The sequence below is a fragment of the Sporosarcina sp. SG10008 genome (assembly GCF_044569405.1).
Lineage (GTDB): Bacteria > Bacillota > Bacilli > Bacillales_A > Planococcaceae > Sporosarcina > Sporosarcina psychrophila.
In genome coordinates this window covers 4,373,357-4,488,699 of record NZ_CP172607.1, presented here as the reverse complement: position 1 = coordinate 4,488,699, position 115,343 = coordinate 4,373,357, and the positions used below count along the sequence as shown (strand labels likewise).

The following is a 115,343-nucleotide window of genomic DNA, read 5'->3' as shown; positions in this document are numbered from 1 at the left end:
ACAGTGACTGCAAATACGGCTACAGCAGACAAAATACCTCGTAGCGCGCTTTCTTTCTTCCAAAAAGAATATACCGCAAGCAGACTATACAACAGCGCCAACAAGCCGTAAACAGTCACTTCCTGCATATGGTCAAGTAGTTTTATCCAGCCGATTGTTAAGACAAAATTCGAGTAGAGAAGTGCTTCTGAAAATACATCCCTTGAAATTCGACCTTTTAAGTAAAACAATAAAATCACACCATGCTGAATTAACACCGTCGCAACAAGTATCGATTCTTCCGCAAACGCACTCTCGAGAAGTGCATAAACGAACAACGTTAAATGGAATAGTGAGAACATGACGTAGAACGTATACTTATACTTTTGACTGAGTGACACATAAAACAGTGATAAAAATAACAACAGGATGTACGCACAGAATTGAATGGAAGTTGCTCCTTCTCCTTCTAATAAAAAAGGTAGTAAAAATCCTGCAATCCCAGAAAATATCGTCAACGTTTCCGATTTTGTTTTTCTCGATAACAACAACCCTGCGATAATATAAGCCACGCCTATCACAAATGCAATCGTGAAATTCAGATAGCCATATAAAAGATGTGCCGCGAATGTCGTCAAAATTCCGAGTCCGATAAAACCGCCAAGTAATGTTAGACCAAACCCTTTTTTTCCACCATTGTAGTAATGCGTCCCAAGAAAATAGAGCAAAATTGTTCCTGTGTAGCCCATTCCAACTCGTACTGGATTGGTGATAAATCCATTATCCATTCCAACTTTCAATCCCCATAAAACTCCAAGTAGTAGAATAAACATAAATATTCGCGGAAGCCAGTTGCTTAACGCTTTCTCAAGATCGAATTCTTTCCTTATTTTCTGCTGAATCGGAACTTCTTCCCGAACTGGTTGCTCAGGCAAACGTGCCATTATCGAGGCTAAATGAACTTTTTCCACTTTCTCCGTAACAGGGCTTGGAGGGGTTTTCATTTCAGCCAATTGCCGCTTCAACGTGCTTACTTCCCCTTCTAGATCAGACACCCGTTGCAAAATAACCTTCAGTTCTTCATCCAACTTCATCCCTCATTTCCTACTTACTAGTTTCAAAGAACTTAAACCGGGTATAAAAAAGAGAGTCCCCTCGATAAACCGAAGTACTCTCACGATAAATAGGTTACTTATTTAGGCCAGTAATCGAAATGCTAAACTCTTCCACACACTCATACGGATAGGCTGTCGTTCTTGTTGACCCCTCGTCTGATCCAAATACGTCTGTAAATCACCTTCAAAAACAGGCTCCAAACAGGGCAATTGTGAAAAATGATGTGGCTGCACTAAACTTGGTGAAATATTAAACATTTGTAAGCCGCCTTCATTTACGACCATCGCCACAAATTGTGAACAGAAAAATGCATGCTTGCGTTGAATTCCCTTATTCAGAGCCACGCCAAATAAACCAATGAAATTATATTTATAAAGTTCTTTATTCTGTTCAATTAAGCGGATTTTATCAAGCATGCGTGTGTATTCTTCAATTGTCACTTCACAACTATAAACCTCACATGTTGCTTGCCGGAATATGCCCTCTGTAGCACTTTCTTTCACAAACCCACCTACGAAAGGATTATGCCGCTGCTTTCGACCGAAACTGTACATCTCGTTCAGCTGTTCATCAAACGCGATTGACGTATGATTTAAATCCTTCCGCGTATACATCCCAATCGCTTTTGACAGCAACGTCCCCGTATCCGTAAGCACGATATATATTGTTTTTTTCATGACTATCAACCCCTTGCGATCTCTTACTGTTACATCCATTATGTACGTTCCGATAGGTTAACTAAACCGGCTGTGGATGGAAACTGTCTAAGACCCGGGACCTAGATAGTAACGGGTATTTAAGACAGTTGATAAAGTTAATCTTCAATCAGAGGGGGGTTATCATCCCCCTCTGATTGTTAGTTTAACCATTCGGGCTTTTACGGGCAGTTGATCCCCCACTTATTCTTCTCGTGTCCTTGATGACTTGAAGTGGGGATTTTACTGCCCGTTAATGCGGGATAAACTAAATTTCTTTATACTTACTATACGTTTCATAAGGGGCTGGGGTTTCATTTTCCCGAGAAGGTTCGGATACCGAATCAAAAAAACAGAGCGAACGAATTTGTTCGCTCTGCGAATTAGTACAGCCATAATAGACACCCATTTGTTCGGGTGCCCCCATTTTAAAGTCCTTGTTCTACTATACGTCTCTCGTGAGCCATTATACATGACTTTAACACAGACCTACAGAGATGCAAAGTTATATCCTAGACTCTCTGTCTTATTTTCCCTTTTCGACATAAACCGCCATCGCATCCCTCATAAACAGTGCAAGGCCATCTCCAAACTGGTCGATATTCTTCGTAAATCTTTCATCCGCAACATACATTTCACCAAGTCCTTTAAAGGCCTCAAGCGAGTACGTTCCAAAATTAGTATTCAGCATATTGAACCAATCGCCGATTGCTTCTTGCGCTTCGTCCGAAGACGGTGAAGTATTGCGGAGCTCCGCAAGATTAAAGTATATGCGATTCATTTCCTCTTGAATTTCCGGTCCGAACTGTGCAACCTTCTTTTTAGATGCATCTACCGCTTTATCGCCCCAACGCGCTTTCGCCTCTTGTTCATATGGGTTCTTGCTGAAATCGAACCCTTTAAATTTCTCTTCGTTTGTCATTACTAATTCCCCTTTTCCATGTTGAATTGTCTTCTCAATCGTTTTGATCATACTATCAAGCTGCTTGCGCTTTTCATGGAGCATTTTACGCTGCATTTCAAAAGCTTCCTGCCGACTAAATGCAGGACTCGTAAGCAGTTCTTTGATTTTTTTCAAAGAGAAGCCAAGTTCACGAAAGAACAGAATTTGCTGCAACGTCGCCAAATTATCGTCCGAATAAAGCCGGTACCCTGCTTCTGTCGTACAATCTGGCGTTAACAAACCGATGTCATCATAATGATGGAGTGTGCGCACACTAACACCGGTCAACTGCGATACTTCTTTCACTTTCATCGCTACCCGCCTCCCTTCAAAACTAACTATAAAGCATGACGTAACGTGAGAGTCAACACCTAAAAGAGATTTAATTCATCCTTTGAGCCATAGGAAAAACACCATTGTATACGCCAGCTTTTCATCGGATGAAATATGTGCCCCGAACTGGATATGCTCATGATGGGCAGTACTTTGAAAGATCGGTCTCATTGCATACGGAAAAATACCAAAACGGTATCTGGCCGTCATACGCCCCTCATCATCTTTCACGTCGAGATCGCCCGCTATTGACTTCGCTTCAAGTTCTCGCCAGACCGAACCATCTGCATGATACAAAACGCCTTGATTTTTGAGTTTTGCTTTCCAATGTTGCTGCACGTAAGCGGCCATGACTGTACCATCCGGTTTCTTTAATGTAAGTTCGTCACGCTTTATATTACTTCGGATTGTGATTGTCGCTAGCAGTTGTCCGTTTGTATCTAAGATGTCGTAGTGCACCGGAATGATAAACCCCTTCTCAAATAGCTCGAAAAATGTTAGCCATCTCGATAACCGCCCTTTGGATGGTTCAATGACAAACAGTGGATTGCCATCTGAATCGACGTTATACATTTTGAACAAAAAAGAAGGAATTCGTTTGAGAATCAATTCATCTAAATTCTCCAAGTTCAATGTGCTCACTGATATGTCGATTGTTTCATTGACTAATTTCTCATGTACGCTTTTGAATCGAAATCCCGTCCCGATCGAACATAACGCAAATATGCCGTTTATAACTAGCACATCTCCATTTTCCATGAAACTTGTATAACCAATGAAATAATATAAAATGCAAAAAATCGCCAGCCCTATCCCGATAACAAAACCGGAAATCCATGTCTTTCTATAGATTTCTATCAATCTTCTTCCTCACCATCCCTTACATTTATGTTGATGGATTAGACTACCAATTGTCAACTACTATCCAAATGTTCTAACAATAAAAAAGAGATCCACGGACTGAACCGTAATCTCTTCATTACACACAATTCGTTACCTTTTTTTCTATCACTCAATCGGTAGCCAAACCTCAATGTCATACCCGTTCGAACCTTCAGGATGAACATATCGTTCAAAACTAAAACAATTTCGCAGTTGAATACCATCCGTTTTCATAAGTGCATTAAACGCGGTTGGTATCGCGTGGACTCCACCTTCTACCTTTGCAACGACGAACTTGCCAGCTGGGACCACAGCTTCTTCTGTATTCTGCAATCCTTTGGCAAGATTCGATTTGACGCCGGCGATGTAGTGAATTTCCCCATCTTTCATCGCTAAGCAAAGTCCAAATGATTCTTCTGCAACGATTCCGTTCTCGGCAAGTTCCATATTCAGCACATCCCATTTACCCGGAATTTCTGACAGCGGTCCTTTCAATCCATACCCTTTAACATTGAACTCCTCAACTTCAATGACGCGTGTTTCCATGTGAATCTCCTCCTTTATTCAACTATACAATGATAATTCAATCAGAGGAATTTTTGCTGTCCATAAAAAAGATGAACTCAATTGAGTCCATCTTTTTATCCTTATTCAATAATTACATCTGTCTCTATCTTATTTGCTTTATTTTTCTTAGCTTTCACAAAGAACATCACCGCCAAAATAGCAGTTAACACAATCCCAACTATAAACGATAATTTTAAATCTAAATTAAATCCGATCTTTTGATTTAAGATATAAACGAATACCATATAGGTGATAAACAACGCGGGTACTAACGACACAAAGTAGTTCTTCCCTTTAATAAATAGATACATGGTCGCTATCCATAATGCGATAGCGGCAGTCGCTTGGTTTGCCCAAGAGAAGTATCTCCATAACAGGTTGAAGTCAATTTGTGTTAATAAAGCAGATACAACAAACAAAGGAACAGCAATCATTAAACGTTTCACTAATTTTTTCTGATCAATCTTCAAGTAATCAGCAATAATAGATCGTGCGGCACGGAACGCTGTATCCCCTGACGTAATGGGTAGTACAACAGCACCTAATACAGCAATCGTTCCACCAACAGCTCCTAATAATGTCATGGATACTTCATTGACAACAGAGGAAGGCGTACCTGTTTTGATGAATTCGCTTAATGTTTGCCCATCCAACATACTCATCGCTGCAGCTGCCCAGATCATCGCAATAACAGCTTCAGTAATCATCATGCCATAAAATACATAACGTCCCTGTGATTCTTTTTGCACTGTTCGAGAAATAATTGGTGATTGTGTCGCATGAAATCCAGATAAAGCACCACAAGTAATAGTGAAGAAAAGAATTGGGAAAATCGGTACATTATCTGGATGCAAATTGGCTAATGTCAATTCCGGAATCGTATAATCCGAGAATAGCAAAGCGCCTCCGACCCCAACTGTTCCGATCAACAGAACAGCACCAAAATACGGGTATAGTCTACCAATTATTTTATCAATCGGAAGAATTGTAGATAAGAAATAATAAATAAAAATGACAGTTATCAAAATCCATATAGCTACTTTACCATTTAATAATAAACTTAATAACGATGCTGGAGTCGTGACAAATACAGTTCCAACTAATAGAAGGAGTAACAAAGCGAAAACGTTTACAATATGCTTAGAAACGTTACCCAAGAATTTTCCTGCCAATTCCGGAATATGTGCCCCTTTATTCCGAATTGAAATCATGCCCGTTAAATAGTCATGCACTGCCCCAGCAAAAATCGCTCCAAAAACAATCCACAAGAACGCAACTGGTCCAAATAAAGCACCCATAATAGGTCCAAAAATCGGGCCTGTTCCTGCTATATTCAGGAGTTGGATTAACGCATTTTTATGTTTATTCATCGGCACATAGTCAATGCCATCTGCATTTGCATAAGCAGGTGTCTTTCGAGCATCAGCAGGATCAAAAATCTTTTCAATGAATTTTCCGTACGTAAAGTATCCGACGACTAACAGTACAATTGCGCTAAAAAATGTAATCATTTATACACCCCTATTCACTTTTGTTAAATCTACCGTGCCACACTACCTACTCTTCATTCCCCTTTTCAGAATGTAATCCCATATATTCAGTCTATGGCAATTTTTCTGAAATAGAAGCTTTTCGGCGTAACATGCTAGTTTGGCAGAATAACAGGCAAACAAGGAGGCTCAACAGGTATATAATGAATTAACAAGTTAAACCACTTCGGACTTTCACGCGGTGATTATAGCTAACAAGAATTAGAATCAGTTGAAAATCATAATTCCAACCTTTCCCGCAAATTCTTCACATAATTTCTACTGACGGAAAGTTTCTCATCCAGACCTTCCAGTTCAAGCCGATAAGCACCGTTAAACCAGGGCGTCAATCGGCTGACATATATCAAATTAACGAGGTAGCCTTTATGAATCCTAAAAAATGAAAACGGTACCAATCGACTTTCAAGTTCTTTTAATGTTGTCCGTATTTCATAGTTATCCGTTCGAGTAATGATTTTGGTCACTTTTTCATCCCGATACATATACAAAATATCTTGTGGAAGAATATAATCAATCTCGCCACCTGCTTCTACTGCCAATTTTCCAAGTTTTTCTGCGGTATCAGGTGGTAGAGATGGATACACTATTTTTTCAATCCGATGAATCGTTTGCTTCAACTGCTCTTCATCATACGGTTTTAATAAATAATCAATGGCATTAATTCGAAACGCTTCCGCTGCAAATTGGGGATAAGCGGTTGCAAAAATGATGAGCGGGACTTTTTTTAATTCTACCAGTACTTTAGCTACCTCAACCCCATTCATTTTGGGCATCTCCACATCCAAAAAAACGACGTCTGGCATTAACTGCACTGTTTTTAATATGGCAGCCTCTCCACTTTCTGCCTCCCCCACCACTTGCACATCGGGAAATTTGCTAAGTAAATATGTTAATTCTTCACGGGCATATCGTTCATCATCTACGACTAAGGTACGGATTGTTCGCATCACACGCCTACCTCCAATTTGGGAATACGAAACGAAATTGTTGTCCCCTCATTTCGTTCACTCTTGATTGATAATGCGGCTTGGTCACCAAACGTCATCATTAAGCGGCGATTGACATTGAATAGCCCCACTCCAGTTCCAGTTTCAGACTCAATCTGGGCCGAGCCCAAAATCGCAATCCGTTCAGGAGTGATTCCTTTCCCATTGTCTTCCACTCTGATTTCGATTTCTGTACCTACATTATGCACGGTCATTTTGATGATACTGTTTTTCTCCATATCATTAATGCCATGGTGAATGGCATTCTCAACAATTGGCTGCAATGTGAAAGGGGGAATCTTTTCAGCCAATAGATTGTCATCGACATCATACAAAATCGTCAGTCTATCTACAAATCTTGCTTCTATAACTTCCAAATATGATTTTACATGCGATAGTTCTTGCTCTAGGGATATTTGAGTTGCCGTTGTACCTGTCACGTTTTGCCGTAAAAAGTAAGACAAAGACGTCAGTAACTTTCGCGCCTGATCGGGATCCGTGCGAATCAAGGACATAATCATATTTAGCGAATTAAATAAAAAGTGAGGGCTAATCTGGGCCTGCAATGCTTTGATTTCTGCTTCTTTTGCCCACTGATACGCACGATCTGTTTCCGCGATTTCTAATTGGTTACTTAATAGTGAACTCAGTCCAGCAATCAGTTCGATGCTGACATCCGTAATCACTTTTTCAGTTGGATAATACAGTTTTAGTGTCCCAATCGTTTCTCCACGCCTTATGAGGGGCGCAATTACTGCTGCTCCTAATCGACAGCCCGGATAATCACAGTGGATGGTACCATCATTGACAACAACCAACTCGCCATGATGAATGACATCTCTTGTTTCATCCGTACGAATCGGGCTGCCTATCTTGTGATGATCACTCGCTATTCCAACATGGGCAAGGATATCCGTTTTATTAGTCATGGCGACCGCACTGGGTTGTAATTCGCGGAATAAAATCGTGCAGACAGCTTGCGCCGTGTCAGTGTTCATGCCCGTTCGCAAGTAGCCGAGTGTCTGGTTCGCAATGCGCAGCGTTTTCTGCGCCTGCATTGCCGTCACTTTCTCCTGTTCACTGATGACATTATGGACAATCAACAGAAAAAGGGCCGTACCGACACCATTGGCCAGAATCATCGGCACGCCGATTACCTCAACCAAAGTGAATGCTTTCTCAAACGGTTTGGAAATCAACAGAATCATGCTCATCTGCATGGCTTCCGCAAGTGCACCAATGCCAAAAACAGTAAGCGGTTTAAGTGCTTTCCCCTTCCGATAAAAAGCACCAGCCACCACGCCAGCAACGATTGTTGACAGACCGCAAGAGATTGCAGTAAACCCACCCAATGTCATGCGATGAATACCGGCAATCAGTCCAGCCCCAATCCCCACACGATAGCCACCTAACAAACCCGCAACAACAACGCCAATAACACGCGAGTTAGCAATTGCCTCATCCGACGTCAATACCGTTGCGACACTATTAAAATGCAGTGTATTCATATTAAGCGCAACCCCAAAATACGTACCCACAATTCCGAAAAAACCAAAAAATAAAATCGCCGTAAGCTCCTGCTTGCGATTCAATTTGTCATGATGAACCAAATCTTTAAAGAACTGAAAACGAGTTAAAATGAAGGCAACTGCTACAATCATGCCCACTCTTTCCAACATTATGACAAGCAAGTCTAACAGCGAAATCCCCCCAATTTAAAAAGAACATTCCCTAAATTATACTTTAAACTCACTTGTATACATATCTTTATTTTCAGTTTTTAATAAAGCAGGGAGTGAGTTTATGATTAGCAAAAGCAACACCGTTCCCTGTAAATAACCGAGGATAATTTCACAAACCTTGTCCACAACTACCAATGTCATCTATCCACTTCCTCACTGTCAATACTGGTTATTTATGGTATACTTTCATAAACAAAGCCATTATGGAGGATGATTAAATGACGACTATGCAAACAATGTCGATCCATCGCGCTTTATCAGAATTAAAAACCTTAAACGAGCGCATTGCGAAAGCTATTAATGAAGCAGATCATGTGGCAACAGACCGCAAATCTGCTCAAAAAATTAAAGGCCTTTCCATCGAAGACTACGAAAAAACAATCCAATCAGGTTTTGATAAAGTCGTTTCATTAATCGAACGACGCATCCACATTAAAGATGCAATTGTACAATCGAACGCAATGACAGAAGTAATCGTCGCTGGTGAAACTATGACTGTTGCCAAAGCAATCGAGCGTAAAACCTCTATTGAAAATGAAGAAAAGTTACTGACCTCCATGATTGAAGCCCGGAGAATAGCCATAAACAAGCTCACAAAAGAAAATGAGTCCCTTCCAAAACGCTTAGAAGAGTACTTAACGGCTATTTTAGGTAGCAAAGAAAACGCAAAAAAAGAAGAAGTTGAGCTACATACAAAGGCATTCATGGAACGAAATGAATATATTTTAATCGATCCACTCAAAATCAGTACACGAATCGAAGCATTAGATGAAAAAATTACAAACTTCAAAGCAGAAGTAGACGCAGTGCTTTCTGAATCGAATGCACTTACAACAGTTAACGTATAACTAGCCTTGCATGAGTATTCGAAAACGATATCCACAAGACCCTTCTTTTGTTGGTATTTCTTTGGGGAACAAGTAAAACCAACACCCAACTTACAACTTAATCTACAAGTAATGATGATAAAAGCTCAAGGCTTAAATCTCAAAGCTGTAAAACTTACGCATTAAAGTTCTTTACTGTTTAAAGGTCAACGTTCAGCACTCAAACCTCTTTTAAATCTTGGACAAACAGTTACGGGATTCTTGTGTTCGCCCATCGTTGTCTGCCAAGCTGAATATATTGTGCAAATTAAAATCGGTTAGAGAAATGATTATTTCTCTAACCGATTTTTTCTTCGTATTATGAATCTACCCGCGTTTCTCAAAATCCGCTGAATTAAGTAGGCGTCCCTCTACATCAATCTCTTTAATAATTTTCGCCGGGTTCCCACCTACAATCACATTATCCGGTACATCTTTTGTCACAATCGCTCCTGATGCGATCACTACATTATTTCCGATGGTTATTCCAGGGTTAATAACAGCTCTCCCGCCAATCCACACATTATCACCAATTGTAACTGGCTTGCCATACTCTACACCCGAAATTCGTTCCAATGGATTTACTGGATGTGTAGCTGTGTAAATATGTACACCGGGAGCAATCATACAATTATCACCAATCCTAATTTCACATACATCCAAAAACACGCTATCAAAATTAGCGTAGAAGTTATCACCGACATGAATATTAGATCCATAATCACAACGCAAGCTAGGCTCAATATTAAGTTCCTTACCAGTTGAACCAAATAGCTCTTTTAATAATTTAGTCCGTTCCCTATGTTCATTTTCCATCGTCCCATTAAATAACCTCGTTAAACGACGAGCGTTTTCCCGTTCTTTTGTTAATTCAAGATCCGAGGGACAATACAATTCGCCAGCTAGCATTTTTTCTTTCTCTGTTTTCATTGTAGGTCTCCCCTATTACTATAAAATTTGAGCGAAAGGATTCCCTATTCCAACTCAACCTTCGCCAAATAAAATGCACCTTTAATCGCCGAAAACCCTTCAATGCCAGGTGTTACAATATAATTAGCCATCTGGTCCTCCAGCTGCGGGAAAACCAAATAATGATTATTCATCGCCTGCAAATGTTTGTAAATAACGGGCAACAATTGTCTTTGCCTCATGACCCCACCACCTAGAATAATTCTTTCGGGTGATAGCGTTAGAATATACGTCATTAACGCTTGAGCGATATAATAGCCTTCGATTTCCCACACTTCCGGTCGACCTTCAAGCAACATAGCTTTCTGGTTCCATCTTTTTTCAATCGCTGGTCCAGAAGCTAGTCCCTCCAAACAATCTAGGTGGAATAGACAACCGCCCTCGAAATGATCATCTGGATGTCTTCTGACCGTGACATGCCCCATCTCAGGATGACTAATTCCATGCAGCATTTTGCCATTATTCACCGCGCCCACGCCGATTCCAGTCCCAATCGTGATATAGATACAGCTATCAACATCCTGAGCAGCTCCAAACTCCGCCTCTCCCAATGCTGCAATATTGACATCCGTATCGAACACTATCGGGACATCCAAGTACTCTTTTAACGAAGACAGGATATTAAAATGCTGCCATTGTACTTTAGGCGTCGTTGTAATACAACCATAACTTGCAGAGTTCGGGTTAATATCAGCCGGACCGAATAAGCCTACTCCTAATGCTTGAATCTCAAATTTTTGAAAGAATTCCTGAACTTTCTCCATAGTCTTAGTAGGGGTTGTTGTTGGAATTTCAATCAGCTCAATTACATTAAAATCCATATCCCCCACAGCACAGACAAACTTTGTTCCACCCGCTTCAATTGCACCTAGCAAGATACATTCTCCTCTCCATACTCATAATGAGTGAGATACTGAAATATAGCTATTTGTTAATTGGATAGCTCCACCTGATGCGAATAGGGCAATCTCTTCACAGACCTTATCCGGATAAATCAGGCTCGTTACAGCATAAGCACCCTCATTCAAGAATATTTCAATAGAAGAAGAATCTACAATAATACGCAATTTCATCTGATTTGTAACTTGCAGGTTCAACTCTTGGCGATTCGAAAAGTTTTCCGAGAATGTAATCTCTCCCGAATTCTTTCTATCCAACGTGACATAATTCGTCTCTGCATCTATCGTTAGCAACGTTTTTTGGCTTTCCGTATGGGACAACTCGACACCGAATTGCTTCGCATCATTATTATCAATCGTTAAAACAATCTCCACACTCGACTTATCCACCGCAAACGTTTTTGTCTCTTCGCCGTTGATTAGCACATCGTCAATTTCAACAACTTTCGTAAAGTATGAATCTAGTTCCTTGACGGGATTTTGAACGACCAGTAGCTGATCTCCAACATGTTGTAACGCTAACGTTCTCGGCAACGTCATCTGGCTTCTCCAACCCTCAGTCGGTACTTCGTTGGCATAGCGCCAATTACTCATCCAGCCCAGATATATTCTTCGACCATCCTCAGTAGGAATATCTGAAAAACTAACACCAGCATAATTGTCTTTTCCAAAATCTAGCCATTGAATCTCTTGATGGTCAGCTGTAAAAGTAGAGCCATCAAAAGAACCTACAAAGTATTGCGTTCTTGAGCCACTATCAAATTGAGGGTTGTCCCCAATACTGACCAATAACACCCACTTCTTCTCTTCACTATTATCCACGACTAATTCAAATAGATCAGGACATTCCCAAACACCATCATGGGAGCCAATATTATCCCCAAACTCACTTTCAAATTGCCAGTCTATTAAATTCGGTGACGAGTAAAAAGTCACCGTTTGTCCTGTTGCTAACGTCATCAGCCACTTTGCCGTTTTAGTATGCCAAAACACTTTCGGGTCCCTAAAATCTACTTTTGTCGGGTGCCCGAGTACAGGATTCCCTTCGTACTTCGTCCATGTTCGGCCTTGGTCATGACTATAGGCAAGACTTTGCGTTTGAATAGCCGTCGTTCCATCAGCCTTATCCAAATGATGCGTAAAAATCGCTACAATTCCTGGCTCATCCGGGAAAAGACCCGTTGTATTATGCCAGTCTACTACAGCACTTCCTGAAAAAATGGTCCCTAGTTCATCTGGATAGAGGGCGATCGGCAATTCCTGCCATTCAATCATATCCCGACTGACAGCATGGCCCCAATGCATGGGACCCCATATGCTATCATTTGGATTATGCTGAAAGAATAAATGATATTCACCTTTAAAATAAACCATTCCGTTCGGATCATTCATCCAATTTTTCTGTGGTGCAAAGTGCAAGGTTGGTCTATACTTCTCAAGATTAAAAGTCGTCAATTACTATTTCCTCCTCTGTTAGTTTGAATTTCGGTCATAACCATCTTGTTTAATTTGTAGCCAAGTAGGGAAATTCAATCGATCTAGCTCCGCCAAATACTCGCCCCACTCTTCTTCTGCCTTTTCATTTTTAATCCACTCTGCTCGTTTTCTGTGGACATAAGCGAATAAATCTGCTTCGATTGTCGATAGCTCTTTTAACTCATCAAGAGAGAAAAATACTTTCGGATAAATATTGTCAGCATTCATATGCGGTGACATGACTTCCTTCATTAAATCCAATCTTTCTATTGCGTCATCTGGCTTTGTCGTAACAGTGCCATAGTATTCATCAAGAATAGCCAATGGTCCGCCAATATTTGTTTTTTGTCTTAGCTCAACGGGGGCAGTTCCTTCCAGTGCAAGATGTTTTAGCATATTGGTATTTTCGTCAAACTCAAAGATATTTTGTTGCTCTGTATCTCCATAAGTTCCCCAGTTATTTTGCACAGATTGCACAGGATTATAAAGTTGGTCAATCCATTTAGCTGTTAACTCTAAGTTTTCATTGGCACTTGTGATAACCATTTTCCCTCTGTCAAAGCCCATGCCATTTGTGCGCGCAACATGGATATTGCCTTCAGCATCAGCAAGCGGAGGCATCAGTTCATAGTGATCGTTGTCGCCACTAATGTTCGCTTTATCCCACGTGAAATATAAACCATATTTCTCGTCTTTTCCTTTTGCCACATACGTATTGAAGTCTTGTTCAAAAGCCTCTTCATCAATGAGGTTATTTTTATACAGGTCCGCAAAGTACATCATGGCATCACGGTAACCTTCGTCTGCTGCTGTAAAGATTACTTCACCGTCGTTGGAAACGACCGTGTGATCCCAATTATCCCCCAAGCCAAATGGATTGAACAAAAATGCAAGATCCTCCCCGCCTTTGTTAATGATGAAAGAAAGCGGGATTTCATCGGCTTGTCCATTGCCGTTTGGATCGTCATTTTTGAAGGCTAGCAACACTTCTTTTAACTCTTCTACATTGGTTGGCATGTCCAATCCTAAGTTGTTTAGCCAATCCACGTTAATCCATGGAAACGTGTCAATGGAGTGAATGTTTTCTTTACCTGCTCCTAATTCCTCAATCCAAGGGAATGCGTAGATATGGCCATCTGTTGCCGTAATCATAGACCTGTATTCCGGTTTTGCTTCTAATACCTTTTGCAAATTCGGCATATACTGGTCGATGAGATCTTCCACGGGAATAATCGTGCCATCCTTCCCTAATTTCTGAAGATCATAGTCACTGTAAGCGGCGTCTAGAATAGCATCTGGCAAATCACCACTCGCAACCGTCAAGTTTCTCTTTTCAATAAATGAATCAGTCGTATAGTTTTTCCATTCAATATTGACACCCGACTTTTCTGCTAATCGTTTGTAAATTAGCTTTTCATTCGGATCTGTCGGTGCTAAAGGTGAGCTTTGTGTCATGAATTTTAAGCTCACTGCTTCTTCCAATGGAAATGTGATATCTTTTAGCTCATAAGCTTCAGATGACGTGCCACTATCTTTGCTACATCCCGCAAATAATAATCCCGTCACGAGTAAAGCTGTTAGTGCCTTGTTGCTCTTTTTCATACTAAAACCCCCATTTTTTTATTTTATTGAACCAACCATTACGCCTTTTTCAAAATACTTCTGGAAGAAAGGATACATAATGATTAGAGGTAAACTAGAAAGAATAATAGATGAGTATTTAATCATTTCCGACATCTTTTTCAACTCTGCCATGGCAAGCTGATCGCCAATCATACCAGGCTGTACTTCATTTTGGATAAGAATCGAACGTAACACCAATTGCAATGGATGCAATTTAGCATCCTCTAAGTAAATCATGGCGTCAAAATAAGAATTCCATTGTCCTACAAAGGCATATAAGGCAAGAACAAAAATAATCGGTTTAGATAGCGGTAAAATAATCTTGAAGAATATAAGTAAATCAGATGCCCCGTCGATTTTTGCCGCTTCCTGTAGTTCCTTAGGAATGGCTTTGAAATATGTTCTAGCTAAAATAATATTCCAGACACTAATCGCACCTGGCAAAATAATAGCCCATATGCTATTTAACATCCCTAGATCCTTGATCACTAAATACGTCGGGATTAAACCACCACTGAAAAACATTGTGATAAGGAAGAAAATCATAATGACTTTCGTACCCCTAAAGCCCTCAACCGATAATGGATAAGCAGCTAGTATGGAAACAATAACTGTCACCAAAGCAAATCCAACTGAGTACAGAATCGAGTAAAAGAACCCTCTAATAATCGCTTCGTTTTGCAAAATTTTCACATAGCCTTGCACACTCCAATCGTCCGGATTGAACGATATGCCTTTACTTAGCAAAACGTTAGGTTCTAAAAATGAGGCTAACAGCACATAGAGCAAAGGCAACAGAATAATCAACGTCGCAATAATGAGGAAATACTTATTTATCATGAGCAGAAATCGATCTTTTTTCGAATAATTCATATCTCTATCTTGTCCCCCTTTTAATAAAGACCTTCACCTTCATTTAGTTTTTTAACTACGTAGTTCACAAAAATAAGCAAAATCACATTGATAATGGAGTTAAATAATCCAACTGCCGATGAGTATGCATAGTCTCCGGCTTGTAGCCCCACTTTGTAAACATAGGTTGCAATAATTTCAGACGTTGGAATATTCATGGCGGTTTGCATCAAATAGGCTTTCTCAAATCCAATGCCCATGATTCCACCTGCCGCTAGGATAAATAGAACAGCCATCATAGGTTTTAATGTCGGAAGATCGATATGCTTTACTCTTTGCAACAATGATGCTCCATCAATGGTTGCTGCATCATGTAGCTGAGGATCCACATTAGAAAGCGCTGCCACATAAATGATAGAAGCCCAGCCTGCACCTTGCCAAATACCCGAAAGAATATAGATGGATACAAATGCATCTGGATCAGACATGAACGAAATCGGCTTGTCCATGAAAAACGATAAAATCGTATTAATAGGTCCCGTTGGTGACAAGAAGATAAATAGCATCCCTGTAATAACAACAACCGAGATAAAATTCGGTGCATACAGAATGAGTTGAATATTTTTCTTAATGGATGCTCGTTTCACCTGATTTAACATTAATGCCAGAATAATCGGTACCGGAAATCCTAACACTAACCCGAAAACACTTAGTTTAAGCGTATTCATAAAAATGTCTCCGAAGTTTGGGGACGTTAAAAATTTTGTAAAATGCTCAAACCCTACCCAATCACTTCCCCATATCCCTTTCATAGGACTAAAATCTTTAAAGGCAATAATTGATCCGTACATTGGAATATATTTAAAGATAATTGTCAAAATAATCGCTGGAGCTAAAAATAAATACAGCATATAGTTTTGTTTCATATACTGAAACAAACTTTTTCTCTTACGGTTTGTTTTTGAATCAGTAATCATCTCTATACATAGCCCCCTTAAGTATTTTTTGATTTGTGAGTTAATAGTATGTTAACCGCTTTCATATGTCAACCGCTTGACATAAAATAAAATAAAAAAACCTAATCCCATGAAAATTAGGTCGTCTCATTGATTAATAGCTGAACTGGCAACACCGTTTCATACGGACCTGAAAGTTCCGAGTTATCAATCATATCCATTAATTTTTTCACAGAAGTTTTAGCAATTTCCTCAATTGGTTGTTTAATCGTCGTGAGCTGAGGTAATAAGCTCCTCGTCGTTTTTGTTCCATCATAACCAATGACCTTTAATTGTTCGGGTACTTGAATGTTCAATTCTCTTGCAACTTGCAAACAGGCGGCTGCCATCAAATCATCACTGGCGAATATGCCATCTGTTTCAGGGCGTTCCAATAAAATTTTTCTGATTGATAATACAATATCCTCTTCATCAAACTGCAGTTCATATGTAACGGGATTATCGACCAGATCCTCATAAGCTTTTCTTCTATATTGGGTGGGGGTTTCTAATTCAAGAGGACCATTAATATGAATAATTGACAGACATCCTCGATCGATTAAATGCTGAACCGCCAATTTTCCACCCATATAATTATCAGAACCGACTACAGGTATTGTCGGTGCCAAGTAATGGTCAATCGCAACAATCGGGAGCTTCGGATACTTATACGTATCGATTCCCCGGTTATACGAACAAACAAGAATACCGTCTACTTGATGTCGAATCAGCATCGTCGAATAAGCCTTCTCTTTTTCAAATTGCCCTGAACTATTACAAAGAATAATTTTATACCCTAAAGATGAGCAGATATTTTCAATATACAACGATAATTCTCCAAAAAAAGGATTACTAACCGTCGGAACGATTAGTCCGATAAAATTCGTTCTCTTTTTGAACAGAGACCTTGCAACGTCATTCGGGTAATAATCCAATTCTTCGATGGCGTCCTCTACTTTTTTCTTCGTCAGCTCACTAATGTAACCTCTATTATTCAATACCCGAGATACAGTCGTTGGGGACACCCCGGCTGCTTTCGCAACATCTTCTAATTTAACTTTCATAATATGTCTCCTCATATATAAAGTATATTTATTCCCAATATTAATTACATCTTAGCATATATTACTATTTAGTACGGGCCAAGGAAGCCACTTACAAGCAAAGTCGTAAGATAAAACGCAAAAACCCCGTCCTTCTTCATCGACGGGTTTTCTTGTCTATGCTGCGTTATATAGGTTGAAATAAAGAATTCCATTGAATCCGCTATGGTGGGAGGCCCCCCTATGAAGGCTTCTTCGCTCAGTTTTAAAAAAGGCACTGGCACTAAAACAATCATGTCATTTCAAACAAATGGAATTGTTTGAACTTTCACGACTGAACGAGTGCCTGTCACCTTTTTTCTAAAAAAAGATAATGTTTTCAAACTCTCTTTCTTTTAACCCGTAATCATTTGCTTTAGGTATGAAACTTTTCCTATGAGTTTCCCTTAAAATGCTATAACCCGCTCTCAACCAAGTCCCACCTTTGATAAACCGTAATGACGGTACGAAAAATGTATACTTTTCACTTCAGCAGGCAGAAATTAAAGTGCTAAAAGAGTGAATACATTTTCGGTGTATTTTTATTCTCCCTTCAAAAAAACTTCTATGCATTTAGTTCTTCAATTGCTTTTTTACTGCATTAAATTCGATTGGATATATTGTCTCATTTCGTCTACATCATCTATCTCTCTTTTAGGCAGGATATAGGAACTCACTGAACTATTGTAAAGAAAGAAATATCCATCGTCTTCTTGAAAACTTGTAATGCCTAACCAAGTTACTTTTGTTTCTTTATTTGAAGACGTATCCATTAATCCTTCTTCCGTCAATTTCAGTTGATGATTCCCTATTAGGCCATCATTGTTACCTTCTTTAATCATTTTCTTAGCATTACGGGCAATGAGGCCATAAAAATACTTCGGATAAAACATAACCCATAGAATACTCGTTACTAAAAAAATGATAAACAGCGGTAGAAACGACATGTCACTTATCAAGGAGTAAATATAGGAAATAATGATAAAGAATAATGGCGTTATAAACCTTTGTAACGCCAACGCCCGCTTACCAGTTTTAGAATTTTTGATGTGATACAAATTGAAGTGTATGTAATCTTCCTCAGTTAACTTGTAGTGTATTTCCATTGTAATCTCCTTTTTCTTTAAATCATCTTTTCCGTGACTGCCACCGAAAATTTACTGTCTAGGATTGAGAGGGATGGACACTCCCTATCTATTTTTCCAATTTTCTTTCAAACCTAAAGTAAGAATATATCCTATATAACACTGGAAGTAAGGCTATAATTGAGACCCACTTCATCGAACCAAAAGCAAATCCGATACTCACCAAGACTGCGGCGACAAACAAAAAGTTACCCAGAAAACCGTTAAGCGGTTGATTATCTAAGAAAAGTCCTTTGAACCCTTTCAAGTCTTTTACATAACAATCTTCATGATAAGCGACTATAACAAAAAATAAAGTTGCGGTTACTAAATCTCCCCTAAACTTAATTTCTTTAGAACACTTTTCACAATAAACAGCCTTAGACACCGTCATCCCACCTTTCAAGCACTCCAGTCACCTGTTTCTTTTTCAAAAAACTAAGCTTTGTCTCGGATAATACAATCGCTCCAAGAATAAGAATCGCTCCAACACCCATTTTCACCGTCATCACTTCACTTAAAATCGCAACGGAAAATGCCATGCCCCAAAATGATTCGGTAGATAGAATGATTGCTGCTTTTGTTTCTGTTATGTACTTTTGGGCAACTGTCTGTAATAGAAATGCGATTGTTGTCGAAAAAACTGCCAGATAGAGGAGTGGAATCAAACCTTCCGTTTGCGTAGAAAAAGTTGTTTCACCTTTAAATACTACAAACAGACACCCGATGACTGCTGCTGCCATCATTTGAATAATCGTTAGCTGGATAGGGTCCTCGTCTTTTACAAATTTAGAGGTGTAGAAAATATGGAAAGCAAATCCAACTGCACAGCATAATGTTAGTAGATCCCCTACGTTGACTTCAGAAGAGAATTTAAGTGATAGTACCGCTACTCCGATTATCGCCATAAATGCCCCACCGAGTTCAAAAATATCGATTTTCTTTTTATAAATGACGAGCCCTATAAAAGGAACAATAACTACATTGATAGCAGTTAAAAATGCATTCTTTGAAGGTGTCGTATATTGTAAACCTACCGTTTGAAGCGCAAAGGCGATATAGAGGAAAATCCCCAATATCGACCCTTTTATAAATGTGCTTTTCTTTATCGTTTTTAGCCGTTTATTAAATACGATTCCTAAAATGAGTACGCCGATTAAAAAGCGCCCTGCCAGAATTTGATACGGCGTGTAGTATTCCAAGGCTACGGCACTGCCCACAAACCCGCTGCCCCAAATAATTGCTGTAATGATAAGTCCAATTTCCCCAATATATTTCCGCATATGATGCACCGCCGTTTTTATATCTAGTGTACCAAATCAGATTGACGAATGGACTATGTTGTTAGACAAATCTTTCAATAATGTTCTTGAGTTTTCCACTGGTGCTTAAATGCACACTTTCACCCGCCCATAATGACATGAATTCAGTATCCCCTTGCTTTGCCGCCTCTTTACGAATCTCTTTTGTTAAATCATTCTGAAATGGGTACGGAGCAATGATTGCTTCATTCATTTCACTGATGAAGCGGTTGCTAATTCCGCGTGCCATTTTACCGGAGAACGCCTTTGTTAACACTGTACATCTTTTATCCGCGTCCAAAACTGCCTGCTTATAAAGCGAATGTGCACCACTTTCGTCAGCAGCTAGAAGTACAGTTCCGATTTGAACAGCTTGTGCCCCGCTAGCTAACACATCCACCATTTTTTCTTTACTTGCAATGCCGCCCGCTGCAATAACTGGAAGTCGAACGGAGGAGACTACTTTCAGCAGTAATTCATTCAATGAAATCAATTTTAATTCGCCTACAAAGGAACCACGATGCCCACCTGCTTCACTACCTTGTACTACAACCGCATCCATTCCCACCTGCTCCGCCAGTTCTGCCTCTTCTATTGAAGTCGCTGTCCCTATTAGAAATACATCATTTCCCTTCAATAATTGCACAGTTTTTTCGTCCGGCAGTCCGAAAGTAAATGAACAGACTTTCACACCTTCTTCTATTAGTACCTGAACTTGCCCTTCAAATTCCGTTTTTGAAAATGGCGTATTCCACTGAGGAATCCCGAGTTCCTTACCTATCGGTTGGAGTGCTTCATATGCCCCCCGTAATTGCTCCTGACTCGGATTCACCGTTTCTGGAACAAACAAATTCAACGCAAATGGCTTCATCGTAAGACTTTTCACTTCACGAATGAAATTCCGCGTCTCTTCGGCCGAAAGATACCCAGCCCCAATTGAACCGAGAATCCCCGCTTCTGCAGATGTTGCTACAAACTCTGGCGTCGTCACACCCGCCATTGGTGCTTGGATGATTGGATGCTCGATTCCTAACATTGCCATCAAATTCAGCTTATTCATTCGACTCTCCTCCAATTCTCTGCGTTCAACGTAAATACCGCTATATATGTTGGACAAATGAAACCTATATTAACCAAGTGAAGGCGCCTCACATGGGGTAGCCACTGAAAAAGTTCTTTTTTAAAGTAAAAACTAGTTGATTGTAGTGAAGAGCGGCGACTCCAGCGGGAACAGCGCGAGCTGAAGACCCCGCAGGAAGAGCCGTTACGAAGAACGGCTTTTGCGAGCAAAAGCGCTAGCGTTGGGAGCACGGGGCAAGAATGCCTTAATTTCTGCAAAGAACGCAGAAATACGGCAAATCGAACCCTTTGCTGTTCGATTGGCTGAAGCCGTGCCCGCGGAAAGCGTCCGCTCGGAACGGAAATCAACGGGATTGAAGGAAGTCCTAATTTTTCAGTGCCCTCGCTTAGTTCAAGAGGCATCCCGAAGCGCCGAAGCGAATTCACTAGAATTCTTTATTTTAATCTCTATAGTACCCATTATATAGAAAAAAAGGTAGCTAAGTCAGCTACCTTTCACTTTTTCTATTGGATACTAAGTAGTAAAGCTAAATAACTTGTAAAGATGAAAAGAATACTCAAAATGAAAGTTACGATTACCGGTGCTTTCTTAATAAATGAGTACACAGTTAAAACGACGAAAAGAATCGCTAACAGTATAAGAGAGAGACCTGTGGCATTTGCTACAAGTTCGACATTCATTCCTTGCTGAAACTGACCTTGATAAAAGAAACTGAACAGCTTGGAAGGTCCTTCATTTTTCAATATGTTTCCGCTAGGCGGCGATTGTTGACCTAATACAGCCGTTATCGAAAAAACAACCAAAATAAGTATGCTTTCCACTCTTGTCCAAGGTATTGGATTAAAGTCATTATCCTTAAGTAACTTCTTTCTAATAAGTATGCTGTTGATCCCTGCATATACCAGTAATGGAATGATCGTTAAATGTTTTAATAACAATAATTGACCATACGGAAGCATCCATGCATTGGCATATTCATTAAACTCCACTACAAATGTCATTAAAATAAGTCCTGACACAATGGTGATGCTAAAACAAATAATGGCAACAGGCGAGAACCATTTTAAGAAATTCAACCAGTTTGAATGATCTTTTGAAAACCAGCTAACTACAAGCAAGATTCCTACCCAAATACTCACCGCTATAAAATGGCTAGTATGTGTTAAAAATCCTTTTACATGATCAAGGGAACTAGCGTGACTAGCCCACCCAATTCCCATGATTAAAATGACAACAAAAATGATTCCTATATAAGAGTAGATTGGTTTCTCACGATCATCAAACCAAACGATAAAAATGAACAAGACATTGACAACTAGAAAAGTGAAAATCCATGCTTTGCCGACTTCAAAAGTAAGTAGAACTGTCTGTAGTGTTTCAGAAAGTCCCATATTCTCGTACAAATATATAATTAGCACTAAAACAGGCGCAAATGAGAAAACTGCGATACCGATTGTAGCTATAATTTGTACACTTCTTGGTATGTTTACTTCCGGTCGAAAAGAACTCGGTACTAGAGCTATAAGAAAACTTCCTATAAGAAGCGATACGCAAAGATATAAAAGTATTTCACTAACAATTACCATAAACATTTATTATTTTTTTCTCCTTAACCCGACGAAAATCCCCATAATAATTGCAATTAAGACAATAACGATTACAGGAATGAGATAAGAAGGTAATTGACTTTGTTCATTTGTTTTAGTATCTTCAACATTTTCTAATGGTGTTTCATCTTGATTTACATCTTGTGAATTGGCTTCGGCTTCGGATTCATTTTCAACTGCTGTTTCAGATACAGGAACATCTACAGTGAAAGAAAATTCTCCTGCAATCGGATGACCATCTGCTCCAATAATATTCCAAACAACTGTATAGTCACCATTTTCCAAGGCATTTGTAAACGTCCCTGTCATTTGCGTATCTGCTATGGAAATATCTTCAACTGGAATAGATTGGCCATTTGAATTACTGACCTCTAACGTTCCGCCTTGTTCGATTTTCCCTTCGTAGGTTAAGGCTATCTCGCGCATTTCTTCTGTAACAACTTCTCCATCTTCTGGGGAAGACGTTTCTAACCCTGTATGTGCCAGAGCACTGGTAGTAAAAGTAAACATGAAGACAAATGTAATTAATAATAACTTTTTCACTGTAATTCCTCCTAATTTAATTGCTGATTAAAACTATGGACTTAAAAACTTGAACATAATCAAATCAATTTCAGTGTAGCTTTTCGTTGTGAAAAATTCGTGAAGTGTTTTTATTCCTTATACTATTACGAGTAAAGCAATCCCGTTTTCAGCCTATCGGTTTGTAACATACCCCGTCTTCTCGATGATCGCCTGTCCTTGGTCAGACAAAATCCAATCGATGAATTCCCCGATATGTGAATTATCACTGCCCGCAGTCACGGCATAAATATCAGCCGTAAGAGGATAATCTTCGGACCGGATTGTTTCTGATGACGGTTCAACCCCTTCAATTTGAAGCAATCGGATTTTATCGTTAGTGACCATTTCGGTTGAATAATATCTGAATGTAAAGCCTAATGCATTGTTGTAGTTCGTATAGTCCGATACCTCATTAATAATTCCTCCCATAAGATCAATCACATTTTCAACAGGAGGATCCATGATCGGCACGTCACCCATCAAGTTTTGAAGTGCAGTCTGACTGCCGCTGTCTTGTGGCCGCTGGAATGCCCGTATCGCTTTTTTCTTTCCGCCTACGTCTTTCCAATTCGTTATATCTCTCGAATAAATCCCTTTGATTTCATTCATCGTCAAGGTTTTTACAGGGTTTTTCGCATTGACGAAAAAAACGAGCGCTTCTTTACCGATTGGTGTCAGCGTTAATTCTTTGCCAGCTCGTTCTGCTGATGCCAATTGAGTAGAAGAAGGACCTGCTACAAAAATTATATCGACTTCCCCATCAATGAGCTTTTCGTAGGCTACGTTTGTCATATTCGACATCACTTCACTGTTATAGAGGTTGTATTCCTTTTCTGGATAGACTGCCTGTGCGAATCCAGCATACATTGGGTAAAGCGCGGTCGCACCATCTATGACAGGTAAATCCGATTCCAGCTTCAAGGTCGCTGGCTCGTCCAGTTTCATAGCTTTCGTCCCAGATGCGAACGGACTGTATTGTTGCAGGTTCACTTCTGTATCCTCCAACCTGTCCAAGTTCTGCTTATATATACCGGAAGCCGTGAAAGACAATGCCACAACGGCTATCAGCGCAGCAACGCCATAAAAAGCTTTTTTTCCGTTCGGATATTTCGTCCAACCTATCGTTTTGAATAGAATCAGAACAACCAGTATTACGTAGATTGCAATAAGCAAAGGTATTATATAATACATATTCGGCGTTATGAATAAAACAGATATAAAAGCCAATGGCAACGCCAATATCGTCGCCGCTACAATAATCATTAGGATGGTTGCAATCATTAGGATGTTTTTCAAGCTGAGTCCCCCTTAGTATTAAAACATTTCTGTATAGCGAACCTCAATTGAGCCCGTTCCTGTTCTCTCCAATCATACACATCTTTTTGCACATTAAGTTCAACTCCATTGATTGAAACTGTATTACTATCAATCCGAACGATTTTCGCTTGATTTTCCCGGTTACTTTTAGAACAATCTTCATTGTGCACCCACTCCTATCGAGACGTTTCCCTCCATACAAATTTTTCCAATACACAATTGTTGATTAACCAGTAAATAACTGCTTGCTTTTGTGTTTAAACACTAGACGCCCTATTCACAGATGCTCTCGGATCACTTTGGACTGAACGACTACTGCACCATTATTGGGATTTCTTGCTGCGTAGGGTGAACGCTCACTCGTCCATCCATCTCAAACAACTCTCAAACAAACGTGATTTTTAAACGTTCACGTTTGAACGGATAAAAGTCACAACCTATCTATTTATGATTTACACGTCATCGTTCAACATTAATCGAATAAAATATTCCACAATAATTGAACTCCTCATTCTAAACAGGTATACTTTACCGAAAGAGGAGGCGGATTACTGTGAATACATTAACAATTACAGGTAGAAAAAGAGAATCGTACAAAGTGGAGCTCGAGTATTCTCTATTATGGGAATGTGCATTAGGTATTGCAGCGATCACAAATACACCGCTGCTAGACACGCTCGAGAAAAAAAGGACATTTGAATTACTTCGAAATGAAATACCTGACGAGTTAGTTATCGAACTGAATTACGTTGAAGAACACAATACATGGAAAAGTTTACTTCAACTTTTACACGCTTTTGAAAGAAATTCGAATGACATTGAAAAATTCAAGATTTATGTCAACAATTTAAGCGATGTTGAACTGAAGTATACTTGTCTCCCATACTTCGGAACAGATTTACAAGAAAGTAGGATGCTTGCGGCGAATGGTGATAAAGTTGCTGTCGATTTAATAAAACAAGTAGCAAAGGAAAACCCTTTTCTACCTGCTTATATTGACTTTATTAGCAATGTAAATGGCGTTGACTTTAAAAAGCATTTACTAACTGTCATGTCTTTGTGGACTGAAACAGTTCTTGATGCAGACACGAATCCCTTGTTAGCCATCTTGGAAAGAGATCTCGATGAAAAAATAAATATGAAAGAGAAACTGACGCCTGAAGAATTTGTTGCATGGGCCACAAATGGAACAGAGTATATTCCTGAGCCAAGCGTTCATCGTGTTTTATTGATTCCCCAATTGACGTACCGGCCTTGGACGATTGTATCGGATATTGAAGAAACGAAAGTTTTTTATTATCCGATTCCGAACACAAGCATTGATCCAACTGATAAGTATCTTCCCGATTACTTTTTAATTCAGAAACATAAAGCATTGGGAGATGAAGTCCGGCTTCGCATGGTTAAGCTTTTATCTGAACAAGATTGCACGTTAAAGGATATAACTGAGCAGCTCGAATTAGGGAAATCAACTGTTCATCATCATTTAAAAATTTTAAAGGCCGCCTCTTTAGTTGGTCAAAAATCCTCCAATTATTATTTGAAAGAAAAGTCCGTTGCTTCCCTGCCCAAAGAGTTGGAACTCTATTTAACCCAATAATACTTGAAGGAGCGGCAGCTTATGAACACTACTGTCTTAAAAAATAGGGGCTTCGTTTCATTGTGGGCGGGGAGTGCCATATCCGAACTGGGCGGCTCCTTTGGCACGTTTTGCAATTCGATTATTGTTTATGAACTCACGGGGTCAAAACTGGCGTTGGGTAGTATGTGGTTACTGTACTTTCTCCCCTCAATCGTGTTTCAACTCGTCAGTGGGCCGTTCATTGATAAATGGAGTCGCAAATGGATTATGATTTTCTCCCAGTGGACACGGGCATTGATTTTTCTGGTGCCACTTTTATCAATGTTCCTTGGCCATTTGGAAGTTTGGCATATCTATGTAGTTCAGGTCATCATTGGCCTTGTCACCCCACTTTACGTTCCTGCAAGTCAAGCGATTACACCGACAATCGTAGCTAAGGAACAGTTAAGTACGGCCAATGCTTATCTCGATGGTACAACGAGGCTTATGATGTTCTTAGCACCCATGGCTGGTGGAGTTGTTATTAATTATATAGGGACGGATTTCACTCTGTTACTCGTGTTTATATTGCTTGCGCTAAGTGGATTTTTGCTGTTACGGATGGACGAGCAACGAGTTCCTCAAGATATACGGAAGACTTGGTTGGAACAATTCAAGGAAGGCATCCATTACTTTTTTAAAGAACGAACAATCGTGTGGCTGGGAATCTTCCTTGCATTCGTCCAATTTGGCGTTGGTGTCACAATGGTGATTAATTTACCGTATATCACGGATGTGCTGAAGGGGAATTATGAAGATTATGGCCTCTTTATGGCTGGCTTTCCATTGGGTTATGTCATCGGATCTCTGTTAATTGGAAAGATAAAATTCCGAAGTCGAAGAATGTTCATGTTAGGATCCCTAGTAATCGGTGGATTAACCTACATTTCGTTAGGAATTATTAATGCAATCATTTTAGCGATTATCGTCGAAATTATTGCAGGAATTATGATGGCTTTCTTCAGTATTCACAACATCACAATTTGTCAGCGGGCGATTCCGAATCATATGATGGGGAAAGTGATGTCGGTTAGATTAGTAATTAGTAGAACGGCGATGCCAATTGGGATTGTTTTTGGAGGAATTATTAGTGAGTTATGGGGAATTAGACCTTTATATATAATGATTGGATTAGCGATAAGTTTGGTATCTATCATTGGTATCGTCTTTCCTTATTTCAAGTTCATTGATGGTCCACCCCAACCTGAATTATTACCTAAAAAGAATAACTACGCGCGGCAATAGACTGCGCATGGTTATCCTTTTTAGGTCTTTTCTTATTATAAAATCTCGCAAACCCGTCCAACTTGTCCGTCTTCTAAGCGTACTTTAATGCCATGCGGGTGGAAACTTGAGTTCGTCAATAAATCTTTAACGACACCTTCCGTTTTCGAGCCCGACCGCTGATCTTTTTTCAAGATAACTGCTACTTTTAAGCCTGGTGTTACATCTGCACGATTCTTTCCATTCATATATTATTCTTCCTCTCTTTTTTGAAATATACTTTGCACGACGTGTGCGGTTCCTGTATGAAGTTGGCCTTCCACGCGATTGACTTCCCCGATATGGAAGTGTTTGACGAAATAACCATCGAATTGTTCGAGCATCTTAATAGGATTACACAGCATTTCTTCGACCCGTGGGCCGCCTGTTCCGTACTGGAGCTGTTCTTTCGTATACAACTCACTTACATAGCATCCACCAGGTTTTAATGCCTTTTTAATCCCTGCTAGAGTACGGTCCATAACGTTTCCCGGGAAATGTCCGAAGATGTGAACGATGGCATCCCACTGCTCTTCTTCCCATGCCACTTCTGCCAAATCGTGCAGTTCCGTTTTTACAACGACACTTTTTTCATCCGCCAACTGCTTTGTCTTCTCCAGTCCTGCCGGCGCATAATCCCATGCAGTCACATCGAAGCCAAGCGTTGCCAAGTAGACCGAATTACGCCCTTCACCTTCCGCGATACAAAGCACTTTACCCTTCGGTAATTGCTGTGCCGCCTCCACAAGAAATCCGTTGGGTTCTTTGCCATAGACGTATTCTTCAACGGAAAAACGTTCATGCCACATATTTGTCATAGCTTCTCAGTCCCCTTTGTATCTACTTCCTTCAGTTTATCATAAAATGGCCGATTACTTTGCCGTTGACATTTATTCGTTTACCCCCTAAACTACTATTATTGGTTTAGGGGGTAAACTATATTGAGAGAAAAACTACTAGAAGCTGTTGATTTATTCGAAGAAGTAATGATTTTCGGGACAGAACATGTTATTAAAAACATGGATATTCCCATTTGGAAAGAGTATTCTCCTGAGCAAATTCAAGTACTCAAAATCCTTTCTACTTATGGAGCACTTTCGAGCGGAAAGCTTGCCACAATTCAAGGTGTACATAAAAGCGCCGTCTCGAGCCGTTTAAAAAAGTTGGAGGAAAAAGGACTTGTGACATCCGAGCGTGACGAAAACGATCAGCGTGCCAAAATCATACGACTTACATCGGAAGGTATCGAGGTTCTTCAAACGTCCAATAATGCGGTCTATGAAAATATTGAAAAACTTTTTAAAGATCGAATTGATGAAAAGGAACTGGAGACATTCGTTGAGACCTTCCGAAAACTTAAAGAGATTTTACAAATGAAGGAGATGTAATTTTGAGAGCTATTTTAAAATTCAAATGGCCGATTTTCATCGGCTTACTTACATTGACAATTGCGTTATTCATTTTAGCACCAAATTTGGCAAAACAAGCAGAAGAAGCGGGCTCACTACAACTTCCAAGCAGTGCTGATTCGCAAAAAGCGGCTGATATGCTAGAAAAAGCCGGTGCTTCCGAAGATACGATTTCACTCGTCTATCCGCTGAAAAAACCAGTAGATGCTGCGATGAAAAAAGAAATTCAATCGGTTGTAGACAAACTTGAAGCCCTGGGCAAGCCAGTTTCAGCAATACTTAACCCTTTTGAAAGTAAAGAACTGGAAGCGCAACTTGTTTCAAAAGATCAGAAGACAGTCCTCGTACCAATTACTGTGGACGGTACATTTGATGAAATTATTGCCCTTGCTGATAAAATTCATAGTGATATTTTATCCAAAAACCAGACAATCTATTTAACAGGTGAAGCGATTATCGGCAATGATGTAAACCAAAGCGCACAAGACGGCTTGAAAAAAACAGAAATTATTACCGTCGTGCTTATTTTCGGTTTGCTTCTCATCGTATTCCGCTCAATTGTCACACCATTTATACCGCTTATTGCGGTAGGGATCTCCTATTTACTCAGTCAATCATTTGTTGCCTTTTTCATTGACTGGTTCGGATTCCCTGTTTCTAATTACACACAGATTTTCCTTGTAGCTATCCTCTTCGGACTAGGAACGGATTATTGTATTCTGTTGCTCAGCCGTTATAAAGAAGAATTGCTAGCAGGTCATAGCGTCGAGGATGCAGTCGTTAATACGTATAAAACTGCAGGTCGTACACTGTTCATCAGCGGTCTTGCCGTCTTTATCGGATTTGCAGCAATCGGATTTGCAGACTTCCCGATTTTTAAATCAGCTGTGGCCGTCGCGGTCGGAATTGCCGTGTTGATGGTCGTGCTATTTACAGTTGTTCCATTGTTCATGGTTTTATTGAAAGACAAATTGTTTTGGCCTTCAAAACAAGCTGCATCGCATAAAGACAGTAAAATATGGGTTGCCTTCAGTAAAGTTTCGGTCAAGCGGCCGCTCATTTCTATGCTAATTGTGGCAGTTATCACAGTCCCTCTTCTATTGACATATGATAATGATTTGTCATTCAACACAGTCGATGAGATTGATAAGAGTAAAGAATCGGTCATGGGCCTCAATGCTATTTCTGAAGCATTCGGGAAAGGAGATTCGTTGCCAATCCAGGTTTTATTGAAAAAAGACGGCCCGATTGTCAATGAAACTGACGTCACCTATCTCGAAGCAATCAGCCGGGATATCGAGAAGATTGACGGCGTGAAAACGGTCCGGACGATTACGCGTCCAACTGGTGAAATTATCGAAGACTTGTATGTAGACCACCAGCTTGGTCTTATGTCAGAGGGTCTTGGTGATGCGACTGGTGGAATGGATGAGGTAAAAAAAGGACTGACAGAAGTTCAAGGCGGACTGGACCAAGTGACCGGCATGTTTTCTACCGGTTCGGCGGCTGAAGCCAATGGTGCTGGACTTGCACAAGCCGCAGGTGGTATCGGCCAGCTTTCTGCAGGTGTTGGTGCTTCTACTAAAGGGCTGGATGAAATCGGTTCCGGTCTTGGCGAATTATCCGCATCATTAAAAGAAATGAGCGAGTCGGACAGTGTGCGTGCTACCGGTTTGTTCATCCCGTCAGGCACGCTCAGCAATGAAACGTTCAAGCCGGTGATTGACCGTTATACGTTCGGAGCCGAATCAGGGATTTTACTTGAAGTGATTTTGGACTATGATCCTTATTCAAGGGAAGCGATCCAAACGGTGCATGACATTAAAGACAGCGTAACCCGTTCAGTTATCGGAACACCTTTCTTTGACGCAGAGCTTGCATATAGCGGAGTATCCAGCATGAATTCGGATCTGTATGATATTTCGTCAAAAGACTTCAAGCGCACAGTCATTATTATGCTTGCCAGTTTGTTCGTCGTCTTGACGTTCTTATTCCGTTCTGCAATCATGCCTTTGTATATGATTGGCTCCTTGCTGCTCACATATTACACATCTATCGCTGTAACTGAACTCATCTTTGTCAATATGTTGGGTTATGATGGTATCAGCTGGGCAGTTCCATTCTTTGGCTTCATTCTGCTTATTGCGCTCGGTGTGGATTACTCCATTTTCTTACTCGACCGCTTCCGTGAGGAGAGCATTAATGGGCTGAATATACGAGAGGCCCTTACGATGTCGATGGCTAAAATGGGTACGGTCATCATTACTGCATCCATCATACTCGCCGGAACATTTGGTGCAATGATGCCTTCAGGCGTGTTGAGTCTCGTACAAATCGCTACAATTGTCATTACAGGACTCCTTCTGTATGGACTCATCATTCTTCCATTACTCATTCCGGCGATTACTGTATCGTTTGGCAGAGGGGTATGGTGGCCGTTCAGAGGTTGATATAATACGTAAAGCGTCCGTTCCTTTTGTGGGGAACGGACGCTTTTTTAATGATTCTACTCTTTGTTACTGATACTCTCCAAATATTGATCCAATCGTGCTGCCATCATTTCATCCGTCAAACCTGTAACACCAAACGCCGCCCAGCCACTATATACAACAGGAGGTCCGTCCAAAAAATCAAACACGGAGACAATATCCCAATAGGGCTCATACGAAAATGAGGGTTCAGCATGTCTTTGATAAGCTTGTAAAAATAGGTCTGCCACTTCGATGCTATGCAACAGCGCGAGGTTCACACGACAATGACCCACGTCGATACCCGCTGGACCGCGGCATGCATTCGGCCAATCGACGATCCCACTGACTTCTTTGTTAGTCCACAACACGTTTGCAGGATGAAAGTCGCGGTGAATGAACGTCTCGAGAAATTCAGGCTCCGTTCCATGGAAACGTTCAAATGCCGCCTGCCACACATCCCTTTTCTTCGTCCATTCGGGGAATTTGACGTCCGCCCGTTTTGTATACGGCGCATATTTCCATGTAAAATCATTCGCTTTAACTTGATGAATTTGCACAAGTACTTTTGCCAATCCATCCGTCCATTGGTTGAAATCATCTGGCAGAAGCTCTACTTTCCCTTCAACTTTCGTCATAAGGATAGACGGTAACCCGCTCAGCTTTCCTGTTTCATCAGACCCAATCAGCGCTGGAGTCGGCAGCCCACTATCCGAAGCTTTTCGAAGGCTCGCCGCTTCGTGCTTGACGAGATCAGGTTCTTCAAGAAGCCACTCCTCATTGTCAAATTGTCGTAAAACCATTTCCGAGTCTTCCGTCTTCACTTCATAAAGAAGTGAGGATGTACTGCCTGGGAGTCGTTTCATCCAATGGACGACACCCCCTACTTCTTGCTGCACCCAGATTTCTGCTTTTTCGATTGGTCGCAAATTCCACCCCTCCTTTAAACATGAATCATGGATTAGGCGAGTCCCATTTCACCCTCTATACATCACTTCACCCGCAACAACGGTCATCACAACATTCGCGTTCACGATTTCTTCATCTTCCACTCGGAATAAATCCTTGTCGAGCACAGTGAAATCAGCATCGAACCCGGGCGCAAGCTTACCGCGGACGTCCGATTTTCCGATTGTTCCCGCACTCCCCGTCGTAAAGAGGCCGACCGCTTCAAAGCGACTTAGTTTTTCATCTGGCAAATAGCCTTCGTGGGTTTCCCCAGGCTTCCGACGCGTTGCCGCTGCATAGATGCCAAGCAATGGGTCGACCTCCTCGATTGGCGCATCCGAACCGCCGCCGCAAATGAATCCACGGTCAAGCAGCTTTTTCCACGCATAGGCCCAATCAAGACGGTCTTCCCCTAAACGATCCATGACCCATGGGAAGTCTGATGATACAAACACCGGCTGTATATCAAGGATGACTGGCAACTTTTCCATCCGCTCGACTAGATCTTCACGCAAGACATTTACATGGATAAGTCGATCACGTTTGCCAGTAGGTACCGGGTACTTCTCTATCGCATCTAGTGCTTTTTCAACAGCTGCATCCCCAATGACATGAACAGCAATTGCTTCGCCATACTTGCGTGCGAGCGACACTATCGCACCAATTTCTTCATCCGTAATGACTGTCATGCCGAATGTTTCGGGCGTATCTGCATACGGTTTACTTAACAAAGCCGTTTTACCGCCAAGCGCTCCGTCGATGAAAAACTTCAATTCGCCTGGCTCAATCCAAGGTTCATAATAAGTAGCTTGTTCTTCCATCAATTGCTGGAAAACAGTTGACCGTCGTAATAAATGTGCGCGGAATTTCTTCTGTTCACCAATAACGTTTTTGAATGCTTGTAGCGGGTTTTTATAATCCCCATAATACCCGAGGTCATCCGTCACTCCCCCTGTCAGTCCAAGTGACAGCAAATCATCAACTGACTTTTGTAAGGCCCGAGTCAATGATTCTTCTGTCGGCTCTGGAATAAGGGCAAGTACAATCTCCTGCGCTCCTTCTTTCAAGTAGCCCGTAGGTTCCCCGTTCGCATCACGCATAATGACACCATCTTCGGGATCTAGTGTATCTTTTGAAATACCTGCCAGCTCAAGCGCTTTTGAATTGGCGAGCGCCGCGTGCCGACATGTCCGTTTCAAAATCATAGGGGAATCCGTCACCTTATCCAATTCATGTCGCGTGAGGATCTTTTTATCTGGGAAGTTATTTTCATTCCATCCCTCTCCGATAAACCATTCGTCAGATTTCAAATCAGGATGAGCATTTATCAGCATATCCATCATGTCATCAGCGGACGTTGCCTTCGATAAGTCCAAACTTAGTAATTTTTCGCCGTGACCAATCATATGCATATGACTATCGACGAATCCTGGATAAAGAACGGAACCCTGTAAGTCAAATTCATTATCTGCTCGTTCTTTTAAATCGCCATATGTGCCAACTGCACTAACCTTACCGTTTTCTGTGAGCAGCGCCTCAACTTGGTCTCCTTCTTGCTCCATCGTATACATCGTGCCATTATGCCAAAGTGTTTTCATCTCAATTCCCCCTATCTCTCTAGTTATAGTCTAAACTTTCGGTCATTCACGAGCAACATTTTGATTATCAATGCTACAATTAAAATTAATGATTAGGAGGGGTTAAGTTGAGATTAACTGTTTACCTGGCAGGGGAAATCCATAGTTCATGGCGTGAGGAAGTAAAGATGAAAGTGGCTGCACTTAAGTTGCCAATCGATTTCGTCGGTCCCATGGAAGACCATGACCGTTCTGATAACATCGGGGAAGATATTCTAGGCAAGCAGCCGAATTCAATTTCCAAAGATGCTGCGGCATCAAACTTTAATAATTTGCGTACGGAGCTATTAATGAAGCAAGCCGATCTTGTCATCGCTTTATTTGGGGAGAAGTATAAGCAGTGGAATACCGCGATGGACGCGAGTGCCGCTGTCGCATTCGGCAAACCACTCATCCTAATTCGTAATGAAGCACATCATCATGCACTAAAGGAATTGTCCCGCAAAGCAAACGCTACCGTCGAAACTGTCGATCAGGCTGTAAAAGCACTGCATTATATTTTCGAATGAACTAAGAAAAGCGCAAGCTGCCGTTTAGCCCCGACAGGCATAAGACGGTTTGCGAGGAGGCGTACTTCAGCCCCATAGCAAAACGACTTATGACCCGAGGGTTTGCGCCTGGAGCCTAGACACTGCTCCAGGTTGAAAAAACTTATACCTTTTTAAATACCATCCCACGGGCTGTCCTCATCAGGGCAGTCTTTTTTAATGGCGTTCCTACACCGATCATACAACCGCGAAGAACAATCATATACCCTTCCACACCGATCATATCCCCCTATCTCGTTTACAAAACCTTAACGATTCCTTCATACCCGCTCAACAATTCTCCTCTATCATTTGAATTGTAGTCAAAACACTCTAGGGGGGCAACAACAGATGAAAAACATGAAAACACTCGCAACACTCGGACTTGCATGCTCGATCTTTCTCGCTGCTTGCGGTGGAGCGGACGGTAATACATCAGCTAAAACTAGCGAAGGCTTAAGCGGTAGTGTAGCAGGGGACGGATCGTCGACTGTTGCGCCAATCATGGAAGCGATTGTTGAAGAATATGCACAAGCTGAAAAAGACGTTAAAGTATCCGTAGGTGTTTCCGGTACAGGTGGCGGATTTGAAAAATTCATCGCTGGTTCAACAGACTTCTCAAATGCATCCCGCCCCATTAAAGATGAAGAGAAAGCAAAGCTTGACGAAGCAGGCGTTGATTATACAGAACTTAAAATTGCAAACGACGGTTTAACAATCGTTGTAAATAAAGAAAACACTTGGGTCGATTCACTTACTGTTGAAGATCTCGCGAAAATGTGGGCAGAAGATGGATCAGCAAAAAAATGGTCTGATATCAACCCAAGCTGGCCAGCTGAAGAAATCGTCTTCTATTCACCAGGTACAGATTCTGGCACATATGACTACTTCAATGAAGTTGTCTTGGAAGATGCTGACCTTGTAAAATCTGCAACACTTTCTGAAGATGACAACGTTCTTGTTACAGGAATTAAAGGTGACAAAAATGCAATTGGATTTTTCGGTTATGCTTACTACGAATCAAATAAAGACGCGCTAAATGCAGTATTAATAGATGGTATTGAACCGAATGCACAAACAATCGAGTCTGGCGAATACACTCCATTCTCTCGCCCACTATTCATTTATGTCAGCAACGATGCAGTTAAAGAGAAAAAAGAAGTTCGTAACTTCATGGAGTTTGTTATCGACAACTCAGCAGAAATGGCCGAAGCAGTTGGTTATGTACAACTGCCTGAAGCAGACTATGAAGAAGGACGTAAAGCATTGGATTCTCTGAAATAATAGAACGATTCCTGGCTGTCCTGCATAGTAGGGCAGCCATTATCCTTTCAACACCGTAACTAAACAACGTTATCCAATAGGAGGTCCATAGATTGACTTCAATAAAACCGACAGATAAGTTGCGAACACGCGATGTCATTGCTGCTGCTAAAAAGAATGAGAAGTTTGGCAAACTCATCCCGCATCTTTTACTCGCTGTCACTTCCATCACTGTACTGGCAACATTTGGGATTATCTACACATTACTGAAAGAAACATTCATCTTTTTTCAAGAAATAAAGATCACTGACTTCATTTTTGGAACTGAATGGGCACCTTTCTCCAATGCTGATCAGGCATTCGGTGTACTTCCCTTAATCGTCGGGACTTTAAAAATCGCAGGTGTTGCGCTTCTTATCGGGGTCCCTTTCGGACTTGCGTGTGCAATTTTCCTCAGTGAATATGCGTCACCAAAAATCAAAAAGTTCATCAAACCAATTATTGAGTTACTGGCTGGAATTCCAACGATTGTTTACGGATTTTTTGCCTTAACAGTCGTGACACCATGGCTCCAGTCTTTCATTCCACAATTGAAGTTATTTAACGCACTAAGTGCCGGTATTGTAGTCGGTATTATGATTTTACCAATGATAATCTCGCTTTCGGAAGATGCACTTTCTGCTGTTCCTGCTTCATTCCGCGAGGGGTCTTACGCGCTTGGGTCTACAAAATTTGAAACAGCTATCAAAGTCGTCTTTCCAGCAGCAATTTCCGGTATTGCAGCATCGATTATCCTTGCTGCTTCACGGGCTGTAGGAGAAACAATGATTGTCTCACTTGCCGCAGGTTCCACGCCAATATTCAATATGGACTTTACAGGTTCAATTCAAACGATGACTTCTTATATCGTTCAAGTCGCAACAGGCGACGCAGGCTATGGCACAACAATCTATTATTCCATTTACGCTGTCGGGTTCATGCTATTCTTGTTCACATTCCTAATGAACCGGGCCGCTTTGTACATCAAGACGAAATTCAGGGAGGAATACTAATATGGACCGCGTTCTTCAGTCAAAAACAAATCGTCGACTTACAAAAGATTCAGCGATGAAATGGCTGTTCGGTGCAATCGCTGCCGCCGTCCTCGGAATTACATTCTTCCTGTTTTACGGCATTGGTGCAGATGGCGTCGGACGGTTGAACTTTTCATTCTTTACGAATTTCGGATCCCGCTTCCCTGAAAAGGCGGGCATTAAAGCAGCTCTTGTCGGTACACTGGCTCTCATGGCCGTCGTTATTCCGGTATCCATGTTCCTAGGCCTTTGTTCCGCTATTTACCTTGAAGAATATGCTAAAAAAAATAAATGGACCTCTTTTATTGAAATGAATATCAGTAACCTTGCCGGCGTTCCTTCCGTTGTCTTCGGACTTCTTGGTCTAACTGTTTTTGTCCGTGCATCATCATTAGGCAATAGTATCTTGGCTGCTGGATTGACGATGAGTTTGCTAATCTTACCAATCATCATCGTAGCTTCCCAAGAAGCACTTCGTTCCGTTCCAGACACACTTCGAGAAGCTTCATATGGCATGGGTGCAACAAAATGGCAAACAATCATTCATGTGATTTTACCGTCCGCAGCAGGTTCTATTTTGACAGGTAGCATCTTATCCTTCTCACGTGCCATCGGTGAAACAGCACCGCTCATTGTTCTTGGGATACCGGTTATCGTTCAATTCCTGCCAACTGGACCGCTTAGTACATTTACAGCTCTTCCGATGCAAATTTACGACTGGGCTAAACGCCCACAACCCGAATTTGCAGATGCTGCCTCAGCAGGAATTATCGTGCTTATGATCTTACTCATTACAATGAACGGATTTGCGATTTACTTTAGAAATAGATCACAAAAAAAGCTTAAAAATTGATAGGAGGATTATTATGACAAAAACACTCGTTCGACCTACTGAAGATGCTAAGCTTCGTGTCATGAAAAATGAAAATTGGACAAAAGCAGTTTATGAAACAAACGGTTTAAATCTCTGGTATGGCACGGCGCACGCGCTTAAAAACATCGACTTGTCCATCAATGAAAAAGAAGTAACAGCAATCATCGGCCCTTCCGGCTGCGGAAAATCTACGTATTTAAAAACACTAAACCGGATGGTAGAAAACGTAGGCGACGTCACCATTTCTGGTAATGTTACATTTATGGGCAATAATATTCTTGGCAAAGCGATGTCCGTGGAATTGCTTCGTTCAAAAGTCGGCATGGTATTCCAAAAACCCAATCCATTCCCGAAATCCATCTATGAAAACGTTGCATACGGGCCGAAGATTCACGGTATCCGTAACAAAGCAATGTTAGATACAATTGTTGAAGACAGCTTACGTAAAGCAGCCTTATGGGATGAAGTAAAAGACCGTCTGAACAAAAGCGCATATGGACTTTCCGGCGGACAGCAACAACGGCTCTGTATAGCACGCTGCCTCGCAGTTGACCCAGAAGTAATCCTAATGGATGAGCCAACTTCAGCACTAGACCCGGTATCGACACATAAAGTCGAAGAATTGATTCGCAACATCAAAAACGATGTAACAATAGCAATCGTTACACATAACATGCAACAGGCAGCTCGAATTTCCGACCGCACTGCATTTTTCCTAAACGGAGAAATCGTAGAATGCGATCGTACATCCACACTATTTAGTACGCCGACAGACGAACGCACCGATGACTACATCAACGGGCGATTCGGTTGATAATCTCATTTGGTAAACAAAAAGGGCATCTCGAGTTAGTGTTTTCCTCACTATCTTGAGATGCCTTTTTGTTTTCGGCAAAATAAAAAACCGAAGATATCGTCAATAACGACATCTTCGATCAATGGTTTAGTCTCTTATTCAGTTCCCATTTCTGCTTGCACAACGTCAACAATACGCTGAACAAGACGTACACAATCTTCTTCAGAAGGCGCTTCTACCATGACGCGCACAAGCGGTTCAGTGCCCGAAGGACGAACCAAAACGCGGCCATTGCCTGCCATCTCTTTTTCTACTTCTGCTATTACTTCTGCTACTAATGCATTATCCGTCACAGCATTCTTATCCGTAACACGTACATTAACAAGTTTTTGCGGATAAATTTTCATGCCTGCCGCAAGTTCAGATAGCTTACGTCCAGTTATTTTCATAATGTTAACGAGCTGAAGTCCTGTAAGAAGCCCATCGCCTGTTGTATTGTAATCGTGGAAGATAATATGGCCTGATTGCTCACCGCCAAGATTATAATTTCCTTTTCTCATTTCTTCTACAACATACCGATCACCAACGGCTGTCTGAATGCTCTTCATGCCGTGTTCCGTCAATGCTTTATAGAAACCTAGATTGCTCATAATCGTTGAGACAATCGTTCCTGATTTAAGGCGGCCTCCTTCATGTAAATGACGTGCGATGATGAACATAATCTGGTCACCATCAACAACTTCTCCACGTTCATCTACAGCGATAAGACGATCTCCGTCTCCGTCAAACGCTAAACCAATATGGGCACCTTTTTCAACAACGAGTTTACCCAATTCTTCAGGATGAGTCGAACCGACACCGTCATTAATGTTCAAGCCGTTTGGCGATGCTCCCATTGTTGTTAGGTCTGCATCAAGATCAGCAAACAAATGTGTTGCCAGTGTAGATGTCGCACCATGTGCACAATCGAGTGCAACATGAATTCCCGCGAATTCCTCGTCGACCGTCTGTTTTAAGTACTGAATATATTTATGTCCGCCTTCAAAATACTCTGTTATAAAACCAACGTCTGCTCCAGTCGGACGCGGCAACGAGTCTTCTTGTACGTTTAACAGTTGCTCAATTTCTTCTTCCTGTTCATCCGTCAGTTTATAACCATCTGCACCAAAAAACTTGATGCCATTGTCTTCGACAGGATTATGTGAAGCTGAGATCATGACTCCGGCCTGTGCATTCATGACGCGCGTCAAGTAAGCGACACCTGGTGTGCTAATAACCCCAAGAGTCATCACTTCAATCCCCGTCGATAAAAGACCCGCAATTAGGGCATTTTCAAGCATCTGACCCGAGATACGCGTATCCCTGCCGACGAGTACTTGTGACTTCCCTGATGATTCTTTTGTTAACACATGCCCACCAATTCTACCCAATCTAAATGCGATTTCCGGTGTCAATTCCTTATTTGCAACCCCACGGACGCCATCGGTCCCGAAATACTTTGTCATTTTCATTCTCCCTTTCAATCCTGCACATTCAACTGTATGTCAGGCAAGTTCAATATGCATCGTTACTTCTTTATCTGATAGTATCCATTTCACATCTAGGGGTCCTTCAACCAAGACTGAGAAATTCTGTTCTCCTTCGTCCGTGGTTTCAGACGCATCGATATAAACGGTGAAATCTGATTTCTCCAATGTATCAATTACATCCTGTTCCGCCGTGACAGTTAGTACAACCAAACCGGCCGCCGGTTTCTGAAATGAACTCGTGAAACTTTCATCAAGTCCTTTTACAGTAACAGGCATGTCTTTAAATTCCTTCGTAACTACTTTTACATCCTCAACAGGCGGCTCCGGATTGATTACTTCCAAGTCTGAATCAATCACTGTTGCATCTATTTTCACTTTAACTTTATCTAAAGACATCTTTGTAACACCTTTAGGTTTTTTCAAATCGATCGCCATTGTTCCTTGTCCTTTTACTTCGGATACATCCACATCAACGCTGAATTCTTTAATTTGATCCAGCACTTTCCGTGGACCGAATAAACTAATCGTTTTATCCTGAGCAGAAATGGCATCGACAGTGACACCAGTAACAGGAACTCCACGCGATTTAAGTACGATTGGCACTTCTTTACTATATTCGGAAATCTCAACTTTGACAGTCACTTGTTCAGGAACAATCGTCACATTCAGCTTCGTTAAATCTTTATCTAAGACCCGGACCCGTGCTTGCTGCTCGAATGATTTGTTAATTTCCTTGTCTCCTGTTATTGAGGCTTTTACAAAACTGATCGATTCAATAACACTCTTCGCCCCCGTCACTTCGATAGTTGACGGATCGACGTCTATCTTAACGACATTGAACTCTTCAGCAAGCAGACGTTCATTCAGTTCAGGATCAACACGGAATGTTTGTGTGATTTTCTCTTCGATTACGACTTCGATTGTCGCGGGATCGAAGATGACTTTCAGCTTCTCAGAAACATTCTCACTTTGAATCTCAACTGTATGCTTACCCATTGGCAAACTAGACAAATCGACTCGTAGCGTAAAGTCTTTTAATAATTTCGTTGTCTGGACAATATTCGCTGGGCCTTCAATGGTCATATTGACCGTTTCTGGAACTCCAGTCACGACAAGATTTTCATTGTCATAAAACACTTGTACAGGGAAATCCTGAATGATGTCCCTCGCATCTCCAACTGCTTTGCTACCCTTTTTTTCTTCTGCCTGCACAGTAAAAAAAAGAATAATTGCAAGGAATAAGGCTGTCAAGCGAAGAAACCATGGGCTATTCATAAACTTATCCATTTTTTCTCCACCTCCACTTCCAGATGGAAGAATCCTGCTTTTCAGTTGTTAAACCGAACCAGACTCTCCGCAACCGCGCTTCAAATTCCTCCATATCAAGATTCCGATCTATATCCCCATTTGCAGTAAGGCTTACTGCTCCAGTTTCTTCTGACACGATAATCGTGACAGCATCCGTTACTTCACTAATTCCAAGGGCTGCACGATGTCGTGTTCCAAGCTCCTTTGAGATGAACGGACTCTCCGACAGCGGCAAATAGCATCCTGCTGCCGCAATGCGATTACGCTGGACAATGACTGCACCATCATGGAGTGGCGTGTTCGGGATGAAGATATTGATAAGAAGTTCTGACGTAATCAGCGAATCCATACCTGTACCGGTTTCAATATATTCACTTAGACCTGTTTCCTTTTCAATTGAAATAAGCGCACCAATTCGCCGTTTCGCCATATAGCTAACAGATTTCACAAACGCTTCAATCAGACGATCACGTTCCTCTTCTTCCTGCATCATTGTACGAGCAAATAGCCGTCCTCTACCAATCTGTTCAAGCGCACGCCGTAGCTCGGGTTGGAAGATGATAATAATAGCCAGAAATCCAAACGGAAGAACCTGATCCATCATCCATTGAAGCGTATCAAGTCCAAAAAACTCAGTCAGAATACGAGCAATGAGAAGGACAAAAATCCCTTTTAAAAGTTGAACCGCTTTCGTTCCTTTTATAATCGTAATCAATTTATAAAAAACAAACCAGACGAGAAGCACATCTACAATATTAATAAATGCCGCTACTGGACTGAAATCAACTAATTCTTGCCATTTTGGCATGTGCTTCGCCTACCTTCATAAACAGTTTCTTATGCGTATAGTATAGCATAACAGCACTGCACTGTCCTTTCTTAGAAAAGAACAAAAGCGCAAGCAGCTGTTATAAATGAACACAGCCAAAGTATGCCACGTCCTGCGGCAATGTCTGCGTGAAGTCTCTATATTGCAGCCAATCCACTGTACGTGATTTTATAGTTTCCTAAGCAATGAAAAAGAGCGACCGGTTACCAACTCTAAACGGTCGCGGGGTCGCCCTGTCTACTTTTCATCTTGCTTGTCATCTTTTGATGATGGAAAGATGTCTTTAGCTGTTGTTTTTATTTTATACCAAAGCCAGTCAAACACTTTGTCAATTTCCTCGCTCTTACCAGTTACAATCGCTGTAGAGGCCATGTATTTAGAACCCCTAATAACTGTAACGTTGCCATCCACTTCTCCTTCGATACGGAGGGTGCCATTTTTAACGACTATGTCACCTTTAACTGTTTCACCGGCGGGCACGAGTACCGTTTGACCCTCGACAACAAGATTCGGCTGTTTCGTCACCGAAAACTGCTGGTCATTTCCATAACTTGAAAATAGTGTTGCACTCATAAGGATTAAAAACATGGCTGCAGCTGCCAAAAGTGGATGGCTACGCAACCAGCGTTGAACACCCGCTTGGGATTTTTCTTTGGGAAGTCGTGCCATAACACCGTTGACAAAGCTGTCCGGCGCCTTTATTTTTGAAGCACTTCCTATAAAAGCAATAGACTCAGTCAATCCATTCATAATTTCCTTACATTCTTTGCAGCTATCTAGGTGTTCTTTCAATAGCCGCTCTTCGTCACGGCTAATATCACCGTCTAAATACGCGTGCATATAGTGAACGATTTGTTCCGGACACGTATTCATATTAATTCCCTCCTACATATTACCTATCTGTTTCCGAAGTGCTTCCCGCCCTCTATGGACACGGGTCTTTACGGTCCCTAGTGGTAATTCCAAAATGTCACCAATTTCTTGTAGCGGTAATTCCTCGATATACCTTAAAATAATGACGGAACGGTATTTATCAGGAAGTCTTCCGATTTCGTAGTGGATTCGTTCCTGTAATTCCATTCTTTCGACTTCATCTTCAGGTAGCTCGCCGGATGCGGCAATTTGTGAGTACATATTCAGACCATCTGTACCCGGGACATTTGCATCGAGATAATAATCAGGTTTCTTCTTTCGAATTCGGTCGATGCATAAATTCGTCGCAATCCGAAACAGCCACGTTGAAAACTTCCGTTTTTGATCGAATGTATGAATATTGATATAGGCACGGACAAATGCTTCCTGCGCAATATCCTCTGCTTCTTGTGCGTTGCCAAGCATCCTGTAACATACTTGGTATAGGCGATGCTGAAATAAAGTCACTACTTCTTCAAATGCATTTTGATCGCCTTTCAAGACTTCATTTATTCGTTTATTGATCAGTTCATCCAATGTATTTCACCCTCCGCTCTATGCGGCTGTCCCTTCTATACGTTTGAAGGTGTCGACAGGTTTCATTTTTTTTCATTAATTTTATTTTAACAGATATTGCTAGTTATTTCCTCACTATATTTAATGATTGGAAAAGTAAATGGCTTTTGATTAAAGTGGGATGTGGGATTCGAAACTTTTGTGTCAGTGACACATGGCGTTTTTGGGATTACCTGCGATTCTCCAGAAAAAAATCCACTTCTATTGATTAACCATCTATTTGCATAAAACATTAGTGAGAAGGGATTGAAAGCCTCCATTTTCACTGGACTATTTTCGGCTCGCTTTCGGCGAACTATTCATGTCAGATATACTGAGGTGTCCTAGTGTGGCTAGAAGTGACTCCGTCACTTCTAGCCACACTTTTTTCAGTAATCCTGTTGCGAATAGTTGCCTGTCGCGTACCTACAATGTTCAAGTGTAAAATGCAGTTGTTTTAGAAGAAAAGAGTAGATGACATTCTATGGCGAGTGTAAGTGCCCGAAGATGCAATTTCGGGCACTCTTGCACGTTGTATAATGTGCTTCTTGCTTACTTTTAACAAAGAGTATGCATCTAATCATGTGATGCATAAATAGAAAGCGATACTTCTTTACTAGTAAAAAAGAGAAAACACTCAAAGAAAGTTTCAGCCGCCAAAATTGCATCTTTGGCGGCTTTTATCCAGGTAGATAGATACCCCTCTATTCTTTCGTCCCAATAAGCTTTAGCACTTCGTGTACTTATGAACTTGGAGGGCGACGGATGAAGGACCACCATACGATTACCGAAATAAATGTGTAGGGATGCGACAAAGTCGTATCCCTACACATCCAGACATCTTGGTAATCCTATAGAAGTCATTCGATCCAAAGCAATCCAAAGTCAACTACACACGTAGCGCCCAGTAGGTGATCATGTTATTCACTGGTTATTTTTTGGTTAATCAACAGGTGTGAAAAAAGCCCATCTAAGTTACCAGATGGGCTTTCAAGAACTGATTAAATTAGTTTTTCTCCAAACAGTGAGCCCATTAAACCTACCGCAACATCAGCTGTTTTATTCTTCTCATCCAAAATCGGATTTACTTCTACAAATTCAGCCGAAGTAATCATGCCTGAGTCTTCCAGCATTTCCATCGCTAAATGGCTTTCCCGATAACTAATTCCCCCTGGTACCGGCGTTCCGACTCCTGGTGTATACAGCGGATCAAGCCCATCTAAGTCAAGCGACAAGTGGACACCGTCGACATCACGTGAACGTAGATAGGCGAGAGCGTCTTCCATAACCGAAGTCATTCCGTAGCGATCGATTTCATGCATCGTGAACACCTTAACACCTTGCTCCTTGAGCAATTGACGTTCTTCCGGATCCACAGAACGTGCTCCGATGATGACAACATTCTTCGGTTTTACTTTTTGACCTTCACTATGTATATTAACGAGACTTTCATGCCCTAGCCCAACACTTACGGCAAGAGGCATTCCATGAATATTACCGGAAGGCGATGTCTCTGCAGTATTAAAATCTGCATGCGCATCATACCAGATGACACCGAGATTTTTATATTTTTCCGACAAGCCAGCAAGTGTTCCAATAGCGATGCTGTGATCGCCTCCTAAAACAAGTGGGAATCTACCCGCATCCACAACTTCAGCAACTTTTCGCGCAAGCTCCGTAGTCGCTTGAATGACTTCATCTAAGTTCTTCAAATTCGTATCACTATGTTTTTTTCTTTCCACAGCACTTACCTGAACATCGCCCTCATCCGTAACCTGATGGCCAATCGATTCAATTCTCCCTACAGCACCTGCATATCGGATTGCACTTGGCCCCATATCCACCCCACGACGACTTTGTCCAAAATCGAGTGGTACACCGATTAATGAAATATTCAAATGTTGCATGTCAAATTACCTCCCCTTATCTATATCTCTAGTATAAGTCCATGAGAAGGTTTGGCTCAACTCAACAAGTATCTGAATATTTATTCGTTTACAATCTTTTCCCCATGAACTGTTCACATGCATCAGGAGACGTTGGTTTGCTATAGTAATAGCCTTGACCCTCACGACAACCTAAATTCATTAGGATAACGGCTTGTTCTTCATACTCCACACCTTCCGCAATGACGTTTAAGCCCACAGTATCTGCTAAAGTTACAATAGCCTTAACGATTGCCTGGCTATCTTCATTAAGGTGTATATCGCGCACAAAGGACATATCGATTTTAATCGTATCAGCTGGTAGTTCTTTGATATAACTAAACGTACTATAACCTGTTCCAAAGTCATCGATAGACACCGTAATACCCAACGCCCTTATTTCACGAATTCTTCCCTGCATATCTTCCCGGTTGGCAAATGCACTTTCAGTTAATTCGATTTCAATCAAATCTGTTGTGACACCCGTCTCTTCAAGAATTGTTTTAATCGTATGCAAAATAGTTGGTTCTTCCAATTGCACGGCTGACATATTGATAGCCACCCGAAACGGTCCATATCCATTATCTTGCCACTTTTTTGCCTGCCCGCAAGCTTCACGCAGTACCCATTCCCCGAGAGGTATGATGATTTTCGTCTCTTCCGCCACGGGAATGAACTTATCGGGTGGTATTCTGCCAAGATCAGGATGATTCCAACGCACTAACGCTTCAACACCTATCAACTTCCCTGTCTTCAAGTTCACTTTAGGCTGATAATCAAGATGGAGATGACCCAAATGAACGCTTTTCCGTAATTCATTCTCCAGCAAGATCCGCTCCAATGTTTTGGCCGCTGTTCCGTGCTGATACATCTCACATCCTCCGCCGCCATGCGTTCTGGCGATAGAAAGAGCTTTTTCTGCTTTCATTGCAAGCTCTGAAGGTTTTTTAGCATGCTCCGGATACAAGGCAATCCCGAAACTTAAAGATGGTGTGTGCATTTGGTCCTTTACTTCAATAGGTTCCTCAATATATTGCTGAACTTCTTTTGTCAGTTGTTCAGCGTGTTGTGCATCACGTACATCTAAAAGAAGGAATGCAAATTCATCACCTGAAAGTCTGCCAATAACAGTTTTTTCTTTTAGAATTGTCCTTAACCTCTTCGCAATAACAGACAAAATATAATCACCTACCTCGTGTCCAAGCGAATCATTCACATAGCGAAGACGGTCGACATTCATATAGATACAGGCTCGTTTTGTTCTCTGTTTTTTCGCTACTTCTATTTCTTGATAAAACATTTTCCGAAATGAAGTTCGATTAGGTAAACTGGTCAATTGGTCATTATAAGCAAGGTCGCGTATCATCCGCTCAGACTCTTTACTCTTAGTGATGTCATAGCGGATGGATATATATTGATAGGGCTTTCCGTTATCATTTAAAAATGGAACTATCATCGTGTCGACCCAATAATAAGATCCATCCTTGGCTTTATTACAGATTTCACCACGCCATGTATTTCCCCTGCCGATTGTCGCCCATAGCTCTTTGAAAAACGAAGAAGGATGAAAGCCTGAATTGATAATCCGATGGTCTGCCCCCACAAGTTCCTCCACACTGTATTGCGCTATTTTTGTAAACAACTCATTCACATACACTATTTTCCCAGTCTGGTCTGTGACAGCAACAATAGCTGACTGATCAAGTGCATAGGCAATGTCCCTAAGCATTTTTTCCGGACTATGACTACCATCATGGCGAATTAAATCATCTACCATTTTATTATTTCCTTGCATAAAATCACTTCTTTCCTAAAAACCTTTTTCAACCTACGTGGGCCTGCAAAAATAATTATAACCCCATTTACTCTACTATAAATTCGTTCTTTCGGGCTATATATGATGAAATAAAGAACTTCAGTAAATTCGCTTCGGAGCTAAGGGATACCTGCCGACTTCAGCTATCTTTTTTATGGCGCCTTCACTCAGTTCATATCGGTATTTCATTTGTTCAATATAGAGAATTATATCTAGTTGAAAATAGAAAAAAACCCTTTCATTTTGGCGAAAGGGTTAATAAAGCTATTTGCAATTCACATGGTTTGGTAAAGCAAGAAAATGGCTGGGGTAGCTGGATTCGAACCAACGAGTAACGGAGTCAAAGTCCGTTGCCTTACCACTTGGCTATACCCCATTAGTATTTAAGTTTAATTCTTTTCGGTGCTTTGCATTAAAGTAAGATCTACTCTATTCAATGCTTTACATAACAACCTTAAAGTAAACTCTTTTTAACGCGAAACGTTAAAATCAAGGAATACTATTTTCAACGCAAGCGTTGAAAAAGTAATGGTGGTGGGGGGCAGATTCGAACTGCCGAACCCGAAGGAGCGGATTTACAGTCCGCCGCGTTTAGCCACTTCGCTACCCCACCATGTTAAAATATGTATTATTAGATTCAAAACCTTAAGTAACAAGCAAACTTCTTTCAACATTTCACGCTGAATAAGTTTTAATGACCCCTACGGGATTCGAACCCGTGATACCGCCGTGAAAGGGCGGTGTCTTAACCGCTTGACCAAGGGGCCTCATTCTTAAAGTTGCTCTGGAGCTTCCAACCGGATTCGAACCGGTGACCTCTTCCTTACCATGGAAGCACTCTACCTACTGAGCTATGGAAGCATATGGCTCCGCAGGTAGGACTCGAACCTACGACCGATCGGTTAACAGCCGATTGCTCTACCACTGAGCTACTGCGGAATAATAAGTATTCATTTAAATTTGTTCATGTCGTTCAGGACAAACTCCATTATAACAAACATTAAATATTTTTCAAGACCTTTTTTAAAGTTTGTTTTGTTCCCGACAGCAACTTATATATATTATCACGTCTTTTGCATATTTGTCAACACACTTTCATAAACTTACGGTAGATTGTGCAAAAAGGGGACAACATATGCGAAACAAGTACATGATCACTGCCATTATTTGCTGCGCGCTCTTCCTGCTCCTTCCCGCTTTACCTAAACAACTATCTCTTGTATCCGTGTTCCGCGTAACGGAGGAACCTGCTGTTATTGTACGCGGCGCTAGTGGTTCCGCACTGACCGTAAATATTTCATTCGGGGATATAGAAGTGGAACAATGGATCCAAGAACTCAGTAAACCTTATCCACTTCTACTCGTTGATATGAAATGGGCTGGTCGTTTTCCAGAAACCGTGCAACTCATCAAAGAAAAAAATATTTCTATAGGGTTACTCGGCGATAAGGGTGTAACCTATGAACAAAACACAATTTTGTTCACAGAACAACTTGAGCAGTTCGAAAAAACTTTCGGGGTAAAACCTCTTTGGTTTCGTACCATTGATGAAGTTTTTCCAGCGAACTTGCATAGTATGCTCTGGGATGCGGAAGTTAATGCACTGGGTTCATCTGTTGTTTGGAATGGTGGCGACCTCCCTTCTGTCACTAAAGGAGAAATTATTTCTGTCCCCCATCACCGGGAAAACCGTGTTAATTTGGCTGAGTTAAAAAAGTTAGATAAAGATCGAACTTTTATATCTGTGGAAGCCATGTTATTCGGAACTAAGGTGAATGTCAAAAAAATACCCGAATAACCCAACCGCCTCACCTACTCTTATAAAAAAACAGCACAATCCGCCATTATCAACTGGCTGGTGTGCTGTTTTTTTATTTTGCTTTAGCAGACTTCGTAACTTTGCCTCGTGCTTTTCTGCGTGCTTCCAGCTTCACCTTATCTTCATCAGACTGCTTGTTGAACTTCGGTAGTACTAAGATTTGATACGCATTCACTGCAAGAAGCGGGAAGAGCAGGATTGTGACCCATGAATCGATATTACCTGAACGTACCATCAACGCAGGTAACCATTCAAGTGTTGTAATAACGATCATGAAGAATAGTGCTGAAATGAGCGTGTGTTTCTTCGTCCATTTCGCCTTGAAATAAGCGGTTACCGCGGAAACACCTACTAGTGTTGCAAGTAATCCTAGGTACAGAACTGTACGACCTGTCTCATCTGACGTCAATTGGAATCTGAAGAAGATAAGGTCAAATAGGACAATCGCAATGATTAATAGCTGAACCCAATTCCACAATGTGAGTGTTTTAAAGATATTCACACCGAATTGATGGACCGTTAAATAAGCAAAAAAGCCCATTTGCGCAACGACGCTCATCGTAAACCCAAGGAAGATCATCCAAAGAAATGCACCTATGAATTGACCGTATTCACCATTGGATAAATATTGAGAGAAGAACTCCCAGCGGACAATTAATCCTACAACCGCCGTCATGAAGCCTCCGATTAGTAATGCTGTAAAAAAGAATTTGACCCAATTTCGTATTGTCACGATAGTGATCCTCCGTTTTGTTTTTACTTCCAATAGTGTAACAACGTTTTGATGAAAAATCTATTTCATTAAACGATTCATGCATATTCTACGTCGTATTGTGAACAATAAATGAAAATGCATCTGGAAGGGAATTTGATTTCCATGAAAAAAAGAATTGGTCTATTCCTGTTTTCGGCCCTTTTATTGACTGGATGTAGCATGCAGCAGGCTGCTCCGACATACGACGAAACAAAAAAAATGATGACCGATGCACTCCAGACGGAGGAGGGGAAAAAAGCGGTTCGGCAAATGTTCGCAGATCCGGAATTTAAGGAACTACTTATTCTAGAACAACCTGAAGTAAAGAAATCCGTCGAAGACACTCTCCTTTCTAAAAAAGGGGAAGATTTTTGGAAAAAAACGTTCGAAGATCCAAAGTTCACTGAAACCATTGCAAAAAGCATGAAGGAACAGCAGCAAGATATCATGAAACAACTGATGGATGATTCATCATTCCAAAAACAGTTGGAAGAGTTTTTCACCCAGCCCGACATGTTAAAGCAGTTAGAAACCGTTACCCAGTCGGCAAATATGAAGAAACATCTTGAAAAAGTTGTTGAAGAAACCATTAACAGCCCTTTACTGCAAACGAAATGGCAAGAACTGATTTTAAAAGCCGGTGAACCGAAACCAGAGGAGAGCGGTGGAGGTAGTGGTGGAGGTGCTGGCGGAAGTGGCGGAGAAGACAAGCAGGAAAAAAGTAATGGCGGAGGAGGCAAATAGCCTTCTCCACCTTTTTACATCCATTATTGTTTCGTAGTTTTTTTAATAATATTTTCCGCAATGTCCATGTAAATTTTCCCGATAGGATGATCTTCTGCATAGACGGAAGGTGCAAAATCTTCTTCATCCCAGTCCGGTTGGCCAAGAGGAATTTGCCCAAGTAACTCTGTACGAAGTTCCTCAGCTAATTTTACGCCTCCGCCTTGACCGAATACGAATTCACGTTCACCTGACGTTTTCGATTCGAACCAAGACATATTTTCAATTACACCAAGCAATTCATGGTCGGTCTGAAGCGCCATTGCTCCTGCACGCGCAGCAACAAATGCAGCTGTCGGATGCGGAGTCGTTACAACGATTTCTTTAGACGTCGGAATCATCTGGTGGATATCGAGCGCAACATCCCCTGTACCTGGCGGCAAATCGAGGAATAGGTAGTCAAGATCTCCCCACTCAACGTCGCGGAAGAACTGGTCGAGTGCTTTCCCAAGCATTGGACCGCGCCATACAACTGGTGCGTTATCCTCAACGAAGAAGCCCATAGAAATAACTTTTACGCCTAGACGTTCAACTGGGATAATCCGGTCACCCCGAACAACTGGTAAATCAGTTACACCCATCATATCTGGTACACTAAAGCCATAAATATCAGCATCAATTAAACCGACCTTTTTCCCTAGACGCGCAAGCGCTACAGCAAGGTTAACCGACACAGTCGATTTCCCTACGCCACCTTTACCAGACGCTATTGAAATAAATTCAACGTCATTCAGCGGTGACAATAAATCTTGTGCTTCCGATTCCGTCACTTTTCCACGGAACTGTTCCAGCACTTCTGCCGGTAATTCTTCGAAACGGATACCAACAGAATCAGCACCTGCTCCTTTCAATGCATCGACCACTTGTGTTTGAAGACCCATCTGTTCAGCGGTATTAATTTTAGCGATAGCTATCTTCACGCTAACATGCTTCTTCTCTGGCTTGATTGTTACGCCTGTAATTCCACTCGTCTCCGCAAGCGTTTTATGTAAAAACGGATCTTTCAGTTGCCCCAACAATTCACGTACTGTTTCTTCATTCATCAATGTAGACACCCCTTGGAGGTTTATTCATTCACCTCCAAGTATACCATAATAAGCTACCCGCAAATCCCATTAAGGCTCTCACTTTTCATCTGCAGTATGAAATTCAACGATACCTTCCATGATCGCATCAGCTACCTTGCCTTGATAAGCAGGGTCAATTAGGAGGGCCCTTTCTTCATTGTTTGACAGAAAACCTGTTTCAACGAGAACTGCTGGAGTCGGTACTTTTTTCAGCAAATAGACACCCTTAATTGCCATTGCTACTCGTTCCGTATTTTTTAAATTAGTCTGGAATGATTCTTGAATAGCTTTTGCCAGAAATTCACCATTAGGATCTCCCCCCGGATGATAAAAAACTTGAGACCCGCGCCATCTTTCCTCTGGTATTGCGTTAACGTGAACGCTGATGAACATATCAGGTTTTTCACTGATTGCAATGCTTTCCCTCAATTTCAAATCAGCCATTTTGCGTTCGCGAGTTGTTCCGAATTTCTCAGCCGGGGCATGTTCGGCCAACGCGTCGCCATCTTGTGTCCGCGTCATGATAACTGTCGCCCCTTTCTTTTCAAGCCGCTTCTTCAATTCATGAGAGATACTCAGTGTAATATCCCGTTCTACGACATCTCCGGATGAAGCGCCCCCGTCCATACCTCCATGTCCCGGGTCGATAAGTATCTTCACCCCACCAAGCTCTGCGGGCATGAAAAAATTCCGATCTGACGAAGCCTTAACACCATACATGACAATTCCAAGAGAACACACAAATAATAAACAGATCACAAACCACCGTTTCATATGGACACCGCCTTTTTCCTTCACTATACGCAGATTCAGCGGCAGATATGTCCTACTTTGAGTAGAGATTGGGGGTAGAATTAGTTTTTACTGAACGAAGCAATGCTTTGCCAAAACCAAACGACGCTTTAGCGAAACTAAACAACAATCCAACTGTACCCCTATATTCCTAAAACCAAAAAAGGAACCCCGCAAGGTTCCTTTCTAAAAGTACTTATTCAGTAGCGCCTTCCCATTCCAGCATGCCGCCTAGCATGTTTGTTACATCATAGCCTTCATCTGCCAGGAACTCTTGCGCACGCCCACTACGACCGCTTGAACGGCAAATCAGTATATATGGCTTAGAGCTATCAAGTTCACTCATACGCACCGGTACGTCGCCTAGAGGGATGTGAATTGCACCAGGGATCATCCCTGCCGCTACTTCATCTGCCTCGCGCACGTCGACCAAGTTAAGCTGCTCACCTTTTTCTAGCCGTTCTTGTAATTCGGTAGTTGTGATTTCTTTCATAGCAAATCCTCCTCACATTTTATCCTTTCTACTTTACCATAGAAGCGGTGATATTCACGAAAAACAGCTGCCTTCAACGACAAGTTCCAGCTGAAGCTCAATTAGGTTCTGCCTAAAAGCTTTGGTATACTACATATATTGAAATGAAGAATCCCATTGAATCCGCTTCGGCGCTCGGGGATGCCTCCCGCCTTAAGTCAAGCAGCTTCGCCGCCAGTCTTAGGGCTTCGGCTACCCCTTGTAAGGCGCCTCCGCTCAGTTTATATAGGTATTCATTTGTCCGACATGTATAGTTAGAAATGATTTGAGAACTAGTATAAATTGAAATTAAGACTTCTTTCAAATCCACTACGGTGCTTTAAAGAGGCTTGTACTCTATTTATACACTGTCTTTAATACCTCGGTGGAATCTAGATTATCATGCAGCACGAAGGAGGACGAATCTAGCATGAAAGAAGATATTTCATACACGACCGAAGAAATTGCTCAGATTTTGAAAGTGTCCAAATTGACGGTCTACGATTTGATCAAAAAAGAACAATTGCCCTCGTACCGGGTTGGACGACAAATACGAATAGACGCCCATGACTTGGCTGATTATAAAGAACAAACTAAAAGTAGAAGAAACGTAAATAGAGTGGACGCGCACTTTAACGGAAACCCTCCCGATGAAAGTAAGTCATTTACCACACCAACTAGACAAATCATAATTAGCGGGCAGGATTTGAGCTTAGACATATTGGCTAATTACATTGAGAAGAATTCGACTGGGTATCGTCCGCTTCGCTCGTATACAGGCAGTTTGAATAGTTTAGTTTCCATGTACCAAGGGGAGGCAGATGTCGTAAGTACTCACCTGTTTGACGGAGACACAGGGGAATATAATATTCCTTACGTCCGCAAAATCCTCGTCGGACAACCTTACCTCATAATCAATTTCCTATCACGCTGGGAAGGCTTTTACGTGAGAAAGGGAAACCCTAAAAACATTCAATCTTGGACCGATTTAACGAAACCAGGAATCTCAATGGTCAACCGGGAAAAAGGATCCGGTGTACGGGTTTTAATTGACGAGAAGTTTCGGATAGAAGGCATTTCTCCTCAACATGTATCTGGCTATGAAGTAGAAGTATTGAACCACATAGGAGTTGCCAGCAAAGTTGCAAGCGAAGAAGCCGATGTAGGGATAGGCACTGAGAAAACTGCCCACCTCGTTGACGTTGACTTTATTCCCCTCATCCAAGAACAGTATGATCTCGTCATATTGAAAACTCCACAAAATGAAGGGCTTATTAATTTGATAACACATATTTTACATTCAGATTCATTTCAGAAAGAGATCCAATCAATTGGCGGTTACGATTTATCCAAAACAGGGAAAATCATATATGAAACATTTTAACGAAGTCTAAAAAAGTTCCTCCCTTCAACGATTTGACTCAGTTGAAGGGAGGAACTTTTTTCAATTCGAAACAGCTATCCTTTTATGCAAATTATCGACAGTCTTTATTACCGACCCCTTTTCAAGATACAGGATTGTATCTCCAAGCTTCTCCGCCTCATTCATGTCATGCGTAACGATAATGAACGGAATTCGCCAAATCTCATGGAGTCTTAACAGTTCGTCCTGGCACTCAATCCGCGTTTCATGATCTAACGCAGACAAGGGCTCGTCAAGTAATAAAATGGATGGTTCTGTTGCTAAGGCACGCGCAAGTGCAACTCTTTGCTTCTCTCCGCCAGAAATTTGGTGGGGATATTTTTGTAACAAATGCTCTATCCCTAACACGCTAACTAAGTGTTCAATCCGAAACGGGGGCTCACCCTCTTTTTTCTTTTTCATTCCATAGGCAATATTTTTTTCCACAATCATATGAGGGAAAAGTGCATAATCCTGAAAGAGATAGCCGATGTTTCTGTTTTTAGTCGGTAGCGGTTTGCCTCCTTCACTGAAGTACGTTTTTCCATTTAACTTGATATATCCTGCGTCGGGTTTGTCCAACCCTGCTATATTATTTAAGATTGATGTTTTCCCGGATCCAGAGGGTCCAAATAAAACAAGAATTTCATCTTCTACCTTCAATTCAATATCCAACAAAAAGTGAGGTAGCTTTTTTTTGATGTGTACTTCGAGCATACAATCATCCTCTTATCCATTGTCATTTTTATAGCGACGCATGTTCCGCCTGCTCCACCAATTTAACCACATGATTGTACTAAATCCTAAAGCAACGATAATAACTACCCAAAAGGTAGCCTTCTCCATTTGCCCCGATTCTACCGCAAAGTAGATGGCCATCGGAATCGTATCTGTTTTTCCAGGAATATAGCCCGCCAACATCAACGTAGCCCCGAATTCCCCGAGTCCCCTTGCAAAAGAGAGGACTAAACCAGCAAGAAGACCCGGCCAAGCAAGACGAAACGAAATGGTCCAAAAAACACGCCACTCCGAAGCTCCCATTGTTCTAGCCACATTCTCCAACTTTGAATCCAAGTTTTCGAAAGCCGCACTTGCACTTTGATACATCAAAGGAAATGAGACGACAATTGAAGCTATAACCGCGCCAAGCCACGAGAAAATGATTTGAATACCGAACACGGAATATAGCCAACTTCCGATAAACCCATTCTTCCCAAAAAGTATCAGTAATCCAAACCCAACGACAGTCGGAGGTAAAACGAGTGGCAAAAGGAATAACGTTTCGATAAACCCTTTTCCAAAGAACGTTTTGCGTGCCAGTATTCGTGCGAAGAAGACTCCTCCCATAAAAACGAAAAGAGTGGAGATGCCCGCTACTTTTAACGATAAAAGTAATGGCGTATAATCCGTCTCATTCACATGCATCCCTCTTTCTACTTACTTGAATCCGTATTTCTTCAAGATTTCTTTGCCTTGCTCGCCTGCGAGAAACGCTAAAAATGCTTTCGCTTCTTCAGGGTGCTTCGAGTCGGCAATGACGGCCCCCGGATAAACAATTTGATCATGCCATTCAGGTTTAGCCGTAGCCACTACTTTTACCTTATCTGAAATCAATGCATCACTGGCATACACAACGCCAATATCCGCATTGCCCATTTCAACATGTGTCAGAACTTGGCGTACATCCGAACTCAAAACCAACTTACTTTGTAACGGCTCCCAAAGCTTCAGTGTTTCAAGTACTTCTTTCGAATAACGGCCAACAGGCACGCTTTCTGACTCGCCGATAGCAAAATGATCAATTGTTGCTGAATCTATATCTTCAAATGAGGACAAATTGAACGGTTTTTCTTTATTCGTAATTAACACCAGCTCGTTTGTAGCAAAATCTATTCGTGTATCTTCAAGTAGCAGATTTCCCTCCTGCAGCTTATCCATATCTATTTTACTTGCCGATAGGAACACATCTGAGGGTGCACCTTGCTCAATTTGTTGCGCTAATTTACCTGAGCCCCCGGGATTGAACGACAAGGTAATGGTCGAATGTTCACTTTCAAAACTAGTTTTCAGTTCATTCAATGCATCTGTTAAACTGGCCGCGGCTGAAATTGTTAATTCAACTTCATCATCTGAACCACTGACAATTGGTTGTTGACCATTGGAACATCCTACTGAAATCAATAGCAAGCATAGTAAAACAAGGAAACAACTCACCTTTTTCATCATCTTAAGCCTCCCTATTCTTATACCAGTTATAACTGAATATAACTAGTTATATCCGGTTATGCTCTAATAGCTCTAATTATGAATTGCCATATACTGTAGGTCAAGTGATTTTCTTAATTAACTAACTACCTTCTCAGGATAAAACCATAAAAAAGCCCTCTTCCACGAATGGAAAAGGGCTTTTTTTAATTGAAAGATTAACGTTTTGAGAACTGTGGTGCACGACGTGCGCCTTTAAGACCTGGTTTTTTACGTTCTTTCATTCTTGCATCACGTGTAAGAAGTCCTGCTGATTTAAGCGCTGGACGGAAGTCAGGGTCTACTTGAAGTAGAGCACGTGCAACTCCGTGACGGATTGCTCCTGCTTGTCCAGTGTATCCACCACCATCAACGTTTACAAGGATATCGTAGCTTCCAAGAGTTTCCGTAATTACAAGTGGTTGTTTGATGATTTCGCGAAGTGTTGCAAATGGTACGTAGTCTTCTACGTCGCGTTTGTTGATGATAATTGTGCCATCTCCAGGAACTAGACGTACACGAGCTGTTGAGCTTTTACGACGGCCTGTGCCGAGATATTGTACTTGTGCCAAGTTGTTTCCTCCTCTTTAATTAACCGCGAAGTACGAATACTTCTGGTTGTTGTGCTGCGTGCGGGTGATCTGGTCCAGCGTATACATTAAGTTTTCTATATGTTTGACGGCCTAAAGGACCTTTTGGAAGCATTCCTTTAATTGCAAGTTCAAGCATTTTTGTCGGGAAGTTTGTACGCATTTCAAGAGCCGTACGTTGTTTCATGCTACCCGTGTAACCTGAGTGACGGTAGTAAATTTTGTCTTTCAATTTGTTACCTGTAAGATGAATCTTTTCTGCATTGATGATGATGACGTGGTCACCTGTATCAACGTGTGGTGTGAACGTAGGTTTATGTTTGCCGCGCAAAAGTGATGCAACTTCAGAAGCAAGACGACCAAGCGTCTGTCCTTCAGCGTCGACAACGAGCCATTTACGCTCTACTTCGTGACCTTTAGCCATGAATGTTGTACGCATAATTTTATCCTCCTAAATGAATCTCTATTAGTTCCCGTTTTCTCTATCCCTAAACACAAGTTTACCTTCCGGGGCTTATTTGTGGGGTTATTGAAATACCATTACTCATCTTATACTGAATTCCACATTAAGTCAAGCGATTCCTCTAAATACGCTAGGAAAAGTTGCCTTAGTCTTTGTAGCTCACTTCATCTAGATACAAACCGTGTGCTGGCGCGGTTTTAACGTTCGCTTTACGGCTGCAAGATTCAAGTATTTGCTTGACGTCTGCCGGCGTTTTCCAGCCGTTCCCTACGACAAGAAGCATACCTGCAATGCTTCTTACCATATTATATAAAAAGCCATTTCCTTCAATTGTCATGATGAGATAATCGCCTTTTTTTTCGAGTGTCAGCATTCTCACCGTTCTGACTTTATTGGAAGTCGCGGTTTTTGATGAACAGAAACTTGTGAAATCATGCGTCCCAATTAAATAGGCAGCAGCTTCCTTCATCAACTCAATATCAGGATGTGATCTACCGAGATGAACGGAAAAATCACGCTCAAACGGACTATGCACTTCGCTATAGGACCACTTATAAACGTACGTCTTGCCAGTAGCAGAATAACGCGCATGGAAATCTTCGCTGACGTATTCAACTTCAACCAGTCGGATATCTGTAGGCAAAAGGACGTTTAACGCCAGCTTCCATCGATCTATCGGCAAGTTCAGCGGTGTATCAAAGTGAATCACTTGGCCATTTGCGTGTACACCCGAATCCGTCCGGCCGCTTGCGACCGAAAAAATTTCCTTGTCTTTATGCATTTTCACTAATGCTTTATCAATTTCCAATTGCACCGTTCGCATTCCCGGCTGTATCTGGTATCCAGAAAATCGAGTACCATCATACGAAACAATTGCTTTAACACGTTGCATTTGTATCCACCTCCTATGCCCTAAGCAGAAAGAGGACGACAACTAGAACAGCAAGCAATACCATTATCGTGGTATCACGCCAGTGCCACTTCAGCTGCCTGTACCTCGTCCTCCCCTCGCCTCCACGATAGCCACGAACCTCCATGGCGACTGCAAGGTCTTCAGCGCGTTTGAACGCACTCACAAAGAGAGGTACGAGCAAAGGAATGACTGCACGAATTCGCTGCTTAATAGAACCCGTACTAATGTCCGAACCTCTCGCCAATTGCGCTTTCAATATCTTATCCGTCTCATCCATCAATGTGGGGATGAAGCGCAGGGAAATTGACATCATCAGCGCAAGCTCATGAACAGGCAATTTAATTCGCTTAAATGGTCCCAGCAAGTCTTCCATACCATCCGTGATTGAAATCGGCGATGTCGTCAACGTCAAGATAGACGTCAGCAAAACCAATACAAGAAAACGAATGGAAATAAAAATACCTTGCCTCAACCCTTCTTCATATATCTTGATGAACTTCCAATCGACGAGAAGTGCTCCTTCTTTCGTAAAAAAGATATGCATGAGTAGCGTGAAAATAATCAAGAAAAGAATTGGTTTCAATCCGTTAAATAGGAAATACAACCGAATCCTTGAACTTAAAATTACGAGTAACGTAAATCCTAATAACACGGCGTACGTAACAGTATTATTTGCAAGGAAGACTCCAATGATGAAAAGAAAAACAAATGACAGCTTCGAACGAGGGTCGAGCTTGTGGACAAATGAATTGCCTGGAATATAGCGTCCGAAAATCATCTTTTCCAACATTAACGGCCACCTTCTTCCGTAGCGGCAAATGCAATTGCCTTGGCAAGCTGAGCTTCCGTTAATGCCAGTCCCCGGAGAGGACGACCAATTAACTTCTCAATGTCACGCTGGAACTTTACTGAGCGCGGTAGACCTAATCTAAAGGAGGTCAGCTTCTCTTCATCAGCGAACACTTCCTGAGGCGTCCCAGACATGACTGAACTTCCGTTATGCATAACGATAATATTGTCCGCATAACGTGCAGCATCTTCCATACTATGCGTCACAAGAATTGTCGTTAGTTTTTCTTCCACATGGAGACGATTGAAAAGTTCCATAATTTCAAGCCGCCCCCGCGGATCAAGTCCCGCAGTCGGCTCGTCCAATACGAGCACAGAAGGTTTAAACGCGAGTACACCTGCAATCGCAACCCGGCGCATCTGCCCTCCCGAAAGATCGAAAGGAGACTGCTGGGCAACCTCTGGAGGAAGTCCTAGCAATTCTATCAGTTGATGCGCTCGTCTCCTTGCCTCTTCTTCAGGTACACCAAAGTTCATAGGACCGAACATAATATCTTTTTCAACAGTCTCTTCAAAAAGCTGATGCTCTGGAAACTGGAATACAATACCCACATGCCTCCGGACATCTTTCAGTCCTTTCGCTTTCGTACCGGCAGTAATTGTCGTATCTCCAATTTTCACAATCCCTTCTGAAGGCTTTAACAAACCATTCAGATGCATAAGAAGTGTCGATTTTCCTGATCCGGTATGTCCAATTATTGCAGAATAAGAGCCAGAATGTATCGTTGCATCTACACTCTGCAATGCCCTTTTCTCAAAAGGAGTATCTTTTCCATACAAATACCCTACTTGCTGAAGTGAGATGTCCATAATTCATTCACCAACTCTTCTTCCGTCATATGCTCACCGACAAGATCCAGCCCATTTTCACGTAACAAACTGGATACTCTTAAAGCGAATGGTAAGTCCAAACCAATTTCCTCAAGTTCATTTCCCCGAGCAAATATCTGCTCCGGCGTACCAACAGTCAGAACTTTCCCCTTGTTCATGACAATAATACGATCTGCCAACAGCGCCTCTTCCAAATCATGTGTAATGGAAATGACCGTGAGGCCCGTCTTACGCTTTAATTCTTCAACTAAATGAATTACTTCATTACGTCCCTGTGGATCAAGCATCGACGTCGCTTCATCCATAATAAGAAGCTTTGGATGTAACGCGAGCGCCCCAGCTATTGCAACTCGTTGCTTTTGTCCGCCTGAGAGATGGTGAGGCTCCTGGTCGAGGAAATCACTCATGTTTACTTGCGCAAGTGCCTCATGAACCCGAGTCACCATTTCTTCGAAGGGAACTCCATTGTTCTCTAGCGCAAATGCAACATCATCTTGAACTGTCGAACCAACAAACTGGTTATCTGGATTTTGAAAAACAAAACCCATCCGTGAACGAATTTCCCATATATTGTTCTCAGTCAGTTTTTCAATAAATACGTTAACGTCCCCTTCTTCTGGGAACAAAAGTCCAATCATCAATTTCGCAAGTGTCGATTTACCGGAACCATTATGGCCAACAATAGCAATCCATTCATCTTCTTGTACCGTAAACGACACGCCGTCGACTGCTTTCTTTGCTACCTCGTCCTCAGAGTCATAGGAATAAGACACATTATCCATCGACAGAATTTCCTTCATCGCCTACCACCTCCGGCTACATTCACATTATGTATACTACGAAGGATCCCCTGCCAATTGACAAGGAATCCTTTTTTAAAAATGCGCTAGGCACCGTCACAAATGAACGCAGCTTAAGAACACCATTTCCAGGGGTAATAGCTGCATGACCTACATCTTGTAGGCCCGCGGCAGGCATTAGAGGGACCGGCGAAGCGGCGTTCTTTGCCAAGGAAGGCGTAAAAGAAAAGCAAGTTTAATCCTTCCTAGCTTACCCTCTTATGACCCGTGCGTCTGGTGCCTAGACATCATATTAGTCAAAAACTTATATATTGAAAAATCTGGACATTATTTTTGGATAAAAAAAAGCGCGCACCTCATCCGAAGAAATGCGCTCATATCTATGACTGGTACCAGGTGCTCAATCCGGTACCGCGGATGAGGTGCGTAGAGCTAGACCAGACGGTATAAACCGACGATCGTAACACTCAGCTTTTAAAGTTGTCGTATAAATTTTTAAAAAAAGGGTGCGGCTCTGGGTACGCCAGACACACCCCTTGAAGATTTAATCAATTGCCATTGTATATATTAAACGAGTTCGATTACAACGACAGGTGCTCCGTCGCCGCGACGAGGTCCCATTTTCATGATACGTGTATATCCACCTTGACGCTCAGCGTAACGTGGTGCAACATTATCAAAAAGTTTTTGGATTGCGTAGATTTCTTTCTCGTTGCCTTCACCGTCTGCCACTGTAACCAGTTCGCGACGGATAAATTGTGCAACTTGACGACGTGCATGCAAGTCTCCACGTTTACCAAGCGTAATCATTTTCTCAACAACTGAACGCAATTCTTTCGCACGAGCTTCTGTCGTTTGAATACGTTCGTGTACGATTAGATCTGTCGCTAGGTCGCGAAGCATTGCTTTACGTTGTGAACTTGTACGTCCAAGTTTTCTGTATCCCATAGAAGTTTCCCTCCTTCAATCTATAAATTCGCTCAATCTTCGGTGCGTAACACTAGGTTAAGCTCGTCCAATTTCGCTTTCACTTCTTCAAGTGATTTACGGCCAAGATTTCGTACTTTCATCATTTCGTCCTCTGACTTGCTAGCAAGTTCAAGAACTGTATTGATGCCTGCACGTTTTAGGCAATTGTAAGATCTAACTGAAAGGTCAAGTTCCTCAATAGTCATCTCGAGTACTTTCTCTTTCTGATCTTCCTCTTTTTCTACCATGATTTCTGCAGTTTGTGCTTCATCTGTCATGCCGACAAATATATTTAGATGCTCAGTTAGGATTTTTGCCCCAAGTGAAACAGCTTCTTTAGGACCGATGCTACCATCTGTCCAAACATCAAGTGTCAACTTATCAAAGTTCGCCATTTGGCCAACCCGAGTATTCTCCACTTGGAAGTTAACTCGTGAAACCGGAGTGTAAATAGAGTCGATTGGAATAACGCCAATTGCGAGATCCTCACGTTTGTTTTGATCAGAAGGTGCGTAACCACGTCCACGTACAGCATACATACGCATGCGCAAGTGACCGTTTTTACCAAGTGTCGCGATAGGAAGTTCAGGATTCAACACTTCTACGTCACTATCATGTGTAATGTCCGCAGCTGTGATAACACCTTCGCCTTTCACGTCTATCTCAATCACTTTCTCTTCATCTGAATAGATTTTGAGAGCCAGTTTTTTCACGTTCAAAATAATTGATGCGACGTCTTCGACGACACCTTCAATTGTTGAGAATTCATGAAGCACACCATCAATCTGGATAGATGTAACAGCAGCTCCTGGCAGTGAAGATAGAAGGATGCGACGTAGGGAGTTTCCTAACGTATTTCCGTATCCGCGTTCAAGTGGTTCGATGATAAACTTACCGAACTTGATGTCTTCGGCGATCATAATTGTTTCAATCTTCGGTTTCTCAATCTCGATCATTCATTTACCCTCCTTCAAAACATCAATGTATAGGCCGTTCCATATTGAAATCGATTTTCATAGACGGCAAATTGCAATCGCACAATCATTGTTGACATAAATTGTGTTTCTCAATCATATGGAGAAGAAGCCATTATACACGACGGCGTTTTGGCGGGCGGCATCCGTTATGTGGAACCGGGGTAACGTCTCTGATTGCAGTAACTTCAAGACCTGCAGCCTGTAATGAACGAATTGCTGCTTCACGTCCACCACCTGGACCTTTAACAGTAACTTCCAAAGTTTTCAGACCGTGCTCCATAGATGATTTAGCAGCCGCTTCAGCAGCCATCTGTGCAGCGAAAGGTGTTGATTTACGAGAACCCTTAAAGCCTAATGCACCTGCACTTGACCAAGATATTGCGTTCCCTTGCATGTCAGTGATTGTAACAATTGTATTATTGAACGTCGAACGGATATGTGCAATACCGGATTCAATATTCTTTTTCACACGACGTTTACGAGTTTGTTGTTTACGTGCCATGTTAAGAAGATACCTCCTTTACCTATTATTTTTTCTTGTTCGCTACTGTCCGTTTAGGACCTTTACGAGTACGTGCGTTATTTTTCGTGTTTTGTCCACGAACAGGAAGTCCGCGACGATGACGGATACCACGGAAGCTACCGATTTCCATCAAACGTTTGATGTTAAGGGAAGTTTCACGTCGAAGGTCACCTTCAACTTTAAGCGTGTCCATTTGTTCACGGATTTTATCAAGCTCTGCGTCAGTAAGATCGCGAACTCGTGCGTCCTCAGATACTCCAGCTGCCGCCAATACTTTTTGAGCAGTTGTTTTTCCGATTCCGAAAATGTAAGTTAATGAAATGACTACGCGCTTATCGCGCGGAACGTCTACACCAGCAATACGTGCCATATATATTGTGCACCTCCTTCAGAATTAGCCTTGTCTTTGTTTATGTTTTGGATTTTCACAGATTACCATTACTCGGCCGCGTCTGCGAATAATTTTACATTTTTCGCACATCGGTTTTACAGATGGTCTAACTTTCATCTTACCCAACCTCCTTCAGTATTCCGGAGTTACAAAAGTTTATTTAAAACGGTATGTGATACGACCACGTGTTAAATCATAAGGCGAGAGTTCCATTGTCACTTTATCGCCAGGTAGAATACGGATAAAGTGCATACGGATTTTGCCAGATACATGCGCAAGAATCGTATGGCCGTTTTCCAGCTCTACTTTAAACATTGCGTTTGGCAGTGTTTCGAGTACGGTTCCTTCAACTTCAATTACATCATCTTTCGCCATCAACCCAGTCTCCCTTCTATATCCAATAAAGGTTCTCACCATCGAGCGGCATCAGTCGCCTTTAAAGCTTCCTTCAACATATGTCCGGATTGCATGAGTGATGTTCGAAAGAGGTCTGCCACATTCCGTTTCCCTTAAGTCCGTCCTCGACTTCTTGTTATGGAAAATCGCGTCGAAATGGACACGACTGTCCAGAATGCCGTGGATGAGTTCCCAGTTACGTTATACAGTTCTTTCCACGAAATCCATTATACCTACCAAAGCAAGAAAATGCATTTACTATGTTTCAGAACCATAACCCTGCTAAAAACCATCTAGTTGTTATACCGGGCATCATATGCTTTTGCAGCTCGTTGAAACGTCCTTCTATGCTTCTATGCTATACTGCCCAAAAAATGCGTATAATATCTAAGTTCGAAAAGGATTATTGTCCGCTTCCTTGCAGAATAACGTCCAGATCCTTGAAAACGTCTTTGATGTCTTTTTGTCCATCGATATTTACCAACACCTCTTTGGAATCGTAAAACGCCAAGAGTGGTGCAGTTTGTTTCATATTTACTTCCAGACGGTTCGTGACAGTTTCCGGATTGTCATCGGCTCGCTGATAAAGTTCTCCGCCATCCTTATCACATTTACCTTCAACCTGTGGAGGATTAAAAAGCAAATGATAGGATGTACCGCAAACTTTACAGATGCGGCGGCCTGTCAGCCTCGCGATAAGTTCTTCTTTCTCGACTTGGATATTGAGAACATGCTCAATTCTCCGACCCATGTCAGCCAAAAGCTGATCAAGTGCTTCAGCTTGTGGAACTGTACGTGGGAAACCATCGAGTAGGAATCCATTATCGCAATCGGATTTGCTTAGTCTTTCACGAACAATTCCGATTGTCACTTCATCAGGGACAAGTGCTCCCTGATCCATGAACGATTTTGCTTTGACTCCAAGTTCCGTGCCTTCTTGGATAGCAGCACGGAACATATCGCCTGTAGAAATATGAGGGGTTCCGTACTTTTCGACAATTCTGTCTGCCTGTGTACCTTTACCGGCTCCTGGCAGACCCATTAATACGATATTCATACGTATTGCACTCCCATTCATATTCACATCACATAGAGATGAACCTTTGTGATTATTACTTCATGAATCCTTTGTAATGCCTTTTCACAAGTTGTGATTCAAGTTGTTTCATCGTTTCAAGTGCAACCCCGACGACGATGATTAAACTTGTTCCTCCAATTTGCGCAGACTGTGGAAGGTTTGCGATATTGATGAAGAATATCGGCATGATTGCCACTGTAGCGAGGAATATTGCCCCCACAAATGTCAATCGATACAAAGTGCTCGTTAGGTAATTTTGTGTATTTTGTCCTGGACGAATGCCCGGGATATAAGCGCCTTGCTTTTTCAAATTATCCGCAATATTCTCCGGATTCACCTGGATGAATGCGTAGAAGTATGTGAATGCAATGATCAATATCAGGTAAAATACCATTCCAACCGGTTTCGTATAATCGAAAACGTTTGTAATTGTAGTTGTTACACTGTTAGTGCCAAAGAAGGTCGCTATTGATTGTGGTGTAATAAAAAATGCAGAAGCAAAGATTACCGGGATAACCCCTGCCGCATTAAGTTTCAAGGGCAAGTGTGTCTGTTGGCCTGCAGTCGTTTGACCTCGTCCAGTGACACGTTTCGCATATTGGATCGGAATTTTCCGTAGTGCTTCTTGGAAGTAAATAATTCCGACAGTAATCGCAATGACCAAGACGAGTAGAAGAGCCATAACTGCCAGTTTAATGAACAGTGCGTCGCCCGCATCTTGAATCTGAGTTGCGTAAAGTTGGTTGACTGCATTTGGGATTGCTGCGACGATACCAGCGAAGATTATGATGGAAATACCATTCCCAACACCTTTTGCTGTAATCTGTTCACCAAGCCATAAAAGAAATGCAGTTCCTGCCGTCAATACGATCGCGATAACCACGTATGTCGAAACACCTTCGTCTTTTATCAGCGTACCACCATACATTTGGTTGAAACCAAATGACATAGCAATTGCTTGAATAAAGGCTAGGATTATTGTGAAATACCTCGTGAACTGCGCAAGTTTCCGTCTTCCAACGTCTCCTTGTTTCGCCCATTCAGTAAATTTAGGTACGACATCCATCTGCAATAATTGCACGATGATAGATGCAGTGATGTAAGGCATAATTCCCATTGCAAGGATCGAGAAGTTCGCAAGGGCACCCCCACCAAACACGTTCAGTAAGCCAATAAGATTATTATCAGTTTGCTGTAGTGCAGTTGCATCAACGTTTGGGACTGGAATAAATGTTCCTAGTCTAAAAACAATGAGTACCAGTAGTGTGTAAAAGATTTTAGACCGTATATCTTTTACTCGCATAAAGTTGGCGATTGTCTGAAACATTAAACCACCTCGGTCTGTCCGCCCGCCTTCTCGATTGCCTCTTTAGCAGAAGCAGAGAATTTGTGAGCTTTGACAGTGATCTTTTTCTCAAGAATTCCGTTACCCAGAATCTTAATACCTGATTTAGCATTGCTCACGATGCCTGATTCAATTAGTAGCTCAGGCGTAACTTCAGTACCTTCGTCGAAACGATTAAGTGTGTCTAGGTTTACGATTGCATAATCCTTACGGTTGATGTTCGTAAAACCACGTTTAGGAAGTCTTTGGAAAAGTGGAATTTGACCACCCTCGAATCCAAGACGTACGCCACCACCCGAACGGGAGTTTTGTCCACCGTGACCTCTACCAGAAGTTTTACCAAAACCTGAACCGATTCCGCGACCAATACGCTTACGCTTAGTACGTGAACCTGCAGCAGGCTTCATAGTGTGTAATTTCATCTCATTGGCACCTCCTTATTCAAAAAATCGTAATTATAGTTCTTTAACTGTTACTAGGTGGTCTACTTTGTTGATCATGCCACGAATTGCAACATTATCTTGATGTTCGACCATTTGGTGTAATTTACGTAGTCCAAGCGCCTCCACAGTTTTACGCTGTGCTGGCTTCGAGCCGATTACACTTTTTGTAAGGGTGACTTCAAGTTTGTTCGCCATTGCATTTCCCCCCTTAACTATACAGTTCTTTCAAGGATTTACCGCGCAATTTAGCAACATCTTCAGCGCGTTTCAAATTCGATAATCCTTCGAATGTCGCACGGACCATGTTGATTGGTGTGCTTGAACCAAGTGATTTCGAAAGGATATCCGTGATGCCTGCAAGTTCTAGTACCGCACGGACAGGTCCGCCTGCGATAACTCCAGTACCTGGAGCTGCTGGTTTGATAAGGATTTTACCTGCTCCAAAATGTCCAAGCACTAGGTGCGGAGTAGTTCCTTTAACCATTGGTACAACGATTAAATTCTTCTTCGCATCTTCGATAGCTTTACGGATTGCATCTGGAACTTCTTGTGCTTTACCAGTACCAAAACCGACACGGCCATTTTTATCTCCGACAACTACGAGAGCAGTGAAACGGAAACGACGTCCGCCTTTCACAACTTTCGCTACGCGGTTAATGGTAACTACGCGTTCTTCGAATTCGCTTTTATTCTGATCATTACGACGCATGAAATGTATACCTCCTTCTTAATTAAAATTCCAGACCGTTTTCACGTGCTGAGTCTGCAAGAGCTTTCACACGGCCGTGAAATAGGTATCCGCCACGGTCAAATACTACTGACTTAACGTCCTTTTCAACAGCTTTCTTTGCGATCATCTCGCCGACTTTTACTGCTGCTGCAGTGTCTGCTTTGGATTCAGATCCGAAATCTTTTTCCATTGAAGAAGCACTTACAATCGTTACTGCATTCACGTCATCAATCAACTGAGCATAGATATGCTTGTTTGAACGGAATACGTTTAGGCGTGGACGAGCTGCAGTCCCGCTGATTTTACGACGTACGCGTGCATGACGTTTCTTACGAGTAGCATTCTTGTCTTTTTTCGTAATCATCGTGATCACTCCTTCCAGATGCCTTAAGCGGCATTATTTACCAGTTTTACCTTCTTTACGACGGACAACTTCTCCTTCGTAGCGAATCCCTTTGCCTTTATACGGCTCTGGTGGGCGTACTTTTCTGATGTTCGATGCAAGAGCACCAACGCGTTCTTTGTTGATACCACGAACAGTAATTTTAGTGTTAGCAGGAACTTCAACTTCAATTCCTTCTTCAGGTGTAAATTCAACTGGGTGAGAGAAACCAATGTTCAACACTAATTTCGAACCTTGAAGTGAAGCACGGTAACCAACACCAACTAGTTCAAGTTTGCGTTCGAAACCTTCTGAAACGCCAACCACCATGTTATTGATAAGTGAACGTGTCGTTCCATGAATAGAACGGTGTTCTTTGGATTCAGAAGGACGGATCAAAGTGATCACGTTGTTCTCCTGTTCAATTTTAATATCCGAGTTAAATGTGTTTGTAAGTTCGCCTTTAGGACCTTTAACTGTAACGAAGTTACCTTCTGCGATAGTAACAGTCACGTTTTCAGGTACCTCAATCGGCTTTTTGCCAATACGGGACATTCAAGTGCACCTCCATTCATTTGTTACGAATTACCAGACGTAAGCTACTACTTCTCCGCCTACTTGTTTAGCGCGTGCTTCTTTGTCTGTAAGTACGCCATTTGATGTAGAAACGAGGGCTATACCAAGACCGTTCAAAACTTTAGGAACTTCGCTAGTTTTAGCATAAACACGAAGACCAGGTTTTGAAATACGTTTAAGACCAGTAATAACACGTTCGTTATTTTGACCGTACTTAAGGAAAATGCGGATGATACCTTGTTTGCTATCCTCGACATATTCAACATCACGTACGAAACCTTCACGTTTCAAGATTTCTGCGATTTCTTTTTTCATGTTTGAAGCAGGTACTTCAAGCTTTTCGTGACGAACCATATTGGCGTTACGAATGCGTGTAAGCATGTCTGCGATCGGATCACTCATTGTCATTACATTTACCTCCTTCCCAAATTTAGGGGTTTACCAGCTGGCTTTTTTGACGCCAGGAATTTGTCCCTTATATGCTAACTCGCGGAAACAAATACGGCAAAGCTTGAACTTACGATATACCGAATGCGGACGACCACAACGCTCACAGCGTGTGTATGCTTGTACCGCGAATTTTGGTGTGCGTTTTTGTTTAGCAATCATTGATTTTTTAGCCACGTTTACGCCTCCCTCTTATTTACTTTTGGAACGGCATGCCGAACTGCGTTAGTAACTCATGTGCTTCTTCGTCCGAGTTTGCAGTCGTAACGATGACGATATCCATACCGCGTATTTTAGAAACTTTATCATAATCAATTTCCGGGAAAATTAGTTGCTCTTTTACGCCAAGCGTATAGTTACCGCGACCGTCGAATGCTTTTTTAGAAACACCACGGAAGTCACGTACACGAGGCAACGAAACAGCAATCAGTTTGTCTAGGAATTCATACATACGCTCACCGCGTAGTGTAACTTTCGTTCCAATAGGCATACCTTCACGAAGACGGAATCCCGCGATTGATTTCTTTGCTTTTGTGACAACAGGTTTTTGACCTGAAATAATTGTTAAGTCTTCCACTGCCGCATCTAGTGCTTTCGTGTTTTGAACAGCATCACCAACACCCATGTTAATGACGATTTTGTCGACTTTTGGTACTTGCATAACTGATGTATATTCAAACTTGCTCATAAGAGCAGGAGTGATTTCGCTTTTAAACTTTTCTTTTAAACGGCTCATCTGTTGGACCTCCTTTCATCCGTTACTTAGTTATCCAGCAATTCTCCGGATTTTTTAGCAACACGAACTTTTTTGCCATTTTCGATCTTGTATCCTACACGAGTAGGCTCGCCTGTCTTAGGATCGATCACCATGACGTTTGATACATGGATAGCTGCCTCTTGGCTGATGATTCCACCTTGAGGATTTTCCTGGTTAGGTTTCGTATGTTTCTTGACGATGTTAACACCTTCAACAAGCACACGATCCTTTTTAGGGAAAGCAACTAGGATCACACCGGTTTTACCTTTGTCTTTACCTGTGATGACCATAACTTTATCGCCTTTTTTAACATTCATTCTGTCGCACCTCCTTGATTTGGCACTATCATGTGATTAAAGAACTTCAGGAGCAAGTGAAATAATTTTCATGAAGTTGCTGTCACGAAGTTCGCGAGCAACTGGTCCGAAAATACGAGTTCCACGTGGGCTCTTGTCGTCACGGATAATAACACAAGCATTTTCATCAAATGTAATATATGAACCGTCTTTACGGCGTACTCCGCTCTTCGTGCGAACGATAACAGCCTTGACAACTTCACCTTTTTTAACAACGCCACCTGGTGTTGCTTTTTTCACCGTTACAACGACTACATCACCGATGTTTGCTACTTTACGGCCTGAACCGCCTAATACCTTAATTGTAAGTACTTCACGAGCGCCTGAGTTGTCGGCGACTTTCATACGACTTTCCTGTTGGATCATTGAGGCTACCTCCTCCCGGATTTATATACCCGAACGTTAATTAAATGATGACCGCTGTTTCGACTACTTCAAGTAGACGGAAACGTTTTGTTGCTGATAATGGACGAGTTTCCATTATACGAACAACATCTCCGATTTTAGCTTCGTTCAGCTCATCGTGGGCCTTGAATTTCTTAGAATACTTAACACGTTTACCGTATTTAGAATGTTTCTTTTGCGTTTCGATCATAACAGTAACTGTTTTATCCATTTTGTCGGATACAACGCGGCCTGTATATACTTTGCGCTGGTTACGCTCCTCAGTCATGGCTGCAACCTCCTTCATCAGTTATTTGCACTGATTTCTCTTTGACGTATAACTGTCTTCATGCGCGCAATCGATTTACGAACTTCTCGGATGCGTGCAGTGTTTTCTAATTGACCTGTCGCAAGTTGGAAGCGAAGGTTGAAAAGCTCTTCTTTCAGTGATTTCACCTTTTGCTCAATCTCTGCAGTTGTTAAGTCACGGATTTCATTAGCTTTCATTAGATTCACCACCGATTTCTTCACGTTTTACAAACTTAGTTTTAATAGGAAGTTTGTGAGATGCCAGGCGAAGCGCTTCACGCGCAACTTCTTCCGATACACCTGCTATTTCGAACATAATACGACCAGGTTTAACAACTGCTACCCAGCCTTCTACAGCACCTTTACCTGAACCCATCCGTACTTCAAGAGGCTTCTTTGTATATGGTTTGTGCGGGAAGATGTTGATCCATACTTTACCGCCACGTTTCATGTAACGTGTCATTGAAATACGTGCTGCTTCGATTTGGCGGTTTGTAATCCATGCCGAATCAAGAGCTTGTAGACCGTATTCTCCGAATTGAACTGTTGCTCCGCCTTTTGTAGTACCACGCATTTTACCACGGAATACACGACGATATTTAACTCGTTTAGGCATTAACATATTAGTTGCCTCCTTCCTCAGAGTTCTTCTGTTTCTTCACTGGAAGGACTTCTCCACGATAAATCCATACTTTAACGCCAAGCTTACCAAACGTTGTGTCTGCTTCAGCATGTGCATAATCAATATCTGCACGTAATGTATGGAGAGGGACAGTACCTTCACTATAATGTTCCGACCGAGCGATGTCAGCACCGCCAAGACGTCCAGAAACTTGTGTTTTAATTCCTTTAGCGCCAGAACGCATTGTGCGTTGGATTGCTTGTTTTTGTGCACGACGGTATGATACGCGAGTTTCTAGTTGACGAGCAATTGACTCTGCAACTAGTTTAGCGTCAAGATCCGCACGTTTAATTTCAATGATGTTGATGTGAACGCGTTTACCAGTGATGTCGTTCAACATTTTACGAAGTGTTTCGACCTCAGTACCACCTTTACCAATAACCATTCCTGGTTTAGCAGTGTGGATGCTGATGTTAACACGCTTTGCAGCACGTTCAATTTCAACTTTAGAAACAGAAGCTTCTACAAGACGTTTTTCGATGAACTCACGGATTTTCAAATCTTCGTGCAAGAGAGTCGCATAGTCTTTTTCTGCGTACCATTTAGACTCCCAGTCACGGATGATACCGACCCGTAAACCGTTAGGATGTACTTTTTGACCCACGAATTATCCCTCCTTCTTTTCAGATACCACTAATGTGATGTGGCTCGTACGTTTATTAATTGCGCTCGCACGTCCTTGTGCGCGTGGTCGGAAACGTTTCATAGTCGGACCTTCATCAACGAATACTTCGCTGATAAATAGGTTTTCGACATCCATTTCATAGTTATGTTCAGCATTTGCAATCGCTGATTTCAAAACTTTTTCTACAACCGGAGAAGCCGCTTTTGGCGTCAGGCGTAGAATCGCGATAGCTTCACCGACTTTTTTGCCTCGGATAAGATCAACGACCAAACGGACTTTACGAGAGGCAATACGGACTGTGCGGGCAGTAGCTTTTGCTTGTTGCATCAGAATAACCTCCTCTCAATTAACGTCTTGTTTTCTTATCGTCGGCGCCATGACCTCTGTATGTGCGCGTAGGTGCAAATTCACCAAGTTTGTGACCAACCATATCTTCAGTTACATAGACGGGAACGTGTTTACGTCCGTCATATACAGCAATTGTCATTCCGATGAATGTCGGGAAGATTGTTGAACGGCGTGACCATGTTTTGATAACCTGTTTTTTCTCAGATCCACTTTGTGCTTCGACCTTCTTCATTAGATGATCGTCTACAAATGGTCCTTTTTTCAAGCTGCGGCCCATGTCGGAACCTCCCTCCGTGTTTGTACTACGGTCCAATCATTGAACCGCAGTGCATTACTATTACTTCTTACGACGACGTACAATAAGCTTGTCGGATTTGTTGTTTTTCTTACGTGTTTTATAACCAAGTGTCGGTTTACCCCATGGAGTTACTGGAGACTTCATACCGATACCAGTTTTACCTTCACCACCACCGTGTGGGTGATCGTTAGGGTTCATGACAGAACCACGAACTGTTGGGCGTTTACCCATCCAACGTGAACGTCCTGCTTTACCAATGTTGATTAGTTCATGTTGCTCATTACCAACTTGACCAATTGTCGCGCGGCATACAGCAAGAATCATGCGAACTTCTCCAGATTGAAGACGTACAATAACATACTTATCTTCACGGCCAAGTAGTTGTGCAGAAGTTCCTGCTGAACGTACTAGTTGTCCACCTTTACCTGGTTTCATTTCGATGTTATGAATTGTAGTACCCATTGGAATGTTTTCTAGTGGAAGTGAGTTACCCACTTTGATATCTGATTCCGGGCCTGACATAATAGTTGCTCCAACTACAAGACCTTTTGGAGCGAGAATGTAACGTTTCTCTCCGTCTACGTAATTGATTAGAGCAATGTTAGCTGAACGGTTTGGATCGTATTCGATCGTAGCAACGCGTCCTGGTATGCCATCTTTCCGGCGTTGGAAATCGATGACACGGTATTGGCGCTTGTGGCCTCCACCATGGTGACGAACAGTAATCCTACCAGTGTTGTTACGGCCGCCTTTCCGCTTAAGCGGTGCAAGCAATGATTTTTCCGGTTTGTCAGCAGTAATCTCAGCAAAATCGGATGTAGTCATGTTACGGCGTCCGTTGGAGGTAGGTTTGTATTTCTTAATCGCCATTTGTGTTCCCTCCTTCATATAATTAGATATCTATTAGTTGTTTAACTTAGACTTCGAAAAGTTCGATGTCTTTTGAGTCAGCAGTTAGTGTAACAATCGCTTTACGGCGTCTGTTCGTATAACCAGAATGCTTGCCCATACGCTTAAGTTTACCTTTGTAATTCTGTACGTTCACTTTTTCAACTTTAACACCGAAAACTTCTTCGATAGCTTGCTTAATAAATGATTTATTAGCGCGCGTGTCAACTTCAAAAGTGTACTTTTTGAATTCCATTTGTTCAGAAGTACGCTCGGTAATGACCGGACGTTTTATAATATCACGTGCTTCCATTAACCTAGCACCTCCTCTATTTTTTGAACTGCTGCTTTAGTCATAACAAGTTTATCGTGACCGATAAGATCAAGTACGTTAATACCTGTCGCTGTTACGACACTGATTCCAGGGATGTTACGTGCAGACAAAGCCAAAGTTTCATCTAAGTCAGCTGTTACGATCAACGCTTTTCTGTTAATCGAAAGATCAGCAAGTACTTTAATAAAATCTTTTGTTTTTGGTGCATTGAATGTTAGTCCTTCAAGAACGATTACATCTTCTTCACGAACTTTCGTAGAAAGAGCTGAAAGAAGAGCCAATCTGCGGACTTTCTTCGGTAATTTGTAGCTATAGCTTCTTGGTGATGGACCGAATACGATACCACCTCCACGCCATTGTGGTGATCGGATTGAACCTTGACGGGCACGACCTGTACCTTTTTGACGCCATGGTTTACGTCCTCCACCAGCAACTTCGCCGCGACTTTTTACTTTATGATTCCCTTGACGCAATGAAGCACGTTGTTGAACCAATGCTTCGAATAAAACAGATTCGTTTGGTACGATACCAAAGATTGCTTCATTTAGTTCGATGTCTCCGACAGAAGTTCCTGCCTGATTTAATACGGATACTTTAGGCATTCCTGTTTCCTCCTTTCTTTAGTAGTCAGTTTCCTTTGATAGCGCTGCGCACTTGTAAAAGTGATTTGCGTGCTCCAGGAACGTTACCTTTAACTAGTAGCAAGTTGCGTTCAAGATCAACTCGTATAATTTCAAGGTTTTGAACTGTTACTGTTTTGCCACCCATACGACCTGGCATTTTTTTACCTTTGAATACACGTTGAGCGTCAACAGATCCGATTGAACCTGGTGCGCGGTGATGACGTGATCCGTGGGTCATAGGTCCGCGTGAATATCCGTGACGCTTGATAACACCCTGGAACCCTTTACCTTTTGATGTACCTGTGATGTCGACGATATCGCCTTCAGCAAAAGTATCAACTTTGACTTCTTGACCAACTTCGTAGCCACTAACGTCTAATTCGCGGAATTCGCGAATGAAGCGCTTAGGTGCAGTATCAGCTTTTGCAACGTGCCCTTTTTCAGGTTTGTTAGCAAGCTTTTCGCGTTTATCTTCAAATCCGATTTGGATTGATTCGTAGCCGTCTGTTTCCGTAGTCTTCTTTTGAAGAACAACGTTTTGTCCAGCCTCAATCACTGTTACCGGGATAAGATCTCCGTTTTCAGCAAAAATTTGCGTCATACCGAGTTTTCTTCCCAAGATTCCTTTGGTCATTTAGTCCACCTCCTGAATTAATGTGTGCTTTATTTAGTATCGATTAAAGTTTAATTTCAATGTCAACGCCTGATGGTAAATCGAGTTTCATTAAAGCATCGACAGTTTGTGGTGTCGGATTAACGATATCGATTAGACGTTTGTGAGTACGCATTTCGAACTGCTCGCGCGAATCTTTGTATTTATGCACCGCACGAAGAATCGTGTAGACAGTTCTTTCAGTCGGTAGTGGAATCGGACCCGATACACTAGCACCCGAACGTTTTGCTGTTTCTACGATCTTTTCAGCTGATTGATCAAGAATTCTATGATCATATGCTTTTAAACGAATACGAATCTTTTGTTTTGCCATTATTTTCCCTCCCTTGCGCCTATTTTGTTATAGACATTCTCCACGAAAATTTCCCACACACATGCCATGGCAAAGCGGCCTGGTGTGTCGGCAACCTCTCGCTTCATCGCAGTCAAAGACCAACATTCAATATTATACACATAAAAAAAGAATAACGCAAGTGCCTTGGCGAAATTCTTTTCTCAACTTTATTATTATAATTCTTTCTCTCACTCATTGCAAGTCCGAGAGTACTAACTCGGACTATTGACTACTTAATTAAAGAGCATGACTGTTACCCAACCAAACAACAACAACGGAATGTTGTAGTGAATGAATGTCGGTACACATGTATCCCATATATGATTATGTTGTCCATCGACATCAAGTCCCGCAGTTGGCCCAAGCGTAGAGTCAGATGCAGGCGAACCAGCATCACCGAGTGCCGCTGCTGTCCCAACAAGTGCAATGATGGCTAACGGACTGAATCCAAACGCCATACTAAGCGGCACGAAAATCGATGCAATAATTGGGATTGTCGCAAATGATGATCCAATACCCATTGTAACGATTAACCCGACAAGTAACATAGCGAATGCTGCCATCCCCTTATTATCCCCTAGAGCAGTGCTCGAGTATTCCACCAACTTAACAATATCTCCTGTCTCTTGAAGCACAGCAGCAAATCCATTTGCTGTAATCATGACAAATCCTACGAATGCCATCATACGCATTCCTTCATTGATTAAACCATCAGCATCTTTCCACTTAAGTGCTCCCGTAATATACAGAATCGCAATCCCAGTCACCGCACCTGCAATCATAGACTGTGTTGGTATCTGTACAGCAAGTGTGCCAATAAGTGCTAGTACTGTAAAGATGATATTTCGTGTTTTAACAACCACCTCTTCTTCAGTGATTTTTAACTGCTTGTCCTCATACTCTCTCGGCTTGCGATAAGAGAAGAAAATAGCAATTAACAGTCCTACGAACAGACCAAGAACAGGAAGTGCCATCGCTTTCGGTATGTCCGCCATATCAATCGCCATACCCGCTGCCGCCATTTGCTTAGCAAGAATTTCATGGAAGATGAAACCGTATCCATATGGAAGCAAGATATATGGTGCTGTTAACCCGAATGTCAGAACAGATGCAATGAGACGACGATCTATTTTCAACATATTTAAGACATGTATAATCGGTGGCACCAATAAAGGAATAAATGCAATATGGATTGGAATAAGATTTTGCGAGAATATGGCCATCGCTAGAAGCATTAAGACAATCAATACTTTTCCTAGTGCTGTACGATCAGGCTCCCCCTCTTTCTTCACAATCCGCAACATAGCTTCAACAAGCAATTGAGGAATGCCAGTCTTCGATATAGCTACCGCGAATCCACCAAGTAATGCATAACTAAGGGCAATTGTTGCTCCTTCACCTAGACCACCAGTAAACGAGACAATCGTTTCATCAACTGATAAGCCTCCTGTAAATCCTCCCACAATCGCACCTACAACTAGGGCTAATACAACGTTCACCCGTAATAAACTTAAAGCCAACATAACGACTATGGCGATAATAACTGCATTCATTTGTATTCCCCCTATGATTTGTTTCTTTATCCAGCTAAAGTGATGAAGCATAGTTATTAAGATAGCAGAGGATATTTCTTCTGTCAATGAATTTTTAGCGCAGCATCAGAGTCAGGATCTTCAATGAGTAATCCTTATGTTGTAGCTTGTCCATTTAACGAGATTTTATAGTTTCCTAGGCAACAAAAAAACCGCCACAAAGGGCGGTTTTAAGAAATAATTATTTAAGGATTGTTGCTACAACGCCAGCGCCTACAGTACGTCCACCTTCGCGGATAGAGAACTTCGTACCTTCTTCAAGAGCGATTGGAGCAATCAAATCGATTGTCATTTCAATGTTATCTCCAGGCATAACCATTTCTACGCCTTCAGGAAGTTCGATAACACCAGTTACGTCAGTTGTACGGAAGTAGAACTGTGGACGGTAGTTAGAGAAGAATGGAGTATGACGTCCACCCTCTTCTTTTGAAAGAACATAAACTTCAGATGTAAATTTCGTGTGTGGAACGATAGTTCCTGGTTTAGCAAGAACTTGCCCACGTTGGATGTCATCACGTGATACCCCACGAAGTAGTGCACCAATGTTGTCGCCAGCTTCTGCATAATCAAGAAGTTTACGGAACATTTCTACACCTGTTACAGTAGTAGCTTTTGGTTCTTCAACGATACCGATGATATCAACAACATCACCGATTTTAACTACTCCACGCTCAACGCGACCAGTAGCAACAGTTCCACGTCCTGTGATTGAGAATACGTCCTCAACAGGCATCATGAATGGTTTTTCAGTATCACGTGGTGGTGTTGGGATATACTCGTCAACAGCAGCCATAAGTTCCATAATTTTATCTTCATAGCCTTCGTCGCCTTCAAGCGCTTTAAGAGCAGAACCTTTAATGACAGGAATGTCATCGCCAGGGAAGTCATATTCAGAAAGAAGGTCGCGAATTTCCATTTCAACAAGCTCAAGAAGCTCTTCGTCATCAACCATGTCACATTTGTTCATGAAGACAACTAGATGTGGAACGCCTACTTGACGTGAAAGCAAGATGTGCTCACGTGTTTGTGGCATAGGGCCGTCAGCTGCAGAAACAACTAAGATTCCGCCGTCCATTTGTGCTGCACCAGTGATCATGTTTTTAACGTAATCGGCGTGACCTGGGCAGTCAACGTGTGCGTAGTGACGAGTTGCAGTTTCATACTCAACGTGTGAAGTATTGATTGTAATACCGCGTTCTTTTTCTTCAGGTGCGTTATCAACGTCAGCATAAGATGCTGCTGTTCCACCTAGTCTTTTTGCTAGAACTGTTGCGATTGCTGCAGTTAGTGTAGTTTTACCATGGTCGACGTGACCGATTGTACCAACGTTAGCATGCTGCTTGGAGCGGTCGAATTTTTCTTTTCCCATTATGGAAATCCTCCTCGAAATATAAAAGTTTTTTTGTTTTTATATAGATATAGGTGCTAAAGGGGGCCCCCTCTAACATCCCATATCTATCTATTCATTAATTTAATGGATAGCAGGCTAAAATAAAAATTATTCGCCTTTGTTTTTCTTAACAATTTCTTCTGCAACTGATTTCGGCACTTCTTCATAGTGATCGAATGACATTGAGAAGTTTCCGCGTCCTTGTGTGTTAGAACGTAGAGATGTTGCATAACCAAACATATTAGCAAGTGGAACCATTGCACGAACTACTTGTGAATTACCACGAGCGTCCATACCTTCTACACGGCCACGGCGTGATGTAACATCGCCCATGATATCGCCCATGTATTCTTCAGGAATTTGAACTTCTACTTTCATCATTGGTTCAAGTAGAACTGGGTTAACTTTTGATACAGCATTTTTCAACGCCATAGATGCAGCGATTTTAAATGCCATTTCGTTTGAGTCGACATCATGATAAGAACCGTCGAATAGACGGGCTTTAATGTCGATCAAAGGATAACCAGCGATTACACCATTATTAAGTGAATCACGGATACCCGCTTCTACTGCAGGAATATATTCACGTGGAACTGATCCCCCGACAACGTTGTTAATGAATTCGAATCCTTTTCCTTCTTCGTTAGGAGAGAATTCAATCCAAACGTGACCAAACTGTCCACGTCCACCGGATTGACGCACGAACTTACCTTCAACTTCCGCCGAAGCGCGGAATGTTTCACGATAAGATACTTGCGGAGCTCCGACGTTAGCTTCAACGTTGAATTCACGGCGCATACGGTCTACAAGAACATCAAGATGCAACTCACCCATACCAGCAATGATTACTTCTCCAGTTTCTTGGTCTGTATGTGCGCGGAATGTCGGGTCTTCCTCTTGAAGCTTAGCAAGAGCCATACCCATTTTATCTTGGTCGGCTTTTGTTTTCGGTTCAACAGAAAGTGAAATTACTGGTTCCGGGAAGTCCATTGACTCAAGAATGATCAGTGCACCAGCCTCACAAAGTGTGTCGCCAGTTCCTGTATCTTTAAGTCCAACTGCAGCAGCAATTTCTCCTGAATGTACTTCAGAAATTTCTTCACGAGAGTTCGCATGCATTTGTAGAATACGTCCTACGCGTTCACGCTTACCTTTTGAAGAGTTTTGTACGTATGATCCTGATTGAAGAACTCCAGAATACACACGGAAGAATGTCAGTTTACCTACATAAGGATCCGTCATAACTTTGAATGCAAGTGCCGAGAAAGGCTCGCTGTCGTCTGAGTGACGCTCGATTTCTTCATCAGTATCAGGATCTGTACCTTTCATAGGTGGGATGTCAAGTGGTGATGGAAGGTAGTCGATAACAGCATCAAGAACAAGTTGTACACCTTTGTTTTTGAAAGCAGTTCCGCATACAACCGGATAGAACTCAACAGCCAATGTCGCTTTACGAATCGCTTGTTTGATTTCTGCGTTTGTAATTTCATCTTCATCCAAGAATTTGTTCATAAGAGCTTCATCGAATTCAGCAACCGCTTCAATTAACTTTTCACGGTATTCTTCTGCTTGCTCACGATATTCTTCTGGGATTTCTCTTGTTTCAGCATTTAAACCTGTATCATCTTCATAGAAAACTGCTTTCATTTCAACTAAATCGATAATTGCTGCAAAAGTATCTTCTGCACCAATCGGCAATTGAATTGGATGAGCGTTTGCTCCAAGACGGTCTACAAGTGTACCTACTGAATAAAGGAAATCAGCACCAGTTTTGTCCATTTTGTTTACGAAAACTAGGCGTGGTACGCCGTAGTTAGTCGCTTGACGCCATACTGTTTCTGTTTGCGGTTCAACGCCCGATTGAGCATCAAGTACCGTTACAGCTCCATCAAGAACACGAAGTGAACGTTCAACTTCAACAGTGAAGTCTACGTGACCTGGAGTATCAATGATGTTTACGCGGTGGTCTTTCCACTCAGCAGTTGTAGCAGCTGAAGTGATTGTAATTCCGCGTTCTTGCTCCTGCTCCATCCAGTCCATTTGAGATGCACCTTCGTGCGTTTCCCCGATTTTGTGGATTTTACCAGTATAATAAAGGATCCGCTCAGTCGTTGTTGTTTTACCAGCATCGATGTGAGCCATGATACCAATGTTACGTGTATTCTCTAAGGAGAATTTTCTAGCCATGATATGATCTCCTTCCGTCTCGGATTAGAGTAGTAATGAATCGCTGAATCTTACCAGCGATAGTGAGCGAATGCTTTGTTAGCATCAGCCATTTTGTGCATTTCTTCACGGCGTTTCACAGAAGCACCAGTGTTGTTAGAAGCATCAAGGATTTCATTCGCAAGACGTTCTTCCATTGTTTTTTCTCCGCGTGTGCGTGAGTAGTTAACAAGGTAACGAAGTCCAAGAGTTGTACGGCGATCAGGACGCACTTCAACTGGTACTTGATAGTTTGCTCCACCTACACGGCGTGCTTTAACTTCAAGAACTGGCATTACATTAGTAAGTGCCGCTTCGAATACTTCAAGTGGATCTTTTCCAGAACGTTCTTTCACAAGCTCGAACGCACCATAGAGGATTTTTTGAGATGTACCTTTTTTACCGTCAACCATCATTTTATTAATAAGACGTGAAACGAGCTTCGAATTGTAAATCGGATCCGGAAGTACGTCACGTTTTGCAACAGGGCCTTTACGTGGCATGTTGTATTCCTCCTTTCAAGGTTTTTAAGCGATTTCGCTTAAATAACCATCAATCATGATTATTTTAATTAGCTTTTTTTAACTTTAGGTTTTTTAGCTCCGTACATAGAACGGCTTTGCATACGGCCAGTTACACCAGCTGTATCAAGTGCTCCACGAACGATGTGGTAACGAACACCTGGTAAGTCTTTTACGCGTCCTCCGCGAAGTAGAACAACACTGTGTTCTTGAAGGTTGTGGCCTTCACCAGGGATGTATGCATTGACTTCCAATTGGTTAGTCAAGCGTACACGTGCATATTTACGAAGAGCCGAGTTTGGCTTTTTCGGTGTCATTGTGCCAACACGCGTACAAACACCTCTTTTTTGTGGTGAGTTTACGTTTGTCATTGACTTTTTGAAGCTGTTATAGCTTTTTCCGAGTGCTGGTGATTTAGATCCCGTCACTTTTGATTTACGTGGTTTACGGACCAATTGATTAATTGTAGGCATCGGTTTTTCCTCCTTTCGAACTTCTTTTTGTAAGACCACACATCCAGGTGGTTCATTTTTGGGGTAAAAACAAAGTCTTTGTGCTTCAATGCACAAAAACTATTAATCAGTAATCGCAACCACAGCTGCACCGACTTGAATGCCACATGCATTTCCGAGTTTATCTCTCGAATCAACATACGTCACTTGAATGTCACGAAGTTTGGCTTCCTCCATTACTGGAGCAATAATCCGTTCTTCTGCATCCTGCGCAATAATAATCTCTATCACTATCCCTGCACGGATTGCTTTCACTGCCTGCTTTGTACCAATGATTGTCTTCTTTGCCTGCTCGACTTTTTCATAAGACATTTCCATATCCTCCAAAGTACAGACATCCAACTATCAACCTTTTGTATTTTATCACCTGTAAGGTAAACTGTCAACACATAAACGAAAAGTCGGGGGAGTTACTTTCGTATTCCCCCGTTTTCAGTTTAAGTTACAGAATCATAACTTACTTAGTTGTAGCTTTTTCTTTTTCTTGTTCCATTACAATATGACGGTAACGCTGCATTCCTGTTCCAGCTGGAACAAGTTTCCCGATAATAACGTTTTCTTTCAAGCCTAGTAACTCGTCCGTTTTCCCTTTAATAGCTGCATCTGTCAAGACACGAGTTGTCTCTTGGAATGATGCTGCTGATAAGAAGGATTCCGTTTCAAGTGAAGCTTTCGTAATACCGAGAATAACAGGACGACAAGTCGCTGGAATTTTATTGACTTTAAGTACTTCCGCATTCGCATCTGAGAATTGGTGAATGTCGAGTAGTGAACCTGGCAATAGATCCGTGTCCCCTGCTTCGATGATGCGCACTTTACGAAGCATTTGGCGAACCATTACTTCAATGTGCTTATCACCGATTTCAACACCCTGCATACGGTAAACTTTTTGAACTTCTTTCAAGAGATAGACTTGAACGGTAACGACGTCTTTAACAACAATCAGTTCTTTCGGATCGATAGAACCTTCTGTTATGACTTCACCTCGGTCAATCATATCACCGACATCAACTTTAAGACGGGCGTTGTATGGCGTCAGATATTTCCGCGTTTCTACTTCGCCTTCAATCGTAATTTCTTTCTGACCTTCACGTATTTCATCAATTTCAATGATTTGACCTTTGATTTCCGAAATAACTGCAACCCCTTTAGGATTACGCGATTCGAAAATTTCCTGGATACGTGGAAGACCTTGTGTTATGTCGGACCCCGCAACTCCACCTGTATGGAACGTACGCATTGTAAGCTGTGTACCCGGCTCACCGATAGATTGTGCAGCGATAATACCAACCGCTTCACCAACCTCGACTGTTTCACCTGTTGCCAAGTTAATGCCGTAACATAATTTACAAACGCCGTGCTTCGTATTACATGTGAACGCAGAACGAATTGTTATTTGTTCAAGTCCCGCATCCAAAATGGCACGAGCTGCATCAGCAGTAATCAAGCCATCTCGTTTAAGAATCAAAGCGCCTGTTTCAGGATGATAAATCGATTTCTTCGTGTGACGGCCTTCGATACGTTCATCTAGACCTTCGATTACTTCCGTTCCATCCATAAGTGCTCCGATATCCAATCCGCGATCTGTACCACAATCATCTTCACGGACAATTACGTCTTGTGCAACATCGACAAGTCGACGTGTCAAGTAACCTGAGTCGGCTGTCTTAAGAGCAGTATCCGCAAGTCCTTTACGAGCACCGTGTGTTGAGATGAAGTACTCAAGCACTGTCAGACCTTCACGGAATGACGATTTGATTGGTAGTTCAATGATTCGACCGGCCGGATTGGCCATCAGACCACGCATACCAGCAAGCTGCGTAAAGTTTGACGCGTTACCCCGGGCACCCGAGTCACTCATCATATAAATCGGGTTTGAGTGGTCAAGTGAGTCCATTAGTTTGTCTTGGATTACATCCTTAGCATGGCTCCAGTAAGAGATAACGCGATCATATCGCTCTTCCTCTGTAATGAGACCACGACGGAACTGTTGTAACACTTTATCCACTTTTGCTTGTGCTTCATGCAAGATATCATCTTTATTAGGTAGAACGACAATGTCGGATATACCAATTGTAATTCCTGCACGAGTAGAATATTTGAATCCAAGATTTTTCATGCGGTCAAGCATTCTTGACGTTTCTGTAATATGGAAACGTTTGAAGATCTCCGCAATGATATTTCCAAGGATTTTTTTCTTAAACGGTTCAATTAGTTCCTGTTCAGCAACATGCTCTTTTATATTGACAGTTCCAGATACAAAATACTTGTCTGGTGTTTCAATTTGCAAGTTGAAGTCTGACGGTTCGTTAATATACGGGAACGATTTCGGCAGAATCTCGTTGAAAATCACTTTTCCGACTGTCGTTATAAGAAGTTTTGCATTCTGTTCCTCAGTGAAAGTAGGATTATTCAAAGATCTTGCCTGAATAGCGATACGTGAATGAAGATGCACGAAACCGTTATGATAAGCAATTAGTGCTTCATCCGCATCACGGAATGAAGTACCTTCTCCTGACGCGCCTTTACGTTCCAGTGTAAGGTAATAGTTTCCTAAAACCATATCCTGAGAAGGCGTAACGACTGGTTTTCCGTCTTTCGGGTTCAAAATGTTTTGTGCTGCTAGCATAAGTAGACGCGCTTCCGCTTGTGCTTCTGCGGATAACGGAACGTGGACTGCCATTTGGTCACCATCAAAGTCAGCGTTATAAGCTGTACAAACCAGTGGGTGAAGCGTAATCGCACGTCCTTCTACAAGGATTGGTTCGAATGCTTGAATACCAAGTCGGTGAAGAGTCGGGGCACGGTTCAATAAGACCGGATGCTCCTTGATGACTTCTTCAAGAACGTCCCAAACTTCTGAATGGAGGCGTTCAATTTTACGTTTGGCACTCTTAATGTTGTGCGCAAGACCTCGTTCAACGAGTTCTTTCATAACAAACGGTTTAAACAGTTCAATCGCCATCTCTTTCGGCAGACCACACTGATACATTTTCAGGTTAGGTCCTACGACGATAACGGAACGACCAGAATAGTCAACACGTTTTCCTAGTAAGTTTTGACGGAAACGTCCTTGCTTACCTTTCAACATATGAGAAAGGGATTTCAATGGACGGTTACCAGGTCCTGTAACCGGACGGCCACGACGACCATTATCGATGAGCGCATCGACTGCTTCTTGCAGCATCCGCTTCTCATTCTGAACAATGATTCCTGGTGCTCCTAAATCTAATAGGCGTTTCAATCTGTTGTTCCGGTTGATGACCCTTCGGTACAGGTCGTTCAAGTCGGATGTTGCAAATCGTCCACCATCAAGTTGGACCATCGGGCGAAGCTCCGGCGGGATGACTGGTAACACTTCAAGAACCATCCATTCAGGCTTATTGCCCGAGTTACGGAAAGCTTCAACAACCTCTAGGCGCCTGATTGCACGCGTACGACGTTGCCCTTGAACTGTTTTCAATTCTTCTTTCAAGAACTCCATCTCTTTTTCAAGATCGATAGCTGCAAGAAGACGTTCAATTGCTTCAGCGCCCATGAGCGCTTGGAATTTAGAACCATACTTTTCGCGGTAGATACGGTATTCCCGTTCAGAAAGCAGTTGCTTTCTTTCAAGCGGAGTATCCGCAGGGTCAACGACTACATAAGACGCGAAATAGATAATTTCCTCCAGAGCACGTGGTGTCATATCAAGGATAAGACCCATTCGGCTTGGAATTCCTTTGAAGTACCAAATATGTGTAACTGGAGCTGCTAGTTCAATATGTCCCATACGTTCACGGCGGACTTTTTGACGCGTCACCTCTACTCCACAACGGTCACAAACGACGCCTTTATAACGAACGCGTTTATACTTTCCGCAATGACATTCCCAATCTTTTGTAGGTCCAAAAATACGTTCACAGAACAGACCATCTTTTTCGGGTTTCAATGTTCGGTAGTTAATTGTTTCCGGCTTTTTCACTTCACCATATGACCATGAACGGATCTTATCAGATGAAGCAAGCCCTATCTTCATATACTCAAAATTGTTTACATCTATCAAGGAGCCTACCTCCCTCTAGTCTTATCGCTGCAATTGGCTTTTCCGAGCAAGCGCACACTTTATATTCAAAAGATAAAGGGGAAAACGTTAATTTCCCCTTAGATTCATTTATATCATTCACTAGGCTAATCAAACAGGCTGATTTTCTTTTATAAGATTCAAAGCATCTGTTGGTTGCATATCATCGTCTTCATCAAGATCGCGTAACTCGATTTCTTCAAAATCAATCGATAGCATCTTAACATCCAAACCAAGACTTTGAAGTTCTTTTATAAGAACTTTAAAGGATTCTGGAACACCTGGTTGTGGAACACTTTCACCTTTAACAATCGCTTCGTACGTCTTCACGCGTCCTACGACGTCATCCGACTTCACAGTCAGAATCTCTTGAAGCGTATAAGCTGCCCCATAGGCTTCGAGTGCCCACACTTCCATCTCACCGAAACGTTGCCCACCGAACTGAGCTTTACCGCCCAGTGGTTGCTGTGTGACGAGAGAGTATGGTCCTGTTGAACGGGCGTGAAGTTTATCGTCGACCATGTGGGCCAGTTTGATAATATACATGACACCGACTGATACACGGTTATCGAAAGCTTCTCCTGAACGACCGTCATACAGAATAGTTTTTCCGTCACGATCCATCCCGGCTTCTTCCATCGTTTCCCAAACATCCTGTTCGTTCGCCCCATCAAATACAGGAGACGCCATATGGATGCCGAGAGTACGAGATGCCATGCCAAGATGCATTTCAAGAACCTGTCCGATGTTCATACGTGATGGAACACCAAGCGGGTTAAGCATGAGGTCAATTGGTGTGCCGTCCGGTAAATAAGGCATATCCGCTTCAGGTAAGATGCGGGAAATAACCCCTTTGTTTCCGTGACGTCCAGCCATTTTGTCCCCAACGGAAATTTTCCGTTTTTGAACGATGTATGCGCGGACCAATTGGTTAACGCCCGGTGGCAATTCATCGCCATCTTCACGATTAAATACTTTCACATCTAGAACGATCCCACCCGCGCCATGCGGTACTTTGAGGGATGTATCACGGACTTCACGTGCTTTTTCACCAAAAATAGCATGTAAAAGTCTTTCTTCAGCAGTCAGTTCAGTTACGCCTTTCGGAGTCACTTTCCCAACAAGAATATCACCATCACGAACTTCGGCTCCGATACGAATAATTCCACGGTCGTCCAAGTTACGAAGCGAATCTTCACCAACGTTCGGAATGTCGCGCGTAATTTCTTCAGGACCAAGTTTCGTATCTCTCGCTTCAGATTCGTATTCTTCGATATGGACCGAAGTATAGACATCATCTTTCACAAGACGTTCGCTCATGATTATCGCATCTTCATAGTTGTAGCCGTCCCATGTCATAAATGCCATCAGAACGTTACGACCAAGCGCTAGCTCTCCTTGCTCCATTGAAGGACCATCTGCAAGAATATCAAGAGGTTTAACACGATCCCCTACACTACAAATTGGACGTTGGTTATAACATGTCCCTTGGTTCGAACGGATAAAGTTTTCAAGACGGTATATTGTAAGATCGCCTTTTACTTCTTTTCCATCAACTGTTTCAATACGACGAACACGAATTTCTCTAGCCTCGACATGTTCGACAATTCCATCAAACTTCGCAAGTACAGCTGCACCTGAATCGCGTGCTGATATGTGTTCCATACCAGTTCCTACGAAAGGTGATTCCGGATTGAGAAGAGGGACTGCTTGACGTTGCATGTTCGCTCCCATAAGGGCACGGTTCGAGTCATCATTCTCAAGGAATGGAATACATGCTGTTGCCGCAGAAACTACTTGTTTAGGCGAAACGTCCATGTAGTCAATTTGTTCGCGTTTAAAGACAGTGTTATCCCCTTGGAAACGACCGACGACTCCTTCACTAACAAAAGAACCATCTTCTGCAAGTATTGCGTTTGCTTGTGCTACGACGTAATTATCTTCTACATCCGCAGTCAAGTAATCGATTCTAGAAGTGACCCGACCAGAGATAGGATCAACTTTTCGATATGGCGTTTCAATAAATCCGAACTTATTCACTTTCGCAAACGTAGAGAGTGAGTTAATCAGTCCGATATTCGGTCCCTCTGGTGTTTCAATTGGACACATACGTCCGTAATGGGAGTAATGCACGTCACGTACTTCCATTCCTGCACGTTCCCTTGTCAAACCACCAGGTCCAAGTGCAGACAGCCTGCGTTTATGTGTTAATTCGGCAAGCGGATTCGTCTGATCCATGAACTGAGAAAGTTGAGAACTACCAAAGAACTCTTTAATAGATGCGATAACGGGGCGAATATTAATCAGCTGTTGCGGTACGATTGACTGCGTATCATTAATGGACATACGTTCTTTTACGACACGTTCCATACGAGAAAGCCCGATACGGAACTGGTTTTGAAGAAGTTCACCCACTGAACGTAGACGACGGTTACCGAGATGATCGATATCATCCGTGTTACCCACACCATGAAGAAGGTTGAAGAAATAACTAATTGAAGCAACGATATCTGCCGGCGTTACATGCTTGATAGAATCATCGACATACGCGTTCGATATTACGTTGATTACTTGTTTTTCTTCACTTTTCGGAGAATAAATTTTGATGGACTGGATTGTTATTTTTTCGTCAAGAACTCCACTTGCATGAGTGATCTCTTCGAAACCGATTCCTTTTTCCAAATGCGGAAGAAGACGGTCCAATGCACGGCGATCGATGAGTTGGTCTTTTTCAAGCAGAATTTCACCAGTTTCAGGGTCGACAAGTGTTTCAGCGACAACCTGGTTGAACAAGCGATTTTGTGCATGAAGCTTCTTATTCATCTTATAGCGACCTACATTCGCTAAATCATACCGTTTTGCATCAAAAAATCGTGAGAACAAAAGGTTCTTCGCGCTATCTAGTGTTGGTGGCTCACCTGGACGAAGACGTTCGTATATCTCAAGCAATGCTTTTTCAGAGCTTTCAGTGTTGTCCTTTTCAAGTGTGTTGCGCAAATACTCATTATCACCGATTAAATCAATGATTTCCTGGTCGGATGAGAATCCGAGTGCACGAAGGAGTACTGTAACTGGCAACTTACGTGTCCGATCAATACGGACGTGAACAACATCTTTTGCATCTGTTTCATACTCAAGCCAAGCACCGCGATTCGGAATAACAGTTGCACCGAAACCACGTTTACCGTTTTTGTCCGTTTTATCACTGTAATAAACACTTGGAGACCGGACGAGCTGGGAGACAATTACCCTCTCCGCACCATTAATAACAAATGTACCATTTTCTGTCATGAGCGGGAAATCACCCATAAAGACATCTTGCTCTTTTACTTCTTCCGTCTCTTTATTGTGGAGACGAACTTTTACACGTAGCGGCGCTGCAAACGTTACATCACGCTCTTTCGATTCCTCTACAGGGTATTTAGGATCCCCAAGAGTATAATCGATGAACTCCAACGATAGATTTCCCGTAAAGTCTTGAATCGGAGAAATATCGCGGAACATATCCAGCAGTCCTTCTTCTAAGAACCACTCATAAGATGCCGTCTGGATTTCAATCAGATTCGGCAGATCGAGCACTTCGCTGATCCGTGCGAAACTTCTCCGCTGACGGTGTTGACCATACTGAACTAAATGACCTGTCAACTCTTTCACCCCTTATAAAACAATATTAGTTCTTTGCGAAACCACAAAAATAGTGTATGATGTCGAAAAAAACAAAAAGAAAACGAGTTCTGGCAAGAGCTCATTTTCGGTTTTACCATCTTTATACATTGTCAGTATGCCTTTCATTTCCATTATTCATGCAAAAGGGCATACGACCGCACTATAATAATTTATGCATTTTATAACATTACCATATCAATACTATCGAGTCAATTTTTTTCAACTCTTAAAATATAATACCCCTTCTTCTTAACGACTGTCTCAACATTGCCGAATAGCCCTGTTAAACAATCTATCGTCGAAGGTGCACCCTGTTTCTTTTGAATGACGATCCACAACTCACCGCCAACTTTAAGTTTCGAAAAAGCGCCTTCGTAGAATTTGAATACCGTCTCTTTTCCTGCACGGATAGGCGGATTCGTCAAAATTGCAGCAAACCCCTCTGCCGTGACATCGGATAATGCATCACTTGGATAAATCTCTGCATTTGAAATGCCGTTTTGTTTTGCATTATGCGCAGCAAGAGCGAGTGCACGTTCATTCACGTCGACCATGTGAACGCTCCGTTCCGGAAAAGATGCGGCAATCGACAAACCAATTGGACCATACCCACAACCAATATCGAGAATTAAACCTTCCGTTTCCGGCAAGACAAAAGCCTCAGCTAAAAGTTGCGAACCAAAATCCACTTCACCTTTACTAAACACGCCAGCATCCGTTTTAAATCGAAATGTTTTTCCGCGTAACTCTGCAGACCATTCTTTTGGATCACTCTTCACTTTCGGATTTTCCGAGTAGTAATGTTCAGACATACCAGTCTTCCCCCTCGTATAGAGACTTGAAACGCAAAAAAATAAGATAGCTTACGTACACTATCGGTTAGATGACCTGCTTGTCACAAGTTCAGATAAAAAAACGAAGAAAAGCTTGCCCAAATCCGACAAGCTTTTCTTCATTATTCAAAAATTACTTAACTTCGACGCTTGCGCCTACAGCTTCAAGCTTCGCTTTGATTTCTTCAGCTTCATCTTTAGTTACGCCTTCTTTGATTGCTTTTGGAGCTTCATCAACAACTGCTTTCGCTTCTTTCAAGCCAAGGCCTGTAATTTCGCGAACTGCTTTGATAACTTTGATTTTTTCTTGTCCAGCAGCAGTAAGAATTACTTCGAATTCAGTTTGCTCTTCTTCAGCAGCAGCACCAGCACCAGCCATTGCAACAGGTGCAGCAGCAGTTACGCCAAACTCTTCTTCGATTGCTTTTACAAGGTCGTTTAGTTCAAGTACTGTCATTTCTTTGATCGCTTCAAGGATGTTTTCTTTAGTCATTATAATTTCCTCCTAATATTCTTTTTTTGTCGGGCTTAACCCGCAAGTGGTATTTCAGGCTGCTTTATTAAGCGCCTTGTTCTTCTTTTTGCTCTGCAACTGCTTTTGTTGCAAGCGCAAAGTTGCGCATTGGAGCTTGAAGTACGCTGAGAAGCATAGATAGTAGACCTTCGCGTGACGGAAGTTCCGCCAATGCTTTAATGTCTGCTTCTGATGCAAGTAGACCTTCGATTACGCCAGCTTTAATTTCAAGCTTATCGTTTTTCTTTGCAAAATCGTTAAGGATTTTTGCAGGAGCAACAACGTCTTCGTTTGAAAATGCAATCGCATTAGGGCCTGTTAGATGTTCGTTCAACCCTTCAAGTCCTGCAGCTTCAGCAGCACGGCGTGACATCGAGTTTTTATAAACTTTGAAGTCGATACCTGCTTCACGAAGTTGTTTACGAAGTTCCGTAACTTGACCTACAGTCAGACCACGGTAGTCGACAACAACAACAGATGCTGCTGATTTCAACTTATCAGTAATTTCACCAACTACTGCTTGTTTAGCTTCTAATACTGTGCTCATTTGGACACCTCCTAAAAAGTTTGGGTCACTTATACCGGTATGAAAAGCCCTCAATCTACCTAAGTAGACTGAGGGCTGAAAAGTCGTCATCTTTTAAAAGAAAAAGAGCGTCTTGTCCTCGGCAGGAATATTTAAGCGGCATGCGCTCCTGCTGTCTACGGTACAAATGGTTATATTCACAACAAAAATCATCTTATCAAAAGATTATCTGTTTGTCAATATTATTTATTTACTGCTACGCTTGAAGGATCAACTTTTACAGAAGGACCCATTGTCGTCGTAATGTTAACCGACTTCATGTATGTTCCTTTTGCAGTAGCTGGTTTCGCTTTAAGAACAGTTTCAAAAACAGTTGCGAAGTTTTCCGCAAGTTTAGCATCGTCGAATGAAACTTTTCCGATTGGAGCGTGGATGATTCCAGCTTTGTCCGCACGGTATTCAACTTTACCTGCTTTGATTTCTGCTACAGCTTTCGCTACGTCAAATGTTACTGTACCTGTTTTCGGGTTAGGCATAAGTCCTTTTGGTCCAAGAACACGACCAATTTTCCCTACTTCACCCATCATGTCAGGAGTTGCAACGATAACGTCAAAGTCAAACCAACCTGATTGAATTTTAGCGATATATTCAGCATCGCCTGCATAGTCTGCACCAGCAGCTTCAGCTTCTTTAAGTTTTTCGCCTTTAGCAAAAACGAGAACGCGTTGAGTTTTACCAGTACCGTTTGGAAGTACTACTGCCCCACGGATTTGTTGGTCATTTTTACGAGTGTCGATTCCAAGACGGAATGCAACTTCGACAGTTGCGTCGAAATTAACTGTGCTTGTTTTTTTCGCAAGTTCGATCGCTTCAGTAGCGCCGTATGCTTTCATGTGTTCAACTAGCTTTGCAGCTTCTGTGAACTTTTTACCTTTTTTAGCCATTTAATATTTCCTCCTCGATTGTGGTTTTAACGGGTTAAACCTCCCACGAATAAGGGTTGCGCGCTCCGGAGAACAAGCGCAACCCCCACTACAAACAACTATTGATTTATAAAATCAAGATCAGTCTTCGATCGTGATTCCCATACTGCGAGCAGTACCTTCAACCATTGCCATCGCTGCTTCAACTGACGCCGCGTTTAAATCTTCCATCTTTTGTTCTGCTATTTCGCGAACTTTATCACGTTTCACAGTAGCAACTTTCTTTTTATTCGGTTCACCTGAACCTTTTGTAAGATTAGCTGCAACCTTCAGCAAAACTGCTGCCGGTGGAGTTTTTGTAATAAAAGTAAATGAACGGTCTTCGAATACAGAGATTTCAACAGGAATAATAAGACCTGCTTGATCTGCAGTACGCGCATTGAATTCTTTACAGAATCCCATGATGTTCACACCTGCTTGTCCTAACGCCGGTCCAACTGGCGGAGCCGGATTCGCTTTCCCTGCAGGAATTTGCAATTTAACAACCTTAATGACTTTTTTAGCCACGAGACACACCTCCTTAAGTCCGTGATGTGGTAATAGGGTTGCCCCTCCCACTCATATGTGCCTGCCGACTTACGTCGGTAGAATTTGATAGTTCGTCCAGACCATTTGTTTACAGTCTGACCTTTGAAATGATACCACTATTTCACGATATATGCAAGTGGTAAACGTTTATATTTTTTGTACTTGTTCGAAGTCGAGTTCCATATTTGTCTCTCGGCCGAACATATCGACAGATACTTTCACTTTACCTTTATCTTCATCAATTTCTTCCACTTTACCTTGGAAGTTCGCAAATGGCCCTTCAAGTACTTCAACCATTTCGCCAAGCGCGAAGTCAATTTCAACTTTACGCTCTTTAACACCCATTTGTTTGAGGATGAATTCGACTTCTTCAGGAAGTAGCGGTGTCGGTTTTGCGCCGCCGCCTGACGAACCGATGAAACCCGTCACGCCCGGCGTGTTACGTACAACATACCAGGAATCGTCCGTCATAATAATTTCCACAAGAACATAACCTGGGAACGTTTTTTTCAGGACCGTGCGTTTTTTACCATCTTTGAAATCCGTTTCTTCTTCTTCCGGGATGACAACTCGGAATATCTTGTCAGACATACCCATCGTTTCAACACGTTTTTCCAGATTGGCTTTCACCTTATTCTCATAACCGGAGTACGTATGAACGACGTACCAATTTTTTTCCATATCCATAGTGACGAGGACTAAACGTCCGTCCCTCCTTTTTCCCTACAATTAAATAAAAACGCAAGCGCCTGGATTAAAGAGACGCTGGAGTTTAGGCAATTGAAAAATCCCGTTCATACTGTCAGACGGGATATTTTTCAAGGGGAATATTTATAGTGCTTTTATTATAACGCAATGTACCATTCCAACACTCGTGAAATGCCAAGGTCAACAAGTCCGAAGTAGACTGCCATGAAAACGACTGTCGAAAGAACAACAATTGTGTAACGCGTTAATTCTTTACGTCTCGGCCAGCTGACTTTTCTCATTTCCGAGCCAACGTCTTTGAAAAAACCAGTTAACTTGCTCATTATACCGTAAACCTCCGAATATAAGTATGATCCTGCTTCCTAACTAACCGCTTCATGCCGTTTGCCTATGCAATGTATGTGCATTGCAATGCCTGCAAAACTTTTTAATCGACAAACGTTCTGTTGGCTTATCTTTCCGTGCCGGCACGGAATAGTTTCGTGATCCGCATGTATCGCAACTTAAAATAATTTTTTTAGACATTCCCTCACCCCTTACGACTCAATGTTCTAAATCCGAAAAGAGTCGAGGTAACGCATGTTAAAATGCGCTAGGAGCAGAGATAAAAGCTGATAAATAGTGCTGCAACCTTATGTCCCCTGACTTCTTGAACATCTTCTCATAGTCTTGCTAAAGGGTACCATCTACCATTCATGATGTCAATACAAGGGAAATGGACGTCTACCGCACTGTATCAACTTGCATATACCGCTCGAGTTTACGTTTTATCCTCTGAAGCGCATTGTCTACAGACTTAACTTGCCTGTTTAGCTCCTCGGAAATTTCCTGATAAGACTGGCCGTCTAAGTACAGTGCCAGTACTTGCTTCTCAAGACCACTTAGTACTTTGTTCATTTCATCTTCCATTTGAACAAAATCTTCCCTGTGAATCATGAGGCCTTCAGGATCATCCAATACTGGCCCGGCTATTACGTCGAGCAATGTGCGATCGGACTCTTCGTCAAATACCGGCTTGTCCAATGACACCGACGTATTAAGCGGGATATGCTTCTGCCTTGTCGCAGTTTTAATAGCCGTGATAATCTGCCGCGTGATGCAAAGTTCCGCAAACGCCTTGAATGAACTCAATCGATCCTCTTTAAAATCACGAATTGCTTTGTACAGGCCGATCATACCTTCTTGAATGATATCTTCCCGGTCTCCACCGATAAGAAAGTATGAGCGCGCTTTCAATCTAACAAAAGATTGGTACTTCCTAATAAGGAAATTAAGCGCATCCGTGTTACCTTCGTGGATGATTGCTATGATTTCCCCGTCGGATAATCCGGTGAAATCCGATATGCTGCCTTCAACGTATGTTTTCTCCACCACCTGGATCACCCCGGTTCGTTATCACTATTATATAACAAGTATACCGTATGGGAAATTTTTACGTCAACCGTTCATTTCATTCCTCGTCGCCATTTTTCAAATATTTCAGCAACTTCGTCAGTTAAAGGAATCTTCGAAAGCGGCCGCTGCCCTTGGATTGCCTTCACTTTTGCCGTAATGAGATCATCGATTTTATTTACTTCAAGTTCTAGCTCACGAGCTGACTTTCGGAGTGCACCATGCGCAAAAATGACCCATTGTTCTGTCAAATCTGATGTAGCTACATGAATTTGTACCCGTCTCCCCTTCAATTCAGAGACGAGCTTTTCAATTCTTTCATCAGCTGTTTCTTTTTCCCGAGTAAAGACAATCTCAACATTGTGATGCCGTTTCTTTTTTTCAATACCTGGCACAAGATGCGCATCAAAAATAATAATGACCCGCCACCCTGTATGCGCCTTGTACTCTGCCATTCTTTCGATCAAACGGTCACGTGCATCTGCGAGCTTTTTCCGCTTCATCCCGCCCAGTTCCTCCCATGCTCCGATGATATTGTAACCATCGACTAGGAGTATATCTGTTGTCATCTGCCAGACGTATGCGGTTGACGCTTGCGCAGTACCTCGTACATAAGAAGGGAGGCTGCTACAGACGCGTTCAATGATGTAACATGCCCAACCATCGGTAAATGATAGAGGAAATCGCATTTCTCTTTCAAAATACGCGACATTCCTTTCCCTTCACTTCCAATAATGATAGCAAGCGGAAGAGTCGCATCCATTAGTCTGTAATCCACCGATTTAGCAGCATCTGTCCCCGCAATCCAAACACCACGTTTTTTCAGGTCCTCCACCGTTTGCGAAAGATTGTTCACACGCACGACAGGGATATGTTCGATTGCACCAGTGGATGACTTTGCAACAACACCCGTCAACCCGACAGCACGGCGTTTTGGTATAATGACTCCGTGAACACCCGACGCGTCAGCTGTCCGTAATATGGAGCCCAGATTATGAGGATCTTCAAGTTCATCAAGAATAAGGAACAATGGATCTTCTCCACGCTCGGTTGCAACAGTAAATAGATCTTCGAGTTCCGCATATTCGTAAGCCGCAACCGAAGCGACAATCCCTTGGTGATTTACATCAAGCAAACCATCCAACTTTTGTTTCGGGACCGCCTGCACGATAATTCCTGCTTTTTTTGCCAACGATAGGATTTCACCGATGCTTTTCATATTAAGTCCTTCAGCAACCCATATCTTATTTAATTCCCTACCCGAGCGCAGTGCTTCTACAATTGGATTTTTCCCGCCGATTAATTCAGATTCAACTTCATTTTCGTTTTCATGTTCATTCATTTTGACTCTTCCTCCTTCGGCATTTCAATAAATCGAATTGCCTCACTGATTATTTCTTGCACGCGTTCTGTTCTTCCTAATAAGTGTGAATAACCGATGACCGCTTCAAAGCCTGAACTGTAATTGTACGTTACGACATCCGTATTTTTAGGTACTGAACCAGATTTCGCATTGCGGCCACGTCTCATGACCGCCTCTTCTTCTTCCGTCAGAAAGCCTGATGCCTGCATCATCTTGAGTGTAGCTGCCTGTGATTTCGCGGAGACATAATGCGTTGCTTCTCTGTGCAGCACATTCGGTTTTACACGCCCCGAACGCAAAAGGTGCTCCCGTATCGCCTGTTCGTACACCGCGTCGCCCATGTAGGCAAGAGCCAGTGCTTTTATTTGTTTCACATCTATATCACGTAAGTTATATACGTTGCTCATCCTCTTTTCCAGCGCATGCCTTGTGCTGTATCTTCTAGAATGATACCTTGCGCTTTCAATTCATCACGAATTTCATCCGAACGCTTGAAGTCTTTGTTACGGCGAGCTTCGAGTCGTTCTTCGATTAACGCTTCGACATCTTCATCCAACAGTCCTGTTTCTTCGTCCATCGGCAATCCAAGAACCGTCAGTAGTCCGTCAAATGTGCGGATGAAATGCTCTAGCACATCGGATTGTGTGTTTTTTTCTACTAAATAGACGTTTGCCAGTTTCGCTAATTCGAATACCGATGCGATAGCGTTTGCTGTGTTAAAGTCATCATCCATTGCCACTTCAAAGTCGTTCTTGATTTCATCCACTTTATGAATCCAGATATCTTTCTGATCGCCGAGATCCGCAGACGTCGCAAGTCGGTGCTTCAAATTATTGTACGCTGTACGGATACGCGCAAGTCCATTCTCTGCACTGACAACAAGATCTTGCGAGAAATTGACTGGGTGTCTGTAATGAACTGACAATATAAAGAAGCGAAGTACTTTCGGATCAATCTGCTTCCTAATATCATTCACAAGAACAAAATTGCCAAGTGATTTAGACATTTTTTCGTTGTCGATATTAATGTAACCATTGTGCATCCAATAGCGCGCAAATTGTTTGCCTGTCATCGCTTCGGATTGCGCAATTTCATTTTCATGATGTGGAAACGTTAAATCTTGGCCACCTGCGTGAATATCTATTGTATCGCCAAGGTGTTCTCTTGCCATAACAGAACATTCGATATGCCAGCCCGGACGTCCCAATCCCCATGGACTTTCCCATGAAATTTCGCCAGCCTTAGCAGCTTTCCATAAGGCAAAGTCCAGTGGATTTTCTTTCTTGATGCCCTCTTCGATACGTGCACCGACCTTCAACTCATCCGTCGATTGGTGGGACAACTTTCCGTAGCCTTCAAATTTCTGCGTACGATAGTAGACATCCCCTTGCGATTCATAAGCGAAACCTTTATCGATTAGTACTTTCACGAATTTGACGATGTCTTCGATATGATCCGTCACACGCGGATGTACGTCAGCCTTACCGCAACCGAGCGCTGAAACATCTTCAAAGTAAGCAGCGATGAAGCGGTCTGTTAGCTCGCCGACCTCTTCCCCTAGTTCATTAGCCGCTTTAATAATCTTGTCGTCAACGTCCGTGAAATTCGAAACGTACGTTACATCATACCCTCGATATTCAAGGTAGCGTCTCACTGTATCAAAAGCGATAACCGGACGCGCATTTCCGATATGAATGTAGTTGTAAACAGTGGGACCGCAAACGTACATTTTTACTTTGCCCTCTTCCAATGGAATGAAAGGCTCTTTTTTGCGTGTCAGCGTATTGTAAATTTGAATTGTCATGATAAATCTCCTTCCTTTACTTTGGAAACATTTAAATGTTCGAGCCTATTTTTCAATTCACTAATTTCATCTTCAAGTGTCTGGCATCTATCTGCCACAGGATCCGGCATGTCACGGTGATCATGTTTACTCTTCACTCTAACACCGTTCGAAATGACGACTTTCCCCGGAATACCTACAACCGTCGATTCCGGCGGGACGTCTTTCAGGACAACTGAACCCGCTCCTACTTTACTACCTTCACCGATTGTTATGGAACCGAGCACTTTAGCACCCGATGCAACAAGTACATTATCATGAAGTGTCGGATGCCGCTTGCCGCTTTCTTTACCTGTACCACCAAGAGTCACGCCTTGGTAAATAGTGACGTCGTTGCCGATTTCACATGTTTCCCCAATTACAACACCCATTCCATGATCTATGAAAAACCTACGCCCTATTTTTGCACCAGGATGAATTTCAATACCTGTGAAAAATCGGCTAATTTGCGAAACGAGCCGTGCCAAAAACAACAACTTCCGCTTATATAAAGCATGTGCAATACGATGAGACCATAATGCGTGTAAACCTGAGTAAGTTAGAACAACTTCAAAAACAGTACGTGCTGCCGGGTCCTGTTCAAATATACATCGAACGTCTTCTTTCATTCTCTGAAACAACTCGTTCCCCCCTATAATTTCTGTGTCTAACTCCAGCGACCAAATGCTCGGGTCATAAGCCAGCCCTACTACGCGGGATAGTGCTCCGCTTCGCAGGTCCGTCTTATGCCTGTCACGGGCCTACAGGATGTAGGTCATGCAGTGGAGAGGGATTGAACTACATCCCTCTTTGTTGCCAAGGCCAGCATGAAGCTGGTCATGCAGTCGTTGCGACAGGACGTCGCGATTTTAGACTGCCTTCCTCTTAAGTGGCGCACTTAAGCTGCGTTCATTTGTAAAGGCCGCTTCCGCTTTTCTTGTCTAGCTACACCGGCCAGATGCTCGGGTCATAAGCCAGCCCTACTACGCGGGATAGTGCTCCGCTTCGCAGGTCCGTCTTATGCCTGTCGCATCTACACGGCCGATTTCGCTTTTCTCATAAAAAAAATACGTCCCCGTCAAATAAATGACAGAGACGCATTGAATGCGCGGTTCCACTCCGCTTGGAAGGTGTTGGCCTTCCCGCTTGACGCCTATAACGCTGGCGATGCGTCCGGCCTACTTATACTTTCGGCACAGCACTCAAAGGGGCATTTCCACATTACAGAGGCACAGATCATTTACAGCCGATGATGATCCTCTCTGAAGAGCTTGCAATGTGTACTTATCCTTTTCTACGGTTTAGTTATTAACTTTCATTTTACATTTCAAACGATGAAAGTCAACGTTATTGTTTTGCGTATTTAGCGACTCGTTCAATTGTTTTTTCTTTCCCAATCAATGCAATAGATGCCTGTAATTCAGGTCCATGCATTTGACCAGTTGTTACAACACGAATCGGCATAAATAAGTTTTTCCCTTTATGGCCCGTTTCCTTTTGAACTGCTTTAATCGCGTCTTTAATAGATGCAGCATCGAATGTTTCTAGTGCTTCTAGCTTTTCTTTGAATGCAGCCATTACCTCAGGCACTTGCTCCCCAGCGAGTACAGCTTGGGATTCTTCATCATATTCAATCTCGTGATCGAAAAACTGGGCAGATAATTCAACAATTTCCGCACCAAAGCTTAACTGATCCTGATAAAGAGCGATTAAATCATGTGCCCATGCAGCTTCTGATTCAGTCATTTCTTTATTGATGAGACCGGCATCTTGCAGATGTGGCAATGCAAAATCAATTACTTCTTCAAGATTCATCTTTTTCACGTATTGATTGTTCGTCCATGTCAGTTTTTGTTTATCGAACATGGAAGGGGATTTAGATAGACGGCTTACGTCAAACATCTTGATAAGTTCTTCGTGCGTGAAAATCTCCTCTTCTCCACCCGGCGACCAGCCAAGCAGCGCAAAGAAGTTGAACATTGCTTCAGGGAGATACCCAAGATCTTTATATTGAGAGATGAATTGAATGATCGATTCATCACGTTTTGAAAGTTTTTTACGGTCTTCGTTGACGATGAGTGTCATGTGGCCGTATTGCGGAGACTGCCAGCCAAAGACGTCAAAAATCATCAATTGTTTTGGTGTATTCGTCAAATGTTCTTCACCGCGGAATACATGGCTGATTTTCATCAAATGATCATCGATAACAACCGCAAAGTTATAAGTCGGGATGCCATTCGCTTTTACAAGAACCCAGTCGCCGACGTCTTTAGATTCGAATGATACGGTTCCACGAACTAAGTCTTCCACTTTATACGTTACGTTTTCTGGTACACGCATGCGAATCGTATGTGTAAGTCCAGCAGCTTCTTTTGCTGCCGCTTCTTCTGCACTTAAATTCCGGCATTTACCACCGTACATTGGTGCCGCAATTCCAGCAGCCTTCTGCGTTTCGCGCTCTGCTTCTAGTTCGTCTGATGTACAGAAACATTTATAAGCATGACCGCTTTCCAACATCTCTTGACCATATTTTGTATAAAGGTCAAGACGTTCCATTTGGCGATAGGGACCGTATGGACCACCAATGTCGACCGATTCATCGTAATCGATGCCAAGCCATTTTAAGTTTTCAAGTTGAGAAAGTTCTCCCGCTTCGATATTACGCTCAGTATCTGTATCCTCGATTCGAACAATGAATTTCCCACCGTGGTTACGTGCAAAAAGATAATTAAAAAGTGCTGTCCGTGCCCCCCCAATATGTAAATGGCCGGTTGGACTTGGCGCGTAACGTACGCGTACTTCTGAAGTCATATGAATTCTCTCCAATCTGATTTTACTACTGTTTGCTATTTTACCACTTGCCAGGGCTGTTTAAAAGGTGTTACGCCTTAATGAGCAGAATCGTCGCCATAGAAGCAATTCCTTCTTCTCTTCCAGTGAAGCCTAATTGTTCCGTTGTCGTCGCTTTAACATTCACTTGTGAAATATCCGCTTTCAATAGCTCAGCAATACGTTTACGAATTACTTCAATATAAGGTGACATCTTCGGCTTTTGCGCGATAATCGTGCAATCGATATTGCCAAGTTTATAGCCTTTCCCTTCTACAAGAGCCCAAATCTTTTCTAATAGCACCGCAGAATCAGCATCTTTAAATTCAGCACTTGTATCTGGGAAATGACGGCCGATATCCCCTTCAGCGATTGCTCCAAGTGCTGCATCAGTAATAGTATGTAAAAGCACATCCGCATCAGAATGCCCTGTCAGCCCCCTGTCATGCGGTATCGTTATACCACCAATGATAAGTGGGCGACCCTCTTCAAATTTATGCACATCAAAACCTTGTCCTATCCGAATCATCAAAAAACCTCCTATTTTTCTTCTAACGAAAAGCGTAAGCGCCTATAATAAATGAACGCAGCCTAAATGCGCCACTTCCTGTGGCAACAGCTGCATGACCTACATCCTGTAGGCCACCGACAGGCATAAGACGATTTGCGAGGAGGCGTACTTCAGCCACACAGCAAAACGGCTTATGACCCAAGGGGCTGGCGCCTGGAGCTAGACACTAGTTCAGGTTGAAAACTTATACTTTCTTTCTTCTCAATAAAATCTCTCCGAACAGGAGATCTTCCTGAGTGGTCATCTTCACATTGTCATACGTACCTTCAACAATTCGTACGGATTCTCCAAAACGTTCGACCAACATCGATTCATCCGTACCGAGAAAGCCTTGTGCCTGTGCTTCGTCAGATGCTTTTTTCAGCAATGCATAACGAAATGCTTGGGGCGTCTGAATGATCCATAACCTGCCACGATCCACCGTCTCCTCGACAATGCCATCCTCAGCATATTTCATCGTATCTTTTGCCCGCACACCTACGATTGCTGCACCGTGCTCGTCAGCCACTTTTACAAGCTCAGTAATGACTGTTCGACGAATGAACGGCCTTGCAGCATCATGGACAAGGACAATGCCGCCCTTGCCATGCGCTTTCATACATGCAGCCACGCTATCTTGTCGCTCCCCGCCACCGTCGACCATTGCTACCACTTTTGTAATCGCAAATTGTTCAAGCATTGACTCGATTTGCATACGTTCGTCCGGTTTTACCGCAAGGATGACCCCGTCACACGCTGGATCCTCCTCGAATACTTCAAGTGTATGGATAAGAATCGGTTTGTCATCTAATTTCAAAAAAAGTTTATTGTAGCCGGCGCCCATTCGCTGACCGCTCCCAGCTGCTGGCATCATAACTGTATAGTTCAAGACTTCTCTTCCTTTTCTTTTCATGATTAAAAACTACTTAATTCATCTTTGAAATCTTACCGTTTTTAAGTTTCGCAAATATCATTCGTCCTGCCGATGTCTGCAATACACTTGTTACGACAACGTCGATTGCATTGCCAACGTGGAATTTCCCATCTTCAACAACAATCATTGTGCCATCATCCAAATAAGCGACGCCTTGGTTATGTTCTTTACCATCTTTAACAATAACAACATGCATATCCTCACCAGGAATAACAACCGGCTTCACCGCATTTGCAAGGTCATTGATGTTTAGCACGGAGACACCGTGTAAATCCGCTACTTTATTCAAATTAAAATCATTTGTCACAACGAGTCCACCCATCTTTTTCGCTAGATGGACGAGCTTCATATCGACTTCAGGAACGCCAGCAAAATCTTCATCTGTGATTAAGATATTCGGACCATCATCAGTTTGCATACGCTTCAGAACGTCCAGCCCGCGTCTGCCTTTCGTCCGTTTCAACGTGTCTGAGGAATCCGCAATATGTTGTAATTCAGTCAACACAAACTGCGGTACAACAAGCACTCCTTCAAGAAAACCGGTTGCCGAAATATCAGCAATCCGACCATCTATAATAACACTTGTGTCCAATATCTTGTAAAGCTTACCTTTAGTCTGAGTAGATGTATCCTCCACTTCTTTCTTTTTGAGTCCACCGCTTTTTGTAGATTGCACCGTGTGAATTATTTCCTCCCGTTTCTTAAACCCGACTTGAAAACCTAAATAGCCAAGAATAATCGACAACAGGATTGGAAGGACAGACGTTATAATCGGTATCTGGATACTGCTCACTCCAAAACTGACTAGGAACGCGACACTCAAACCGACAACAAGACCGATTGTACCGAATATCAGATCAAAAACCGGTGCTTTCAATAACCTTTCTTCCATCCATTTAATGAAATTAACAATTGGTTCTGTTAGGAAAAGGCTGATTAAAAAGAGCAATATTGCTCCTAGGATTGCAGACACGTATGGATTATTAATCCATGGGCTCGTAGTAAAAGAAAATAATTTAAATAAATGCGGTAAAAATAATACACCCAGTGTTCCACCGATAAGCAAAAATGAAACTTGAACTACCTTTTTCAACATATGAACCACCTCCTTTATTTTTTAATTATACATGTTTCCGCTTCAAACCGCCTTTATAAGGTCAGGTAAGTGTGATATTTCCTTCTATTCTGTTAGGACTCCCTCCAACATGTGAAAGTTTCTCATTTACTGCATCTTTACAGTATAAAAGTGACAGGACTGCCACAATTGCAGCCCCGTCTTCTACTCAATCTTTAAAAGCAATTTTCAGTGCATCACTGACTGTTTCTACGCCTATTACGCGAATGCCTTTCGGATATTCCCAACCGCCAATATTTGAAGCGGGAATAATCGCACGCTCGAACCCGAGTTTTGCGGCTTCGGTCACACGTTGTTCAATTCTCGATACTCGTCGTACTTCACCCGTCAGCCCGACTTCACCGATAAAGCAGTCAGACAAACCAGCCGCCAAGTCACGATAACTGGAAACGATGCTCATTAGCACAGCCAAGTCGATTGCCGGCTCATCCAACTTCACGCCGCCCGCCACTTTAATATAGGCATCCTGAGCCTGCAACAGCATCCCCATACGTTTCTCAAGTACAGCCATTAACAATGACACTCGGTTTTGATCGAGCCCAGTAGCCATACGTTTTGGATAGTTAAAACTAGATGGTGTGACAAGTGCTTGAATTTCAACAAGAATCGGCCGGGTTCCTTCCATAGATGCAACAACCGTTGAACCCGCTCCCCCCTGGGATCTTTCTCGCAGGAATAACTCGGACGGATTCAGTACTTCTTTCAAACCGGACTGCAACATTTCAAATATCGCAATTTCATTCGTAGAGCCAAAACGGTTTTTCACACTGCGTAAAATTCGGTAAGTATGATGCCGCTCCCCTTCAAAATAAAGAACTGTATCCACCATATGCTCAAGTAACCGCGGTCCTGCAATCTGCCCGTCTTTCGTTACGTGGCCAACAAGGAAAATAGCAATATTTTGCGTTTTAGCAATGCGCATCAGCTGAGCTGTACATTCACGCACTTGAGATACACTTCCTGGTGCTGATGCTACTTCGGGATGATGTACGGTCTGGATGGAGTCGACAACGACAAACGTCGGTTTCACATCCGCTATCGTTTCGTGAATTAATCCCAAATCAGTTTCTGCATAAATATAAAGTTCATCTGATTTTACGCCAAGTCGTTCTGCACGTAGTTTTGTCTGTCGAATTGATTCCTCACCTGAAATATAAAGAACACGTTGCCCTTTGTTCGCCAACAGTGAAGATACTTGAAGAAGGAGTGTCGACTTTCCTATACCCGGATCTCCACCGATTAAAATAAGTGAGCCGGGGACAATTCCGCCACCCAAAACGCGGTTGAACTCCTCCAAGTCTGTGCCAATTCTTGGTTCTTCTATCATCTCGATTGAGCTGATAGGCAGCGCCTTTTGACGGACGCCCTCTGTATGCTGAAATGCACCACGTGGCCCTTTTTGAACGGCTACTTCAACTTCCTCTTCCATCGTATTCCATTCTCCGCAACCTGGGCACCGCCCCATCCACTTCGCCGATTCATAACCACATGATTTACACATAAACTTCGATTTTCTTTTTGCCATGGAATCCTCCGAACACGAAAAGGACAGCCCATTCCTACCGAAAAGAACTGTCGGTGGGATGGACTATCCAGTTCACACTTTATTTTTCGAGTACTTCTTCTTTTTTCGCAACTTTCGGTTGTTCAGCGTCGATTCCTGTCTTGACGACAAACTCTCCATCAACCACATCGACAAGTACTTTACTACCTACCAGTACTGTTCCTTTTAGAAGTTCTTCAGACAAACGGTCTTCAATGTGTTTCTGGATAGCGCGGCGTAGTGGCCGAGCACCATATTCCGGATCATAACCAACATCAACGATTTTGGTTTTCGCTTCATCTGTCAACTCTAGTTCAATCTCTTGTTCGCCTAGACGTTTCGTCAATTCATTCGACATAAGCGAGACGATTTTACGCAAATGTTCTTTTTCAAGTGCATGGAAGACAATCATTTCATCCACACGGTTTAAGAACTCGGGACGGAACGCTTTCTTCAACTCTTCAAGCATCGCTGATTTCATGCCTTCGTAATCGCGTCCCGCATCTCCCAGATTAAATCCGACATAACGATTTTTCCGCAATTCTTGTGCTCCTACATTGGAAGTCATGATAAGAACTGTGTTTCGGAAATCTACTAAGCGTCCTTTTGAATCCGTCAATCTGCCATCTTCCAGTACTTGAAGGAGAATGTTAAAGACATCCGGATGAGCTTTCTCGATTTCATCTAACAAGACTACCGAATAAGGTTTGCGACGAACTTTTTCTGTTAACTGTCCGCCTTCTTCATAGCCGACATACCCTGGTGGTGAACCGACTAGACGCGATGTCGAATGTTTCTCCATGTACTCGGACATGTCAACACGAATCATTGCATCTTCATCGCCAAACATGACTTCCGCAAGCGCTCTTGCCAATTCCGTTTTCCCGATACCTGTTGGTCCAAGGAAAATGAACGAACCAATCGGACGTTTCGGATCTTTCAAACCTGCACGTGCACGTCGTATTGCCCGGGAAATAGCAGTTACTGCCTCACTTTGGCCAATGACACGTTCGTGTAGCATTTCTTCCATGTTGAGCAGTTTTGCAGATTCCGTTTCAGCTATTTTAGATACCGGTATTCCAGTCCACATCGCTACAACTTCTGCGATATCTTCAACTGTCACTTCGGATTCTTTTTGACCCTGCTTTTCTTTCCAATCTGTTTTCGTTGTTTCAAGTTCTTCTTTCATCTTTTGTTCTTTGTCGCGGAACGATGCCGCTTTTTCGAATTCTTGGCTTTGGACAGCTGCATTCTTTTCAGAACGAATTGCTTCTAATTTCAATTCCAGCTCTTTCAAGTTAGGCGGTGTCGTGTATGAACGAAGGCGTACTTTTGAACCCGCTTCGTCGATTAAGTCAATCGCTTTATCCGGAAGGAATCTGTCAGAAATATAACGATCCGACATTTTAGCAGCCGCTTCGATTGATTCATCTGTAATTTTCACACGGTGATGCGCTTCGTAACGGTCACGCAAGCCATGGAGAATTTGGATTGTTTCATCGACAGTTGGCTCGTCGACTTGGATCGGTTGGAAGCGTCGTTCAAGCGCAGCGTCTTTTTCAATATATTTACGGTATTCGTCAAGCGTCGTTGCACCGATACATTGCAATTCACCGCGTGCCAGCGAAGGCTTCAGGATATTAGATGCGTCGATTGCACCTTCAGCTCCTCCTGCCCCAATCAGCGTATGCAGTTCGTCGATGAATAGGATGATATTGCCCGCTTGGCGAATCTCTTCCATTACTTTTTTCATGCGATCTTCGAATTCACCACGGTATTTCGTACCCGCGACGACTGTTCCCATATCGAGTGTCATAACACGTTTGTCACGGAGAATTTCCGGCACTTCGTTATTAATGACTTGCTGTGCGAGTCCTTCAGCAATTGCAGTCTTACCAACACCTGGTTCTCCGATAAGTACTGGGTTGTTTTTCGTTCGGCGTGCTAATACTTCAATAACACGTGTAATTTCCTTGCTACGTCCGATAACCGGATCGAGCAAGCCTTCACGTGCCACTTCCGTTAAATCACGTGCCAAGCTATCCAATGTCGGCGTTGCAGCAGAATTCGAAACGCCTTGACCTGTAGCCGAGCTATCATTACTTCCCAGCAACTGAAGTACTTGTTGACGCGCTTTATTCAGACTAACGCCAGCGTTATTCAAGACACGCGCTGCAACCCCTTCACCTTCACGGATAAGTGCTAGCAAGATGTGCTCTGTTCCGATATAAGAATGACCCAGCTTACGTGACTCATCCACGGATAATTCAATAACTTTTTTTGCTCTAGGTGTGTAATGAACGATTGGACCGACATCCTTTGTTCCAGCACCTACAAGTTTTTCTACACCTTGTACGATTGTTTCAAAGTTGACACCTATCGCTTCAAGCGCTTTTGCAGCAATACCTCCGCCTTCACGAATAAGTCCAAGTAAAATATGTTCTGTTCCAATGGACTCGTGTTTCATGCGGATTGCCTCTTCTTGGGCAAGTTGCAATACTTTCTGTGCACGCTGTGTAAATCGATTAAACATCATATTCAGTCCTCTCCTTCTATACTATATATATACAATCAATTCCCCAAAAAACCATACATTACTCAAATGAATTCCTTTTCTAGAAAAGCGCAAGGCACCGTTCAGCCTCGACAGGTAGGAGGAATAATGCATTTCACAATCCCTCCCATTGCACATGGGCCTAGGGGCTGGTGTCTAGACACCAATCCATGCAGTAAACCTTATGTTTTCATTCCTCTCTAGAAAGAGGTAAGAAAACAACCACCCTTTTATACGTATTCAACCGAACACGCAGGAACTCCTTTATTGGCAAAATTGACTTTGACTATCTTTGACCTAACTATACCTAAACAAAAGACAATGTGCAAAATACCTGCTCACTCTTCCGTATTAATCTCAGTCGGAGGAGAGGATTTCTCTACATTGAGTCGTTCTCGAAACAGTTTCGCTCTGAATATATCCCGTTCTTCTTGTGATAACTCCGTGCTTGCATATTGTTGTAGGAAACCTGCCTGCATGAATATCATCAGTTCGTTCAAAATCGACATGTCAACGTCCTGGATGATGCCAAGATCGATACCGAGTCTGACGTCCGAAAGGCATCGTGCTGCCTCGCCTGACGGTAATAGTCGCGCATAACTAATTGTACCCAATGAACGGAATAGCCTGTTCTCAAGCGCAATTCTCGACTTTGAAAGTAACAATTCCCGCGATTTCCGTTCATGCCCAATTAACCGAGATGCAATGTTTCCAAGATCCGCGAGAATCTCTTGCTCCGTTTTACCAAGCGTCGTCTGATTTGACACTTGATAGACATTGCCAGGTGCTTCACTTCCTTCGCCATAACTCCCTCGGACGATGATTCCAAGCCGTGAGATAGCCGGGATAATACGATCAATCTGCTTCGTCATTGTAAGTGCCGGTAAATGCATCATCACAGATGCGCGCATGCCGGTTCCCGTATTCGATGGACAGCTTGTCAAATAACCAAAGTCTTCATCAAAAGCATACGGCAGTTCTTTTTCAAGGTAATCGTCAACCTGATCAGCCTGTTTATAGGCATCCTCAAGCTGTAACCCAGGATAGATGCATTGAATGCGGATATGGTCCTCCTCATTCACCATGACACTTATGGTCTCGTCTTCTGATAGAAGAACTGCGCCATGCCTGTCAGGAATTGCGAGTTGCGGACTGATCAGATGTTTTTCAACAAGTACTTGGCGTTCCAATGCAGGTAGATCGGACATCTTAGTATAGGAATAGCCACTTTGCATGGTATCAAGCAAAACACCCGTAACCGCTCTGTCTACCGCCATCGCTTCTTCTTCAGTGAACGCGATAGGAAAACGATAGCCTGTCAAGTTGCGTGCAAGTCGAATTCGCGTCGACATAACGATGTCTGAGTGCTCTCCGTAAGCAGTCATCCAAGGGGTTACCGCATCACGCATGAATTTTTCAATCGACATCGTTTTCTTCACCTCCAAGGGAAAGGTGTTGCTTTAGTGTATTCGCTTCATCACGCAAAGCTGCCGCTTCTTCAAAATGCTCAGCTTCTACTGCCTCTTTCATCTTCACTCGGATCTCTTCAATTTTCTTTTTAACTGCATATATTTCATTAAATGAAACCGGTACTTTCCCGGTATGAGTTGAATGGCCATTGTGAAGCTTGCCAAAAACTTGCGGTAAGCTGCCACGAAATGTGTCATAACAGTCGGCACAGCCAAACTTCCCAATATCGAGGAACTTCGGAAACGTTAAACCACATGAGGGACATTCGGGTCCTTCAAACGACTCTCCCCGCGTTTGCGGTTGTGCCTGGAAAGGATCAGAACCGCTAAACCAGTGAGATAGGAACTGCTGAATGGACAACGGCTCTTGATTGGGGTCGAAATGGAATGTTTGTGATTGAAATGCGCATTTCTCACATAAATGGCGTTCCAGCGATCCGACTACACTTTCTTGCGTAATCGTAATGGACGCAGTTCGTTCTTTACAATTTTCACATATCATCGAAAGCCACCTCATATCAGTTGGATTGGTGATTAGTTACGCTGTTCGTAAATAAGCGTCAAGAGCATTGCTTGTAAAATGCGTGCACGCATGATATCGCGGTCTGGAAGTGGCTGATGGATAGTTCTTCTATCAACCGCAGCAAGAATGAGCTTTGATTCGCGCTCCGTTATGACTTCTTCTTCAATTAGTCTGTAAACGACATCTAAAGCCATCGTATAAGAGGCTCCCGATTGGATACCGCCTAAAATATGTTCTATCAATTCTTTACGGGAATTCGCCTGAACGCGGAAAATACGTATGTAGCCACCGCCTCCACGCTTCGATTCAACCGCATAACCACGCTCCGCCGTGAAGCGGGTCTTAATAACGTAATTGATTTGAGACGGGACGCACTGGAACTTTTCAGCGACTTCATTGCGCTTAATTTCGATGGTTCCACACTGTCCCTCTTCGATTATTGCTTTCAAATATCCTTCAATAATGTCGGAAATGTTTCTCATACCCTCACCTCTTTCATACGGGGGATAAGCCGTTGACTTTGACTATCTTTGACTTGATTGTACATGATATTCCGCATGTTCCGCAATCGATACGCACCAGACTTAACAAGTATCGGCATGTGACAATACGTTTTAACCGTACAAAAAAACAAAAGCGGAAGCGCCTGTTAAGAAGCATAAGAGTTCAGACGTGGAATTGCTCCTTTTGCAGGTTATCCACTGTACGAGATTTTATAGTTTACTATATATGTTGAACAGATGAATACGATGTATGCGCTTTACAAGGGCTATTGGTAGGCCGCCGGAAATTCTAATACTTGGAATGAAATAGAACTCCTACCAATACCGCTTCGACGCTTTGTGGATGCCTCCCGCGATAAGCCAGAAAGAAGACCACTTTCAGTCTTATCGCTTCGGCTACCACGAAGTCGCGCCTTCGCTGGATGGTCAATGTGAGAAAGAGCATTTCATTATCTGTGATGAAATCTGCAAGTTGGAGTACGTCTTTCTTGACTATAAGTAGTATCAACTAGTAATCACATTATAGTCTCGGCATATACATCTCAAAACCACATTTCTCTCGATAATAAACACCCTAGTGCAGGCGCGGCAACGGGCTCGCCAAAGCGCCAAGCGTTCTACAATCCACACCCCGAATTAAGAAGCCACTGAAAAAGTTCTTTTTTAATAGTAAGAACTAGTTGATTGTAGTGAAGAGCGGCGACTCCAGCGGGAACAGCGCGAGCTGAAGACCCCACAGGAACGCAGTGACGAGGAGGCTGAAGCCGTGCCCGCGGAAAGCGTCCGCTCGGAACGGAAATCAACGGGATTGAAGGAAACAGGACTTTTTCAGCGGCCTCCGAATTAATACTCTCTCCTTATTGAGCGCCACAGTAGATTCAATGGGATTCTTTAATTCAACATATATAGCAACTAAAAATGGAGTGCAAGGCGAATTCGCCTTGCACTCCATTTCCGTTATTCCATGCTAACATTCGTCAACTCTTTCACAGGCAAGAATAGTTCACCCGTCTCTAAATATGTCACAACAAGCTTATCGCCTTGTTGAACATAGATCGAGAGTGGCACAGCTTCCGAAGAGACGATGAAGTTGCGTCCATCATCCGCTAAAAACGAAACAAGTGTAAAATCACCGACGCGCTCTTTGAATACACGCACGACCGTTACGGCCGCTTTCGCCTCTTCCGCACTCGAGCTACCATCTACACCGCTACCTCCGCGCTGAAGAGCTGTCTTATACAATTTCAATGCTTCGTTCGGCGTATTGCCGTAAACCGATATTTCCGGATTCGCTGCTGATACAATGAAGTAATTTTGCAGGAATCCATTTGAATCGAGCACTGGCGTTAACCAACTCGCTTCTCCGTAGAAGTTATACAAGACCGGCATTTCGCCGGACCATTTCTTTTCAATGAATTTCTTCTCGATAATCTGCAGTGCCCCTTGCGAATCCATATAGGACTCTTCCAGATTACCTGAATAATACGTTGCTTTTCCTGTCTTACCATCCGTCAACGCATAGCCAAGCATCGAGTCGACACCTTCTTTTGGACTTGTAAAGTCTGTGAAGTAATACATATGACCATTCTCGTCAAAAATCGGGCTTACATTCGCCTCTGTTCCTTCATCAGATGGCAACTTGACATCTTTCTTCCCAACGACTGAATTCCAGAAACCGTGGATATAGTTCCCGAAGTAACTATTTTGCAAACTGACCGCTTCAGGTGAAACAGCCCCGTCGATGAATTCAGGTATATCTGCAAGCGAATACTTTTTCACATCACCATTAGCAGGATCGACCATTACAATCCCTTTTACATCAAAGCCGTTACGCGCGGAAATGAATTCCCCATAAGAACGGATATAGTACGGTTTTCCATCGTCGTCAATTTCAAGTTGAACATCCCCGTAAAAAATAAGGTTCGGCATTTTCATCCGTATATGACGCTCCACTTGTTTGTGGAAGTAGGACGACGGTGTATACGTCATTTCTGCTTTCACAAATTTCGGGTTATCAGCCGAGTCTGTTGCACTCATCGTAAAGTAGCCAGGCGTTGTATCAGCACTCCACCATTTAAAGAAGCCCGAAAACTCCACGGGTGCAATGTAGACAAATTTGCCATCGACTTTTTGAATTTGCAGACTGCCGAGCTCATAGTAACTCGTATTCGGAACTTGCCCGAATGCTTTCTTCATCTTATTGCGTGCAAACTTCGGTGGAACACTTGCCGGCGTTTTTGTTTCATCGAACGCTGAAATCTCCACTTGCTGATCCATTTCAACTGCTTTGTATTTCTTGTCGGCGTTGAAGAGCGGCGCGCTAAGTATATATGCCCCAAAAACAAGTGCACCGAGGAACAGGACCAATTTCACTTTGCGGTCTTTGCCACCTGCCGACAAAGCACCTAGCAAAGTAACGACTAAAAGCACCATCCACAGAGACGTCCAGTTACGGTCCATGTTTGTCGTATAGTAAAACACGAATACGGCTATAGCAGATAATATAGCTACGGTAGCAATCGCAGCTCCTCTATTAAAAGGAGTTCTTACAGCTTCCTCATCCGCACCGCGCTTCGCTTGAGTACTTAATATAAATGGGACAATCACTAGACTGAACACGATGCCCACAATAATTGAGAATATAAGTAAATTAAACATATATACACCCTTTTCCACTGAGTAAGATTTTTTGTTGTTAGCTAAGTATACGGATAATCTAGGAAATAGTTTCATTTACTTAATTAAAACCGAGCAAGTTTATTTATTTAAAATAATGGGTATACAGTAGAATAGAGGATTTTTTACTACCCTTCTTTTTTCCTCGGTCTCACAATCCAAAACAAAAAACTCCGGGGTAAATAAACCATTGGAGGCAACACATTTTGAATTGGTATGAGAAGCTAAATGAATACTTCCCCGTTGAAGAGATGAAGTCAAAGGAACATATGGATGCGTTACTAACTGACAAGAAAAGTGTTTATAAGAAGGATGAAGGACCTCATCATGTGCTCATGTATGTCGAGTTCGAGAAGTTTATATTCGTCGACTACTTGTTCGTTTCAACACAATCACGCGGCATGGGACTTGGCAGCAAATTATTAACAATGTTAAAATCCAAGAATAAACCGATTCTCCTTGAAGTGGAGCCAGTCGATTATGAAGATACAGATACTGCAAAACGACTTAAATTTTACTCACGTGAAAACTTCACACATGCACAGCGCATCGGCTATAATCGTCGCTCCCTTGCAACAGGCGAAAATACGGTACTTGAAATCTTATACTGGTCGCCAACTGATTCAGGTGAAGAAGAAATCTACAATGCAATGACACAGACGTACGATGAAATCCACACTTATAAAGATGAAATATTTTATGGTAAAAAGTACGATCCTACTGATAAAGTACTTATTTTTCACACAAAAGGCAAAAGAGATATTCTGCAACCATTTGATACACCTGAATGAAAAAATGGACATCCCGTCGAAATGGGATGTCCATTTTTCAATCACACTGGAACAGGCTGTTTTGCTAAAGGTTCTAAGTCTATTTCGAATCCCATATCCTTCAGCGTTTGATAGTCTCTTTCACTTTCCTGGCCGGTTGTCGTTAAATAATCCCCAATAAAAATCGAGTTTGCCGGGTATAGCCCTAACGGCTGAAGACTGCGTAAGTTCACTTCACGCCCGCCGGAAATCCTGATTTCCTTTGTGGGATTAATGAATCTGAACAAGCATAGTACTCTCAAGCAATAGAGCGGTGTTAACTCGTCTGTCCCGCCAAGGGGTGTCCCATCCACGGCATGTAAAAAGTTCACCGGAATCGAATCTGCATCCATTGCATACAAACTGCGTGCCATTGAAACGACGTCTTGTTTCGTTTCACGCATACCAATGATAACGCCAGAACATGGTGAAATACCCGACTGCTTCACAAGATCGACCGTGTTTACGCGGTCCTCATATGTATGAGACGTTGTGATACTTTCATGGTGGGCTTCCGACGTATTGATGTTGTGATTGTAACGGTCGACGCCAGCATCTTTCAATCGGGACGCTTGGTCCGGTTTTAACAGTCCAAGACATGCACAAACGGTCATATGCTCATACTTCGACTTGATTTCCTTCACGGAATTAATAACAATTTCGAGTTCACGGTTTGCAGGACCTCTCCCGCTAGCCACAATACAGTAGGTTCCTGCATTCAATTCGGCTGCTCTAGCTGCACCTGCTACAATTTCTTCTTTTTTCATCATGGCATACTTTTCGATTGGCGCTTTTGAAATAATCGACTGTGCACAATACCCGCAGTTTTCCGGGCATAAGCCAGATTTCGTATTCATTATCATATTAAGCTTCACTTTATTCCCATAATAATGTTTCCGGATTATATAAGCCGCGTGCAAAAGCGGCAGCAAGTCCTCTTCTGGACTCCCCAATATCGATAGGGCTTCCTCATCCGTCAGGACATGTCCTTCTAGAACACGTTCAGCTAACCCAGTATACTTCGTCATATTAGCGCCTCACTTTCAATACCTTATACATACGGTGTCCAAAGATTCCAGCAAGGACGGCAAGGATAATATCTTTCGGCAGTGGCGGCACCATCCATAGCCACGCTACTTTGTATGTAAAGGCATCCGGTGCCGCAGCCCAGAGCTTATAGGCATAATACATCCAGTTCGTTCCGATTACATA

At 42.4% G+C, this 115,343-nt stretch carries 125 protein-coding genes, 5 tRNA genes and 2 other annotated features (2 of these 132 running past the window's edge); of the genes, 14 read left to right on the top strand and 116 right to left on the bottom strand.

Annotated elements, in window-relative coordinates:
- From ACGLYD_RS21165 to ACGLYD_RS21125, 9 genes are all read right to left on the bottom strand, one after another.
- Positions 1-1,073 carry the 5' portion of a DUF2339 domain-containing protein gene (locus tag ACGLYD_RS21165; RefSeq protein ID WP_399630405.1) on the bottom strand. 1,003 nt of this gene lie to the left of the window's left edge, so only the first 1,073 of its 2,076 coding nucleotides appear in the window; its start codon is at positions 1,071-1,073; its stop codon lies off the left edge, out of view.
- 102 nt (positions 1,074-1,175) lie between these two features.
- Positions 1,176-1,772 carry a hypothetical protein gene (locus ACGLYD_RS21160; RefSeq protein WP_255428558.1) on the bottom strand — a complete coding sequence of 199 codons (597 nt, stop codon included), beginning with the start codon at positions 1,770-1,772 and terminating at the stop codon, positions 1,176-1,178.
- A gap of 544 nt (positions 1,773-2,316) precedes the next feature.
- Positions 2,317-3,045 carry a MerR family transcriptional regulator gene (locus tag ACGLYD_RS21155; protein ID WP_067204940.1) on the bottom strand — a complete coding sequence of 243 codons (729 nt, stop codon included), beginning with the start codon at positions 3,043-3,045 and terminating at the stop codon, positions 2,317-2,319.
- Between the two features lie 75 nt (positions 3,046-3,120).
- Complete coding sequence (locus ACGLYD_RS21150) at positions 3,121-3,927, bottom strand: hypothetical protein (RefSeq protein ID WP_399630402.1); 807 nt, start codon at positions 3,925-3,927, stop codon at positions 3,121-3,123.
- Positions 3,928-4,074: 147 nt separating this feature from the next.
- Positions 4,075-4,494: a GyrI-like domain-containing protein gene (locus tag ACGLYD_RS21145; RefSeq protein WP_338653882.1), complete on the bottom strand. Its 420-nt coding sequence runs from the start codon at positions 4,492-4,494 to the stop codon at positions 4,075-4,077.
- Positions 4,495-4,595: 101 nt separating this feature from the next.
- Positions 4,596-6,026: a carbon starvation protein A gene (locus tag ACGLYD_RS21140; RefSeq protein WP_187046485.1), complete on the bottom strand. Its 1,431-nt coding sequence runs from the start codon at positions 6,024-6,026 to the stop codon at positions 4,596-4,598.
- A gap of 257 nt (positions 6,027-6,283) precedes the next feature.
- Positions 6,284-7,012 carry a LytTR family DNA-binding domain-containing protein gene (locus ACGLYD_RS21135; RefSeq protein WP_338653885.1) on the bottom strand — a complete coding sequence of 243 codons (729 nt, stop codon included), beginning with the start codon at positions 7,010-7,012 and terminating at the stop codon, positions 6,284-6,286.
- Complete coding sequence (locus tag ACGLYD_RS21130; protein ID WP_399630397.1) at positions 7,012-8,712, bottom strand: LytS/YhcK type 5TM receptor domain-containing protein; 1,701 nt, start codon at positions 8,710-8,712, stop codon at positions 7,012-7,014. Before ACGLYD_RS21130 ends, ACGLYD_RS21135 begins: the two co-directional genes overlap by 1 nt.
- 75 nt (positions 8,713-8,787) lie before the next feature.
- A complete protein-coding gene (locus ACGLYD_RS21125; protein ID WP_187046484.1) occupies positions 8,788-8,934 on the bottom strand; it encodes a hypothetical protein in 147 nt (48 codons plus the stop codon).
- 77 nt (positions 8,935-9,011) lie between these two features.
- Between ACGLYD_RS21125 and ACGLYD_RS21120 the strand changes: the two genes are divergently transcribed.
- Entirely contained in the window at positions 9,012-9,641 is a 630-nt protein-coding gene (locus ACGLYD_RS21120; RefSeq protein WP_338653888.1) for a hypothetical protein, read from the top strand.
- 345 nt (positions 9,642-9,986) lie between these two features.
- On the opposite strand, the gene ACGLYD_RS21115 is transcribed toward ACGLYD_RS21120, so the two are convergent.
- From ACGLYD_RS21115 to ACGLYD_RS21045, 15 genes are all read right to left on the bottom strand, one after another.
- A complete protein-coding gene (locus ACGLYD_RS21115; RefSeq protein WP_187046482.1) occupies positions 9,987-10,589 on the bottom strand; it encodes a maltose acetyltransferase domain-containing protein in 603 nt (200 codons plus the stop codon).
- A 44-nt stretch (positions 10,590-10,633) separates the two neighbouring features.
- Positions 10,634-11,503 (bottom strand): ROK family protein, encoded by an 870-nt coding sequence (locus ACGLYD_RS21110; protein WP_399630393.1) that lies wholly within the window; start codon positions 11,501-11,503, stop codon positions 10,634-10,636.
- Between the two features lie 21 nt (positions 11,504-11,524).
- A complete protein-coding gene (locus ACGLYD_RS21105) occupies positions 11,525-12,982 on the bottom strand; it encodes a glycoside hydrolase family 32 protein (protein WP_399630390.1) in 1,458 nt (485 codons plus the stop codon).
- 18 nt (positions 12,983-13,000) lie between these two features.
- Complete coding sequence (locus ACGLYD_RS21100; protein WP_399630387.1) at positions 13,001-14,605, bottom strand: ABC transporter substrate-binding protein; 1,605 nt, start codon at positions 14,603-14,605, stop codon at positions 13,001-13,003.
- An 18-nt stretch (positions 14,606-14,623) separates the two neighbouring features.
- Positions 14,624-15,499 carry a carbohydrate ABC transporter permease gene (locus ACGLYD_RS21095; protein ID WP_187046479.1) on the bottom strand — a complete coding sequence of 292 codons (876 nt, stop codon included), beginning with the start codon at positions 15,497-15,499 and terminating at the stop codon, positions 14,624-14,626.
- A gap of 20 nt (positions 15,500-15,519) precedes the next feature.
- Positions 15,520-16,455, bottom strand: a complete 936-nt coding sequence (locus tag ACGLYD_RS21090) for a sugar ABC transporter permease (RefSeq protein WP_187046478.1) — start codon at positions 16,453-16,455, stop codon at positions 15,520-15,522.
- Positions 16,456-16,571: 116 nt separating this feature from the next.
- On the bottom strand, positions 16,572-17,537 hold the full coding sequence (locus ACGLYD_RS21085; RefSeq protein ID WP_340741291.1) for a LacI family DNA-binding transcriptional regulator: 966 nt from the start codon (positions 17,535-17,537) through the stop codon (positions 16,572-16,574).
- A gap of 611 nt (positions 17,538-18,148) precedes the next feature.
- Complete coding sequence (locus ACGLYD_RS21080) at positions 18,149-18,661, bottom strand: YcxB family protein (protein WP_067204926.1); 513 nt, start codon at positions 18,659-18,661, stop codon at positions 18,149-18,151.
- Positions 18,662-18,749: 88 nt separating this feature from the next.
- Entirely contained in the window at positions 18,750-19,067 is a 318-nt protein-coding gene (locus tag ACGLYD_RS21075; RefSeq protein ID WP_399630383.1) for a hypothetical protein, read from the bottom strand.
- The gene (locus tag ACGLYD_RS21070; protein ID WP_342539504.1) at positions 19,060-19,962 is read right to left on the bottom strand and encodes a DMT family transporter; all 903 of its coding nucleotides are present in this window, start codon (positions 19,960-19,962) and stop codon (positions 19,060-19,062) included. Before ACGLYD_RS21070 ends, ACGLYD_RS21075 begins: the two co-directional genes overlap by 8 nt.
- Before the next feature lie 61 nt (positions 19,963-20,023).
- Positions 20,024-21,040, bottom strand: a complete 1,017-nt coding sequence (locus ACGLYD_RS21065; RefSeq protein WP_399630381.1) for an NAD(P)H-dependent flavin oxidoreductase — start codon at positions 21,038-21,040, stop codon at positions 20,024-20,026.
- A 524-nt stretch (positions 21,041-21,564) separates the two neighbouring features.
- Entirely contained in the window at positions 21,565-22,653 is a 1,089-nt protein-coding gene (locus tag ACGLYD_RS21060) for a copper resistance D family protein (RefSeq protein WP_399630379.1), read from the bottom strand.
- A gap of 3 nt (positions 22,654-22,656) precedes the next feature.
- Positions 22,657-23,211: a copper resistance protein CopC gene (locus tag ACGLYD_RS21055; protein ID WP_399630376.1), complete on the bottom strand. Its 555-nt coding sequence runs from the start codon at positions 23,209-23,211 to the stop codon at positions 22,657-22,659.
- Between the two features lie 153 nt (positions 23,212-23,364).
- The gene (locus ACGLYD_RS21050; protein WP_399630373.1) at positions 23,365-24,528 is read right to left on the bottom strand and encodes a PstS family phosphate ABC transporter substrate-binding protein; all 1,164 of its coding nucleotides are present in this window, start codon (positions 24,526-24,528) and stop codon (positions 23,365-23,367) included.
- Positions 24,525-24,719: a DUF5412 family protein gene (locus tag ACGLYD_RS21045; protein ID WP_399630371.1), complete on the bottom strand. Its 195-nt coding sequence runs from the start codon at positions 24,717-24,719 to the stop codon at positions 24,525-24,527. Before ACGLYD_RS21045 ends, ACGLYD_RS21050 begins: the two co-directional genes overlap by 4 nt.
- Before the next feature lie 383 nt (positions 24,720-25,102).
- Between ACGLYD_RS21045 and ACGLYD_RS21040 the strand changes: the two genes are divergently transcribed.
- Both ACGLYD_RS21040 and ACGLYD_RS21035 read left to right on the top strand, forming a co-directional pair.
- Positions 25,103-26,149, top strand: coding sequence for an ArsR/SmtB family transcription factor (locus ACGLYD_RS21040; protein ID WP_399630368.1), 1,047 nt, complete (start codon positions 25,103-25,105; stop codon positions 26,147-26,149).
- A 21-nt stretch (positions 26,150-26,170) separates the two neighbouring features.
- A complete protein-coding gene (locus tag ACGLYD_RS21035; RefSeq protein WP_338653906.1) occupies positions 26,171-27,415 on the top strand; it encodes an MFS transporter in 1,245 nt (414 codons plus the stop codon).
- 35 nt (positions 27,416-27,450) lie between these two features.
- Here the strand turns inward: ACGLYD_RS21035 and ACGLYD_RS21030 are convergent, their stop codons facing one another.
- On the bottom strand, positions 27,451-27,642 hold the full coding sequence (locus ACGLYD_RS21030; protein ID WP_067204907.1) for a YwbE family protein: 192 nt from the start codon (positions 27,640-27,642) through the stop codon (positions 27,451-27,453).
- Between the two features lie 3 nt (positions 27,643-27,645).
- The gene (locus ACGLYD_RS21025) at positions 27,646-28,251 is read right to left on the bottom strand and encodes a class I SAM-dependent methyltransferase (RefSeq protein ID WP_399630364.1); all 606 of its coding nucleotides are present in this window, start codon (positions 28,249-28,251) and stop codon (positions 27,646-27,648) included.
- Between the two features lie 123 nt (positions 28,252-28,374).
- On the opposite strand from ACGLYD_RS21025, the gene ACGLYD_RS21020 reads away from it, so the two are divergent.
- Together ACGLYD_RS21020 and ACGLYD_RS21015 are read left to right on the top strand one after the other, a co-directional pair.
- Positions 28,375-28,821 carry a MarR family winged helix-turn-helix transcriptional regulator gene (locus ACGLYD_RS21020; protein WP_067204903.1) on the top strand — a complete coding sequence of 149 codons (447 nt, stop codon included), beginning with the start codon at positions 28,375-28,377 and terminating at the stop codon, positions 28,819-28,821.
- Between the two features lie 2 nt (positions 28,822-28,823).
- Positions 28,824-31,292: an MMPL family transporter gene (locus tag ACGLYD_RS21015; RefSeq protein WP_399630362.1), complete on the top strand. Its 2,469-nt coding sequence runs from the start codon at positions 28,824-28,826 to the stop codon at positions 31,290-31,292.
- 56 nt (positions 31,293-31,348) lie between these two features.
- Here ACGLYD_RS21015 and ACGLYD_RS21010 read toward each other — a convergent pair whose 3' ends face one another.
- Positions 31,349-32,239, bottom strand: coding sequence for a phosphotransferase family protein (locus ACGLYD_RS21010; RefSeq protein WP_399630359.1), 891 nt, complete (start codon positions 32,237-32,239; stop codon positions 31,349-31,351).
- 48 nt (positions 32,240-32,287) lie between these two features.
- Entirely contained in the window at positions 32,288-33,856 is a 1,569-nt protein-coding gene (locus ACGLYD_RS21005) for an amidohydrolase (RefSeq protein ID WP_399630357.1), read from the bottom strand.
- Between the two features lie 107 nt (positions 33,857-33,963).
- On the opposite strand from ACGLYD_RS21005, the gene ACGLYD_RS21000 reads away from it, so the two are divergent.
- The 5 genes from ACGLYD_RS21000 to pstB all read left to right on the top strand — a co-directional run bounded on the left by ACGLYD_RS21000 (position 33,964) and on the right by pstB (position 38,446).
- Entirely contained in the window at positions 33,964-34,404 is a 441-nt protein-coding gene (locus ACGLYD_RS21000; RefSeq protein WP_338653922.1) for a YtoQ family protein, read from the top strand.
- 369 nt (positions 34,405-34,773) lie between these two features.
- Complete coding sequence (locus ACGLYD_RS20995) at positions 34,774-35,706, top strand: PstS family phosphate ABC transporter substrate-binding protein (RefSeq protein WP_067204890.1); 933 nt, start codon at positions 34,774-34,776, stop codon at positions 35,704-35,706.
- 92 nt (positions 35,707-35,798) lie between these two features.
- Positions 35,799-36,737 carry a phosphate ABC transporter permease subunit PstC gene (gene pstC, locus ACGLYD_RS20990; protein WP_156475937.1) on the top strand — a complete coding sequence of 313 codons (939 nt, stop codon included), beginning with the start codon at positions 35,799-35,801 and terminating at the stop codon, positions 36,735-36,737.
- 1 nt (position 36,738) lies between these two features.
- Positions 36,739-37,611: a phosphate ABC transporter permease PstA gene (gene pstA / locus ACGLYD_RS20985; RefSeq protein WP_067204887.1), complete on the top strand. Its 873-nt coding sequence runs from the start codon at positions 36,739-36,741 to the stop codon at positions 37,609-37,611.
- A 61-nt stretch (positions 37,612-37,672) separates the two neighbouring features.
- On the top strand, positions 37,673-38,446 hold the full coding sequence (gene pstB, locus ACGLYD_RS20980) for a phosphate ABC transporter ATP-binding protein PstB (protein WP_231885811.1): 774 nt from the start codon (positions 37,673-37,675) through the stop codon (positions 38,444-38,446).
- 137 nt (positions 38,447-38,583) lie between these two features.
- Here the strand turns inward: pstB and glmM are convergent, their stop codons facing one another.
- The 12 genes from glmM to ACGLYD_RS20920 all read right to left on the bottom strand — a co-directional run bounded on the left by glmM (position 38,584) and on the right by ACGLYD_RS20920 (position 48,241).
- Complete coding sequence (gene glmM, locus ACGLYD_RS20975; protein WP_187046466.1) at positions 38,584-39,933, bottom strand: phosphoglucosamine mutase; 1,350 nt, start codon at positions 39,931-39,933, stop codon at positions 38,584-38,586.
- A gap of 39 nt (positions 39,934-39,972) precedes the next feature.
- Positions 39,973-41,244: a YbbR-like domain-containing protein gene (locus ACGLYD_RS20970; protein WP_187046465.1), complete on the bottom strand. Its 1,272-nt coding sequence runs from the start codon at positions 41,242-41,244 to the stop codon at positions 39,973-39,975.
- On the bottom strand, positions 41,237-42,073 hold the full coding sequence (gene cdaA / locus ACGLYD_RS20965) for a diadenylate cyclase CdaA (RefSeq protein ID WP_067204877.1): 837 nt from the start codon (positions 42,071-42,073) through the stop codon (positions 41,237-41,239). Before cdaA ends, ACGLYD_RS20970 begins: the two co-directional genes overlap by 8 nt.
- Before the next feature lie 258 nt (positions 42,074-42,331).
- Positions 42,332-42,967, bottom strand: a complete 636-nt coding sequence (locus ACGLYD_RS20960; protein ID WP_340741273.1) for an anti-sigma factor — start codon at positions 42,965-42,967, stop codon at positions 42,332-42,334.
- A gap of 12 nt (positions 42,968-42,979) precedes the next feature.
- Complete coding sequence (gene sigW, locus ACGLYD_RS20955; protein WP_067204872.1) at positions 42,980-43,543, bottom strand: RNA polymerase sigma factor SigW; 564 nt, start codon at positions 43,541-43,543, stop codon at positions 42,980-42,982.
- Positions 43,544-44,562: 1,019 nt separating this feature from the next.
- Positions 44,563-45,468 (bottom strand): arginase, encoded by a 906-nt coding sequence (rocF, locus tag ACGLYD_RS20950; RefSeq protein WP_067204869.1) that lies wholly within the window; start codon positions 45,466-45,468, stop codon positions 44,563-44,565.
- Positions 45,469-45,556: 88 nt separating this feature from the next.
- Positions 45,557-47,281 (bottom strand): EAL domain-containing protein, encoded by a 1,725-nt coding sequence (locus ACGLYD_RS20945; protein WP_338653930.1) that lies wholly within the window; start codon positions 47,279-47,281, stop codon positions 45,557-45,559.
- A 322-nt stretch (positions 47,282-47,603) separates the two neighbouring features.
- Positions 47,604-47,678: transfer RNA gene (locus ACGLYD_RS20940), tRNA-Gln, on the bottom strand.
- A 153-nt stretch (positions 47,679-47,831) separates the two neighbouring features.
- A tRNA-Tyr gene (locus ACGLYD_RS20935) sits at positions 47,832-47,915 on the bottom strand.
- 82 nt (positions 47,916-47,997) lie between these two features.
- Positions 47,998-48,069, bottom strand: a tRNA-Glu gene (locus ACGLYD_RS20930).
- 18 nt (positions 48,070-48,087) lie between these two features.
- A tRNA-Thr gene (locus ACGLYD_RS20925) sits at positions 48,088-48,163 on the bottom strand.
- A gap of 3 nt (positions 48,164-48,166) precedes the next feature.
- A tRNA-Asn gene (locus tag ACGLYD_RS20920) sits at positions 48,167-48,241 on the bottom strand.
- Positions 48,242-48,437: 196 nt separating this feature from the next.
- Between ACGLYD_RS20920 and ACGLYD_RS20915 the strand changes: the two genes are divergently transcribed.
- The gene (locus ACGLYD_RS20915; RefSeq protein WP_187046462.1) at positions 48,438-49,100 is read left to right on the top strand and encodes a hypothetical protein; all 663 of its coding nucleotides are present in this window, start codon (positions 48,438-48,440) and stop codon (positions 49,098-49,100) included.
- A gap of 73 nt (positions 49,101-49,173) precedes the next feature.
- Here the strand turns inward: ACGLYD_RS20915 and ACGLYD_RS20910 are convergent, their stop codons facing one another.
- A complete protein-coding gene (locus ACGLYD_RS20910; RefSeq protein ID WP_067204859.1) occupies positions 49,174-49,854 on the bottom strand; it encodes a KinB-signaling pathway activation protein in 681 nt (226 codons plus the stop codon).
- Between the two features lie 144 nt (positions 49,855-49,998).
- On the opposite strand from ACGLYD_RS20910, the gene gerD reads away from it, so the two are divergent.
- A complete protein-coding gene (gerD, locus tag ACGLYD_RS20905) occupies positions 49,999-50,619 on the top strand; it encodes a spore germination lipoprotein GerD (protein WP_338653935.1) in 621 nt (206 codons plus the stop codon).
- 23 nt (positions 50,620-50,642) lie between these two features.
- Here gerD and ACGLYD_RS20900 read toward each other — a convergent pair whose 3' ends face one another.
- From ACGLYD_RS20900 to ACGLYD_RS20890, 3 genes are all read right to left on the bottom strand, one after another.
- Positions 50,643-51,701 (bottom strand): Mrp/NBP35 family ATP-binding protein, encoded by a 1,059-nt coding sequence (locus ACGLYD_RS20900; RefSeq protein WP_370569990.1) that lies wholly within the window; start codon positions 51,699-51,701, stop codon positions 50,643-50,645.
- A gap of 81 nt (positions 51,702-51,782) precedes the next feature.
- The gene (locus tag ACGLYD_RS20895) at positions 51,783-52,499 is read right to left on the bottom strand and encodes an N-acetylmuramoyl-L-alanine amidase (RefSeq protein WP_067204853.1); all 717 of its coding nucleotides are present in this window, start codon (positions 52,497-52,499) and stop codon (positions 51,783-51,785) included.
- 214 nt (positions 52,500-52,713) lie between these two features.
- Positions 52,714-53,010 carry a rhodanese-like domain-containing protein gene (locus tag ACGLYD_RS20890; RefSeq protein WP_067204850.1) on the bottom strand — a complete coding sequence of 99 codons (297 nt, stop codon included), beginning with the start codon at positions 53,008-53,010 and terminating at the stop codon, positions 52,714-52,716.
- Positions 53,011-53,458: 448 nt separating this feature from the next.
- On the opposite strand from ACGLYD_RS20890, the gene ACGLYD_RS20885 reads away from it, so the two are divergent.
- Entirely contained in the window at positions 53,459-54,412 is a 954-nt protein-coding gene (locus ACGLYD_RS20885) for a helix-turn-helix transcriptional regulator (RefSeq protein ID WP_340741269.1), read from the top strand.
- Between the two features lie 60 nt (positions 54,413-54,472).
- Here the strand turns inward: ACGLYD_RS20885 and ACGLYD_RS20880 are convergent, their stop codons facing one another.
- From ACGLYD_RS20880 to ACGLYD_RS20535, 70 genes are all read right to left on the bottom strand, one after another.
- A complete protein-coding gene (locus ACGLYD_RS20880; protein ID WP_067204845.1) occupies positions 54,473-55,147 on the bottom strand; it encodes an ATP-binding cassette domain-containing protein in 675 nt (224 codons plus the stop codon).
- Between the two features lie 12 nt (positions 55,148-55,159).
- Entirely contained in the window at positions 55,160-55,849 is a 690-nt protein-coding gene (gene modB, locus ACGLYD_RS20875) for a molybdate ABC transporter permease subunit (RefSeq protein WP_399630347.1), read from the bottom strand.
- 18 nt (positions 55,850-55,867) lie between these two features.
- Positions 55,868-56,656, bottom strand: a complete 789-nt coding sequence (modA, locus tag ACGLYD_RS20870; protein ID WP_399630344.1) for a molybdate ABC transporter substrate-binding protein — start codon at positions 56,654-56,656, stop codon at positions 55,868-55,870.
- 197 nt (positions 56,657-56,853) lie between these two features.
- A complete protein-coding gene (gene rpsI, locus ACGLYD_RS20865; protein WP_067204837.1) occupies positions 56,854-57,246 on the bottom strand; it encodes a 30S ribosomal protein S9 in 393 nt (130 codons plus the stop codon).
- 19 nt (positions 57,247-57,265) lie between these two features.
- On the bottom strand, positions 57,266-57,703 hold the full coding sequence (gene rplM, locus ACGLYD_RS20860; protein ID WP_067204834.1) for a 50S ribosomal protein L13: 438 nt from the start codon (positions 57,701-57,703) through the stop codon (positions 57,266-57,268).
- A 169-nt stretch (positions 57,704-57,872) separates the two neighbouring features.
- Positions 57,873-58,619 (bottom strand): tRNA pseudouridine(38-40) synthase TruA, encoded by a 747-nt coding sequence (truA, locus tag ACGLYD_RS20855; protein WP_067204830.1) that lies wholly within the window; start codon positions 58,617-58,619, stop codon positions 57,873-57,875.
- 13 nt (positions 58,620-58,632) lie between these two features.
- Complete coding sequence (locus ACGLYD_RS20850) at positions 58,633-59,430, bottom strand: energy-coupling factor transporter transmembrane protein EcfT (RefSeq protein ID WP_067204827.1); 798 nt, start codon at positions 59,428-59,430, stop codon at positions 58,633-58,635.
- The gene (locus ACGLYD_RS20845) at positions 59,430-60,299 is read right to left on the bottom strand and encodes an energy-coupling factor ABC transporter ATP-binding protein (protein ID WP_067204824.1); all 870 of its coding nucleotides are present in this window, start codon (positions 60,297-60,299) and stop codon (positions 59,430-59,432) included. Before ACGLYD_RS20845 ends, ACGLYD_RS20850 begins: the two co-directional genes overlap by 1 nt.
- Positions 60,275-61,120, bottom strand: coding sequence for an energy-coupling factor ABC transporter ATP-binding protein (locus tag ACGLYD_RS20840; RefSeq protein WP_067204821.1), 846 nt, complete (start codon positions 61,118-61,120; stop codon positions 60,275-60,277). Before ACGLYD_RS20840 ends, ACGLYD_RS20845 begins: the two co-directional genes overlap by 25 nt.
- Positions 61,121-61,687: 567 nt before the next feature.
- Positions 61,688-62,068, bottom strand: a complete 381-nt coding sequence (gene rplQ / locus ACGLYD_RS20835) for a 50S ribosomal protein L17 (RefSeq protein ID WP_067204818.1) — start codon at positions 62,066-62,068, stop codon at positions 61,688-61,690.
- Positions 62,069-62,100: 32 nt separating this feature from the next.
- Positions 62,101-63,045 (bottom strand): DNA-directed RNA polymerase subunit alpha, encoded by a 945-nt coding sequence (locus tag ACGLYD_RS20830; RefSeq protein ID WP_067204816.1) that lies wholly within the window; start codon positions 63,043-63,045, stop codon positions 62,101-62,103.
- 133 nt (positions 63,046-63,178) lie between these two features.
- On the bottom strand, positions 63,179-63,568 hold the full coding sequence (gene rpsK / locus ACGLYD_RS20825) for a 30S ribosomal protein S11 (protein WP_067204813.1): 390 nt from the start codon (positions 63,566-63,568) through the stop codon (positions 63,179-63,181).
- Positions 63,569-63,593: 25 nt separating this feature from the next.
- Entirely contained in the window at positions 63,594-63,959 is a 366-nt protein-coding gene (gene rpsM / locus ACGLYD_RS20820; RefSeq protein ID WP_067204810.1) for a 30S ribosomal protein S13, read from the bottom strand.
- A gap of 24 nt (positions 63,960-63,983) precedes the next feature.
- On the bottom strand, positions 63,984-64,097 hold the full coding sequence (gene rpmJ / locus ACGLYD_RS20815; RefSeq protein WP_067204807.1) for a 50S ribosomal protein L36: 114 nt from the start codon (positions 64,095-64,097) through the stop codon (positions 63,984-63,986).
- A 39-nt stretch (positions 64,098-64,136) separates the two neighbouring features.
- Positions 64,137-64,355, bottom strand: a complete 219-nt coding sequence (gene infA / locus ACGLYD_RS20810) for a translation initiation factor IF-1 (protein WP_067204804.1) — start codon at positions 64,353-64,355, stop codon at positions 64,137-64,139.
- 424 nt (positions 64,356-64,779) lie between these two features.
- On the bottom strand, positions 64,780-65,433 hold the full coding sequence (locus ACGLYD_RS20805; RefSeq protein ID WP_067204801.1) for an adenylate kinase: 654 nt from the start codon (positions 65,431-65,433) through the stop codon (positions 64,780-64,782).
- Positions 65,434-65,488: 55 nt separating this feature from the next.
- The gene (gene secY / locus ACGLYD_RS20800) at positions 65,489-66,781 is read right to left on the bottom strand and encodes a preprotein translocase subunit SecY (RefSeq protein ID WP_067204799.1); all 1,293 of its coding nucleotides are present in this window, start codon (positions 66,779-66,781) and stop codon (positions 65,489-65,491) included.
- A complete protein-coding gene (gene rplO / locus ACGLYD_RS20795) occupies positions 66,781-67,221 on the bottom strand; it encodes a 50S ribosomal protein L15 (protein WP_067204796.1) in 441 nt (146 codons plus the stop codon). Before rplO ends, secY begins: the two co-directional genes overlap by 1 nt.
- A gap of 33 nt (positions 67,222-67,254) precedes the next feature.
- Positions 67,255-67,437: a 50S ribosomal protein L30 gene (gene rpmD / locus ACGLYD_RS20790; RefSeq protein ID WP_067204794.1), complete on the bottom strand. Its 183-nt coding sequence runs from the start codon at positions 67,435-67,437 to the stop codon at positions 67,255-67,257.
- Between the two features lie 13 nt (positions 67,438-67,450).
- Positions 67,451-67,951: a 30S ribosomal protein S5 gene (rpsE, locus tag ACGLYD_RS20785; protein ID WP_067204791.1), complete on the bottom strand. Its 501-nt coding sequence runs from the start codon at positions 67,949-67,951 to the stop codon at positions 67,451-67,453.
- A 22-nt stretch (positions 67,952-67,973) separates the two neighbouring features.
- Positions 67,974-68,336 (bottom strand): 50S ribosomal protein L18, encoded by a 363-nt coding sequence (rplR, locus tag ACGLYD_RS20780; RefSeq protein ID WP_067204790.1) that lies wholly within the window; start codon positions 68,334-68,336, stop codon positions 67,974-67,976.
- Between the two features lie 33 nt (positions 68,337-68,369).
- Positions 68,370-68,909, bottom strand: coding sequence for a 50S ribosomal protein L6 (rplF, locus tag ACGLYD_RS20775; RefSeq protein WP_067204786.1), 540 nt, complete (start codon positions 68,907-68,909; stop codon positions 68,370-68,372).
- Positions 68,910-68,939: 30 nt separating this feature from the next.
- Positions 68,940-69,338, bottom strand: coding sequence for a 30S ribosomal protein S8 (gene rpsH, locus ACGLYD_RS20770; RefSeq protein ID WP_067204783.1), 399 nt, complete (start codon positions 69,336-69,338; stop codon positions 68,940-68,942).
- Positions 69,339-69,368: 30 nt separating this feature from the next.
- The gene (locus ACGLYD_RS20765; protein WP_067204781.1) at positions 69,369-69,554 is read right to left on the bottom strand and encodes a type Z 30S ribosomal protein S14; all 186 of its coding nucleotides are present in this window, start codon (positions 69,552-69,554) and stop codon (positions 69,369-69,371) included.
- 19 nt (positions 69,555-69,573) lie between these two features.
- Positions 69,574-70,113 (bottom strand): 50S ribosomal protein L5, encoded by a 540-nt coding sequence (gene rplE / locus ACGLYD_RS20760; protein ID WP_067204779.1) that lies wholly within the window; start codon positions 70,111-70,113, stop codon positions 69,574-69,576.
- Between the two features lie 26 nt (positions 70,114-70,139).
- On the bottom strand, positions 70,140-70,451 hold the full coding sequence (gene rplX, locus ACGLYD_RS20755; RefSeq protein ID WP_067204776.1) for a 50S ribosomal protein L24: 312 nt from the start codon (positions 70,449-70,451) through the stop codon (positions 70,140-70,142).
- A 36-nt stretch (positions 70,452-70,487) separates the two neighbouring features.
- Complete coding sequence (rplN, locus tag ACGLYD_RS20750; protein ID WP_067204773.1) at positions 70,488-70,856, bottom strand: 50S ribosomal protein L14; 369 nt, start codon at positions 70,854-70,856, stop codon at positions 70,488-70,490.
- Positions 70,857-70,896: 40 nt separating this feature from the next.
- The gene (gene rpsQ, locus ACGLYD_RS20745) at positions 70,897-71,163 is read right to left on the bottom strand and encodes a 30S ribosomal protein S17 (RefSeq protein ID WP_067204770.1); all 267 of its coding nucleotides are present in this window, start codon (positions 71,161-71,163) and stop codon (positions 70,897-70,899) included.
- A 17-nt stretch (positions 71,164-71,180) separates the two neighbouring features.
- Positions 71,181-71,381: a 50S ribosomal protein L29 gene (gene rpmC, locus ACGLYD_RS20740; protein WP_025783856.1), complete on the bottom strand. Its 201-nt coding sequence runs from the start codon at positions 71,379-71,381 to the stop codon at positions 71,181-71,183.
- Positions 71,371-71,805, bottom strand: coding sequence for a 50S ribosomal protein L16 (gene rplP / locus ACGLYD_RS20735; protein ID WP_067204766.1), 435 nt, complete (start codon positions 71,803-71,805; stop codon positions 71,371-71,373). The genes rpmC and rplP overlap by 11 nt, the downstream gene beginning before the upstream one ends.
- A gap of 1 nt (position 71,806) precedes the next feature.
- Entirely contained in the window at positions 71,807-72,469 is a 663-nt protein-coding gene (gene rpsC, locus ACGLYD_RS20730; RefSeq protein ID WP_067204763.1) for a 30S ribosomal protein S3, read from the bottom strand.
- 3 nt (positions 72,470-72,472) lie between these two features.
- Positions 72,473-72,817: a 50S ribosomal protein L22 gene (rplV, locus tag ACGLYD_RS20725; RefSeq protein ID WP_067204760.1), complete on the bottom strand. Its 345-nt coding sequence runs from the start codon at positions 72,815-72,817 to the stop codon at positions 72,473-72,475.
- 19 nt (positions 72,818-72,836) lie between these two features.
- Positions 72,837-73,115: a 30S ribosomal protein S19 gene (gene rpsS, locus ACGLYD_RS20720; RefSeq protein ID WP_067204757.1), complete on the bottom strand. Its 279-nt coding sequence runs from the start codon at positions 73,113-73,115 to the stop codon at positions 72,837-72,839.
- A 60-nt stretch (positions 73,116-73,175) separates the two neighbouring features.
- Positions 73,176-74,006 (bottom strand): 50S ribosomal protein L2, encoded by an 831-nt coding sequence (gene rplB, locus ACGLYD_RS20715; RefSeq protein ID WP_067204755.1) that lies wholly within the window; start codon positions 74,004-74,006, stop codon positions 73,176-73,178.
- A gap of 46 nt (positions 74,007-74,052) precedes the next feature.
- A complete protein-coding gene (gene rplW, locus ACGLYD_RS20710) occupies positions 74,053-74,337 on the bottom strand; it encodes a 50S ribosomal protein L23 (RefSeq protein ID WP_067204752.1) in 285 nt (94 codons plus the stop codon).
- Positions 74,337-74,960, bottom strand: a complete 624-nt coding sequence (rplD, locus tag ACGLYD_RS20705) for a 50S ribosomal protein L4 (protein WP_067204749.1) — start codon at positions 74,958-74,960, stop codon at positions 74,337-74,339. Before rplD ends, rplW begins: the two co-directional genes overlap by 1 nt.
- Positions 74,961-74,985: 25 nt before the next feature.
- The gene (gene rplC, locus ACGLYD_RS20700) at positions 74,986-75,615 is read right to left on the bottom strand and encodes a 50S ribosomal protein L3 (RefSeq protein WP_067204747.1); all 630 of its coding nucleotides are present in this window, start codon (positions 75,613-75,615) and stop codon (positions 74,986-74,988) included.
- Positions 75,616-75,658: 43 nt separating this feature from the next.
- On the bottom strand, positions 75,659-75,967 hold the full coding sequence (rpsJ, locus tag ACGLYD_RS20695; RefSeq protein WP_067204744.1) for a 30S ribosomal protein S10: 309 nt from the start codon (positions 75,965-75,967) through the stop codon (positions 75,659-75,661).
- Positions 75,968-76,221: 254 nt separating this feature from the next.
- Positions 76,222-77,541 (bottom strand): Na+/H+ antiporter family protein, encoded by a 1,320-nt coding sequence (locus tag ACGLYD_RS20690; RefSeq protein WP_399630324.1) that lies wholly within the window; start codon positions 77,539-77,541, stop codon positions 76,222-76,224.
- Between the two features lie 220 nt (positions 77,542-77,761).
- Positions 77,762-78,949: an elongation factor Tu gene (tuf, locus tag ACGLYD_RS20685; RefSeq protein WP_067204738.1), complete on the bottom strand. Its 1,188-nt coding sequence runs from the start codon at positions 78,947-78,949 to the stop codon at positions 77,762-77,764.
- Between the two features lie 129 nt (positions 78,950-79,078).
- On the bottom strand, positions 79,079-81,157 hold the full coding sequence (gene fusA / locus ACGLYD_RS20680; protein ID WP_067204735.1) for an elongation factor G: 2,079 nt from the start codon (positions 81,155-81,157) through the stop codon (positions 79,079-79,081).
- Positions 81,158-81,207: 50 nt separating this feature from the next.
- Positions 81,208-81,678 carry a 30S ribosomal protein S7 gene (gene rpsG / locus ACGLYD_RS20675; RefSeq protein WP_067204733.1) on the bottom strand — a complete coding sequence of 157 codons (471 nt, stop codon included), beginning with the start codon at positions 81,676-81,678 and terminating at the stop codon, positions 81,208-81,210.
- A 68-nt stretch (positions 81,679-81,746) separates the two neighbouring features.
- Positions 81,747-82,169, bottom strand: a complete 423-nt coding sequence (gene rpsL, locus ACGLYD_RS20670) for a 30S ribosomal protein S12 (RefSeq protein WP_067204730.1) — start codon at positions 82,167-82,169, stop codon at positions 81,747-81,749.
- A 102-nt stretch (positions 82,170-82,271) separates the two neighbouring features.
- On the bottom strand, positions 82,272-82,520 hold the full coding sequence (locus ACGLYD_RS20665) for a ribosomal L7Ae/L30e/S12e/Gadd45 family protein (protein ID WP_067204727.1): 249 nt from the start codon (positions 82,518-82,520) through the stop codon (positions 82,272-82,274).
- Between the two features lie 145 nt (positions 82,521-82,665).
- A complete protein-coding gene (rpoC, locus tag ACGLYD_RS20660) occupies positions 82,666-86,253 on the bottom strand; it encodes a DNA-directed RNA polymerase subunit beta' (RefSeq protein ID WP_067204724.1) in 3,588 nt (1,195 codons plus the stop codon).
- A gap of 129 nt (positions 86,254-86,382) precedes the next feature.
- Entirely contained in the window at positions 86,383-89,916 is a 3,534-nt protein-coding gene (gene rpoB / locus ACGLYD_RS20655) for a DNA-directed RNA polymerase subunit beta (RefSeq protein ID WP_067204721.1), read from the bottom strand.
- A gap of 230 nt (positions 89,917-90,146) precedes the next feature.
- Positions 90,147-90,749: a class I SAM-dependent methyltransferase gene (locus ACGLYD_RS20650; RefSeq protein WP_067204719.1), complete on the bottom strand. Its 603-nt coding sequence runs from the start codon at positions 90,747-90,749 to the stop codon at positions 90,147-90,149.
- Between the two features lie 154 nt (positions 90,750-90,903).
- Positions 90,904-91,263, bottom strand: coding sequence for a 50S ribosomal protein L7/L12 (rplL, locus tag ACGLYD_RS20645; RefSeq protein WP_067204716.1), 360 nt, complete (start codon positions 91,261-91,263; stop codon positions 90,904-90,906).
- A 67-nt stretch (positions 91,264-91,330) separates the two neighbouring features.
- Positions 91,331-91,831, bottom strand: a complete 501-nt coding sequence (rplJ, locus tag ACGLYD_RS20640; RefSeq protein ID WP_067204715.1) for a 50S ribosomal protein L10 — start codon at positions 91,829-91,831, stop codon at positions 91,331-91,333.
- A 31-nt stretch (positions 91,832-91,862) separates the two neighbouring features.
- Positions 91,863-92,010, bottom strand: a sequence feature (ribosomal protein L10 leader region).
- Positions 92,011-92,052: 42 nt separating this feature from the next.
- Entirely contained in the window at positions 92,053-92,754 is a 702-nt protein-coding gene (rplA, locus tag ACGLYD_RS20635) for a 50S ribosomal protein L1 (RefSeq protein WP_067204712.1), read from the bottom strand.
- A 120-nt stretch (positions 92,755-92,874) separates the two neighbouring features.
- Complete coding sequence (gene rplK / locus ACGLYD_RS20630; protein ID WP_067204710.1) at positions 92,875-93,300, bottom strand: 50S ribosomal protein L11; 426 nt, start codon at positions 93,298-93,300, stop codon at positions 92,875-92,877.
- A gap of 168 nt (positions 93,301-93,468) precedes the next feature.
- Positions 93,469-94,002, bottom strand: a complete 534-nt coding sequence (gene nusG / locus ACGLYD_RS20625) for a transcription termination/antitermination protein NusG (protein ID WP_187046454.1) — start codon at positions 94,000-94,002, stop codon at positions 93,469-93,471.
- Between the two features lie 164 nt (positions 94,003-94,166).
- Entirely contained in the window at positions 94,167-94,352 is a 186-nt protein-coding gene (gene secE, locus ACGLYD_RS20620) for a preprotein translocase subunit SecE (protein WP_067204707.1), read from the bottom strand.
- Positions 94,353-94,404: 52 nt separating this feature from the next.
- Positions 94,405-94,554, bottom strand: coding sequence for a 50S ribosomal protein L33 (gene rpmG, locus ACGLYD_RS20615; RefSeq protein WP_082786457.1), 150 nt, complete (start codon positions 94,552-94,554; stop codon positions 94,405-94,407).
- 198 nt (positions 94,555-94,752) lie between these two features.
- Complete coding sequence (gene sigH, locus ACGLYD_RS20610; RefSeq protein ID WP_187047753.1) at positions 94,753-95,400, bottom strand: RNA polymerase sporulation sigma factor SigH; 648 nt, start codon at positions 95,398-95,400, stop codon at positions 94,753-94,755.
- Between the two features lie 74 nt (positions 95,401-95,474).
- Positions 95,475-95,990, bottom strand: coding sequence for an NYN domain-containing protein (locus ACGLYD_RS20605; protein WP_067204704.1), 516 nt, complete (start codon positions 95,988-95,990; stop codon positions 95,475-95,477).
- Complete coding sequence (rlmB, locus tag ACGLYD_RS20600) at positions 95,987-96,763, bottom strand: 23S rRNA (guanosine(2251)-2'-O)-methyltransferase RlmB (RefSeq protein WP_067204702.1); 777 nt, start codon at positions 96,761-96,763, stop codon at positions 95,987-95,989. Before rlmB ends, ACGLYD_RS20605 begins: the two co-directional genes overlap by 4 nt.
- Positions 96,760-97,191 (bottom strand): Mini-ribonuclease 3, encoded by a 432-nt coding sequence (locus ACGLYD_RS20595; RefSeq protein WP_067204700.1) that lies wholly within the window; start codon positions 97,189-97,191, stop codon positions 96,760-96,762. Before ACGLYD_RS20595 ends, rlmB begins: the two co-directional genes overlap by 4 nt.
- Positions 97,188-98,588 (bottom strand): cysteine--tRNA ligase, encoded by a 1,401-nt coding sequence (cysS, locus tag ACGLYD_RS20590; RefSeq protein WP_067204697.1) that lies wholly within the window; start codon positions 98,586-98,588, stop codon positions 97,188-97,190. Before cysS ends, ACGLYD_RS20595 begins: the two co-directional genes overlap by 4 nt.
- Positions 98,585-99,247, bottom strand: coding sequence for a serine O-acetyltransferase (gene cysE / locus ACGLYD_RS20585; RefSeq protein WP_067204694.1), 663 nt, complete (start codon positions 99,245-99,247; stop codon positions 98,585-98,587). The genes cysS and cysE overlap by 4 nt, the downstream gene beginning before the upstream one ends.
- A gap of 447 nt (positions 99,248-99,694) precedes the next feature.
- Positions 99,695-99,912, bottom strand: a binding site (T-box leader).
- A 41-nt stretch (positions 99,913-99,953) separates the two neighbouring features.
- Entirely contained in the window at positions 99,954-101,417 is a 1,464-nt protein-coding gene (gene gltX / locus ACGLYD_RS20580) for a glutamate--tRNA ligase (RefSeq protein ID WP_338654025.1), read from the bottom strand.
- Positions 101,418-101,487: 70 nt separating this feature from the next.
- Positions 101,488-101,964 (bottom strand): 2-C-methyl-D-erythritol 2,4-cyclodiphosphate synthase, encoded by a 477-nt coding sequence (ispF, locus tag ACGLYD_RS20575; protein ID WP_067204689.1) that lies wholly within the window; start codon positions 101,962-101,964, stop codon positions 101,488-101,490.
- Positions 101,965-102,190: 226 nt separating this feature from the next.
- Positions 102,191-102,874, bottom strand: a complete 684-nt coding sequence (ispD, locus tag ACGLYD_RS20570; protein ID WP_354313468.1) for a 2-C-methyl-D-erythritol 4-phosphate cytidylyltransferase — start codon at positions 102,872-102,874, stop codon at positions 102,191-102,193.
- Between the two features lie 37 nt (positions 102,875-102,911).
- Entirely contained in the window at positions 102,912-104,015 is a 1,104-nt protein-coding gene (locus ACGLYD_RS20565; protein ID WP_399630310.1) for a PIN/TRAM domain-containing protein, read from the bottom strand.
- Between the two features lie 187 nt (positions 104,016-104,202).
- The gene (radA, locus tag ACGLYD_RS20560) at positions 104,203-105,579 is read right to left on the bottom strand and encodes a DNA repair protein RadA (RefSeq protein ID WP_067204680.1); all 1,377 of its coding nucleotides are present in this window, start codon (positions 105,577-105,579) and stop codon (positions 104,203-104,205) included.
- Positions 105,580-105,658: 79 nt separating this feature from the next.
- Positions 105,659-108,133 (bottom strand): ATP-dependent Clp protease ATP-binding subunit, encoded by a 2,475-nt coding sequence (locus tag ACGLYD_RS20555; protein WP_067204678.1) that lies wholly within the window; start codon positions 108,131-108,133, stop codon positions 105,659-105,661.
- A 356-nt stretch (positions 108,134-108,489) separates the two neighbouring features.
- Positions 108,490-109,578 carry a protein arginine kinase gene (locus ACGLYD_RS20550; RefSeq protein WP_067204675.1) on the bottom strand — a complete coding sequence of 363 codons (1,089 nt, stop codon included), beginning with the start codon at positions 109,576-109,578 and terminating at the stop codon, positions 108,490-108,492.
- Positions 109,568-110,122, bottom strand: coding sequence for a UvrB/UvrC motif-containing protein (locus ACGLYD_RS20545; RefSeq protein ID WP_067204672.1), 555 nt, complete (start codon positions 110,120-110,122; stop codon positions 109,568-109,570). The genes ACGLYD_RS20550 and ACGLYD_RS20545 overlap by 11 nt, the downstream gene beginning before the upstream one ends.
- 32 nt (positions 110,123-110,154) lie before the next feature.
- Positions 110,155-110,625, bottom strand: coding sequence for a CtsR family transcriptional regulator (locus ACGLYD_RS20540; RefSeq protein ID WP_067204668.1), 471 nt, complete (start codon positions 110,623-110,625; stop codon positions 110,155-110,157).
- A gap of 978 nt (positions 110,626-111,603) precedes the next feature.
- Positions 111,604-113,304 (bottom strand): hypothetical protein, encoded by a 1,701-nt coding sequence (locus ACGLYD_RS20535; RefSeq protein ID WP_399630305.1) that lies wholly within the window; start codon positions 113,302-113,304, stop codon positions 111,604-111,606.
- A gap of 224 nt (positions 113,305-113,528) precedes the next feature.
- Between ACGLYD_RS20535 and ACGLYD_RS20530 the strand changes: the two genes are divergently transcribed.
- The gene (locus tag ACGLYD_RS20530) at positions 113,529-114,113 is read left to right on the top strand and encodes a GNAT family N-acetyltransferase (protein WP_338654038.1); all 585 of its coding nucleotides are present in this window, start codon (positions 113,529-113,531) and stop codon (positions 114,111-114,113) included.
- A gap of 41 nt (positions 114,114-114,154) precedes the next feature.
- Here ACGLYD_RS20530 and bioB read toward each other — a convergent pair whose 3' ends face one another.
- Together bioB and ACGLYD_RS20520 are read right to left on the bottom strand one after the other, a co-directional pair.
- Positions 114,155-115,159, bottom strand: a complete 1,005-nt coding sequence (gene bioB / locus ACGLYD_RS20525; protein WP_338654040.1) for a biotin synthase BioB — start codon at positions 115,157-115,159, stop codon at positions 114,155-114,157.
- 1 nt (position 115,160) lies between these two features.
- On the bottom strand, positions 115,161-115,343 hold the 3' portion of the coding sequence (locus tag ACGLYD_RS20520) for a biotin transporter BioY (protein ID WP_067204657.1). Its footprint extends 414 nt past the window's final position; the window shows 183 of its 597 coding nt (coding positions 415-597); the start codon falls outside the window, past its right edge; its stop codon occupies positions 115,161-115,163.

Bases quoted from the DNA above. Each gene is read 5' to 3' on its own strand.
- ACGLYD_RS21160 (WP_255428558.1), bottom strand. From the start codon at position 1,772: ATGAAAAAAACAATATATATCGTGCTTACGGATACGGGGACGTTGCTG.
- ACGLYD_RS21155 (WP_067204940.1), bottom strand. From the start codon at position 3,045: ATGAAAGTGAAAGAAGTATCGCAGTTGACCGGTGTTAGTGTGCGCACA.
- ACGLYD_RS21145 (WP_338653882.1), bottom strand. From the start codon at position 4,494: ATGGAAACACGCGTCATTGAAGTTGAGGAGTTCAATGTTAAAGGGTAT.
- ACGLYD_RS21140 (WP_187046485.1), bottom strand. From the start codon at position 6,026: ATGATTACATTTTTTAGCGCAATTGTACTGTTAGTCGTCGGATACTTT.
- ACGLYD_RS21135 (WP_338653885.1), bottom strand. From the start codon at position 7,012: ATGCGAACAATCCGTACCTTAGTCGTAGATGATGAACGATATGCCCGT.
- ACGLYD_RS21130 (WP_399630397.1), bottom strand. From the start codon at position 8,712: ATGATTGTAGCAGTTGCCTTCATTTTAACTCGTTTTCAGTTCTTTAAA.
- ACGLYD_RS21125 (WP_187046484.1), bottom strand. From the start codon at position 8,934: ATGACATTGGTAGTTGTGGACAAGGTTTGTGAAATTATCCTCGGTTAT.
- ACGLYD_RS21120 (WP_338653888.1), top strand. From the start codon at position 9,012: ATGACGACTATGCAAACAATGTCGATCCATCGCGCTTTATCAGAATTA.
- ACGLYD_RS21115 (WP_187046482.1), bottom strand. From the start codon at position 10,589: ATGAAAACAGAGAAAGAAAAAATGCTAGCTGGCGAATTGTATTGTCCC.
- ACGLYD_RS21100 (WP_399630387.1), bottom strand. From the start codon at position 14,605: ATGAAAAAGAGCAACAAGGCACTAACAGCTTTACTCGTGACGGGATTA.
- ACGLYD_RS21095 (WP_187046479.1), bottom strand. From the start codon at position 15,499: ATGAATTATTCGAAAAAAGATCGATTTCTGCTCATGATAAATAAGTAT.
- ACGLYD_RS21090 (WP_187046478.1), bottom strand. From the start codon at position 16,455: ATGATTACTGATTCAAAAACAAACCGTAAGAGAAAAAGTTTGTTTCAG.
- ACGLYD_RS21085 (WP_340741291.1), bottom strand. From the start codon at position 17,537: ATGAAAGTTAAATTAGAAGATGTTGCGAAAGCAGCCGGGGTGTCCCCA.
- ACGLYD_RS21080 (WP_067204926.1), bottom strand. From the start codon at position 18,661: ATGGAAATACACTACAAGTTAACTGAGGAAGATTACATACACTTCAAT.
- ACGLYD_RS21070 (WP_342539504.1), bottom strand. From the start codon at position 19,962: ATGCGGAAATATATTGGGGAAATTGGACTTATCATTACAGCAATTATT.
- ACGLYD_RS21065 (WP_399630381.1), bottom strand. From the start codon at position 21,040: ATGAATAAGCTGAATTTGATGGCAATGTTAGGAATCGAGCATCCAATC.
- ACGLYD_RS21060 (WP_399630379.1), bottom strand. From the start codon at position 22,653: ATGTTTATGGTAATTGTTAGTGAAATACTTTTATATCTTTGCGTATCG.
- ACGLYD_RS21035 (WP_338653906.1), top strand. From the start codon at position 26,171: ATGAACACTACTGTCTTAAAAAATAGGGGCTTCGTTTCATTGTGGGCG.
- ACGLYD_RS21030 (WP_067204907.1), bottom strand. From the start codon at position 27,642: ATGAATGGAAAGAATCGTGCAGATGTAACACCAGGCTTAAAAGTAGCA.
- ACGLYD_RS21025 (WP_399630364.1), bottom strand. From the start codon at position 28,251: ATGACAAATATGTGGCATGAACGTTTTTCCGTTGAAGAATACGTCTAT.
- ACGLYD_RS21005 (WP_399630357.1), bottom strand. From the start codon at position 33,856: ATGAAAACACTTTGGCATAATGGCACGATGTATACGATGGAGCAAGAA.
- ACGLYD_RS20995 (WP_067204890.1), top strand. From the start codon at position 34,774: ATGAAAAACATGAAAACACTCGCAACACTCGGACTTGCATGCTCGATC.
- pstA (WP_067204887.1), top strand. From the start codon at position 36,739: ATGGACCGCGTTCTTCAGTCAAAAACAAATCGTCGACTTACAAAAGAT.
- pstB (WP_231885811.1), top strand. From the start codon at position 37,673: ATGAAAAATGAAAATTGGACAAAAGCAGTTTATGAAACAAACGGTTTA.
- glmM (WP_187046466.1), bottom strand. From the start codon at position 39,933: ATGACAAAGTATTTCGGGACCGATGGCGTCCGTGGGGTTGCAAATAAG.
- ACGLYD_RS20970 (WP_187046465.1), bottom strand. From the start codon at position 41,244: ATGGATAAGTTTATGAATAGCCCATGGTTTCTTCGCTTGACAGCCTTA.
- cdaA (WP_067204877.1), bottom strand. From the start codon at position 42,073: ATGCCAAAATGGCAAGAATTAGTTGATTTCAGTCCAGTAGCGGCATTT.
- ACGLYD_RS20960 (WP_340741273.1), bottom strand. From the start codon at position 42,967: ATGAATACGTGTCCGGAACAAATCGTTCACTATATGCACGCGTATTTA.
- rocF (WP_067204869.1), bottom strand. From the start codon at position 45,468: ATGCAACATTTGAATATTTCATTAATCGGTGTACCACTCGATTTTGGA.
- ACGLYD_RS20945 (WP_338653930.1), bottom strand. From the start codon at position 47,281: ATGCAAGGAAATAATAAAATGGTAGATGATTTAATTCGCCATGATGGT.
- ACGLYD_RS20915 (WP_187046462.1), top strand. From the start codon at position 48,438: ATGCGAAACAAGTACATGATCACTGCCATTATTTGCTGCGCGCTCTTC.
- gerD (WP_338653935.1), top strand. From the start codon at position 49,999: ATGAAAAAAAGAATTGGTCTATTCCTGTTTTCGGCCCTTTTATTGACT.
- ACGLYD_RS20900 (WP_370569990.1), bottom strand. From the start codon at position 51,701: ATGAATGAAGAAACAGTACGTGAATTGTTGGGGCAACTGAAAGATCCG.
- ACGLYD_RS20895 (WP_067204853.1), bottom strand. From the start codon at position 52,499: ATGAAACGGTGGTTTGTGATCTGTTTATTATTTGTGTGTTCTCTTGGA.
- ACGLYD_RS20890 (WP_067204850.1), bottom strand. From the start codon at position 53,010: ATGAAAGAAATCACAACTACCGAATTACAAGAACGGCTAGAAAAAGGT.
- ACGLYD_RS20885 (WP_340741269.1), top strand. From the start codon at position 53,459: ATGAAAGAAGATATTTCATACACGACCGAAGAAATTGCTCAGATTTTG.
- ACGLYD_RS20880 (WP_067204845.1), bottom strand. From the start codon at position 55,147: ATGCTCGAAGTACACATCAAAAAAAAGCTACCTCACTTTTTGTTGGAT.
- modA (WP_399630344.1), bottom strand. From the start codon at position 56,656: ATGATGAAAAAGGTGAGTTGTTTCCTTGTTTTACTATGCTTGCTATTG.
- rplM (WP_067204834.1), bottom strand. From the start codon at position 57,703: ATGCGTACAACATTCATGGCTAAAGGTCACGAAGTAGAGCGTAAATGG.
- truA (WP_067204830.1), bottom strand. From the start codon at position 58,619: ATGCAACGTGTTAAAGCAATTGTTTCGTATGATGGTACTCGATTTTCT.
- ACGLYD_RS20850 (WP_067204827.1), bottom strand. From the start codon at position 59,430: ATGTTGGAAAAGATGATTTTCGGACGCTATATTCCAGGCAATTCATTT.
- ACGLYD_RS20845 (WP_067204824.1), bottom strand. From the start codon at position 60,299: ATGGACATCTCACTTCAGCAAGTAGGGTATTTGTATGGAAAAGATACT.
- ACGLYD_RS20840 (WP_067204821.1), bottom strand. From the start codon at position 61,120: ATGAAGGAAATTCTGTCGATGGATAATGTGTCTTATTCCTATGACTCT.
- rplQ (WP_067204818.1), bottom strand. From the start codon at position 62,068: ATGGGATACAGAAAACTTGGACGTACAAGTTCACAACGTAAAGCAATG.
- ACGLYD_RS20830 (WP_067204816.1), bottom strand. From the start codon at position 63,045: ATGATCGAGATTGAGAAACCGAAGATTGAAACAATTATGATCGCCGAA.
- rpsK (WP_067204813.1), bottom strand. From the start codon at position 63,568: ATGGCACGTAAACAACAAACTCGTAAACGTCGTGTGAAAAAGAATATT.
- rpsM (WP_067204810.1), bottom strand. From the start codon at position 63,959: ATGGCACGTATTGCTGGTGTAGACGTTCCGCGCGATAAGCGCGTAGTC.
- rpmJ (WP_067204807.1), bottom strand. From the start codon at position 64,097: ATGAAAGTTAGACCATCTGTAAAACCGATGTGCGAAAAATGTAAAATT.
- infA (WP_067204804.1), bottom strand. From the start codon at position 64,355: ATGGCGAAAGATGATGTAATTGAAGTTGAAGGAACCGTACTCGAAACA.
- ACGLYD_RS20805 (WP_067204801.1), bottom strand. From the start codon at position 65,433: ATGAATATCGTATTAATGGGTCTGCCAGGAGCCGGTAAAGGTACACAG.
- secY (WP_067204799.1), bottom strand. From the start codon at position 66,781: ATGTTTCAGACAATCGCCAACTTTATGCGAGTAAAAGATATACGGTCT.
- rplO (WP_067204796.1), bottom strand. From the start codon at position 67,221: ATGAAATTACACACTATGAAGCCTGCTGCAGGTTCACGTACTAAGCGT.
- rpmD (WP_067204794.1), bottom strand. From the start codon at position 67,437: ATGGCGAACAAACTTGAAGTCACCCTTACAAAAAGTGTAATCGGCTCG.
- rpsE (WP_067204791.1), bottom strand. From the start codon at position 67,951: ATGCGTCGTAATGATCAGAATAAAAGCGAATTCGAAGAACGCGTAGTT.
- rplR (WP_067204790.1), bottom strand. From the start codon at position 68,336: ATGATTACGAAAAAAGACAAGAATGCTACTCGTAAGAAACGTCATGCA.
- rplF (WP_067204786.1), bottom strand. From the start codon at position 68,909: ATGTCCCGTATTGGCAAAAAGCCGATTGAGGTACCTGAAAACGTGACT.
- rpsH (WP_067204783.1), bottom strand. From the start codon at position 69,338: ATGACAATGAGTGATCCGATCGCAGACATGCTTACACGCATTCGTAAC.
- rplE (WP_067204779.1), bottom strand. From the start codon at position 70,113: ATGAGCCGTTTAAAAGAAAAGTTTAAAAGCGAAATCACTCCTGCTCTT.
- rplX (WP_067204776.1), bottom strand. From the start codon at position 70,451: ATGAATGTTAAAAAAGGCGATAAAGTTATGGTCATCACAGGTAAAGAC.
- rplN (WP_067204773.1), bottom strand. From the start codon at position 70,856: ATGATCCAACAGGAAAGTCGTATGAAAGTCGCCGACAACTCAGGCGCT.
- rpsQ (WP_067204770.1), bottom strand. From the start codon at position 71,163: ATGACTGAGGAGCGTAACCAGCGCAAAGTATATACAGGCCGCGTTGTA.
- rpmC (WP_025783856.1), bottom strand. From the start codon at position 71,381: ATGAAAGCTAATGAAATCCGTGACTTAACAACTGCAGAGATTGAGCAA.
- rplP (WP_067204766.1), bottom strand. From the start codon at position 71,805: ATGTTAATGCCTAAACGAGTTAAATATCGTCGTGTATTCCGTGGTAAA.
- rplV (WP_067204760.1), bottom strand. From the start codon at position 72,817: ATGCAACAAGCAAAAGCTACTGCCCGCACAGTCCGTATTGCCTCTCGT.
- rpsS (WP_067204757.1), bottom strand. From the start codon at position 73,115: ATGGGCCGCAGCTTGAAAAAAGGACCATTTGTAGACGATCATCTAATG.
- rplB (WP_067204755.1), bottom strand. From the start codon at position 74,006: ATGGCGATTAAGAAATACAAACCTACCTCCAACGGACGCCGTAACATG.
- rplW (WP_067204752.1), bottom strand. From the start codon at position 74,337: ATGGAAGCACGTGATATTATAAAACGTCCGGTCATTACCGAGCGTACT.
- rplD (WP_067204749.1), bottom strand. From the start codon at position 74,960: ATGCCTAAAGTATCCGTATTAAATCAGGCAGGAACTTCTGTCGGAGAC.
- rplC (WP_067204747.1), bottom strand. From the start codon at position 75,615: ATGACCAAAGGAATCTTGGGAAGAAAACTCGGTATGACGCAAATTTTT.
- rpsJ (WP_067204744.1), bottom strand. From the start codon at position 75,967: ATGGCAAAACAAAAGATTCGTATTCGTTTAAAAGCATATGATCATAGA.
- ACGLYD_RS20690 (WP_399630324.1), bottom strand. From the start codon at position 77,541: ATGAATGCAGTTATTATCGCCATAGTCGTTATGTTGGCTTTAAGTTTA.
- tuf (WP_067204738.1), bottom strand. From the start codon at position 78,949: ATGGGAAAAGAAAAATTCGACCGCTCCAAGCAGCATGCTAACGTTGGT.
- fusA (WP_067204735.1), bottom strand. From the start codon at position 81,157: ATGGCTAGAAAATTCTCCTTAGAGAATACACGTAACATTGGTATCATG.
- rpsG (WP_067204733.1), bottom strand. From the start codon at position 81,678: ATGCCACGTAAAGGCCCTGTTGCAAAACGTGACGTACTTCCGGATCCG.
- rpsL (WP_067204730.1), bottom strand. From the start codon at position 82,169: ATGCCTACAATTAATCAATTGGTCCGTAAACCACGTAAATCAAAAGTG.
- ACGLYD_RS20665 (WP_067204727.1), bottom strand. From the start codon at position 82,520: ATGTCTTATGAAAAAGTCGAGCAGGCAAAGAAGACAATCATTGGTACA.
- ACGLYD_RS20650 (WP_067204719.1), bottom strand. From the start codon at position 90,749: ATGTCTGAACATTACTACTCGGAAAATCCGAAAGTGAAGAGTGATCCA.
- rplL (WP_067204716.1), bottom strand. From the start codon at position 91,263: ATGACTAAAGAAAACATCCTTGAAGCGATCAAAGAAATGACAGTACTT.
- rplJ (WP_067204715.1), bottom strand. From the start codon at position 91,831: ATGAGCACAGTATTAGAAGCTAAACAAGCAGTAGTTGGTGAAATTACT.
- rplA (WP_067204712.1), bottom strand. From the start codon at position 92,754: ATGGCTAAAAAAGGTAAAAAGTTCACAGAAGCTGCAAAGCTAGTTGAA.
- nusG (WP_187046454.1), bottom strand. From the start codon at position 94,002: ATGGAAAAAAATTGGTACGTCGTTCATACGTACTCCGGTTATGAGAAT.
- secE (WP_067204707.1), bottom strand. From the start codon at position 94,352: ATGAGCAAGTTAACTGGTTTTTTCAAAGACGTTGGCTCGGAAATGAGA.
- rpmG (WP_082786457.1), bottom strand. From the start codon at position 94,554: ATGTCTAAAAAAATTATTTTAAGTTGCGATACATGCGGATCACGAAAC.
- ACGLYD_RS20605 (WP_067204704.1), bottom strand. From the start codon at position 95,990: ATGACAACAGATATACTCCTAGTCGATGGTTACAATATCATCGGAGCA.
- rlmB (WP_067204702.1), bottom strand. From the start codon at position 96,763: ATGAATGAACATGAAAACGAAAATGAAGTTGAATCTGAATTAATCGGC.
- ACGLYD_RS20595 (WP_067204700.1), bottom strand. From the start codon at position 97,191: ATGAGCAACGTATATAACTTACGTGATATAGATGTGAAACAAATAAAA.
- cysS (WP_067204697.1), bottom strand. From the start codon at position 98,588: ATGACAATTCAAATTTACAATACGCTGACACGCAAAAAAGAGCCTTTC.
- gltX (WP_338654025.1), bottom strand. From the start codon at position 101,417: ATGACTTCAGAAGTACGCGTACGTTACGCGCCAAGTCCAACCGGCCAT.
- ispF (WP_067204689.1), bottom strand. From the start codon at position 101,964: ATGATTCGGATAGGACAAGGTTTTGATGTGCATAAATTTGAAGAGGGT.
- ACGLYD_RS20565 (WP_399630310.1), bottom strand. From the start codon at position 104,015: ATGTTGAAAAAGGTAGTTCAAGTTTCATTTTTGCTTATCGGTGGAACA.
- radA (WP_067204680.1), bottom strand. From the start codon at position 105,579: ATGGCAAAAAGAAAATCGAAGTTTATGTGTAAATCATGTGGTTATGAA.
- ACGLYD_RS20555 (WP_067204678.1), bottom strand. From the start codon at position 108,133: ATGATGTTTAATCGATTTACACAGCGTGCACAGAAAGTATTGCAACTT.
- ACGLYD_RS20550 (WP_067204675.1), bottom strand. From the start codon at position 109,578: ATGTCGATTGAAAAATTCATGCGTGATGCGGTAACCCCTTGGATGACT.
- ACGLYD_RS20545 (WP_067204672.1), bottom strand. From the start codon at position 110,122: ATGATATGTGAAAATTGTAAAGAACGAACTGCGTCCATTACGATTACG.
- ACGLYD_RS20540 (WP_067204668.1), bottom strand. From the start codon at position 110,625: ATGAGAAACATTTCCGACATTATTGAAGGATATTTGAAAGCAATAATC.
- ACGLYD_RS20535 (WP_399630305.1), bottom strand. From the start codon at position 113,304: ATGTTTAATTTACTTATATTCTCAATTATTGTGGGCATCGTGTTCAGT.
- bioB (WP_338654040.1), bottom strand. From the start codon at position 115,159: ATGACGAAGTATACTGGGTTAGCTGAACGTGTTCTAGAAGGACATGTC.